The organism is Pontixanthobacter luteolus (assembly GCF_009828095.1).
Classification (GTDB): Bacteria; Pseudomonadota; Alphaproteobacteria; order Sphingomonadales; family Sphingomonadaceae; genus Pontixanthobacter; species Pontixanthobacter luteolus.
The window spans coordinates 1,248,664-1,360,587 of sequence record NZ_WTYP01000001.1 but is presented as its reverse complement, the minus strand read 5'-3'; the positions used below and the strand labels follow the sequence as shown (position 1 = coordinate 1,360,587).

The following is a 111,924-nucleotide window of genomic DNA, read 5'->3' as shown; positions in this document are numbered from 1 at the left end:
TCTCCGGCAACATTTTCGCGAGTTCGCGGGCGAATACACCGCCAAGGCTCCAGCCAACGATGGAGATTTTCCCGTCGGTATCCCCGTGCAATTGCTCAACACATGCGGCCATGGCTTCGACGCGGTCGTTATCGACTTTCACGTTGCGGCCCAGCTGCCAGCCTGCAGTCTGGTATCCCAGGCTGTCGAGCAGCGACCGCATCGGCCGGGTTGAACTGTCGGTCGCCATGAAGCCGGGTAGTACCAGCACGCCGTGACCGTCACCTTTCGGCAAAGTGCTCATTGCTGGCCGCAAGGCCAGGAAGCTGGCAAATTCTGCCATTGCCCGGCCCGGTTCCGCCAGCGTGAGCAAACGGTGCGGAGGACGCGCGGGCTTTGCTGCCGCTTCGATGGTCAGTGCTGTCATTTGGTTGATTTTCCTTTGGTTGCGACCTTGCGCGCTCTTTGCGGCGCCTTGCTTGCCGTGGAATTCTTCGTCGCTGTCTTTTTAGCAGCGGCCTTTTTCGGTGCGGCCTTGGTGGCAGCGGTTTTCTTCGCCGGTGCCTTCCGGGCAGCAGATTGTTTCTTAGCAGCTGGTTTTTTGACCGGCCCTTTGCGCGGCGCAGCCTTTTTTGCTTCAGCAGGTGTCTCGTTACGCTTGGCGAGGTCCCTTAGTTCCTCGAAGCTTTCTTCGATGCACTGTGCATAAAAATCGGGATCAGGCATCAGGCTGCGACAAGCGGTGAAGGCGATTGTCGCCTCGTCAACGTAACTTTGCACGACATGGCCGAGGCCAAGCCCGTCGGTCAGGCACAAAAGGCCCATCTGGCTTTCCAGCCGCGCCCCGCTCGAATAAATCGAAACGGGCGGGCCGGGCACATTCGTCACAACCGTCGAATACGGCGCGCTGACGCGGTTCGCGAGGCCGAGCCGTGTGTACAGCTGCGCCCCCAAAGCCATGAACAGTGCCGGGCTGACCTTGCTCATTTCAGTCATGTTGCGCGCGCCCATCGCCTCGGTCATCGCCTTGCTGTTGGTCGTCTTGTCATGCACGAAAGCAAGCCGTTCAGCGGGATCTTCGATATGGGTACCCAGCGGTGCGATCATGGCCGCGACCTGATTGCCCATATCCCCCTTTTCATCCTTGGACCGGACTGAAATCGGTGCCATCGCCGTGAGCGTGCGCCCGGGTAAATCGTCCTTGCTGAGCAAGTATTTGCGCATTGCCCCGCCGACAATCGCGAGGAACACATCGTTGACCTTGCAGCCCGGCGCCAAAGCGCGGATTGCCTTTATGTCGGCCAGTGGCACGCTTCGGCCTTCGACCACCCGGTTGGGGGAAATGACGCGATTGAACCGGCATCGCGGCGCAACCATGTCTGCGCCGACCTTGAAATCCTTGACCGCCAGACCCTTGATCGCGTTCGCAATTCCCGGCGCAGCCTTTGCCGCGACTTCGAGCTGCTTCATCGGGTTGGCAAGCGCGCTGACATATGACCGGCCCAGCAGCTCGACTGCGCTGGGTATTTTTTCCGCCTGCCAGGTATCGGGTGTTTCCGGCGGCGGTGCATCGGGTTCCAGCGTGTGCATCGCTTCCAGCAGATCGACGCCGCTCATTCCGTCGATGGCCGCATGGTGCACCTTCGTGACCATGGCGTAACTGCCCTTGGTGACACCTTCGATATTGTCGAGCCCTTCGACGATTGTGAATTCCCACGGCGGCCGTGTCAGGTCGAGCGGGCGGGCAAAGATGCGCGCGGCCTGAATGCACAGCTGGCGCCAGTCACCCGGTTTGGGCAGCGCAACATGGCGGACATGGTATTCGAGATCGAAATCCGGGTCTTCGATCCAATAGGGATAATCCAGATCGAAAGGCACCTTGACCATCCGCTGGCGGATAGTGCGAGACAGCTGCATCCGGCTCTCGAAGAAATTCAGAATGTCCTTGAAGCGGACAAATCCGCCAGGCGCGGTCTCAGGGTTGTAGATCAGCAGCGATCCGATGTGCATCGGGGAATTGCGCGTTTCCAACGCAACGAACGACGCATCCATACCCTGTAACTGGCGCAATAGTCGGCACTCCTCCTGTTTCGCTCCGTTCTTCGCCGGATGCGTAACACAGGCGTAACATGGTAAAACGCCGCGTCAATGGCCGGGAAATGCGGTATCCGCCGCTTCGGCTGGGGCTCAAAGCGTTCTGCTGGTTCCGCGTCCGATGCGCGTTCATGCCATTAGGCTGTGCGAAACTCGCCGGAATTCTTCCATTCGTTGCGCTGTCCCCTATGTAACAAGCATGGCCAAGACCCCCGCCGGAACCCCGCATGACCCGAGAGGTGCAGAACGCTTCAATGAAGAGCGCGCTGCCTATACGGTTGCTTCGGCCAAGCCCGATCTGGAGGCGGGGCTGAAGGCGATCCGCGATACGGTGAAAACCCTGAAGCCTGTTCCCGGCGTTTACCGGATGCTCGATACGCGCGGCGATGTCCTGTATGTCGGGAAAGCGCGCGCGCTGAAGAACCGCGTTGCGAACTATACCCAGGCGAACAATCTGACGCAGCGGCTCTTGCGGATGGTCAGCCAGACGCGCCGGATGGAAATTGTCACCACCAACAGCGAAGCGGAAGCATTGCTGCTGGAGGCGCAGTTTATCAAGCGCTTCCGCCCGCCGTTCAACGTCCTTTTGCGCGATGACAAGAGTTTCCCGTTCATCCTGCTACGGACCGATCACGGTTTCCCGCGGATCATGAAGCACCGCGGGGCGAGGCGCGCAAAGGGCAATTATTATGGCCCCTTCGCCAGCGCCGGCAGCGTCAACACGACAATTAACGCGCTGCAGAAACTGTTCCTGCTAAGGTCTTGTACAGACAGCTTTTTCAGCCGCCGCGAACGGCCCTGCCTGCTGTATCAAATCAAGCGTTGCAGCGCGCCATGTGTGGGGCGGATCGACGAAGATGGTTATGCGGGCCTGGTGAAGCAGGCGCAGGATTTCCTCGGCGGAAAATCATCCGCCGTGCAGCAGGATCTTGAGCGTCAGATGGCCAAGGCGGCTCAGGATCTCGACTTCGAAACGGCAGCGATCCTGCGCGACCGTTTGCGCGCCGCGACCTTCATTCAGGGCAGTCAGGCGATCAATGCCAGCGGTGTCGGCGATGCCGATGTCTTCGCGCTGGCGAGCAAGGGCGGCCAGATCGCAGTGCAGGCGTTCTTCATCCGAGGGGGGCAAAACTGGGGCCACCGCGCATTCTTTCCGACCCACACCAAAGATGTCGAAGATGACGAAATCCTCGCTGACGTGCTGGCACAGTTTTACGAAGAGGTGCCGCCGCCGCGCACCATTTTGGTGGACCGCGAACTGCCCGAACAGCCGCTGATCGAGGAAGCCTTTGCCGCCAGCGCAGAACACCGCGTGGAAATCTCGATCCCGCAGCGCGGCGACCGGCGCAAATTGATGCAGCAGGCCCAGCGCAATGCGGTTGAGGCATTGGACCGCCGGCTTGCGGAAAGCGGGACCAAGGCGAAGACGCTACGTGAAATGGCCGAATTTCTGGAGCTGCCCGATGTGCCGCAGCGCATCGAAATTTATGACAACTCCCACATTCAAGGGACCAAGGCGGTTGGGGGAATGGTGGTTGCCGGGCCGGAAGGCTATCTGAAAAACCAGTACCGAAAGTTCAACATCAAGACCGCGCAGGGCAATGACGATTTCGGAATGATGCGCGAAGTCATGCACCGCCGGTTCAGTCGCGCGATGAAGGAAGACCCGGACCGCGAGACGAGCGGGGAGAAAACCGTCTGGCCCGATCTGGTCCTGATTGACGGCGGCAAGGGACAGATGAGCGCGGTGCGCGATACGCTGGAAGAACTGGGTATCGAGGACGTGCCGCTAATCGCCATCGCCAAGGGGCCGCATCACGGCCGCGAGGGTCGCGAAGTGTTCCACTTTCCCGATGGTCGAGAGAAGACGCTGCCGGTCAACTCGCCGGTGCTGTTCTACCTCCAGACCTTGCGTGACGAAGTACACCGCTTTGCAATCGGCGCGCACCGCGCGAAGCGCAGCCGCGCGATCACCGCATCGCCGCTGGACGAGATACCAGGCATCGGCCCAACCAGAAAGCGGGCCTTGCTGCTGCATTTCGGGACCGCAGGCAAGGTCAGGGCGGCATCGCTGAAGGATCTGCAAAGAGCGCCCGGGGTCAGCGCAGCGGTGGCCCAGACGATCTACGATTTCTACCACGCCGCCGGATGAGGCAGGCAGCGATGGCAGCTGGCCAGAGCGGGTAGTCAGGCAGGGCCAGTCCGCCTTCCGTATATTGCCGTATATATTTGATTCAGATCAATGCGCAGGTGTGTGCAAGTGCCCATGATGAAAGCATAAGGAGTGATCGTTTCTGCGAGATGCGCAGCGCTCCTGAAAACTAGGAGACACGCCATGCGATCGATACTTGTTCATGTCTACAATGACCCGGGATTGGAAGCGCGCCTGCAAATTGCGCTTGATCTGGCGCGTTCGTTCGATGCGCACGTTACTTTCTTGCAAGCGGTCACGCACCAGGTGCTGATCCCCGGTGATTATACCGGCACGCTGACGGCGCAGATGATGCCAGTAGTGCAGGAACAGGCCGACGAGCTGCGTCGCGCGGTTGAAAAACGTCTGGCTGACGAGGATGTCCGCTGGGACTGGGTGCAGGAAGTCGGCATGCCAGACAGTCGGCTGATGAGCCATGCGGGCCTGAACGATCTTGTGCTGGTAGGCTCGGTCGCGCCAATGGGTTCTGAAACGCAGCCATCGCGTCTCGCCGGGGCCTTGGCGATTCATGGCCGCACTCCCGTCATGGTCACGCCCAAGGATGCCAAGGGGTTCGATGCCACAAAACCGGCGGTCGTTGCGTGGAATGGCTCGCCGCAAGCGGCGCATGCCCTGCGCGCTTCGCTGGAGATGCTGCGCAAGGCAGACAGCGTGACGCTGGTCACCGTGACCGGGGAAGAGGACGCGAAGAAATACGATCTGCCGCCCTCTGAAGGTGCGGAATATCTCTCGCGCCACGGTATTTCATGCGAGATTGTCGAGGTTCCGGCGCTTGGCCGTCATCCTGCGGAAATCCTGCTGGAAGCTGCGACTGTCAGGGATGCAGGCTATATCGTGCTGGGCGCATACGGCCATGCGCGGATGTTCGAATTGGTGTTCGGCGGCGTTACGCGGCGCATTCTGAAGGATCCGAAGATCCCGCTCATTTTGGCTCACTGATCGCGCGAAAGATGCTGGCAGTCGGCCTTGGCCGGGCCGATTGCCAGCGTCACGCTTTGTCTTGGTCCTTGGACCGCCGGCGGCGCATCATGCCTTCCTGCGCCACACTTGCGACCAGTTCGCCAGCCCGGTTGAAAATCCGGCCACGGTTGAACCCTCTGCCGCTGCCGCTCCACGGGCTGTCTGTCGCATAGAGCAGCCAGTCATCGGCTCGGGCAGGGCGGTGGAACCAAACCGCATGGTCAAGGCTGGCCCCGGTCAGTTCGCCCCGCATCCAGCTAAGTCCATGCGGCAAGGCGGCGGTGCCCAGCAATGTGTAATCGCTGGCATAGGCGATGACCGCGCGGTGCAGCGCGGGATCGTCCGGCAGCGGTGCAGCCGTTTTGAACCAGGTATGGGCGCAAGGTTCTTTTGGCTCGCTGTTCATCCAGTGCAGGCGATCTATCGTGCGCATTTCTATGGGCCGGGGGCGTAGCATCAGCTTGCGGGCGGCCTCGGGAATGTTCGGCTGCGCGTCGACATATTTGCGGCGCAGTTCCATGTCCGATTTCAGGTCTTCTGGCGGGGCGACATCAGGCATTGCGCAGTCCTGATGCTCCAGCCCGTCTTCCGCCGTCTGGAAACTGGCGGTGAGGTTTAGGATCGGACGAAGATTGCCATCTTCCTCTGCCTGACTGGCCACGACCCTGCGATTTGCGAAGCTGCGGCCATCGAAATCGCGTTCGATCCGGTAATCGATTTCCGGCCCTTCTTTCCCGCCGCGCAGGAAATACGCGTGCAATGAGTGAGCGATCTTGTCATCCGGGACTGATCGCTGCGCGGCCATCAAAGCCTGCGCGATCACCTGTCCGCCAAAGACGCGGCCAACGCCGTCCTTTTGTGGCTGCCCGGTGAAGCTGTTTTCGTCGTTCTGTTCGACTGTCAGCAGGCTAACGAGCCCATCGACCAGTTCTTGCGAAGTCTTGTTGTCACTCATCCCGCTGCTTTGCTTTGCAGCTGCGGCAACGTCAACGCGCTTGACCGGTCAGACGCAGCTTTCTGAGCGCCCGGAATGTGTAGGCCTTGGCCTTGTTGGAGCCGGGCCAGCGCGATGTGCTGGCCGGTGCGAGACCCCTGTTACGCAATATTCGGTTCAAACCGCGCGCGTCCGCTTCTTCAAAGCTCCAGTCGCTGCGCCATGTGATCGACAGCGAGATTGAACTGTCTGGTCCATTGCGCACGAAATGCGGTGCCATGACCGGAACGAACAATGCCTCACCTGCTTTGATGGCAAGTTCGATACCTTCGGCGGTGAAGTCATCGCGCCATTCGAGTTCCCGCGCGCCGCCCGAATGGTAGCTTTCATGGACGGTATCCGGTGCAAAGCGTGCATTCCCGGCTGGAAACTGGGTCATCACTTTCGACCCTTTCAACTGCAGCAGGATGTTGTGTTCCGGGTCGAAATGATAGGGAGTGACGGCATTGGGCGAGGATATGAATACAAACCCTTGCGGGCGTAGCATGGCGCCCGTCTTCGTTTCGATTTCGGCTTGGATTTCAGCAAGGAGCGACATCAGAAGATCACGGTAGGCAGGCACTTGCTCGATATTCTTCAGGACAGCCCAGCTGTTGCTTGTGGCGATCTTGCGGATCGTGTCCTGAATCGACAGACCTGTTCCGCCGGGCTTGCCGTCGACGCCGATGGGAAGGTCGCCCCGGTTATACTCGGTAGAGCTTTCCGGCAGCGCCGCACCCAGTTCAGCCAGCGCATCCAGCGTGAGCAGTGAATGTTCAGTCAAATTGTGCGGCAGGGTATGCGGCGTCTCGGGGTAATTTCTTGCAAACAAGGCCCGCGCCGATGGGCCGAATACCGGCAGCTTGTCGCTAATCGACGGGTGCGGTGCGCAAGCCTGTCCGGAATCCGAAATTTCGCCGGACCGGGAAAAATCGTGACTGTGTTCCATCATTCGGTTCCCATAATTTCGCTGCCGCTTTCCGCCTTCAGCAATTGACGGAATGCGGCTTGTCTCAATTTTCCGCCGATCCCCACGCTAAGGCGGACCATCGACCGTTTTTCGCGCCAAATCCGTTCGATCATCGGGTGATCTGCGGCAGCGCAGCTATCGGTCCATTCGATCGACGGTTCTTGCAGAATGTCGAGGTTTTCCCGCTGCAGGAGAACGCCTGGCGAAAACCGCGAATAGCGTTCGTCGAAGGCGGTCTTGAAAGAGAACGCGCCGGGCGGGCAGAGAAAGTTGGCGAGCATCGCGATCGGCCTGTCATCGAGATACAGGGCCAGACGCTCAAGTTTACCTATTCCGGCTGCACCGTTCAGCATGTCCGCGAACAAGGCCGCCGTGCGCGGATCTGATGCCAGCGCTGATCCGGCTGCGCCTTTCCAGCCTGCCGCCTCCAGTTCCAGAAAGTCGTTGGCCCAATCTGCCAGGTCGTGCGCATCGCGGCGGCGTTCGAACCGCAGTTCGCCCAATTCGGACAGGCGATTGTACTGGCGTCGCAATTCCTTGCGTTTCTTGCCGCTCATGGATGCTGCGAAATATTCTTCCGCCGAAGCGGGCGATGCGAGCATAGCGCGTTCCTCGCGGTGGACAATTGCACAAGTCGCGCGGCGGGCGGTGACTATATCTGCAAGCGAGCGGAACAGCGCGCCATCCTCGGCAAGGCCTTCAAGGTGGAAGAACAAGCTGTGTGACGGATGCGCATCGAGGTGGTCCAGCAATGCTGACCAGAATTCTCCCTCATGCCCGGCTGCGACCAAGGGAGCTCCGCAAAAGGCATTGTCGTGCATCCATCCGCGGAGATGCGGGATCGGATATCCGTAATAGCTGCCCGATCTTTGTAGTGGCAAAAGCCCGCATAGTTCGCCTGCTGCCCAGAACTGAAGGATTTCAAGCCGGCCGTCGGGGTCGAACGCCTTCAGGGCAGGCGGCAGCCCCCATGATGAGTAGAATGGATTGGGTTCGCTGGAGATTGCTTCCAGCGCGGCCCACTGCGCGATCATATCTGGCCCGGTGCAGGCATTGAGAGACGAAACCGCAATCCCATCAGCGCACGGCGCCGGGGCCACCGCGTGGGGCAGTGCGCCGTTTGCATCAATATCGGTTGGCTGCGTGGCCAAGCGTTAACCCTCATACAGTGCGGCATTGCGCGCCGCATGGGGGCCTTAGCGAAGCAATGCTGAAGAAGGTTTAACGTCTGATCCGCCGCCCCAAATGACAGAACCCCGCCCGGATCGCTCCGGACGGGGCTCTGGCTCAGCCTGGGCTGAAGTCTGGATCAGCCTGCGGCAAGTGCTGCGAGAAGCAGCAGAGCCACGATGTTGGTGATCTTGATCATCGGGTTCACGGCCGGACCGGCAGTATCCTTGTAAGGATCTCCAACGGTGTCGCCGGTAACGGCAGCCTTGTGAGCTTCCGAACCTTTGCCGCCGTGGTTGCCGTCTTCGATATACTTCTTGGCGTTATCCCATGCGCCGCCGCCGGCGGTCATGGAAAGCGCCACGAAAATACCCGAGACGATCACACCCAGCAGCAACGCGCCAAGAGCGGCAAAACCGTTTGCCTGGCCCGCAACAGCGGTGATCACGAAATAGACCACGATCGGTGCGAGAACCGGCAGCATCGAAGGAATGATCATTTCCTTGATTGCAGCCTTCGTCACAAGATCGACTGTCCGTGCGTAGTTCGGACGGCTTGTGCCGGCCATGATGCCGGGGTCCTTGGCGAACTGGTCACGAACGTCGACAACCACGTCACCAGCGGCGCGGCCAACAGCGGTCATGCCCATCGCACCGAACAGGTACGGGAGCAGGGCGCCAAGCAGCAGGCCGACAATGACATACGGGTTTTCAAGACTGAAGCTGACCGCGAGATCCGGGAAGAACTCCTTGAGGTCAGCGGTATAAGCCGAGAAAAGAACCAGCGCGGCAAGTCCTGCCGAACCGATTGCGTAACCCTTGGTCACGGCCTTGGTGGTGTTGCCCACAGCGTCGAGTGCGTCGGTCTTCTCACGGACGCTTTCTTCCATCTCAGCCATTTCAGCGATGCCGCCAGCGTTATCGGTGACAGGACCATACGCATCAAGCGCCACGACCATCCCGGCGAGCGCCAGCATCGAAGTTGCCGCGAATGCGATGCCCATCAAACCAGCGAGCTGGTAAGTGACGACGATGCCGACAACGATCACGAGTGTTGGCAAGGCAGTGGATTCAAGGCTGATTGCCAGACCCTGGATTACGTTGGTGCCGTGGCCGGTTTCGGACGATTTCGCAATCGAGCGAACCGGACGGTATTCGGTCCCGGTGTAATATTCCGTGATCCAGATGATCAGGCCGGTAACAGCCAGACCCACCATCATCGACCAGAACAGGTCCATGCCGGTGAACGTTTGTTCGCCAACGGTGTATTCAGCGCCCATACCGATCGCGTAATCGGTGGCCCACCAGATCGCCGGAATCGACAGAACGGCAGTGGTGATGAAGCCCTTGTAGAGCGCGCCCATGATGTTGTTCGATTTGCCGAGGCGCACCATGTACGTCCCGATGATCGAAGTCACGATGCACACGCCGCCAACCAGCAGCGGAAGGCTCATCAATGCGAACAGATCGGCTGCAGCAAGGCTTGTCAGCAGCAGTGCTGTCAGAACCATCGTTGCACCAACGGTAACGACATAGGTTTCGAACAAGTCGGCGGCCATGCCAGCACAGTCGCCGACATTGTCCCCCACGTTATCGGCGATGGTTGCCGGGTTGCGTGGATCATCTTCCGGGATACCGGCTTCGACTTTACCGACCAGATCGGCGCCGACGTCGGCAGCTTTGGTGAAGATACCGCCGCCAAGACGGGCAAAGATTGAAATAAGCGATGCGCCGAAGGCCAGACCCACAAGTGCGTCGATGACTTCGCGTTTCTCGGCAAGGACGGTGAGGTCGAGCCCCATTTGCCCGGTCAGCACCCAGAAGAAACCGGCGATCGCCAACAGTGCGAGGCCCGCCACGAGCATCCCGGTGACAGCGCCAGCGCGGAAAGCCACGGTCAGCCCTTCCTGAAGGCCTGTCTGGGCCGCTGCAGCCGTACGGACGTTGGCACGAACCGAGATGTTCATCCCGATAAAGCCAGCCACACCCGACAGGATCGCGCCGACGACAAAACCGGATGCCGAAATTGGGCCGAGAAACACGAATACGATGATTGCGACCACAACGCCGACCATGCCGATCGTCGTGTATTGGCGTTTCAGATAGGCTTGCGCGCCTTCCTGAACAGCGCCGGCAATTTCCTGCATTCTTTCATTGCCGGCTGCAGCGCCGAGCACCTGGCGGCTGGTAATGAAGCCGTAAACCACGGCCAGCAATCCCAGTCCGATTGCTATATAGACAATTTGCACATTAATCCCCTCACGCAGATGATTTGGCCCGCTTATACGGGTCCAAAAAGGTGGTTGGACTTTAGGGGCGGAGTTACGGCGCGCAACCCCAAAGCGGCAGAAATGCACGGCTCACCGCGTTTTCACGTGTTCAGTGCTGATAACCGAGTGTGTCGCCGGGATCTGGTTGGGTGCCGCCGATCAGCAACGGGCTGCCAGACTGTTCAAGGACCGAGCCGATACGGTGCGCTGCAACCGGAAGGGCAAGCTCTTGATTTGCCGTGAAAAGTAGCTGGTAGTCATCGCCCCAGCGAAGCGCGTCGGATCGGCGTGGTTCGGGCGCAGCAATAGGAACCTGGCTGGTCTCGATGTTGATAGTCACGTTTGAAGCAGAAGCCATCCGGCTTGCATCCAGAAGCAGACCGTCCGACACATCCATCATCGCGGTTACGTGCGGCGCTAGGGCCTGACCGGCACCGAGCAAGGGCAGCGGGCGCCTGTAGGTCGCTGTTTCTTCTGCACTAAAAGATCCGCTCTTTGCGTTCCGCATGGCTTCGAAACCAACCATTGCCCCGCCGACAGGACCTGTGACGAAAATCGCGTCACCAGGCTTTGCGCCGCTGCGCGAGGGGACCGGCACGCTTGTCGCTGTGCCAATTGCGGTCATGCCAAAACTCCGCGGGCCATCGCCGGAAACGGTGTCTCCTCCGAGCAGCGGCACCTGATATTCATCGAGCACTTCTGCCAACCCGGCAAGGAAGCGATCATCCTGTTCGCCCAGCATATAGCCGAGCAATACGCCCACCGGCTGCGCGCCTTTGGCGGCAAGGTCGGACAGGTTTGCCGCTGCCAGCTTCCATGCGACGTCGGCCATATCCTGTTGGGGCAGGAAATGGACGTCTTCGACCATCGCGTCATGTGTCAGGATCAGCGTTTCCCCGCCGATTTCCAGCACCGCCGTATCATCGGCGAGTCCGCGTGCGGCGGGATGCGTGGCGATGGCCCGCAATTGCTGGATGAAGGCGCTTTCGCTGGTCAGCGGACCGCCTTGGCAACCGCGTCGAGAACCCCGTTCACGAATTTCGCCTCGCGGTCGTCGAAGAAAGCTTTCGCGACATCTACATATTCGCTGATCACGGTCGCAACCGTGATGTCTGCGCGGGCCATCAATTCATAGGCGCCGGCGCGCAGGATTTGCAGCATGGTTTTGTCCAGACGGGCGACAGTCCAGCCATCGGCCAGTTTTTCGGTCAGCTTCGCATCGATTTCATCGCGGCGCGCGTCGACGCCCGCGACGATATCGTCGAACAGGTCGGTATCGGCATCGGCATACTGATCGTCTTCAATCTCGCGGCCAAGGCGGTGCTGGTGAAATTCGTCCAGCAATTTGGCCAGCCGAGTTTTTTCCATATGCTGCTGGTAAAGCGCCTGAACGGCGGCGAGCCGCGCAGCTGCGCGGGCCTGTGATCTGGATGTGCTCATTTCAAACGTTTCTCGATAGATTGTGCGTGCGCTGGCAGCCCTTCGGCTTCGGCCAGCGCGATGGCTGCCGGGCCAATAGCGTTTAGTGCAGCTTCGTCCAGTTCAATGAAGCTGGATCGTTTCATGAAGTCGAGCACGGAAAGTCCGCTGGCGAAGCGGGCGCGCCGCCCGGTCGGCAGAACATGGTTGGGCCCGGCCACGTAATCCCCCACCGCTTCCGGTGCAAAACGGCCGATGAACACGCTGCCTGCATGGCGGATGCCCTCGAACAGCGGCGCTGGATCGGCAACGGCCAGTTCGACGTGTTCGGCGGCCAGATCATTGGCGAGCGCGATTGACTGGTCCAGGTCATCGACCACGATAACGACGCCGTGATTATCCCAACTGGCCTTCGCGGTCTTCTGCGTGGAAAGCATTGCGCATTGTACGTCGATCCGGTCTTCGACCTGACTGGCGAAATTCGCATCGTCAGTGATCAGGATGGACTGCGCGACGGGGTCGTGCTCGGCTTGGCTGAGCAGGTCGGCGGCGATCCAGTCCGGATTGTTTTGCCCATCGGCAATCACCAGAATTTCACTTGGCCCGGCGACCATGTCGATGCCGACCACGCCATATAGCTGGCGTTTTGCCTCGGCCACCCAGGCATTGCCGGGGCCGGTGATGACGTCGACGCGGGAAATCCGCTCTGTGCCATAGGCGAGAGCGCCGACTGCTTGCGCGCCGCCGACGCGCCATATCTCATCTACGCCAGCAAGGTGCGCAGCGGCCAAAACCAGAGGATTGATTTGCCCGCGCGGCGTGGGTGTCACCACGGCAAGCCGTGCGACACCGGCGACCTTTGCGGGGATCGCATTCATCAGCAGGCTGGAGGGATAGGCTGCGCGTCCACCCGGCACGTAAAGACCGGCGGCATCGACCGGCAACCAGCGAGCGCCCAGCCTGACGCCTGCATCGTCGGTGTAATCCCGGTCAGTAGGCAATTGTGCTTCGTGATATGTGCGGATGCGGTCTGCGGCCAGTTCGAGCGCCTGCCGCAGGCTTGGCTCCAGTGCGTGAAAAGCCGCTTCGCATTCGGCTTTGGAAATAGACCAGTCGGCATCGCTGGACAGGTTGTGCTGATCGAAACGGGCGGTCAATTCGACCAGTGTTTCATCTCCGGACGCCCGGACCTTCGAAAGGATCGTCTTCACCTGATCGGCGACACCTTCGTCGCTTTCGCGGCGTGAATTTACTATCCTGCGGAATGCCTTCGCGAAGTCCGGCTGACTGATAGACAGGCGCTGCATCAGGCCGCTGCCTGCGCCGCGTTTGCGCGGAAGGCTTCGACCAGCGCGGCAACGCGCCCGTCCGTCTTAAGCGCTGCACGATTGACAATCAGACGCGCGGAAATGTCGATAATCTTGGATGTCTCGACGAGGCCGTTTTCCTTCAGCGTGCGCCCGGTGGATACAAGGTCGACGATACGGCCTGACAGGCCGAGGCTGGGGGCAAGCTCCATCGCGCCGTTCAGTTTGACGCATTCCGCCTGGATACCCTGCGCCTCGAAGTGGCGGCGCGTCAGGTTCGGGTATTTCGTGGCTACGCGGACGTGGCTCGCGCCGTCGATGCCTTCTGCACCCTCAACCGGCTCGGCCACTGACAAGTGGCATTTGCCAATCTCCAGATCGACCGGAGCGTAAAGATCCGAATAGTCGAATTCCTCGATCACGTCGGAACCGACAATTCCCAATTGTGCCGCGCCGTGTGCTACGAAGGTTGCAACGTCGAATGCGCGCACGCGGATCAGCCGCATATCGTCGCGCGTCGTTGCAAAGCTGAGCGCACGATTGCTCTTGTCGTGAAAGCCATCCTCCGGAATTACTCCGGCATCGGCCATCACTGGCAGAGCTTCGTCAAGGATACGCCCCTTGGGCACGGCAAATGTAAGCTGCGCTGTCATAACGGGCGGCAAATAGGCAGAGCCGGGGCAAAGGGCAATGGAAAGGAAGCCAAATGGCTGCGAATGCGATCATGGACATCGGTAATGTGGCCGAAGCGATTGAATGGCAGGCTGTCCATGCGGAAGAAGCAGGCGCGCCCAATACGGCAAAAGTCGTCCGGGCGCTTCTTGCGATCCTCCAAGGCGATACGGCGGTGGGTCGCCGGATTGCGAATTGGGAAGGGCTGAGTGTGAAAGACGCCATGCCGCTGCGGATTACCGGCGGGCTGCACAATCTGCTTTTGACCGGCGAGGATCGGCGTCTGGAACCGGTTTACGCAGGGCTAGTCGCGGGACAGGATGCTGTCGATGCAATCGTGGTGGACCTGGTTGAGAAATTCGATGCGCGCCTGCTGCCATGGCTGGATGGGCCGCCGCAGACCAACGAAGCCGGACGGTCCTGGGCGTTTATGGCTGCGCTGAAATGGCTGTCGGAAAAGCTTGGGCCAAAGTTCGAGATCAACGAGCTGGGCGCGAGCGCAGGCGTCAACACCATGATGGACCGCTATCATTTCAATCTTGGGGGCGTGACTGCCGGGCCGAGTGCGTCACCGATGAGGATTGAGCCGGAGTGGGAAGGGCCGCCGCCTCCTGATTTTCCGGTGGAGATTGTTTCTATCCGTGGATGCGATCAAGCTCCGGTTGATCTGTCCGACCCGGAATCCGCGCTCAGGCTAAAAAGTTACGTCTGGCCAGAGGCGGCGCAGCGCATGGCACGGATCGAGGCCGCGATCGAGCTAGCAGGGAAATGCCCGCCCGATCTGGTCAAACAGGATGCCGGGGATTTCGTGGCCGAGATGCTTCAACGGGAACAGCCGTCGGGTGTCACACGGGTCCTCAGCCACTCGATAGTCTGGCAATATATCCCGGAAGCGACGCAGCAGAAGATCATGCACATGATGGAACAGGCCGGCGCGAAGGTCACTGCGGAACGCCCGCTTGCGTGGGTTGCTCTCGAAACCAACCGCGAAACTTTCCGGCATGAGCTTAGCGTACGTTACTGGCCTGGTGGGGAGGATGCGGTGACGCTAGGCTGCGGCCATCCGCATGGTGCCTGGGCTGAATGGTACGGCTGATCAGCCGCCTGTCCGGCCAAGAAAATCGTCGATAGCCGCGTTGACCTTTTCCGGTGCCTCCCACGGGACGAAATGTCCGCAATCGGGCACTTTTACCAATGTCGGGTCTTTGATCACACGATCCAGACCATCCAGATTTTCCGGCGGCAGCGCCATGTCGTCGAGCGCCCATATGACAAGCGTGGGAATATCCAGATTGGGTAACATCGGCGGAGCAAACCCTTCGGGCACATCGAACGGAGCGTCCATAGGCGGCACGTCGATCTGGCTGGCGCGGTACCAATTCAGCATCGCAATGCCCGTTTCCGGATCGGACCAGTCACGCAGCTGCGCCGCGCGTTCTTCCGGCTCCATTGCCGACGCACTTTCCCATTCGGCTTCGCGCCTGAGGAATTCGGCCAAGCCGTGTTCTCGGATAAAGGGATCATGACCAGCATCGCGAAAAGCGCGCATGTACTGGCTCGCCTGTCGCTGCACCTGGTTGGTGTATAACAGCTTCTGAAAGATCACCGGATGCGGCGCATTGGCAATAATCGCCCGTTCTACTCGTGCGCCCTGACCGCCGATTGCCACACCCCAGGCAATCGCGCCGCCCCAATCATGTCCAACCACCGTAAATTTATCGACGCCCAGAGCATCTGCGAGCAGGAACACATCCCCGATCAGCTTGTCAGGGGTATAGGCATCGATCCCGGCTGGACGCGACGAAGCGCGATATCCGCGCTGATCGGGCGCGATGCAGCGATAACGGTCCGAAAGATGCGGAATCTGGTGCCGCCAGGTGCGGTGCGATTCCGGAAAACCATGCAGGAAAATCAGCGTTTCACCGCCGCGCGGCCCCTCATCGACCACGTCCAGTTCGATGCCGTTGGCCAGCGCAACGCGTTTCTGGATGAGAGCCATGTCAGCCATCCGCTTCCATTTTTTCCATATATCCGGCAGCGACCATCCCGGCGACCTGATCGAGCAATTGGTCAGGGGTGCGGCGCATCTCGCCCATCGCCTCTTCCATCCCGCGTGCCACGATGATTTCGCGCTGCCCGGCTTCGATCGCGTCGACCATAGTCTTGGCCGCTTCAGCGGGCGGGATACCGTTGTCGATTACATCATCGCTCTTACCGCGCTTTGATCCGTCTGCCGCCAGCGCATTGCGGGAGACATTGGTTGCGACAGAGCCGGGCGCAATCACGTGCACTTCCACGCCTTTTACGGACAATTCGGCCCTCAGCGCATCAGCATAACCGATGAGGCCGAATTTCGCGGCGCAATAGGCAGTGCGCATCGGCACGCCGACCTTGCCCGCGATAGAACTGATAAAGACCAGATTGCCGGATCCGCGCTCCGCCATATGCGGCAGTAGGGCCTGCGTCGCTGCAATCTGGGCCGTCAGATCGATTTCGATGATGTCGCGGTACACCTGCATGTCGGTTTTCAGCGCTTGGCTGCGCTGGGAAATACCCGCATTGGCGACAAAGACATCGACATTGCCCGTCCATGCGGTCGCCTTGGTGACGGCGTCGTGCATCGCGGCATCGTCACGCACGTCGAAGGGGAGGATCAGGCTATCCGTGCCGAGGTTCTCAGCCACTGCGGAAAGCCGGCTCTCGTCGCGTCCCGAGAGGATGATGCGTGCGCCGCGCGAGGCCCATTCTCTGGCCAGCGCCTCTCCGATTCCCGACGATGCGCCGGTGATCCAGATGGTCTTGTCTTTGAAGCTCATGGGTAACTCACTGTCTTTGGGGTGTCGGGGATGGGAATATATTCGTCTCTGTCACCGGGTACCTCTGCAAACCTGCCTTGGTCCCAGTCTTCCCTTGCCTGCTGGATTCGCTCGCGGCTGGAACTGACGAAGTTCCACCACACATGGCGCTTGCTGGCAAATGCTTCGCCGCCAAGATACATGACGCGCCCGCCTGATTTGCAGGCAAGGGTCATCGTTGTTCCGGGCTTCAGCACCGTCAGCTGATAAAGGCCTAGGGCTTGCCCATTGATCTCTGCCTCGCCACCGACCAGCATCAACGCGCGTTCGTCTGCGCTGTCATCGATCGGGATCGATCCTGACGGGGAAAGGACAATCTCGGCGTAAATCGTTTCTGCGTGCGTGGTGGTTTCCGCCCGCTGACCCCACAGGTCACCCATGATGACGATCGCCTTGGCACCGCCTCCCTCGATCACCGGCAGGTCCGAAACAGCCTCGAAAGCGGGGTCGATTTCTTCACGGCCATCAGGCAGCGCGAGCCAGGTTTGCATTCCATAAAGCTGCGGCCCTGCGTCACGTTCGGCCTGCGGGCTGCGTTCTGAATGAACGATGCCGCTGCCTGCTGTCATCAGGTTCACCTGACCCGGCCGAATGGTCGAATAGCTGCCAATGGAATCTCGGTGATCGATAGCGCCCTGGAACAGCCATGTGACGGTGGAGAGATTGATGTGCGGATGCGGGCGAACATCCATTCCGGTTCCGATATCGAGCGAGCCGGGACCGAATTGGTCGACGAAGATGAACGGACCAACCATGGTGCGATCTCTGGAAGGTATCGCGCGGCGCACTTCGAACGCACCAAGGTCGTGCGTGGCCGGTGTGATGGTCTGTTCGACGATATTATTCATCAGGGGCACTGGCCTTGATCGCGAGCGCGTGTACCCGCTGCCCCGGTATATCACCCAACGCGCCATTGATCTTGCGCTGCCGGTTCAGCCGTGACACGCCGGAAAAATGTTCACTCTCGATAACGATGGTGAAATGCGATTCCCCGCTGCCATCATCGCCGGAGTGGCCGGAATGTTTGGCGCTGTCGTTGATAATTTCCAGCTTTGACGGGGCGAACGCGCCCTTCAGCAAGGTTTCCATTTCTTGGGCAACGGTCATCAGGTCAAACTCCAGATTTGCAATTTCAGCAGGGCTCCCCATCCTAAAGCCCTATGCGCGGTGACAGGTTCCATGGTCGGTTTGAAGATGTAGGGCAAGAATGCCAGGCGCCCGGATGCAGGGAGGCGGGGGAATTCCGCGCCCCGGGATCGCGCGGAAACAGTTTTGATGGGCCGGGTGAATGGCGCTGGTTCTGCTTGGAGCACGTGCGCGAATTCAACTCCGGGTACGACTGGTTCGAAGGCATGAATGCCGAAGAAATTCTGGCAGCCCAGTCACCTGCCGCAGGCTGGGCGAGCGAGAGCAGGGCCTTTCGCCCCGATGCCGGGATCGACGGGATGCCGCGCTGGGCTGATTTCAGCGACCCGCTCGATGCGATTGGCGGACGGGCCGCAGATATCAGGGCGCGCGCCGCGGGAAACACGGCCGAATATGGGCGTTTCACCCCGCACGAGCGGGAGGCGCTGAATGTCATGGGGCTCAAAGTCGATATTGACCGGCAGAAGCTGCGCCGGCGGTATTCGGAACTTGTCCGGCGCTATCACCCGGACCGCAATGGCGGCGACCGAAGCCACGAGGCGCGTTTGGGGAAAGTCGTCGATGCGTACCAGTTGCTGAGGAAAAGCGCCGCTTTCGCCTGATTTAAGAGCCTGAAATATGTTCGGCCATCGCGATACTTTTGCTTGGCCCGGTCAGCCCTGCCGAAATGCCCAGCGCAGTGTTCGTCCGGCAGTGCGTGCGGCCAATTTTGCCGGGATCGCGGTGATCCCCGGGCTGCTCAGGCCGAGCATCGAGCGGGCATAGGCGGGCAGCATGTCGACTGCGGCGGTTCCGAGCATCTGCTGCACGCCGGGCGGTGTCCCCTCAGGCCGCTGTGTCAGGACCAGATCAGCGACCTGTCCGGCCTCTGCAGAAGGGCGAAGCTCGGTGCGAAATTCCCGCATCAAGGCGTCCGCCTCCCTTTTGTTTTCCGGGACAGGTTCTGCGCCCAGCTTTTTCGCTATCACGGCGAATTGACGGAAATACTCGTCCTGATCGGCCAAGCTCATCCCAGGGCGGACATATTGCAGGTAGGCGTCGAGAAAGCTGGTCGCCTCCGCCACGTGAACCCATGCCAGCGTGCGCGGGTTTTGCGCTGAATAGGGCGTCCCATCGGGAAGTGTACCCGCGACCGCGGCATGGATCCGGTTGACCCTTTCGATCACCTTTTCCGCTTCATCCCTGTGGCCAAAGGTCGTTACCGCAATGAATTTTGCGGTCCGCCGCAGCCGGCCATGCATGTCTTCACGAAAGTTTGAATGATCCAGCACCCCTTGCAGCGCGTGGGGGTGCAGCATCTGCAGCAGCAGGCTCCGAATACCGCCGATCATCATCGAGACAGCATCGGCATGAACCAGCCGGATCGGGGAATCCTTTGCGAACAACGCATCATCGGACGGCGGAACAGGCTTTTCACCCGAAGCGGTGTCGTTAAAAACCGCGCGCACACGGTCCACCAATTTCGTGCGAATATAATCGGATGGAAGCGGCAGAGGCATCTTGGCGAATATAGGCTAATCCGCGGTCAAGGGAATGTTATTGTGTCAGCGCTTGCAGGGACCCTATCGCGCCGCTAGGCGTTGCGGCGATATGACAGACAAGACTTTCGACCCGACCTCCAAGACATCGCTGGCCGCGCCCGATACCACTGTTGATGTGCGCGACACATTCGGCATCGATATCGACTGGCAGGTTCCGGCCTTCAGCGAAGCGGATGAACGCGTTCCCGATTTCGACGCAAGCTATGTGTTCGACCCGGACACGACACTCGCGATCCTCGCCGGTTTTGCGCACAATCGCCGGGTGATGGTGCAGGGCTATCACGGCACGGGTAAGTCGACCCACATCGAACAGGTCGCAGCGCGCCTCAATTGGCCATGTATCCGCATCAACCTCGATGCGCATATCAGCCGTATCGATCTTGTCGGACGGGATGCCATTGTCCTGCGTGACGGATTGCAGGTCACTGAATTCCGCGAAGGTCTGCTGCCGTGGGCTCTCCAGCATCCGGTGGCACTCGTGTTCGACGAATACGACGCTGGCCGCCCCGACGTGATGTTCGTGATTCAGCGTGTCCTTGAAACAGAGGGCAAGCTGACGCTGCTCGACCAGAACCGCGTGATCCGCCCGGATCCGAATTTCCGCCTGTTCGCCACCGCCAACACGGTGGGACTGGGCGATACCAGCGGGCTTTATCATGGCACCCAGCAGATCAACCAGGGCCAGATGGACCGTTGGAACATCGTTGTCGGCCTGAATTATCTGCCCGCCGAGACCGAGTTGGACATCGTATCTGCGAAGAACCCGGACACCGACCGCAAGCAGATCGCCGACATGATCAAGGTTGCCGACCTAACCCGTCAGGGTTTCATGAACGGCGATATCTCCACCGTGATGAGCCCGCGTACGGTCATCACCTGGGCGCAGAACACGGCCATCTTCAAGGATGTCGGCTTCGCGTTCCGTCTCAGTTTCCTGAATAAATGTGACGAGGCAGAACGTATGTTGGTGGCTGAATATTATCAGCGCGTGTTCGGCACCGAATTGCCCGAGAGTGTTGTCTCGAAAGGCTGAAATTGCGTCTCGCATTCAGCGTATTAGTCTGCTAATACAGTTGTAATGGTTGCGCGCTTTCTGAGCTTTCTGAAAAATGGCCGGCGTGCGTCTCCGGAAACGGAGCCGCGCGGCAACGACTATTATTCCGTGCAGGAGCCCTACGGGAGCGCCTGGGCAGATGATGACGACGATTTCGATCTGCACGAAACGCCGCGTGCTACGCCCCGCGCGACCAGGCCTGATTTCGATGCGTGGGACGAACGGCTGGATCAGATCGACGGTCAGGTCGTGGCGCCCGATCGAACGCGTCACCGGTGGTGGCAGCCGCGTTATTGGCGCCAGCGCCGCAAGCGCTGGTGGATCGCGCGTATTGTTGCAGCGCTTCTTCTATCATTTTTCCTGATCGTTGCGTGGCTGGCGGTCACTGCTCCGCTGTCGAAATCGCTTGAACCGATCGCCCCGCCGCAGATCACCCTGCTGGCGGCGGATGGGACCCCGATCGCGCGCAATGGCGCGATCATGGGCGAACCGGTGGACCTGCAAAAACTGCCTGATCACGTGACCGAGGCATTTCTCGCGATCGAGGACCGGCGTTTCTTTGACCATTGGGGTGTTGATCCGCGCGGCTTGGGCCGGGCAGTATGGGCGCGCGTGTCCGGCGGACCGATGCAAGGCGGCAGCACCATCACACAGCAATTGGCTAAATTCACGTTCCTTACGCCGGATCAGACCCTCTCGCGCAAGGCTCGCGAAATGCTGATCGCGTTCTGGCTGGAAGCCTGGCTGACGAAGGAGGAGATCCTCGAACGCTACCTCTCCAACGCGTATTTCGGAGATAATGTCTACGGTCTTCGCGCCGCATCGCTGCACTATTTCTATCGCCATCCCGAGAACCTGAAACCGGAACAGGCAGCGATGCTGGCGGGCCTTGTGCAAGCCCCATCGCGCTTCGCACCGACACGCCATTACGACCGGGCCAAGAACCGCATGGTCATGGTCAAGAATGCCATGGTCGCGGCAGGTTATCTGACAGAGAACGAAGCCAGAGCGATGCCATTTCCCAAGGTCGACAGCCGGACCATCCGGGATTTGCCGACGGGCACATATTTCGCCGATTGGGCGCTACCCGAGGCGCGCGATCTGGCCGGCGGCGGATATTCCAGCCAGCAGGTTACGACCACGCTCGATTCTCGGCTGCAAAATATCGCGGGCAGGGTCGTCAAAAATGCCCGGCTAGGCGATGCGCAAATCGCGCTGGTGGCGATGCGGAAGAATGGTGAGGTCGTCGCCATGATCGGCGGCAAGGATTACAGCAAATCGACCTTCAACCGCGCTACTCAGGCAAAGCGGCAGCCCGGCTCGACCTTCAAATTGTTCGTCTGGCTGGCAGCGCTTGATGCGGGGATGGAACCCGATGACCTGATCGACAATTCTGCAATAGAAGCCGGCTCCTACAGGCCAAAAAATGCGGGTGAGCGATATTCGGCCAATATCACGCTGGAAGATGCTTTTGCCCGGTCGAGCAATGTCGCAGCAGTACGGTTGTTCAACCAGTTGGGCGATGAAGCGGTGCGTGAGAAAGCCCGTGAATACGGCATATCATCCCCGATGCCGGCTGGCGACCCAAGCGTGGCGCTGGGCACGTCGACAGTAACCTTGCTTGAACTCACCGCAGCGTATGCCGGAGTTGCGGCAAACAGTTATCCAATCGAACCGCACGCTTTCCCGCGCGAAGAGCAGGGATGGTTCGACTGGTTGTGGAACATGCCGGGCAGCATGTCCTCGTCCTCGCATGCCGACATGGAACAGATGCTTCGGACTGCGGTGAACCGGGGCACTGGCAGGGCTGCTGTCTTGAGCGTGCCCAATTTCGGAAAAACCGGGACCAGCCAGAACAACCGTGATGCGCTGTTCGTCGGCTATGCGGGCGATCTGGTGGTCGGCGTGTGGATCGGGAATGACGATAATTCACCGCTCGCGGGGGTCAGTGGCGGCGGGCTTCCTGCGCGTATCTGGCGCGATTTCATGCGCCAGGCTATCGGTGCAACGGCTGTGGAGGCTGTGCCAACACCCACCAATCCCGAAGGCCCGGTCCAGCCGCTGGACGTGCCCAACCTCGAAGATATCCCTCTCGATGACAATGGATCGCGTCTGCGCATCGATGAAGGCGAGGGGGTGACCATTTCAACTCAGGTCGAAGGCGTGCCGCTGGAAATCCGGCTCGATGATAACGGGCTGGTGGTCAATCCGGGAAGGTCGGAAGACGATCGGGCACCGCGAAACTAGCGCGGAGCTATTCCCCTGCCATCAGGATATTCATGATGGCGGTGGCAATTGGCCTGTCGCGGTCATCCTGCCATGCTTCTACAGAGATATTGGCGTTTCGCCGGCCTAGCTTGGTGATCCGGCCCTTGGCATAGGTCGTGCGGCGCTTCCCCGCAGACAGAAACTGGACCGTGATGTTGATCGGTTTAAGCCGGTGGGTCCGGCCCCGCTGCTGCAATTCCTTGCGCAGCAGCGCATATCCTGCGGTTTCCAGCAGGCCGCTGGTCGCGCCGCCATGAAGATGTTCCGGGCGTCCCTCTACATCACCGGTAAACTCAAATGCGAGGACGGGGGCGCCGTCTTCTTCACCCTCGATCCGGATGCCGATGGATTTCGCATAAGGGGTTAGGTCTGTGCTTGCATCAGACATTGCGCGTCTCCCCACTGATCGACATGAACACCGCAGACATGGTTGCAACCGTATCTTCCGGATCGCCATCATGCGCGTAACCGCGAACGAAGGCCGCTGATTTGGTGAGGCGGTAGCATTCCACATGCGCAATCACTGCGCTGCGAGCACGGGCAGGGCGCTGATAATCCACCCGCAGGTCCATCGTTGCAATGCCTACGAATTTGCCGTTCGCAGTCCAGATCGAGAGGCCGGACGCCATGTCGAGCAGGCTGATGATCGGGCCCGATGCGAGAATTTCCTGGTCGGCTTCGCCCACCAGATCTTCGCGCCAAGGCAGCTCCAGTTCGACCCAGTCATCCCCGTGATCATGATATTCAAGACCCAGCGCAGAAGAGTGCCCATGGCGGAGCATGAATTGCGCGGCCTGGCTTGGATCGAATTTGTGGGGCTCGGACATGGTGACGCTGTTATCCTGTGGGCCGTTCAATTCAATGGTAGTTTTCGCAAAAGCGTGGGTGAACGATTAGAGGACGCCGCCGGCAAGCGCGTCGATTGCGCCCTGCAGGAAAACCGCCGCCGCGTGGCTGTCGATCCGTTCCGCACGTTTGCGGCGGCTCATATCCTGACCGATCATGTCGCGTTCTGCCGATGATGTGGACCAGCGTTCGTCCCACAAAAGCACCGGCAATTCGAACGCAGCCGACAGGTTCCGAGCGTAAGCGCGGCTGGCCTGTGCCCTTGGTCCCTCGCTGCCGTCCATGTTGCGGGGCAGGCCGATTACCATACCCCTGATCGTGCGTTCTTTGACAAGCTCGGCCAGGCGGTCACGGTCGCGTCCGAACTTGCCCCGTTCCAGCGTTTTTCCGGCGGTCGCGAATTGCCAGCCTGCATCGCAGGTTGCGAGGCCGATTGTCTTTGTTCCGAGGTCGAGCGCGAGCAACGCACCGCCATCGGGGAGCGCGTCACGAAACTCGTTTGCGATGTCGGTAATCAGCGGCCCGAACTCCAGCTTCCGACGCGGCTTACAACGTCGGACTGCAGGTTCTTCCAGAACAGCGGAATATCATAAACATGGTAATTGTTGCCCGGCAGCACCGCATTGCCCATTTCCGGTGGCGGGCCGATCAACAGCAGGCCGTTATCCGCGCAGCGAGCGGGAACATAGCTTTCGACAAGCTCGCCATTGGATAGATCATCCTGCGGCACCAGCGTGCCAGCATTGCTGCTGGCAGGTGCCGACCCGCCGACAGAGCCGGTCAGTGGGTTTGTGCACAGAATTTCGCTTTCGCCGCGAAGCTGACCGTCGAAACCGGGCGAGGTAGCATATGCCTCCAGAACGGGACCGGGATCGGCCGGTTCTGCGTAGCTGGACCAGCTCAATATACAGCCAGCCTGCTGGGCAGTAGCGCAGGCCGGCAGACCGAGGGCGGGCAGATCGTGCGCGATGGAAATCGGCCAGCCAGCGGCATAGACCGCCGCGATCCGGTCTGCCGCGGGCTTACCGGCGACTTCTTCGCGCAGCAGGCGGAGAAGGTGCAGAGAGCCTTGGCTGTGCCCGACCAGTACAACGGGTGTGTCGGCGTCGACCGTCGCCATGAAGAAATCATACGCCTGCTTCACATCCGAATACGCCGCTTCGATGGATTTTTGCGCATCCGCGCTGTCGGTCAGGAACGCGCCGAATGTTGCCTGCCGGTATCGCGGTGCCCAGATTTCGCTGGCGCGGTTGAACGGGCTGGCCATGCCGCGGACATACAGTTTCGCAATGCGCTGCGATTCGCCCTCTTCCAGCGGCGCATTCCAGCTGCTGCGGTCGAGGTAGCTTGTCGGATGTACGAAGAAGACCGCAAATTCCGGATCGGGCTTCGCTGTGCGGGGCAAGGCGCGTTCTTTCCCGCGCGTCGCCGGTTGCCAGCGAGCCGGATCGTCCAGGCCGATACCGGGCCGGGAAAACCACATCGCTGGATCCTGATAGGCGTTCTCTTCGAGCGGGGACTGTTCCACGAAGCCGCTGCTGGGCACCATGGCAAGCCGGGTCAGTTCTTTCGACCAGATATTCAGAACGAACCCGCCCGCGATCACCAACACAATGATGATGGCAATGAAATAAAGGAATTTACGCGCCATTTTTGGCAGGCTCCACTTTTTCGCGGTTGTCGTAACGCTGGGCACGCTGTTCCAGGGCAACTTTTAGCATGGCCAGCATCGGATCGGCCAGAAACAAGCCGATGATCCCAAACAGAATACCCATTATCAGCTGGGCTGCGAGAACCAGTGCAGGGGCAAGATCAACGGTCTTCTTGGCGATCATCGGGATAACGACATAGCCGTCGAATGTCTGAACAAGGAAATAGACGAATATGGTGTAGACGCCCATGTCCGTTCCGCCTGAAAAACCGACCAGCACCATTAGCGACCCTGCGACCAGTGCGCCGAGATTGGGAATGAAGGCCAGCAGGCCCGTCAGAATGCCCAGCAACGCGGCCATTGGCACACCGTACCATGCCAGCAATATCCAGGTGAAAATCCCTTCGAAAATCATGCCCACCAGACGGCCCGCCATCAGGCGGCGCATGGTATAAGCCATCTTCGATGCAGTTTCGAAAAACTCTGCGCGGCGGTGGCGCGGCAGCATCCATGCGACGCCGCGTTCATACAGCTGCGGTTCCATCGCAAGATACACTCCGATGATGCTGATCAGCAGCAATGTGGTCAGCCCGCCCAGTATACCTCCAATGGCGCGAGTGACGGTGCCAACACCGCTGATCAGCTGCCCGGCCATGCCCTGCAGGTCATCGACGGCCACTGCGAAACCCTGCGCGCGTAGCCAGCCAAACGCCACCGTCGCTTGCGCTTCGATAATTTCAGGAAGCTGCGCTGCCTCGCGCGAAATCTGCGACCCAGCATACCCGGCCAGCCAATAGAAAAATCCGCCGCCGATGAACAGGACGATTGCGACCAGCCATGTGCGGGGCAGGGGTACAACCCGGCCAAGCAGGCGCGCGCCGCCATCGATAATCGTCGCGGCAACCATCGCGCCGAAAATGACCAACAGCGATTGTGAGATGTAAACGGCGAGGATCACCACGCCGATGACGCTGGTCCAGACAAATGCACGCTGCGCTTCGAACCTCAGTTCGGGGCTTGAGATGCGGGAAGGGCTGCCGCCAATCCCCTCGTCAAAGGCCTGCTCGTCTGGTTCCTGGCTCATTCGTTCTCCGGCGTTTCCGAGATTGCCGGACGCAGCGTGGTCCAGGAACGCCCGCTGCGCAAGGAAGACCACCAGCTGGCCGGGTTCCAAGTCGTGCTTCCATCCAACGAGAAGGTCAGGAATTCTGCGCGCCCGCCCACGTTTTCCATTGGAACCGGCCCGCCAAGGCCAAGCTCGAACGTTGCTGCCCGGCTATCGGCCGAATGGTCGCGGTTGTCGCCCATCATGAAGATGTGCCCGGCGGGGATGGTGATCTCGTCAAAATTGTCGAGCGACTGGTTCATGTGGTCAATAATCAGGTAACTCGCGCCGTTGGGCAGCGTCTCGCGGTAGGTCGGCACTTCGTAGACATCCCGGCCATCATCCAAAGTGGTGCGGTATTGCTCAAAATAGGCCAGACATGGCCCGCCATCGCAGGTTTGCTGCGGATCGATAGGTAGCCTGATGGCCGGTTCGACGGCCTGCGGAACAGGGTTTCCGTTGAGGATGATCTGGCCGTTGACCACGGCGATCTTGTCTCCCGGCAGGCCGACAACGCGCTTGATGTAATCTTCATCGCGCACCGGCGGCACAGCGATCACGATATCGCCATATTCAGGCGTGCGGGGCCAAACGCGCCAATCACCGCGCGGCAGAACGTGGAACGATGCCGAAACCCACGACCAGCCGTACGGGTATTTGCTGACCACCAGACGGTCACCAACCATCAGATTGGGCAGCATCGAAGTGCTGGGAATGTAAAACGGTTTCGCCACCAGGCTGTGAAATGCCAGCACCGCGAGCAGCATCAGCGCCAGCCCGCGGATTTCCGCAATCCAGTTAATCTTTTCAGACGATTCGCCGTTGGTCTGCTGTGTCACGTTTGCTACCGAAACTCGTATCTTTACCGGAGGATGGGAATGGCTTCGATTATTACGAAGGCCTGCGCCCATGGGTGATCATCGGTGAGGGTGAGATGAATAACTGCCTCATGGCCATCGGGCGTCAATTCCGCAAGCCGCTTTGCTGCGCCATTGGTGAGGGCAAGAGTGGGCGCGCCGGACTTGGCGTTCACAACACCGATATCCTTCATGTAGACACCGCGATAGAATCCGGTGCCGACCGCTTTCGAGAATGCCTCCTTGGCCGCGAACCGCTTTGCATAGGTTCCGGCGCGGGTGAAGGGGCGCTTGGCAGCCTTGGCACGTTCGATATCGGTAAAGCTGCGTTTTTCGAAGCGCTCGCCATGCCGGTCGAGAACACCCTGGATGCGCTCGATATTACACAGGTCGGAACCGGTCCCGATTATCATTCCGGGCCTCTCAACGTGCTTCGTCCATCAGGTCGCGCATCCGGCGCACCGCTGGCTCCAGACCGGTGAACACCGCTTCGCCGATCAGGTAATGCCCGATGTTGAGTTCAGCCAGCTGCGGTATCGCGGCAATCGGCTGAACATTTTCGTATGTCAGTCCGTGGCCCGCGTGTGGCTCGATTCCATTCTTCGCTGCTAGGGCCGACATATCGGATATACGCTTGAGTTCCGCAGCGACCAGCTCGCGGTCGTTGTCGAGGTGGGCGTGGGCGTATTCGCCGGTATGGAATTCAACAACCGGGACGCCAAGCTGAAGGGCCGCGTCCAATTGGCGTTCCTGCGCCTCGATAAACAGGCTCACCCGGATACCCGCATCGCGCAGCCGGGAAACAATCGGTGCCAGGCGGTTGTGCTGGCCCGCAGCATCCAGACCGCCCTCGGTCGTACGTTCTTCGCGTTTCTCTGGCACGATGCAGGCCGCGTGCGGATTATGTCGCAGCGCGATTTCCAGCATTTCGTCAGTCGCCGCCATTTCCAGATTGAGCGGCAGATCGGTTGCGTCCTGTATACGCTTCAGATCGTCGTCGCGGATATGGCGGCGATCTTCCCGAAGGTGCGCGGTGATCCCGTCGCCGCCGACAGCCGCGACGATCTGTGCTGCGCGAACCGGATCGGGATGGTCACCGCCGCGCGCATTGCGGATGGTGGCGACGTGATCGATGTTCACACCGAGACGCAATCTGCCTGACACTTTACTTGCGGCTCCCCGGCTTGGTGACTGGCACGGCGGCCAGTTCGGCGGGAATCTCATCTTCCGCATAAGTGGGGAAGGTGATCTCGACCAGTGCATGATAGGGAACGTCGAATTCGACATCACCGCCCGACCGGTTGACGATGGAAACCAGCGCCAACACCTCGCCGCCGGCATTTTCCACCGCTTTCATCGCTTCTTTCGAAGAAAGGCCGGTAGTGACCACGTCTTCGACCACGATCACCTTCTCGCCCGGCTTCAGGCCGAATCCCCGGCGGAATCCAAAGGTCCCGTCGGGCCGTTCGAGGAACATCGCTTCCTTGCCCAGTGCACGGCCCATTTCGTGGCCGATAATGATGCCGCCCATCGCAGGCGAGACGACCGTGTCGATCTCAGCGCGCAGTTCGCGCGGCAGTTTGGCGGCAAGGGCGGCTGCGAGTCGGCTGGCCCGCATCGGGTCCATCAACACGCGCGCGCATTGAAGATAATGTGCGCTGTGACGACCGGAGGACAATTTGAAATGCCCTTCCAGCAGCGCTTCACTGGCGCGAAACTCGGACAAAACTTCTTCTTCAGTCATGGTGATTTACCGGTGATCCCATTGCTCATTGCCCCAAAGACAACATTGGTTGCGGATTTTTCTCCTAGAAGCGCTTGAGGCAGGGGGCAACCATGCGTATAGGCGCGGCTGAAAAGTCCCTGAACGGGATGGTTTGGGCTGCTTGCCGCAGTCCGCAAATGAAAACGGAAAGCGTCAACGCATGAATTTCGGTGATCTGCCCAAAGGGGCAATGCGAACGATAACCACACTCTGGATGGCAGCAATGCTTGCGCTGGCACCTCAGGTTGCCGCAGCACAGGATGTGGCCGCAGCTGACACTGTCGAAGTGGCTGATGCCTCTGCCGATGTTGCTGCGACGACCGAAGCTGCCGACGCCGGTGCTGGCTACACGCCGCTGGGCCCCGACATGATCAAGGGTCAGCCGGAGCCTGGTGCGATCGATTTCCAGCCGCAATATACCGACGATGGTGAGTTCGCATACAAGATGCACACCTATCTGCTGGTTCCGGTCATCACCGTGATCAGCCTGTTCGTCCTTGGCTTGTTGCTGTGGGTTGTGGTTCGCTATCGCCGTGCCAAGAACCCTGTACCTTCGAAAACGACGCACAACACGCTGATTGAAGTCGTGTGGACGCTGGTCCCGGTTCTGGTGCTGGTCGCCATTGCCATCCCGTCTATCACTCTGCTGGCGCGCCAGTATGAAACCCCGCCGGAAGACGCCGTCACTATCAAGGCAATCGGTTATCAGTGGTATTGGGGTTACGCATATCCCGACAATGGCGGTTTCGAAGTTATCTCGAACATGATGCCTGAAGAAGACGCGATTGCTGCTGGTCTTCCTGCGCAGCTGGCAGTCGATAACCGCATGGTTGTTCCGGCAAATACACCGCTGCGCATTCAGACAACCGGTGCAGACGTGATCCACTCATTCGCTGTCCCGTCGCTCTGGTTCAAGATCGACGCTGTGCCTGGCCGCCTCAACGAACGTCTTCTGACGATCAAGGAGCCGGGCATCTATTACGGTCAGTGTTCCGAGCTTTGCGGTGCGCGTCATGGTTACATGCCGATCGCTGTTGAAGCGCTCCCGCGCGATCAGTGGGAAGCCTGGGTGCTGTCGAAAGGCGGCACGATTGGCGAAGAAGCTGAAATTGCGGTAGAAGACGCGCAATCGGCTGAAGATGCTGCCGAAGCTGGCGATGCTGAAGGTGTTGCTGCAGCGAACGCCGCCGCAGCTGCTGAATAAGCCCGAACGAATTTCAAAGAAGGTCTAGAGAAAAGCCATGGCAACCACAGCCGAAAATTTCCCGGTCCACAGTGAAGATCACGGGCATGATGCAGATCACAAGCCCGGTTTCTTCGCGCGCTGGTTCATGTCAACCAACCACAAGGATATCGGTACGCTCTACCTGATCTTCGCGATCTTCGCGGGTATCATCGGTGGTGCCATTTCCGGTATCATGCGTGCCGAACTGGCAGAGCCTGGCATTCAGGTTCTTGGCGGTGTTGTCACCATGCTTGGCGGCGAAGCGGCCTTCGACCAGAACCTGCACATGTGGAACGTGCTGATCACTGCCCACGGCCTGATCATGGTCTTCTTCATGGTCATGCCGGCGATGATCGGCGGCTTCGGTAACTGGTTCGTTCCGATCATGATCGGTGCGCCTGACATGGCGTTCCCTCGCATGAACAACATCTCGTTCTGGCTCACCGTTGCCGGTTTCTGCAGCCTGCTTTTCTCCATGTTCGTGCCGGGCGGTACGGGTAATGGTGCGGGCACTGGCTGGACCGTCTATGCGCCGCTATCGACCAGCGGCTCTGCGGGGCCGGCAGTCGACTTTGCGATTTTCTCGCTCCACCTGGCGGGCGCAGGTTCGATCCTTGGTGCGACCAACTTCATCACCACCATCTTCAATATGCGCGCGCCGGGCATGACCCTGCATAAAATGCCGCTGTTCGTTTGGTCGGTGCTGGTCACTGCATTCCTGCTGCTGCTCGCGCTTCCCGTGCTTGCTGCTGCGATCACCATGCTGCTGACCGACCGTAATTTCGGAACCACCTTCTTCGATCCGGCTGGCGGCGGCGATCCCGTTCTCTACCAGCACCTGTTCTGGTTCTTCGGTCACCCTGAAGTTTACATCATGATCCTGCCGGGCTTCGGCATGGTCAGCCAGATCGTGGCCACCTTCAGCCGCAAGCCGGTGTTCGGCTATCTCGGCATGGCCTATGCCATGGTCGCAATCGGTGTCGTCGGCTTCATCGTGTGGGCTCACCACATGTACACCGTCGGTCTCGACGTGAATACGAAGATGTACTTCACCGCAGCGACGATGGTTATCGCGGTTCCGACCGGCGTGAAAATCTTCAGCTGGATCGCAACCATGTGGGGCGGTTCGCTTGAATTCAAATCGCCGATGGTCTGGTCGCTGGGCTTCATCTTCCTGTTCACCGTTGGCGGTGTGACCGGTGTGGTCCTCGCAAACGGCGGCGTTGATGACGCACTTCATGACACGTATTACGTTGTGGCTCACTTCCACTACGTGCTGTCGATGGGTGCGGTGTTCTCGCTCTTCGCGGGCTTCTACTACTGGTTCCCGAAAATGAGCGGCAAGATGCACAGCGAGTTTCTCTCGCACCTGCACTTCTGGACGTTCTTCATCGGCGTGAACGTAATCTTCTTCCCGCAGCACTTCCTGGGTATCCAGGGTATGCCGCGCCGCTATCCGGATTACACGGAAGCTTACGCCTACTGGAACGAGGTTTCCTCGATCGGCTACATCATCATGGCCGGTTCGATGGTGATCTTCTTCGTCAACCTTGCCTATGCATTCCTTGCAGGCCGCAAGGCGGGCGACAATCCATGGGGCGAAGGTGCAACGACGCTGGAATGGACATTGTCCTCACCGCCGCCGTTCCACCAGTTCGAAACTCTTCCGGTTATCGAGGATCACCACGATTACCACGATCACCGTCCGGCAACGGCATAAGCCAGTCGGAGCTTCCCCGAAGGAAGCGTGAATTTGAAAACGGGGAGGGGCGCGTCGGATACGGCGCGCCCCCCTTTATAGGAGCAAGCCGAGCAGGCAGCTTGAACATTTGATGCAACAGGCGAACCCAACATCCACACAGGCGCTGCCCGCCGACTGGCGCGATTTTTTCGCGCTGACGAAGCCGCGCGTGATGACTTTGGTGATTTTCACCGGTCTGTGCGGACTGCTGGCTGCGCCAGGATCCATCCATCCCGTCATCGGGTTTACCGCAATTTTCTGCATTGCCATCGGCGCTGGCGGTGCTGCTGCATTGAACCAGTGGTGGGAAGCGGATCTCGACGCGGGAATGAAGCGCACCTCTGCGCGGCCGCTACCGGCCGGCCGGATGCAGCGCACCGATGCGCGTGATTTCGGCATATTACTTTCGGCTGCTTCGGTCGGGGTGATGGGGCTGGCGGTTGGCTGGCTGGCGGCGGGCATACTAGCCGTATCGATCGTCTATTACGCGGTTGTCTACACCATCTGGCTGAAGCCGCGGACCCCGCAGAACATCGTCATAGGCGGCGGAGCCGGCGCATTTCCGCCCATGATTGGATGGATCGCGGTAACAGGCGACATCACACTGATGCCGGTGCTGCTATTCGCAATCATCTTCATGTGGACCCCGCCGCATTTCTGGGCGCTCGCGCTGTTCGTGCAGAGCGATTACGCCAAGGTCGGCATTCCCATGATGCCGGTTGTCAAAGGGGAGGCTTCGACCCGCAAGCAGATCTTCGTTTACAGCGTTCTGTTGGTTCCCCTCGCAGCCACCCCGTGGTTTATCGGCGGCACGACCGCTGTTTATGGTATAACTGCGCTGGCCTTGTCGCTCATGTTCCTGGCGCTCGCCATCCCGGTCAGCTTTCGCCGTTCTGTTGAAGGCGACACGATGAAACCGGAAAAGCGCCTGTTTGCCTTCAGTATCATCTATCTTTTCGCCCTGTTCACCGCGCTGGTGGCGGACAGGCTAGCATTTTATCAGGGATTCATCGCATGACACCCGAAGAACAGGAAGAAATCACCAAGCGCCGCAAAGGCCGCAACATCGCAGTTGGTGCTGTGCTGCTGTTTTTCGTGGTTCTGTTTTACGCCATTACAATTGTGAGAATGGGAGACTGACGATGTCGACTGTCGCGCTCGAACAGAAGAACCTGAAGGTCGCGATCTATGCTTTTGCCGGCGCGCTCGCGATGCTCGGGCTGGGATATGCTGCGGTACCGCTATATGATTTGTTCTGCCGCGTAACTGGTTTTGGCGGGACTACGCAGCAAGCGACAGAGGCTGATGCCGACATTGCCGCGCGATTGGCGCAAAGTGCCGGCGCGCGCGAAATTTCGATCCGGTTCGATGCGACGACCGCTGCCGACATGCCGTGGACCTTCAAACCGGCTCAGGTCACCGACAAGGTCCAGATCGGGCAGCGCGACCTTGCGTTCTACACTGCAAAAAACAACAGCAACGTGCCGATCACCGGTACCGCGACATTCAATGTCGAACCCGAACAGACCGGTGCCTATTTCAACAAGATCCAGTGTTTCTGTTTCACCGAGCAGACCCTGCAACCGGGCGAAGAAATCCGTATGCCGGTCCTGTATTATGTCGACCCGGCAATCCTGCAGGATGAAAATGCCAAGGACGTCGAACAGATCACTTTGAGTTACACATTCCACAAGGCGGCCCAGGGCGCGGCGGTTCAAGGCGAAAAAGCTGCCCAAAAACCTGAATCCTGAGGCTGGACCTGCGGCCCGCAGATGATTAAGGGCATCCCATCAATCTCGGCGCACCGTATGGCAAAGGCGCTCTGACAGGACGAGAATTTCCATGGCTGGTACGAAAAACCACGATTATCACATTCTGGCTCCCGACATCTGGCCCCTGATTGGCTCGGTTTCGGCACTGACTTTCACCACCGGCATGGTCTTCTACATGCACGAGATGGCTAACGCCTATCTGGTGCTCGGCCTTGGTATCGCAGGCCTCATCGCCACGTTCTTCAGCTGGTTCAGCAACATCGTTCGTGAAGCGCAAGGCGGCGATCATACGCCAGTTGTCCAGCTTCACATGCGTTACGGTATGATCCTGTTCATCGCGTCGGAAGTCATGTTCTTCGTCGGTTGGTTCTGGAGCTGGTTCGACTTCTCGCTGTTTCCGTTCCCGATCGAATATGTCGATGGAGCGGTGATTTCGCGCTTCGGCGAAGATGGCGCTGCGGCAATCGCACAGTGGCCGCCAAAGGGTCTCGAAGTTCTCAATGCCTTCGATCTCCCGCTGCTTAACACGCTGATCCTGCTCTGCTCGGGCACCACCGTAACCTGGGCGCACCACTCGCTGATCCACGGTGATCGCGACGGCCTCAAGAAAGGTCTGTGGGCGACCATCGCACTTGGCGCGTTGTTCACGGCAATTCAGGCATACGAATATTCGCACGCTCTGGGTGCTTTTGGCTTCGGTCAGAGCAACTACAGCTCGGCTTTCTACATGGCGACCGGCTTCCACGGTTTTCACGTTCTGATCGGCACGATCTTCCTGATCGTCTGCCTGGTCCGCACCTACAAGGGTCACTTCACCCCGCGTCAGCACTTCGGTTTCGAAGCTGCGGCATGGTACTGGCACTTCGTTGACGTCGTATGGCTGTTCCTGTTCATCGCCGTCTACGTCTGGGGTGGCTGGGGCGCCGAAATTCACTAATGTCTTCGGAAGTTCCGGAGAAAACGAAGGGGCAGCCGTCCATTGGACAGGCTGCCCTTTTCGGTTTGTGCCCGCAATGCGGTTCGAAAACTCTGTTTGAGGGCGTTGCTCAGTTCTCGCCGAAATGCAGTTCCTGCCAGCTTGATTTTACCCGCTTCAATGTCGGCGATGGTCCGGCAGGTTTCCTGACCCTGATAATTGGCGCAATTATCGTTGGCCTCGCCCTGTGGCTGGAAGTTTCCCAGGCGCCTCCATTCTGGGTTCACGCGATGATCTGGACGCCGATCACCTTTGCAGCAGTGATTCTTGGTCTGCGCGCTGCCAAGGCTGCGCTTCTCTACGCAGAATATGACCGGAACGCCGGCGAAGCGGGGCGCGGAGAATGAACTTGCGGTCCCTCCCGGTTTTGCCGAGCCTGATCGTGGCGGCTGCAGTTGCCGCCATGATTGCGCTGGGTTTCTGGCAATTGGGCAGGGCGGACGAGAAGGAAGCGCTGCTGGCCAGTTACCGCAATGTTCCGCAGGATGCCGCTCCGGTCGAATATCCTCTGACGGACGAGGGGATCGAGCAGAACCTCTACCGGGCAACGACAGTCCAGTGCGGAGAGGTGGTTTCAAAACGCGACATCGTCGGCACCAACAGTGTCGGGGTCAAAGGCTGGGCGCACCTCGCGACCTGCCGACTTGCCAGTGCAGGCGAAGGCGCTGACGAAGCAGAAATCGCCCTTGGATGGTCGCGGACACCGCAAGGCCCCGATTGGGCGGGCGGCGAGGTAACCGGCATGCTGGCGCCCGGCGGCAAGATTGTTGCCGATCCGCCGCTTGCGGGACTTGGCCCGCTGGCAAAGCCCGATCCGGCCGACTTGCCGAACAATCACTTGTCCTACGCTGTGCAGTGGTTCCTGTTCGCGCTGACCGCGCTTGTTATCTTCATATTGGCAGTGCGCAAGAAGGCTGGCTGATACACGGTTTAGAGGCAAGCTATGGCCGGGTAAAGCGCGCCTCGCTTGCCCAGTCTGGCCGCTGCCGCTAACCGCGCAGAACGATGCAGTATATTTCGACACGAGGAAGCGCGCCGGCGCTCGATTTCGAAGGGGTAACCCTTGCAGGTCTGGCCAATGATGGCGGGCTGTATATCCCGGCTGAATGGCCGCGTTTTTCCGAAGGCGAGATCGCCGCGATGGCGGGCCTGCCTTATGCAGAGCTTGCTGCGCGCATTATGACACCGTTCATTGGAGACAGCCTGTCGCAGGACAAGCTGCGCGAGTTATGCGCCGCGGCCTATGGCCGTTTTTCCCACGCCGCTGTGACCCCTCTCAAGCAGTTCGACGAACAGCAATGGTTGCTCGAACTGTTCCACGGCCCGACGCTGGCTTTCAAGGATGTCGCCCTGCAGATGCTAGGGCTGCTGTTCGAGACTTTCCTGTCGCGCAGCAATGATCACCTGACGATTGTCGGCGCGACCAGCGGTGATACCGGCTCTGCCGCGATTGACGCGGTTGCCGGGCGTGAGCGGATCGACATTTTCATGCTGCATCCCAGTGGGCGGGTCAGCGACGTGCAGCGCCGCCAGATGACCACGGTGCTCGCGCCCAATGTTCACAACATTGCCATCGATGGCAGCTTCGACGATGCGCAGGCCATGGTGAAGCGGATGTTCGGCGACAGCGAAATGAACGGCCGTTTCCGCATCACCGCAGTCAATTCGATCAACTGGGCCCGGTTGATGGCGCAGGTGGTGTATTACTTTGCCGCCGCCCTGCAATTGGGTGCGCCGCAGCGCAAGGTCGCTTTCTCCGTCCCGACCGGCAATTTTGGCGATGTTTTCGCGGGCTATGTCGCAGCGAAGATGGGCCTGCCGATCGAACGTTTGATTGTGGCGACCAATGTGAATGACATTCTCCACCGCGCGCTGTCGGATGGTGACTATTCCGCTGGCAGCGTAACCCCAACCGCCGCACCGTCGATGGATATTCAGGTCAGTTCGAACTTTGAACGGCTGCTGTTCGATTGCGGCGGCCGCGACGGAACCGCGCTGGGCGAACAGATGCGCGCGTTTGAGCAAAGCAAGGCCATGCAGCTCACCAATTCGCAGCGTGAGGGAGCCTCCGGCCTGTTTACCAGTACCCGCGCAGGGGCAGATGACATGGCATCGGCAATGCGCTGGGCCAGCGACCATTGCGGCGAGATCATCGATCCGCACACCGCCATTGGCCTTTATGCTGCGCGCAGCACCGAACTGGCCAAGAATATCCCGGTAGTCACGCTTGCAACAGCGCATCCGGCGAAGTTCAGCGATGCTGTGGAACGCGCAACGGGAATGCGGCCTGCCTTGCCATCCCGCGTTGGCGACCTCTTCGCGCGCGAGGAGCGGTTTGACGAGCTGCCCGGCGATTATGATGCCGTTGCCGATTATGTGGCGCAGCGTGCGACCGAGTCCCGCTGATGGCGCAGCTGATTGAGCAGCCAAGCCTCCTCACCGGCGAAGCGTGGGACGATTACGGTCTGGTCGATAGCGGTCACGGCCGCAAGATCGAGCGATACGGTCCATATCGCTTCATCCGCCCGGAACCGCAGGCAATGTGGCAACCGCGCTTCGAAGACTGGGATGCGCATGGCGAATTCATCCCGGGATCGGACGAAGATGGCGGCGGACGCTGGCATTACAGCAAACAGGTTCCAGAGGCTGGGTGGCCGATGAAATGGCGCGATGTGTCCTTCACAGCGCAGTGCACTCCGTTTCGCCATCTGGGTTTCTTCCCCGACATGGCACCTGTGTGGGACTGGATGCGCGGGCAGCTGGATGGGAAGCCCGATGCCGAAACGCTCAACCTGTTTGGATATACTGGTGTCGGTTCGCTTGCCTTGTCGCAGTGCGGCAAGGTGACACACGTCGATGCGTCGAAGAAATCGGTCGCTCAGGCACGTGAGAATGCTGAGCTTGCCGGAATGGCTGACAGGCCGGTTCGCTGGCTGGTTGATGATGCAGCGAAATTCACCGCGCGCGAGGTGCGTCGCGAACGAAGGTATGACGGGATCATCCTCGATCCGCCCAAGTTCGGGCGGGGGCCGAAAAGCGAAACCTGGCGTCTGGAGGAAGGGCTGCCCGATCTGGTGTCCGATTGCCGCCAGTTGCTCGATGCTGACAGCAGGTTCCTGTTCCTGACCGTTTATGCCGTGCGAATGTCCAGCCTGGCCCTTGCCGGATTGCTCGCGGAAAAATTTGCCGACCTGCCCGGCACGATCGAACACGGCGATCTGGCGGTCCGGGAAGAGGGTGAGGGCGGCAGGATGCTGCCAACCGCGATCTTCGCGCGCTGGTCGAATAAAGGCTAAGGAACCTTATGGCCGATTCGCTAATCCTGGAAGTTGCCGATCTGGAGCATGATGTTCTGACTGGCATCTACTCCGAAGAAACTGGCAAGCCCCAGCCGCTCCGCATTACCATTCAGGCGAAGATGAAGATCGCCGATCGCTATGATCCGGACACGCCGCTGGAAGCGAGCAAGAATTATATGGACCTGAAGTTTGCAGCGACCGATGCGCTGCCCGAAGGGGTGCATTTCAAACTGATCGAGGCGGTGGCTGATCATATCTGCGAAACCCTGTTCGTGCAGGATGACCGGGTGGAGGCAATCACGGTCAAGATCGTGAAACTCGCGATTGCAGAAGCGAACGAGAAAATCGGCATCACCATGACGCGCGAGAGGCGCTGATCGCGGTGCACGAACTGCTGCGGATAGAAACACTGCCTGATGCGGCACTCGATGCCGCGGCTGCTTTCACCCGCGAATATCTGACCAGCGCGCGGGAGACTTTGGCGGGCGGGGCTGATCTCACGATTGTCTTGCCGGGAGCGCCGTATGACCACCGCGACTGGCGCCGGGCCCTGGCCCGCGATCTGGCCCGGGCGCACGCCCCTGCGCGGATCAATATCATTGCCGGGTCCGATGACTTGCGCATTTCGGCCACGGCGGATTATCTCGCCAAGGCTGCGGGCGTGACAGGTCAATATCTGGAAATGGCGCGCGATGAATGAAGCGCCGCTGCTGGACAGTTTCAACCGCCGGATCACCTATCTGAGGCTTTCGGTCACTGACCGGTGCGACCTGCGCTGCACCTATTGTATGCCGCAAAAAATGACCTTCCTGCCAAAGGCCGAAGTGCTTTCGCTGGAGGAGCTTCACACCCTTGCGATGGGATTTGTGGAGCGCGGGGTTGACCGGATCCGCCTGACCGGCGGCGAACCTTTGGTCAGGCGCGGGATCATGTCTCTGGTCGGGTCATTGTGCGGGCAGATCGGCAAGGGGCTGCGCGAGGTCACTCTCACCACGAATGGCACCCGGCTGAGCGAATTTGCCGCCGATCTGGCGAATGCCGGCGTGAGGCGCGTGAATGTTTCGCTCGATACGCTGGATGGAGCGATTTTTGAGCGGCTCACCCGGCGCTGCCGTTTGGATGAGGTAATGGCCGGGATCGAAGCCGCTCTGTCCGCTGGGCTGAGTGTGAAAATCAATACCGTGGCGCTAAAGGGGATCAATGAGCACGAAATCCCTGCGCTGATCGAGTGGGCGCATTCTCGTGGGTGCGACATCACCCTGATCGAAACTATGCCGCTTGGTGTGGTCGATGAAGACAGGACCGATCATTATCTTCCGTTACCCGGAGTGGTGCGCCAGCTCGAAGATCGCTGGGCACTGGCTCCGTCTCAGTACAAGACGGGCGGACCTGCCCGGTATTACGACATCAACGCGACCGGCGGCAGACTCGGAGTGATTACTCCGCTGACAGAGAATTTCTGCGCCGGTTGCAACCGCGTCAGGGTAACGGCGACCGGTCAGCTTTTCCCATGCCTCGGCGGGCGCGAACAAGTGGATCTGCGTGCGGCGTTACGGTCGCAAAACCCTGCAGAAGAGCTATCACGGGCGCTCGATACAGCGATGCACATCAAACCTGAGCGGCATAATTTCCGCATAGGCGATGACGAGACTGAGCCGCCACTTGCCCGCCATATGTCGATGACGGGCGGGTAGAATGGCGGTTCGGATTCTCTTCCTTGGCCCATTGGCTGATATTGCCGGCAGGCAGGAGCTGGCTGCACCTGCGCCGCTCGACTGGGCCGGACTGCTCGCGCTGGTCAGTGCAGAAGTTGCCGATCAGATCGCCGAAGACCGTGTGAACATCGCCTGCGGCGGGAGAGTTCTATCGGACAAGCGCACTCTCGCAGCGCAGGACGGCGATGAAGTCGCGCTTTTGCCGCCGGTCAGCGGCGGATAGCTGCATGGCATTGCGCGATGTCAGGCTGGTGGCCGAGCCATTCGATTCGGCCGAACTTGTGGAGCGCGCATTCAGCGAAGTCCCCGACACTGGCGGTGTTTGCACTTTTACCGGCAAGGTTCGGGGCAGCGGCGGTGTCGAGGCACTTGAGCTGACGCATTACGAACCGCTCACCCTGCCGGGGATGCATGATCTGGCGGATGCTGCCTTCACGCGATTCGATTTGCTGGGCCTGCTGATGGTTCACCGGATCGGGCAGATGGTGCCAGGGGACGATATCGTGTGCGTATCTGCCGCAGCTATGCATCGCCGCGATGCGATTGATGCGGCCGATTTTTGCATGGACCATCTGAAAAGCGCAGCATGGTTCTGGAAACGCGAAAAACGCTCCGACGGCTGGCACTGGATCGAGCCGGTACCCAGCGATCATGCAAGCCTCGCCCGCTGGAAATAATGCGCACAATTCGCCAAGCTGATTCGATCCTTTGATTCAGATCAAAGCGTGATCCCGGCGCACGGTTCACAAAGGTCTCCGACGCAAAGGAGCCTATCATGTCCAAATACAGCACTCGCGAACTCGTTGCCGACAAGGCCATTGTCCGTGAAGAGATCGCCATCTCTGCCCCGGCTGTTCCCGAGGCGGACCGTAGTTTCAATCTTCCAACCGGCCTATATGTCGCGACCGCTGGATCCTATTTCGCATTTCTCGGCATCATGTCGGTCGGGTTTTCCACACCCGGCCTGATCCTGCCAATCGGGATCATGGTTGTCTTGCTGACGGCGTTTTTTGGCATCGCGACCATCTTTGTGCGGACCGACCCCGCAGCCCGTGCGAAGATCATGCGCTTAGGCCAGCTGCGCAGCCGCGGTGTGATGACCCACACTGGCAGACTGTCGATGAAGGATGTGGCGATCCAGATGCTGATTCTTCCGGTCCTGATTGTCATGTGGGGTCTGACAGTCGTGACCATAGCTGCGCTGGTGTGATTAAGAGGAAAGATCACTCATGAAGCGCAGCCGCGCGGGGTCGACAATCTCGATCCCGCGCGAGCCGTTTTTGACGATCACGCCGGTTTTTTCCAATTTGGATAATTGCCGGCTGACCGTTTCGATAGTGACCCCGAGAAGGTTAGCAATCTCGCCGCGGGTCAGCGGCAATTCGAATCGCTGGGCCGGATGACAGGGCGAATCGCTCGCTGCCTGAGCCAGAGCCATAATAAGCGTGGCGATTTTCTCTTCAGCGCTGTTCTTGCCTGCCATCGCCAGCAATTCCCGTGATGCGTGCAAATCCTCCTGCGCACGGCGGAGCAGCGCCCGGGCCAGGGCGGGGTGCTGATCAAGCGCGTTTTCCATATCTCCGCGGCCAAACAGGCACAGCCTGCTTTCGCCCAGCGCAACAACGTCATAATCGGAAAACGGGCGGAACAACTCGCCGATGAAACCGGCAGGGTGGATCAGCGCAAGTATCCGCTCGTTTCCTTCACTGTCGATCCGGGTAACTTTCAGCGCGCCGGTCAGAAGGGTAGCGCATGCATTGCCTTCGTCACCTGCATGAAACAGCGTATCGCCGCGCTTCAGATCGACATGCCGGCCTGATTTGGAAAGCGTGTCGCGGTCAGCCTCGGACAATACTGAGCAGGCAGCACGGTCGCGTACTGGGCAGGTCGCGCAGGCAAGGCTCATTGCGCGCCGCCGCGAAGTTCCGCGAGAACTGCATCCTCTTCGCGGACCATGGCCAATACCTTGTCCCGTGCCTGTGCAATCTGGCCCCGTTCGACAAAATCGAGAGTCGCGTCGGTAAAGATGAGGTCGAGGTCGCCCAAGGCAATTGCGGTGAGGCTCCTGATCGAATCGAGGTCTGCCAGAGCAACTTGCGCGCTCGCCCATGAATTGCTTGCGACTGCTGCATTCCTGCCAGACCTAACCGCACCGCGCGCGTCGGGGGCTGCGGCGAGGAAGCGCTGATGGGATTCGCGGGCGGAGCTTTCAAGCGCGGCAATGCGGCCTATAAGATCGCTAGGTAATGGGGACGGGGCCGTTTGGACTGCATCCACACCGCCTACAGGCAGAGTCCCCGACACCCGCTCGGCATCGCGGATAGCGAGCGAGGGGTAGGTCTTGCCTGAAGACGCGCATCCAGCGGCGCAGAACGCCAGAGACAAAAGTGTGATCGCTGCTGTTCGACTAGACATCGGCCTTGCCTTAGCACGCAATCCCCGGCTTTCCATCCAGAGAGTGCCACTGGTTGCAGCAGATCGTGAAAAAAGCAGGCCTGAAAACGTTGACTTGAGCGGGGCTATCCCTTAACGGCACCTTTCTTTCCGGCAGGCCCGCCATTTCGGCGGCTTTTCGGGTGCGCCGTACTCATGATGGGTGCGGCACTGCAGATAAATTGAAAGTGACAAAACCATGTTCGCAGTAGTGCGCACTGGCGGCAAACAGTACCGGGTTGCCGCAGGAGACAAGATCGCAGTTGAAAAGCTGGCTGGTGAAGCTGGCGATACCGTTACCCTGGGTGACGTGCTGCTTGCCGGTGAAGGCGATTCGATCGCTGATGCTTCCAAGGTTTCGGTTTCGGCTGAAATCATTGCGCAGGCCAAGAGCGAAAAGGTCGTCGTTTTCAAGAAGCGCCGCCGCCACAACTACCGCCGCAAGGCTGGTCACCGTCAGCAGATGACCCTGCTTCGCATCACCGACGTTGGTGAAGGTTCGAAGAAGGCTGCGACGAAGAAGGCCGCTCCAAAGAAGGAAGCTTCTGAAGAGACCAAGGCTCCGGCTAAGAAGGCTGCTCCCAAGAAGGAAGCTGCTGAGAAGAAGGCTCCTGCAAAGAAGCCTGCTGCCAAGAAGGCGCCCGCTAAGAAAGCGGACTAAGACAAGTTTCGAAAGAGTAAGAGACAATGGCACATAAAAAAGCAGGTGGTTCATCCCGCAACGGTCGCGACTCAGCAGGTCGCCGCCTTGGTGTGAAGAAATTCGGTAGCCAGGAAGTGATTCCGGGCAACATTATCGTGCGCCAGCGTGGCACCAAGTTCTATCCGGGCACCAATGTCGGGATGGGCAAGGACCACACGCTCTTCGCCCTCGAAGGCGGTCGCGTGCGATTCCACTCAGGTAAACAAGGCCGTAAATACGTGTCCGTGGACATGATGGCCGAAGCCGCCGAATAACTGGATAGTTCACTGACAGGGCTATCCGACAGGATGGTCCGCCGAACACTCGGCAACTCCAGAGGGAGATCGGATCATCCGGTCTCCCTCTTGTCGTATCTCCCTCACGAACCGGCGAAAATTGCTTTCGCCGCAATGTGAATGTCACGCATCATGCTTAGGGGGCTGGTGCGGGGCCTTGAGGAGAAGACGCCATGTTCCATCGCACTGAACGGCTGTTTCTACGGCCAGCCTGGCCCGAGGATTGGGAAGAGATCTATCGCGGCATGGCTGATCAACAGGTCGTGATGAACCTCGCCACCGCGCCGTGGCCCTATACGGCAGAGGACGCCCGCAATTTCGCCGCGCGCAAGCAGGATGGTTTTCTGCCCAGTTTCGTGGTCACTTTGCCCGAAGCAGGTCTCATCGGTGGGGCGGGAATCGGCATTGATGACGATACCGGCAATGTCCAGCTCGGCTATTGGATCGCACGCGAATGGTGGGGCAAGGGTTTCGCGACAGAGGCGGCCCGTTCCCTGCTGCAGATCGCAGGCACGCTTGGACACAAGCGTATGACGGCATCACATTTCATCGATAACCCTGCCTCGGGCAAGGTTCTGCGGAAAGCGGGTTTCACACCGACTGGCCGAATCCGGCCCGCATATAGCCGTGCCCGCGGTCGGCGCGATCCGGTGGCCTGTTTTGAGGCGAAGCTTGACGGAGACGATGATATCGGTCCGCAAGACATGAAACAGGCCGCCTGATGTCTCACAAATGACAAAGCCCCCGACCGCGAGGCCGGGGGCTTTTTCGTAAGTCCTTAAGGGGATTGTTACTCAGCAGGCATCAGTGCGTCTGCAAATTCGCCTTCATATTTCTGGATCAGTTCGCGGTCGTCATGATCCCATGGGTGGAAGCCCGGTTTGAAATAGGCGAGCCATGCCGGGAAAATCCGGCGAACGACACCGGGAGTGACTGTCAGGTATTTGAACAGACCCCAGCGCGCCTTCCATCCGGTGATACCGTCCTGAGCAAGCAGGTTCAGCGAGTCTTTCCAGCGGTTCTTGAAGAACCGGCCAGTCACCGAAACCATCACCAGACTGCGAACTTTCCAGCGCTGCCAGTCGGACCAATCCTTGGTCGCATGGTTCCAGGTGTCATACGCCACGCCTTTATGCTCGACTTCCTCGACCGAGTGCCAGCGCCACATGTCGCGCACTTCCGGATCGGCATTTTCAAAATGCTTGGGGTTGGCGAGGAATTCGTGCGCCATCATCGCGGTGTAATGCTCCAGCGCCATCGTCACAGCCAGATTGGCGATCGCCGGACGGTCCTTTGTCAGGTCGAGCATTTCTTTCACGCGCTGATCGATTGCCTTGATGTCGTAACCGGCATTTTCAGCCAGTTTGTTGAAGGCAATGTGCTCGCGGGTGTGGTTGATTTCCTGCTTTACGAAAGCGCGGATTTCTTCGGCCAGTTTCGGCTCGGCGCCTTCGCGGTGTGCCTTTACGGCTTCGATGAAGAAAGCCTCTCCGCGAGGGAAAGTCGCCGAAAGCGCGTTGTGCCAAGCGGTTCCGAATGCATCGCCGGCCCACCAACGGTTTGGCGTGGTTTCACGATTGAAGCGTTCGTCCCGGACCACGATGTCGAGGTCGTTAGGTGTCGGGCTGCGTTTTGTCGCATCCAGATTGATCTTGGCAGGGGCGTTCAAGGCAAACTCCATTGATAACTGACATTGATGTAAGTAGCTCTTACTTACATCAATGTCAATAAGGGTTGGTTGCGCTTGAGCCGACGTTACTCGGCGGGCATCACCGCGTCTGCATAAGGGCTGTCGAGCTTGCCGATCAATGCTCGGTCATCCAGCTTCCAAGGGTGGAATCCCGGCATCAGGATCTTTGCCCATTCGAAGAACATGCGGCGCATCATGCCCGGCTTCCACCACAGAAACGCATAAAGCTTCCATTTGGCTTTCCGGCGGCTGTAGCCATCCTGTTCCAGCAAGCCGATCGCATCGCGGATGCGGTTTCCGAAATATTTGCGAGTGATCAGCATCGCGATCAAGGTCTTGACGCGGTATCGCTTCCACCGGCTCCAGTCTTTCGTCGCGTGGAGCCACACATCATAGGTGATACCCTTGTGCTCGATCTCTTCTGTCGCGTGCCAGCGCCAGATATCCGCGGCAACCGGATCGGCACCTTCCAGATAGCGCGGATCGGACAGCAGATGATGGCTGATGATCGCGGCGAAATGTTCCAGTGCGATGGTTATGGCGAGGTTGAATTCTTTCGGCCGGCCTTCGGTCAGTTCCAGCATTGACTGGATGCCCTGGTCAATGCTTTCGACATTGTATCCGTGGTCGGACACGAGCCGGTTGAACGCGACATGTTCGCGGGTGTGATTGATTTCCTGTGTGGTGAACGCCTTCATCTCAGCAGCGATTTCGGCAGGCACCGTATCGCGAAACATCCGCATGGTATCGATGAAGAACGCTTCACCGCGCGGCAGGCTGGCGGACACCGAATTGTACCACGCGGTCGCCACCGGATCGCCCGAATGCCACCAGCGCGGCGTTCTGTGATTGCGGTCAAAGCGCTGGTCGCGAACAATGAGTTCGTGTTCTGCGGGCGTTGCGCTATCAATCGCGGTGAAGGCCTGCGTCGCCGGCTTGTCGAGAGCCGCGGTCCGCTTTACGTCGATCGAGGTCTGCTTGTTCATGTTAAGAATCTACTAGGCATAAGTGTTAATGGCAACTCGCAAACGTTTAACCCCCGAAGAGTCCCGCAATTCTGCGCTAGAAGCGGCGCGCGCGTTACTTATCGAAACGGGTCCGCAATCAGTCACTCTTAAGGCTGTTTCTGCAAGGGTTGGGCGCACACATGCTAACCTGCTGCACCATTTCGGGTCAGCTTCTGGATTGCAGAAGGCGCTGGCCGAACATTTGGCAAAAACCGTCTGCGAGACGATCAAGGACGCGGTTCGCGCCAGCCGTGCGGGACTCGGCAGCCCGCGCGAAGTGGTCGATCTGGCTTTCGACGCTTTTGACAAGGAAGGCGCGGGCGGGCTCGCCAGCTGGATGCTGCTGACGGGTAACGAAGATGCGCTCGATCCGATTATCGAAACGATCCACGAACTGGTTGATGAACTGGCACCGGAAGAAGCCAGCGATCATCAGGGCGTGATGGCGATGCATGAAAACACGCTTACGCTGGTTCTGCTGGCGCTGGGTGATGCTTTGATGGGCAAGGCGCTGGCCCGGTCGCTCAACCTGCCGGAAAGCGCGGCGCGAGACCGGGCGGAGCGTTTGCTGACCGATTCGCTCGATCTGGTCGGGCAGGGCTGACTTCAGCCGGCCTTCGGACCGTCAGCCAGCCTCGCCTGCCGTTAATTTCATCCATTCCGGAGTGCTGGCCGGATCGATATCTGCAACGCGCAGGTGATCGATGGCAAAGCAAAGCTCGGGATAGGCTATCTTTTGCCGCTTCGGATCAGAGTCGCTTGCCGGAACCACCAGCAGGCGGCGATTGACCTTTTGCCGCCAGTTCATGCGCGCGGTGTTCTCCTGACCAATATAGCAGCCCTTTTCGAAGCTGACGCCGTGCAGTTCGGCTGCATTGGTTTCCAGCCACAGAATATCGCCAAGCTCGCCGCGCCCCTCCGGCACGCCAAGGCGCAGCCTGTGTTCCAGCCAGGCATGGTCTGCCGCGGCGTCATCTTCGGATACGGGTGACAGCCAGCGCTGGCCAAGATCGGCGAGACGCGGATCGCGAGCACCCCCGTCGCCCTGTTCTGCCTGCCAGTAGACGCCGATTGTATCGTCGCGGCTGATGTCGATCTTGCGGCGGAGCCGGTACAGAGAAAGGCGCTTGACTAAATCGTCTGCGGCGTCAGCTTCGCAATCGATCAGCAATTGCCCGTCACCGGCAGGCCATATCAGAAAGTCGAACATCGTCTTGCCTTGCGCGCTGAGCAATCCGGCCCAGACAGGTAGCTGTCCCTTCACATCGTTGGTGACGAGGCCTTGCAGGAAATCGGCCACGTTTTCCGTGTCGTCCTGAGGAGCCAAACGGATAACCGCGCGTTGGAACAATCTGTGTGCTGACATACGCTACACATAGGGCGCGGGTTTCCTAAGGGAAGGGGCAAGGACAAGCAGATGAGCAGCAGAGACACCGGATTTGATCAGGTTGCTTTCTCGGGCGGAGGGATCCGCTGTTTCTGGCATGGCGGCTTTCTGTCTGAGGTGGGAAGCTATGCCGACCTGCGGCCCGACCGAATCAGCGGCGTTTCCGGCGGCGCTTTGTCTGGTGCCGCGTGGATCGGGGAGGTCGAGGAAGACCTCTACGATTTGATGCGGCAAGCGTTTCAGCAAAACGACGCCAACCTGAAATCCGGTCGCTCCAATTTCACCCCGCATCAGGAAATGTACCGTGCGGTTGTGTCCACTACGCTCGATGATCGGGCGATCGAGCGGATTGCCGACGGACCGCAATTCGAAGTGATACTTGGTCTGCCTCCGCAATGGCTGTACCCCCGTCTTGTGGCGGTTTTTGCCGGAATTGCCTATCAGCTGGACCAGCAGGTTCGTTCGACCCCGCACCTTGCCTTGCCGCGCGCGATGGGCATGCGATCGCTGCGAGTCGATGCCAGGCAGGCGGCACAACAAGGCCGGCTGGTCGATCTGATCTGCGCCGCAGCGACGATACCGCCCGTGTTTGACGTGCCCGAATGGGAAGGGCGCGACGTGCTCGATGGGGGAATGCTCGACAAGGCCCCTCTGCCGCAGCCGGACGAGGGAAGAACTCTCGTCTTGCTGACCCGGCGTTATCGCAATCTGCCCGTGAGTGACCAGCATATCTATGTCCAGCCAAGCAAGGAAGTGGCGGCAGACAAGATCGATTTCACCGACGAAACCAAGGTAACCCGAACTTGGGAGCAGGGGCAGCGCGATGCGCGCAGCTGGCTCGGCGGCGGCTGCGACGCCTGATGATGCGCTTAAGTCGGGACTCTGCGGCAATTCGTCCCTATGGATACGGCCAACCCTGAACCGCGTCATTTGCGAGTATGAGTAGTATGGACAGCATTACCATCCGCCGGCCCGACGATTGGCACGTACACCTGCGCGATGGCGCGATTCTGGAAGGTGTGGCCCGCTACACTGCGCGCCAGTTCGCTCGTGCGATTGTTATGCCGAACCTGTCACCGCCTGTTACCGATGCGGCGTCCGCATCCGCCTATCGCGACCGGATCATGGCGGCGGTACCGGCGGATATGGACTTCACCCCGCTGATGACCTGCTATCTGACCGACCAGACCGACCCGGCAGAAATTGAGCGCGGGTTTGCCCAAGGCGTTTTCACCGCCGCAAAATTGTATCCGGCGAATGCGACAACGAATTCCGCGCACGGTGTCAGCGACATCGCCAATTTGCGCGATGTGATGGCCGTGATGGAACAGATCGGGATGCCGCTGCTGATCCACGGCGAAGTGACTGATGCCGACATCGACATTTTCGACCGGGAGAAAGTCTTCATTGAGCGGAATATGAAACGCGTGGTGGGCGACTTTCCCGAACTGAAAGTGGTGTTTGAACACATCACCACCTCTGATGCGGTTGATTTCGTCGAATCGTGCGGTGCGAATGTCGGCGCGACGATCACGCCGCAACATCTTCACATCAACCGCAACGCGATGCTGGTCGGCGGGATCAGGCCGCACGCCTATTGCCTGCCGGTTGCCAAGCGCGAACATCACAGGCTTGCGCTGCGCAAGGCGGCGACTTCGGGTTCTGCGAAATATTTCCTCGGCACCGACAGCGCGCCTCATGCAAAGGATGCGAAGGAGAATGCCTGCGGCTGTGCCGGTATTTTCAATGCGCCGTTCGCGCTGGAAAGTTACCTGACAGTGTTCGAGGAAGCGGGCGCGCTGGACCGGTTCGAAGCATTTGCATCGCTAAATGGTCCCGCATTCTACGGCCTGCCGGTAAACGAGCAGACGATCACGCTGACCAAAACGGCGAATGAAGTCCCGCAGACTGTCGACGCCAATGGCACGCCCATTGTTCCGTTCCACGCAGGCGAAACGATAGGCTGGAAATACGCCTGATCAGGCCTCGGTTTTTACCGGTCTGGCCCGGCGGGCCCACATATCCCAGACGAATATCGCCAAGGCGGTCCAGATCATTACGAAGCAGGCCAGTTGAACAGGCTTCAGATCTTCCCGGAATACGAACAGGCCGAGCAGGAACACGATGGTCGGGGCGAGGAACTGGATGAAACCCAGCGTCGAATAATCCATCCGGCGCGCGGCCACCGCAAACATCAGCAGCGGAACAGCGGTTAGTACGCCGCCCAGCATGATCGCGAGGCTAAGCCATAGATCCACGGTGAAAGAAGACCCGACCGGCTCCTGCGCATAGAAAAGTGCAACTCCGGCTGCGGGTAGCAGCAGGATCGCCGACTCGATGGTCAGTCCGGGGAGAGAGCCGACCGCAACCCGTTTGCGCAGCAGCCCGTAAGTGCCAAAGCTGAAGGCCAGAGTCAGGCTGATCCATAGGGTGGTCAGCGCGCCAGCGGCCAGGATTGCGACGCCGGATGCAGCCAGACCTACGGCAAGCCATTGCCGCTTGCTCAGCCTCTCACCCAGCACAAACGTGCCGAGCAGCACGTTGATCAGCGGATTGATGTAATATCCAAGACTGGCTGCATAAATATGCCCGTTCTGGATGGCCCAGACGTAAACCAGCCAGTTGATCGCGATCAGCGTCGCACTGGCGCACAGTGTCATCACCACCCGCCGGTCGCCCAGCGCGGCGATTACGTCAGCAAATTGTTTGCGAAAGGCGACGATCAAAAGGCAGAAGGGCAGCGTCCAGATAATTCGCCAGCCGACGAATTCGAAGGGCGGCACCGTCTTCACCAGCACGAGATAGAGCGGCAACAAGCCCCAAATTATGTAGGCACCCAGCGCGGCTGGCAGTCCCGATGGGGGTGAGTTTTCAGGCTGTGTGCTCATCGCCAGCCCTTAGTCGTGCATGATTCCTCCCGCAAGTCCGCCGAAATGAAACGGTCCAACCGTGTTTTTCACTCATCTCGCCGCAGCTTTCGATTCCTGACTTTGCGGTTGCACTCTGTTCAGGAAGTGCGGCCTATTCCTGAACATGCCGGACGAAAACACACTGTCTCGCCCGACTTTGATGACAGTTAAGGAAAGAATCATGCAGCTAACAAAATTCAGAACGCTCGCCCTGGCAGCCGCAGTGCCGTGCGCCATTTTGGCTACTCCGGCAGCCGCGGCACCTGCCTCCCACGGCCAGTACGGCGTCGAAATCTATCACTCCGCGCAGAGCGACAATCACCAAGTGTTCGAGCACAAGCGCAAGAAGCATCGCCGCGCTTACAATCGCGGGCGTGGCTACGACGACCGCGGCTATCGCAACTATCGCAGTGACTACCGCGATTATGGCCAGCCGGTTTACCGCGATACGCGCATCTGGCGCGGACGCGACAACCGCTATTATTGCCGCAAGGAAGACGGCACCACAGGCCTGCTTATCGGCGGTGCTGTCGGCGGCCTGATCGGCAATGAAGTTGCCGGCCGCGGGGACAAGACGCTCGGCGCGATCCTTGGCGCAGCAGGCGGTGCAATCCTGGGCAGGGCAATCGACCGCAGCAATTCGCGCTGCCGCTAAAATCTCTCAACTACGGCTGCACCCACCAGCAGCCGCAGCGCGGTTCCCACCGATCCGTGTGAAGCGTCCGGTCGTCATTCAGGCGGCCGGGCGCTTCTTTGCGTACGATTGCGGGAACTTCAGGAAGTGTAGGAATTGCGGGCAAAACCATCCCTAATAGGGACAGCGCAAATCTTAACCATGTCTGGTAGCGTTTGATTAACCTTGGCAGGCGAGGCGAGTGGAAATTGATTTTCCTGGATGGAGTCCCGCTCATGTCGAAGCCCGTATCGAAACGCCTTATGTTGTCTGCCGCTCTCGCGCCCATGCTGTTGCTGGCGGCCTGTGACGACACACCGGAGGGCGCCGCCGATGGGACGATGGACCCGGCATCGGAGCAAGCTCTTAACGATCAAATCATGGTCGATCCCGACCTGGCGGGCCAGAACGAGGGCAATGCTGCCCTGACTGGCGGAACCGACCAGTCGATACCCAAGGAAAACATGACACCCGAAGCGATCCAGGCGGCACGCGATGCAGCCTTTGCGCTGGTTGGTGGCAGTGACGGACTGAAAGAGCTTCCGGCTGCGAAGAAAATGGAAGGCGCGCTGCCCGACAGTGCTGCACTGACAGCAGCGGCCCGCGCCGCGGTCTCGCCGGGCGGGGCAAATTGTTCTGAAAGTGTAAAGTATTCAGCGTCCTGGGCAGCAAAGTTGCCAGCGATTTTCCCGGTCTATCCACGCGGTACCACTAAGGAAGCTGCGGGCACCGACATGGGCGATTGCGCGCTTCGCGTGGTGAATTACCTCACGCCGGTGCCGATGGAAGAAGTGCTGGCGTTCTATTACAGCCGTGCGGTCACTGGCGGATATTCCGCAGAACATGTGCTGCGCGGCGGCGACAACATCGTGTCCGGTACCAAAGGCGATGCGTCGTATGTGATCTATGCGCGCAAGCTCTCCAACGGCCTGACCGAAGTTGACCTGGTGACCAGCGGCAGTTGATCAGCCGCTCAGCTGTCGCCCAGGCCGACTCCGATATTGGCACGCGGTTGTTCCATCTCGGTGCTGGCAACGGGATAGGCACAATAGTCAGCGGCATAGAATGCTGCCGGTCGGTGGTTGCCTGACAATCCCAATCCGCCGAATGGCGCGCTTGATGACGCACCGTTTGTCGGCCGGTTCCAGTTGATGATCCCGGCGCGTACATTCGCCCAGAAGCGGTTGTAATCCTGCGGGCTGCCTCCTATCAGCGAGGCTGAAAGGCCAAATCGCGTCCGGTTCGCTTCCTTGATTGCCGCGTCGAAATCCTTGACCTTGATCACCTGAAGCAGCGGGCCAAACAGTTCGACATCGGGCCGGTCCGACATTTCCGTTGTATCGATTATCGCGGGCGAGAGGAACGGCAGGTCGTCTTTCGGGCGGGTCATGTGGCGAATTGCCTTTCCGCCATTCGACAGGAAATAGAGAAAGCTTTCTACAAGCTGCTCTGCCGCCATGTTGTCGATAACCGGACCCATGAAAGGGGCGGGATCGGCAAAGGGCTCATCCACGATTATCCGGCTAACAAGCGATTTCAGCTCGGTGATGACCGGTTCGTACATGCTTTCCTTGATGATCAGGCGGCGCGCGGCGGTGCAGCGCTGCCCTGCACTGGTGAACGCCGACTGGACGATCAAAGTCGCCGCATCGGTGATCTTCGGCGTGTCTATCACGACGATCGGATTGTTGCCGCCCATTTCCAGCGCGACGATCTTGCCCGGATTGTTGGCTAGCCGCTTGTTGATCGCAATGCCTGCCTGTGCAGACCCGGTGAACAGCACGCCATTGACCCCGCGATGCGCGACCAGCGCCTTGCCTTCTTCCGGGCCGCCCACGACGAATTGTGCGACAGCGGCAGAAATTCCGGCGCGGTTGAAGCAGGTCATCAGCAATTCGCCAACGGCCGGTGTCTTCTCGCTTGGCTTGAAAATCACCACATTGCCCGCGATCAGAGCTGGCACGATGTGTCCGTTGGGCAGGTGGGCAGGGAAGTTGTAAGGGCCGAGCACGACCATCACGCCGTGCGGCTTGTGCCGTACCGCGGATGAACCCTGCAGCGCCCCGTCGAGCCTTTTCTGTCCGGTCCGCTCTGCATAGGCGTTCACGGAAATCTCGACCTTGTTTATGACGGCCTCGACTTCGGTACGCGCTTCCCACAGCGGTTTGCCGGTTTCTTTCGAGATTAGCTCGGCCATCTCGTCCGATGCCTTGCGCACTTCATTGGCAAACCGGCGTACCAGTTCGATTCGTGTGGCAAGTGGCTGCGCGGCCCAGGCGGGCCATGCACGGCGCGCACGGTCGACCGCTGCATCGACATCGTCGACCTTGCGCCGCCAAAGCTCTTCCCCCGTCGCCGGTTCGAAGGAAATGATCTCGTTATCAGCCACGCGTGTCGTCCTCACTCGCATACAAGCATTCATTATATTGGCTTTACAGGCGGTAATTCCAGCCCGAAGCACTTCGCTTCTAGCTAGAGTTTCCAGCGGGTCAAATTTACTCGGCAGACTGCCAACAGGCTGGAGCGGCCTGACTGCGCATAACTATCATTTTAGGCCCCGGCAGATTGGCGCTCGCATGATTATCTATGAATAAGCATCAGCCGGAATGCCCGGCAGGTCGCGGCGGCACACCGTGCGCATCGCCCATACGCCTGACCGCATCGACTTTGGCCTGCAGCGGAGCCCAATCATCACGTTCAGCGATTGCTGACCACAGGGTTTCAACCTCGTCGATCAGCATCGATTGCGGTGCGCCTTCACCCCAGTATGGATGATCGGGGCCTGCGGGATCGTATTCGGCAATTACGCTTGCTACCCCGCCAGTCGAACCTTTGCCGGCGCGGTTGCGATAGAAGAAATCGTCCACGCTTTCGCCGGTTTCGCGCATTTCCTTCTCGCAAGCGGCAACGAGTGCTGCATCGGTTTCCGGGCTGGCCTGAACAACGCCCAGACGCCAGCACCAGCGGCGTGCGACTGCGTCCATATAGAGCGGGCCAAACCGCTCCATCGCGGCAAGCAAGGGGCGCGCATCGGCCAGCGATCGCAGCGCAACCGCAAACTGCCCGCAATTCCAGTGCAGCGCCTCTGGCTGACGGCCGAAGGCGTAAAGGCCGGTCTGATCGAAATATGCGGCGGTAAAGGCCGGGTCCCATTTGGGCAGCCAGCGCCACGGCCCGTAATCGAAACTTTCGCCGGTAATGTTCATGTTGTCGGTGTTGAGAACGCCGTGGACGAAACCTGCAACCATCCATGCAGCGGCAAGATCGGCCATTCTTTCCACGACCAGATGCATCAACTGCACCGCAGGCTCATCGCGGCCTGGCGCGTCTGCGGGCGGCGGCGGGCCGGGATATTGTTTCAGGCAGTAATCGACCAGCTGCGCCATGTGATCGCTCTCTTCCAAGGCTGCGAGCCGCTGGAAGGTGCCGATGCGGATATGCCCGTGGCTCAGACGTGTCATCACCGCCGAACGGGTGGGAGATGGCTCGTCGCCGCGCCACAGTTCCTCGCCCGTTTCGACGATGGAGAACGTTTTCGAGGTGTAGACCCCCAGGGCCTCCAGCATTTCAGTCGCCAGGATTTCGCGGACCCCGCCTTTCAGCGTCAACCGGCCATCGGCGGTGCGGCTGTAGGGCGTCGTTCCCGATCCCTTGGTGCCAAGGTCCAGCAGACGGCCATCCGCGCTATGCATCTGCGCGAACAGAAATCCCCGGCCGTCGCCGATCTCCGGATTGTAGGTGCGAAACTGATGCCCGTGATATTTCAGCGCGAGAGGGCGGGGCAGATTGCCTTCTAAAGGCTCGAACCGCCCGAAATGGCGTTGCCACTCCGTATCGTCGAGGCCGGAAAGTCCGACGGTGGCGGCTGCCCGGTCGTTGCGAAACCTGACAATGGTTTGCGGAAAATCAGCCGCATCCACGGCATCACCCAGCCAGCCGGCAAGTTCTGAGATTGCGGGGTCTGGCCGATAGTTGGCGGCTTGCGGTTCGGCCTTCATCAGGCGATAGTGGGGAAACGCGCTGCAATTCGCAAGGAGCGCGTGTGTCTGACCATGGGAAACAGCTCGCCACAATGGATAAAGCCTACACCGACCGTTTCTGGGTAAGCCCTGACGGCCTCAAACTTCATTTTCGCGATTACCCTGCGCGCAGCAGCAGCGACGGCGAGGAACACCCGCCTGTTCTGTGCCTGCATGGCCTGACCCGCAATTCACGCGATTTCGAGGTGTTGGCGGAACGCCTGTCGGAAAAGCGGCGTGTGCTGGTGCCGGAAATGCGCGGACGCGGCGACAGCGAATACGCAAAAGATTCGGCCACTTACAATCCGCTGAACTACGTTATCGATGTGGAGGCATTGCTTGCTCAGGAAGGAATTGAGCGGTTCGTCGCGATTGGAACTTCGCTTGGCGGTCTGATGACAATGATCATGGCAGGCATGAACGCGGACCGGATTGCCGGGGCGGTTCTGAACGACATCGGACCTGTTGTGGACACTGGCGGGATAGACCGGATTCGCGAATATGTTGGGCAGGGCCGCAGCTATCCATCGTGGATGCATGCTGCGCGCGCGCTCCAGGAGGTTCATTCACCCTCGTATCCTGCCTTCGCGATCGAGGATTGGCTGACGATGGCGAAACGCGGCATGGTGGTTCAACAGAATGGCCGGATCGGCTTCGACTATGACATGAGCATCGCCGAACCATTTCAGGAGCCGGACAGCGCCGCCCCGCCAGATTTGTGGCCCGCACTGGACGCGCTGGCAGGGCGCCCGGTCTTGATCGTACGCGGCGCGTTGTCAGACCTGTTTTCAAAAGAAACGCTGGCGGAAATGCAGCGGCGGCTGCCCGATGCATCAGCGGTTACCGTGCCCGATGTGGGACACGCACCGCTGTTGGAAGAACCGGTCGCGGTCAAGGCGATCGACGATCTGCTTGCCAGAATCTGATGAGCGTTGACCGGTCTGATCCGCCACGGATCCTGCATCTGCACTCGACCTTTTCGGCTGGCGGAAAAGAAGTCCGCTGTGCGCAGCTCATCAATGCCTTCGGACCGGGTGTTTCGCACACAATAGTTTCGGCTGAACCGGATAGAATGGGCGCCTCCCAGCTGATATCGAAGGGCATTCCGGTCACGTACCCCCGCAATTTCCCGCCGCTGAAGGGGCGTCCCACCCCGGGCCGGCTGCACAAGATCGCCAGCGCCATGCAGGGTTATGATCTGGTGCTGACGTATAATTGGGGCGCGATGGACGCGGTGATGGCGCATACGCTGTTCAGCAATGCGATGGGGCTTCCCCCGCTGATCCATCATGAAGACGGGTTCAACGAGGATGAGCGCGAGCGCCTGAAACCGACCCGCAACTGGTATCGCCGGATCGCGCTGGGCAAGGCGTCGGGCCTGGTTATTCCGTCCGAAGTGCTGGAGGAAATCGCGCTCGACACATGGCAGCAGCCAATGGGCCGGGTTAAACGGATATCGAACGGCATCGACACCAAAGCATTTGCCAAGGTGCCCAAACCCGACGCGCTGCGCGGTGTCGTAAAACGAAGCGATGAATATTGGGTCGGCACGCTTGCAGGCTTGAGGCCGGTCAAGAACCTGAAGCGGCTGGTGCGCGCATTCGCAGACCTGCCGGAAGAATGGCAATTGGTCATCGTAGGTGAAGGGCCGGAAGAAGACGCGATTCGCGATGAGGCATTCCGGCTGGATGTAGGGCACCGGGTTCACCTGCCCGGGTTTGCAAGCGAACCGGCCAGGATCATGGGCCTGTTCGATATATTCGCTTTGTCGTCCGACAGCGAACAATTCCCGATTTCCGTGATCGAGGCGATGGCGGCATCGGTGCCGGTTGCAGCCACCGATGTTGGCGATATTGCGGAAATGGTCAGCGACCAGAACCGCCCGTTCATAAGATCATGCAAGGGCAAAGATGCCGATACGCAGCCATTGGCGGCGGCGCTCCGCGAACTTGCAGCGGACCGGAAATTGCGACGCGAAATTGGCGAGGCCAACCGGGTGAAGGCTGCGGCAGAGTATGACCAGAAGGTGATGATCGACGCGTATCGGCGGCTCTACAGCTCCGCGATGGGCATCAAATTACCGGCTTCAGCGGACAGATTACCTTAATTGCCGGTTCACGCGGTGGGGGACAGGGTTGCAAACATGAATTGCATCACTGCGCCCATCGTCTAAAGACGCGAAACCCTTATTTTGCAGCAAATCGGATGAGCCACCCTTGGCCCTGACACCAACGACACCCGCCAATCCCTCTGACCAGCGCAAGGATCGCGCCGCCGCACAGGAAGATGTCCTGATGCGCGAAGTCGACGAAGCTGTCCGGCAGGATGAATTTTCCGACCTTGTCGCTCGCTATGGCAAGCCGCTTCTTGCGGTCGTTTTGATCGGCCTCGCGGCGTTCGCGGGTTACCTCTACTGGGATGGGCAGCAGGAATCTGCTTTGGAACAGCAGTCGGAAACGATGACCAGCGCGCTGGATCAGTTGGAAGCTGGCAACCTCGACACTGCCACTACTACGCTCAGCACTCTGGTGGATGGCGGCGATGCAGGGGTCAAGGCGAACGCCATGATGCTGCAGGCCGGGATCGCGATGGAACAGGGCAAGACCGAGGAGGGCGCGCGTCTGTTCGCCCAGATCGCTGCCGACACCGATGCACCGCAACTGCTCCGCGAATTGGCCACGATCCGTGAAGTTTCCGCCAAATTCGATACCATGAAACCCGAAGATGTGATCACCCGGCTCAAGCCGATGGTAGAACCCGGCAATGCGTGGTTCGGCAGCGCCGGTGAAATGGTCGCGATGGCTTATCTCGAGCAAGGCAAACGCAAGGAAGCCGGAGCTCTGTTTGCGGAAATTTCGAAGAATGACGAAGTGCCCGATTCCATGCGGTCGCGCACCCGCCAGCTTGCCGGCCTGCTCGGGGTTGATGCAATCGAAGACGTTGATGAAGTTCTTGACGAAGTTGCTGCCGCCTCGGGCGAAGCCCCGCAGCAGCCCGCCCAGTAAAATTTAGGATTACCCAGACCCATGATCGGTAAAAACATCTCGACAATCGCCAAGACGGCAGCGGGTTTGGCTCTGCTAGGTAGTCTTGCAGCATGCAGCGGCGGCCTGTTTGGCGGCAAGGATCCCAAAACGACGCCGACTGTGGGTGAACGCACGCCGATCCTGTCACGGATCGAAAGCGGTGCGGTGGTCGATCCGGCGCTTTCCGGTGTTTCGATCGTACTGCCGCCGGCACAGGCTAACACCGAATGGGCGCAGGCGGGCGGCAATGCGAGCAAGTCCAACGGCCACCTTCAGCTTGCGAATAATCCGGTTAAGGCGTGGTCGGCCAATATCACTGGCTCGACCAATCGCCGCCGTCTGGCCGCGTCACCTGTGATCGGTGGCGGTATGCTGTTTGCCGTGGGCACCGATGGTGTCGTCCATGCACTGGACGCGCAAACCGGTTCGCGGCGCTGGGCCTATCAGATGAAGGTCGACGGCGATCTTGAATCCTCTGCTTTCGGCGGTGGTGCCAGCTATGACAGCGGGCGCGTTTACGCGACGAACGGTGTTGGCGAGGTTGCTGCAATCGACGCTGCGACCGGGAATGAACTGTGGCGGGTAAAACCTGCCGGGCCTCTGCGCGGATCACCGACCGTGGCGTTCAATGCCGTGTTCGTGATGACGCAGGACAACCAGATCATTGCGCTCAATTCTGCTGACGGCGCGAACCTCTGGCAGGAATCCGGTTCCAGCGCCCAGGCGGGCGTATTCGGCGTTGCGGCGCCAGCAGCCGGGCAAGGCACGGTTATCGCTGGCTACAGCTCGGGCGAACTGATTGCGTACCGTTATGAAAATGGCCGCGTCCTGTGGTCGGATGCCTTGGCGCGCACATCGATTTCAACTGAAGTCGGCGCTCTGACCGATATCGATGCTGATCCGATTGTTGATAATGGCCGCGTCTATGCTCTGGGGCAGGGCGGCCGCATGGCGGCTTATGAACTGGTCACCGGCCAGCGCATCTGGGAAATCCGCGTTGCAGGCATTTCCACCCCCGCGATCGCTGGCGAATGGATTTTTGCTCTGACAGACGATGCTCGGCTGCTCGCAATTGCACGTTCGACCGGCAAGATCCGCTGGATGACCCAGCTTGAGCGTTTCCGCGATGAAAAGGACAAGAAAGGCCCGATCTTCTGGACCGGGCCAGTTCTGGCAGGCGGTTCCCTTTGGGTCGCAAGCACCGAAGGCGAAGTGTACAAGATCAGCACGACAGAAGGTTCGGCGGCGCTTTATCAGGATTTGAAATCTCCGATCTCGCTGGCACCGGTTGTAGCGAACAACACGCTCTACATCATGGATGATGACGGCACGATCCACGCGTTTCGCTGACCGTGAGGGTGCGCTGACCAGGCGGGCCGTTTCGGTCCGGCCTGTGCAGTCGTTACACTCGCTTTAACCCTTTTCAGCTAGCCGTGCGTGCGATGAGCGCGACATCTTCTTCACCCGGCACGGGTACTGCCACTCCTGACGCCAGCCGGCCGCCCAGGAGCGATGTCTCGGCGGCGACCGGTTTCGTGGGCCTACTGGGCCTGCTGGCTTGGATCATTTTTTGCCGTAACTATCCGGCTTTTGCAGACTTTTTCGGAATAGGCGGGCCGCGCGCGCCGCTGACCGGTCCGTATGCGGCGCTGGCAGCGCTCGCCTTTTCGAGCATTCCGATGGTGCTGTGGTCGGTGCTTGTGGACAAGGTTCACCGCAATCCGTCGACCGGAATCGATTGGGACAATCCCCGTCCGGCCAGCACGGTGCTCGAAATATCCATCGTCAAGATAGCCGGCCTTTGGGCCACATGGGCCATGATCGGTTTTCTCTACTGCGTCGCGCGATGGTATTGGTCCGGCCAGTATCTGTTCGCGATGGAAGTCATCGCAGGTGCGGCGATACCGATGTTCATTCTCTCCATCCCCTATGTCATCTGGCTTGACCGGGTGATGGTTAATCCGCGCGACCATGCATGGCATTTCGGCGCGATGCTTCTGGGGCGGGAAGCATATGATCCTGATGAAGTGAAAAAGCATTGGCGGGCATGGATCATCAAGGGTTTCTTTGGCGCCTTCATGATCTCGATCTTGCCGGGTGGTTTTGCCTATATCGTATCGGCTGACCTAGCCGGAATTACGAGTGACCCTGTCCGTCTGGCCCGCAGCCTGATCGAACTGTTGTTCGTGATAGATGTGCAGATAGGCACCGTAGGTTATCTGGTCACCATGCGCCCGCTCGATGCACATATCCGCAGCGGCAATCCGTTCCTCAGCGGCTGGCTCGCTGCGCTGATCTGTTATCCGCCGCTCGTTTTCGCATTCATGGGTGCTGACGGGATGCTCGCCTACGAAGTGAATACGGCTGGCTGGTCATTCTGGTTTGCCGATAGCACGACCTTGCTATGGATATGGGCGGCCCTGCTGGTGTTCCTGACAGGTGTGTACGCCTGGGCGACCATTGCGTTCGGTATCCGGTTCTCAAACCTGACCTATCGCGGGGTGCTGACCAACGGGCCGTATCGGTTCACGCGGCACCCGGCCTATCTGTCGAAAAACCTTTTCTGGTGGTGTTCGACCCTGCCGTTTCTGGTGACCAGCGACTCGCTGACAGACCTGGTCCGCAACACGTTCTTCCTCGGATGTGTCAGTGCGATCTATTACTGGCGCGCCCGGACGGAGGAAGCGCATTTGCTTCAGGAAGACCCTAAATACCGCGAATATCACGCGTGGATGGAACAGAACGGGATTATCACGCGTCCGCTGTCTGCGATCCGCAAACGGCTGCGTCCACGCGGCCCCGTCATCGCCCAGCCTGCCGAATGAGGCGAAGCCCAGCGCGCGTTAAAGTGCTTGGCCGTCATCCGTAATGTACATCCGGATATCGCGGCTAATGCCGTCATATTTGGCCAGTTCCTCCTGAAAAACCGCCATGTGATCCGATTTGCCATGCGCATCCACTGCGGCTTCATCACGCCAGCGTTCGAACAGGATCAGGGTGCCCGGCGCAGTCAGATCCTCGGCGAACGTATAATCGAGACAGCCGTCTTCCGCCTGTGACGCCTTGGCCATTGTGACGATCGCTGCTCGTGCTTTTTCCAGCGTGCCTTCGGGCAATGTGATGCGGCCATTTATCTGGATCATGCTGATTTCCTGTCAGAAACTGTATTTGTAGATGCGCTTGATATCGCCGCCCCATTCGCCGTGGTATCGGTCCAGCAGGCGCTGTGCCGGCACTTTCCCGCTGGCGACGATTTCATCCAGAGTTTCAAGAAACCCGGTTTCATTGTCGCCTCCGCTGTTCAGCCGCGCACGTGCAGCAAGTCCGGCGCGTGAAATGGCGAGCACTTCCTTGGCCAGTTCGCGAAGTTTGCGCCCACCGGGAATCGGCGCGTCAAGAGCCAGCTTGGGGACCGAATTGCGAAGTGCTTCCCGCTCTTCCATCGACCAATCCTTGACCAGATCCCACGCTGCATCGAGCGCAGTCTGATCATAGAGCAACCCGACCCAGAATGCGGGTAAGGCGCAAATGCGGCTCCACGGGCCACCATCGGCGCCGCGCATTTCGAGGAAACTTTTAAGGCGCACCTCGGGGAAAGCGGTGGAAAGGTGATCCCACCAGTCCCCTTCGCGCGGCTTTTCCCCCGGCAGAACAGACAGTTCACCGTTCAGGAAGTCGCGGAAACTAAGCCCGGCTGCATCGATATATTTCCCGTCGCGGAAGACGAAATACATCGGCACATCGAGCATATAATCGGTCCACCGCTCGTAACCGAAACCGTCTTCGAACACGAACGGCAGCATACCCGTGCGGTGCGGATCGGTGTCCGACCAGATATGGCTGCGATAGGACAGATATCCGTTGGGCTTGCCTTCGGTAAACGGAGAGTTGGCAAACAGCGCGGTCGCCAGCGGCTGGAGCGCCAGGCCGACCCTAAATTTCTTCACCATGTCGGGTTCGGACGAATAGTCCAGATTAACCTGGATGGTGCAGGTGCGGAGCATCATGTCGAGGCCAAGATCGCCGACCGTTGGCATATGCTTCAGCATAATGTCGTAGCGGCCCTTGGGCATGATCGGCAGTTCGTCCCGCGATTTGTCGGGCCACATACCTAGGCCGAGAAAGCCGACCCCGCAGCGTTCGCCAATTTTCTTGACCTGTTCCAGATGGCGGCCGGTTTCAGCGCATGTCTGATGCAGGTTCTCCAGCGGTGCACCGGAAAGTTCAAGCTGACCTGCCGGTTCAAGACTGATGGCGCCGTCTTCACCCTTCAGCGCAATGATTTTGCCGCCTTCTTCGACCGGGGTCCAGCCAAAGTCCTGCAAACTCAGCAGGATATCCCGGATTCCTCCGTCTTCATCGTAAGACGGGGCGTGGAAATCTTCTCGTTTATAGACGAGCTTCTCGTGCTCTGTTCCAATCCGCCATGCATCGCGCGGTTTTTCACCTGCCTGCATTGGTGCGACCAATTGGTCGCGGCTTTCGATTATCGGGTCATCGACCACTGAGGTATCGCGCGTGCTCATATCAGTTTCGATAGGCAACCGGCGCGCGCCTGACCAGATGTAAAGTTCCGCATCTCAACCCCTCTCTTGCGTCCAGTCACCCGCGATGCCCATCCATAGCGCCACCGCCGCGATGGTCGCGGTCTCTCCTCGTAGTATTCGCGGGCCGAGTGAAATTGGTTTCACGCGCTCGTGCGATCGGAGAATTTCGCGTTCGCTGTCATCGAAGCCGCCCTCTGGCCCGGTGATCAATGCGCAAGGACCGCGAATGTAGGCGAACGCCGCCGCTGCATCTTCACCGCCCTGTTCGTCGGCAAAAAACAGTGTGCGGTCTTCAGGCCAGTTTCCGATCATGTCCGCAAACCGGATGACCGGCGACAATTCGGGCAGGGCGGTCCGCGCGCACTGTTCTGCCGCCTCGGTCACAATGGTTTGCGCACGCTGCATATTAAGCTTGTCCGCAACGCAGCGCCGCGTGACGATCGGGGCGATCCGGCGAACACCCAGTTCCGTCGCCTTTTCCAGAACCAGATCGAAGCGGTCCTTTTTTAGCAGAGCCGGACAAAGCCAGAAATCAGGTACTTGTTCGCGTTCCCGCATCATCTGATCGACCGCCACGCTGACCGACCGTTTGCCGGCATCCGTCACGGTTGCCGCCCATTCGCCGGTCTGGTCATCGCACAGGACAATCGTGTCGCCTTCGCGCACCCGCATTACCCGCGACAGGTAGTGGGCCCTGGTCCCGTCGAGCTCTATCGAGGCGCCCGGATTCAGCTGTGTTTCGACAAACAGGCGAGGTGCGCTGCGCGGAGGCCATGCGGGAGTAGCGGGCATGGCTTTGCACTAAGCCCGGCAGGCGGTAGTAGGCAAGTATGAGTGATCAGACCGTCCCCAATCCGGCACATGCTAAAGATATCGTGCCGGACACAGAGCATCGCGGCCTTGTCGCGCGCCTGCCGCAGGTGCCGCGCGATCTCGCTCAGTTGGCACGGTTTGACCGACCGATTGGCTGGTGGCTGCTGTTCTGGCCCTGCGCATGGGGCGTGTGGCTCGCAGGGGCAGGTCCGCAGCTCGATTTGCTGGGCTGGTTGCTGCTGGGAAGCATTGCCATGCGCGGTGCCGGCTGCGTCTATAACGACATCGTTGATGCGAAACTGGACCGGCAGGTGGAACGGACCGCATCGCGGCCCGTCGCCAGTGGCCGGATCAGCAAGAAAGCGGCTTGGGCATGGCTGCTGTTCCTGTGTCTGATTGGCCTAACCGTCCTTCTGCAGTTGCGGATCGAGGCGCAGATTGTCGCGCTGGGCAGTTTGGCCCTCGTGGCAGCCTATCCGTTCATGAAACGCATTACCTGGTGGCCGCAGGCATGGCTGGGCATGGTCTTTACGTGGGGCCTTCCGGTGGGCTGGTTTGCGCTCCGCACTGACAATCTGGATGCAATCGCGGCCATCTATGCGGGAGCTGCCCTGTGGGTGATCGGTTTCGACACGATCTATGCGCTGCAAGACCGCGAGGACGACGCGATAGTCGGGATCAAATCCTCTGCGCTGCGACTGGGCGCCAGCGTGAAGGGCGGGGTGACGTTGTTCTACGGCTGCGCGGTCGGACTTTGGGCGCTGGGCTTCTGGCTACTCAGGGCAGACTGGGTGGCGCTGCTGGCTTTGGTGCCGGTTGCGGTGCATTTGATCTGGCAGGTTGTCACGCTCGACCCGGACGACCCATCCAATCCGCTGGACCGGTTCCGGTCGAATCGCTGGGCAGGGGCGCTAATGGCCGCCGCCTGTTTCGTGATAGGAAATGCAGGAGCCTGAACGCCGATGTGCAATCTCTACCGTATGACGAAAACTCCGGATGAGGTGGCAGGCTGGTTCGATGCTGTGAACGAAGCGGCAGGGTCGAATGTCGGCGGAGAGGTTTATCCCGGTTACCCCGGACTGGTCGTCGCAGGCGGCGCGGTCACGCAAATGGGATGGGGTTTCCCGCTGCAGCGCAAGGGCGCGTCGGGCCAGCCGTTGAAGCCCAAGCCGGTGAACAATGCCCGGACGGACAAGATCGACGGGTTTTTCTGGAAATCGAGTTTCCAGAAACGGCGCTGTCTGATCCCCTTGACCGGCTGGGCGGAGGCGGAAGGCCCAAAGGGTGCGATGACCCGGACATGGATGGGAATGCCCGGCACCGACCTGTTCGCCGCAGCGGGTATCTGGCGAACCAGTGACGAATGGGGCGACGGCTATTCGATGATCATGACCGAGGCCGCCGGCACCGCTGCCGAGGTCCATTCGCGTATGCCGGTGCTGCTTGCGCCGGAAACTTACGAAACCTGGCTTACAGGCGAACCCGAGGCGGCATTGCGGCTGTGCAGGCCGTGGAATGACCGGCTGCTGATCGACCGGACGGATGAACCGTGGTCGCGCAGCAGCCAGGCATCGCTGCTTTAAAAAGCCGCCGGTTATTTTACCCGAACACCGCCTTTGATCACGGCATCTACGTCGGTCATTTGGCTGACATCATTCAGCGGATCGCCGTCGACTGCGATCATGTCTGCCCATGCACCCGGCTTGATCACGCCGACCTTGCCTGCCTGTCCCAGAGCTTCTGCTGCATTGACCGTCGCCGCCCGGTAAGCCTCTGCAGGGGTCATCCCGTATTCGACCATAACGCGGAACTGGCCGCCCACATCCTCGTGCGGCATCACGCCCGCATCACTCGCGAAAACCATACGTACACCGGCCTTGTGAGCACTGCGGAAATTGTCGCGCTGTGCCTGGCTCAGCTCGCGTTCCTTGTTGAGGTTTTCTTCCAGCACACCGTTCGCCGCGCCTTGTGACAGGGTGTATTCGGTGTTGAAGATATCCATGGAAAAGAAAGTGCCGCGTTCCTTGGCAAGCTTGATCGCTTCATCGTCGGCATAGCTGGCATGTTCGATGGTATCGAACCCTGCGCGGATCGCCGCCTTGATACCCGCTGCTCCGTGAGCGTGGGCTGCCGCTTTCAGGCCCCAGAAATGCGCCTCGTCTGCGATAGCGGTGAGTTCTTCAAGTGTAAGCTGCTGAATGCCGGGCGCGGTATTGCGAGAGAATACGCCGCCGGTTGCGCACGCCTTGATGACTTCGGCGCCGTATTTGCGCTGTTCGCGCACGCGTTTGCGCAGTTCATCGGGGCTGTCGCCCACCGCTGGACTCTTCGCGTCAAAACTGGGCGGCAGGAACGTCTGGTCGCAGTGTCCCCCGGTTGCGCCCAGCGCGTGGGCCGCGCCAACAATCCGCGGACCTTCCACCCAGCCAGCCTCGATCGCCTGGTCCAGCCCGACCACATTGTAATCGGACGCGCCCAGATTGCGGACAGTTGTAAAACCGGCGTGCAACATGTTGCGGGCGTTGGCAGCGCCGATGACGGACCAGAAACGGTCGCTGAATTGTAGCCCGCTATAACCGCCATATTCAGGCCGTCCGTCGAGGTGGACATGCATGTCGATCAACCCCGGCATCAGCGTATGGCCGGACAGGTCGATCACATTGGCGCCTTCTGGCGAAGCGCCGCTGCTGACTGCAACGATTTTGCCGTCCTCGATCGTGATCAGGGGCGCAGCGACATAGCGGCCGCTTTCCACATCCAGCATCCGGTCAGCGGTGACATACGTGGTTTCGGCCAATGCCGGACTTGCCAGCAAAGCTGCTGCCGCCACGCCGATGCCGATTGAAAGATGCTTCATAATCATGTCCCCTGTAATTTTCTCCTTCCTCTCATACAGGCAAGAGCGGTGTTGTGAACGGGCTTTGCGCCGCCGGGCCGGTGCGGCTTGGAACCAGCCGGGTTGAAGAGCGGGCGTCTCAGGATCGGCTCATTCATAGCTGACCACCTCAAATTCGATGCCGTCCCAGTCGAAGAAGTAAAACCGGCGGCCGGGTTCGTAATCGTCATGGCCAAATGGTGTCAGTCCGTGGTCTGCGACGACTTTCTCGGCTGCATCCAGATCATCCACAACAAAGGCGATGTGGTTGAGCGGATTGCCTTTCTCATATCCCCCGGAGACATGGCTGCCGGTGTACAGGGCAAGATAGGTTTTGCTGTCCCCCACATGCACCGATCTGCCGTATTTCATCGACGGGCCGCGCCACCGTTCTTTCCAGCCGAGCATATCGATCAGCAATGCCGCGCTCCTTTCCGGATCGGTGACGGAAATATTGGCGTGTTCGAGTTGTCCATTCGGCATCGCTATTCTCCTGTTCGGGAGGCCCGAAATCAGCCTCGTTCTTGCGATGCAGAATCAGATACAACCTCAAGCTAACTTGAGGTCAAGTGTGTAAATCCCTATGACTGTAATCGATGAAAGCGAACGATACCCTGACGATTGGTGACCTTGCCCGGCGCACCGGACTGAGCGTTTCGGCAATCCGCTTCTACGAGGAACGCGGCCTTGTCGAACCGATGCGAACCAGCGGAAACCAGCGCCGTTTCCTGCGTTCCGACATTCGCCGGCTCAGCTTTGTCATGATCGCCCAGCGGCTGGGGCTGGCGCTTGACCAGATCGAGGCCGAATTGGCCCGCTTGCCCCATGGCCGGACCCCGAACGCGCGGGACTGGGCGCGAATAAGCACGTCGATACGGTCCGAGATTGACCGGAGAATCGACGAACTGCAGCGCGTGCGTTCAACGCTTGACGGGTGCATCGGTTGCGGCTGCCTGAGCCTGAAGAAATGCCGGATTTACAACAAGGATGACCGGCTCGCTGCCGAAGGGCCGGGGCCGCGCAATGCGCTCGGTTAAAACTCTGGGCCCAAATCGGGATCAAGGTCGCGCGGACGTTTGAAATGCACGAGCTTTCCGCAATCTTCCTGTAAATCAGCCCAGTCGTCGATATCCAGTTCGAATACCGCAAAGGTCGCGGTTGGATATTTTGTCGCTGCCTCATCGAACAGGGCATTTTCGGCTGACGGTGCGACCAGCGTAAAAAGCATTTCCTGAAGACCAGGATTGTGCCCTACTACTAGCAGCGCATCTGCATCGCCTGCATGGTCCTGAATCGCCTCGATGATCGTATCGGTACTGGCCAGATAAAGCCGTTTGTCCCAAACCGGCTCTGCATCGGGCAGGGCAGACTGCGCGGTCAATTTCACACGCTGGGCCGGGCTGGCAATGACGACGTCGAACTTGGTCCCGTAATCGGCGATATGCCTGCCGATCAGACGCGCACCCTTCTGCCCCCGATCATTGAGACCGCGGTCGAAATCGCGCGTCCCCAGATCATCCCAGTCGGACTTCGCATGGCGGAGAAGGGCAAGAGTTTTCAAAAGGGGATTTCGTCCTCATCGATGTCCAGCGCGGGAACCTCCGCAGATCTGCGTTCTCCCGAAACACCTTCTGCGACGCGTTGTAAAGCCTCCTCCAGTGTAAGGCGTATGACAGGGGTGCCTTCGGGAAAGGCGCTGAGCAGCCGACTGGGGAACGCAGCGGACAGGACGATGAAGTGGCCCTTGTCATCCTTGCTGCGGATCAGGCGCCCGAATGCTTGCGCGAGGCGGGCGCGAATAAGCCTGTCGTCATATGCGCTGCCGCCGCCCGCCGCGCGCCTTGCGCGGTGGAGGATGCTGGGTTTCGGCCATGGCACGCCTTCCATCGCCACGCAGCGCAGGCTTTCGCCAGGCACGTCGACACCGTCCCGCAAGGCATCTGTGCCGAGAAGGGATGCGCGAGGATCGTCGCGAAAGATATCCACCAGCGTACCGGTGTCGATCGGATCGACATGCTGCGCGAACAGCGGCAACCCCGCCCGGGCAAGCCTGTCAGCAATGCGCCCGTGCACGACCCGCAACCGGCGAATCGCGGTGAACAACCCCAACACCCCGCCGCCGGCGGCCTCGATGATACGGGCATAGGCGCCGGCCAGCGCCGGCAGATCGCCGCGCTTGATGTCGGTAACAATCAGTACCTCTGCCCGGTTGGCGTAATCGAACGGGCTTTCCGCCGACGACAGCTGCGGTTTGACCTCGATATGATGAGTGCCGCTGGCGGCGACCGCGCTTTCCCAGTCTTTGCCGTCCGGCCCGCGGTCGGTCAGCGTGGCAGATGTCAGCATCACCCCGTGCGATGGTTCGAGGACGACTTTGGCAAAGGGTTTCATTGGGTCGAGCCAGCGCCGGTGTATCCCGATATCGAATTCGCGCGCATCGCTGCGATCCACCGCCAGCCAGTCGACGAACTGCGGATCGCTTGGCCCGCCAAGCCGGTTGAGCAGCGATTCCCATGCACCAATCAGATCAACCCGCCAGGCGAGCGAGTAACGGGCTCCTTCGATCCGCGCACGGCCCTGTCCGTCGAGCCAGTCGGGTGCATCCTCTACAATCGCCTCAAGCCGGACGCCGAGCTTGACCAGAGGGTGCCGAATTCGGGCGAGAGCCTCCTCCGCCTCTCCGGCCAGCTGGACGAAATTACCCGGCAGCTGCGCGGCTTCCGTCTCGATGCCGTAGCCGGCTTCCTGCCCGCCGCTTTCATCGCGCGCATAAGTGAGCGCGCGGACCGCGCCGAGCAGCTTTTCCAGCGGTCCGTAAGCCTCGCCGTCATTGAGGCGCTGCAACCAGCCATCGGAGGGCAGGGCCTGCGCCGCCTCTATCGCAGCCTCGACCGCTTCGCCGCCGGCATCGTCATAACTGGCGACGTCGGCCAGCCTTGCGGCCAGTCCTCGCCTGCGGCCTTTGGTTTTGCGTTCCGGGCCGATGATCCAGCGGCGCAATTCGATTGCCTCTGCCCCGGTGAGAGCCGCCGCGAATGTCGAATCGGCGGCCTGAAAGACATGATGCCCTTCGTCGAAGATGATGCGGCTCGGGCGCTGTGCATGATCACGGCCGCGCGCCGCATTGATCATCACCAATGCGTGATTGGCGATCACGAGGTCGGCCTGGGCAGAGGCGCGGGCAGCCCGTTCGATGAAACATTTCCGGTAGTGCGGACAGCCGGCATAGACACATTCGCCGCGCTGGTCGGTCAGTGCGGCAATGCCCCTTTTCGGATAGAGCGTGCCAAGCCAGCCCGGCAGGTCGCCGCCGATCATGTCGCCGTCGCGCGAAAAGCTGGCCCAGCGGGCGACCAGCTGCGCCAGGATCGCGGCGCGGCCGCCGAAGCCGCCTTGCAGGGCGTCCTCCAGATTGAGCAGACAGAGGTAGTTCTCGCGCCCCTTGCGAACCACCACTGGCTGCGTCCCGTCCGCGCGTTTTTCCGGCCATGCGCGGCGGCTTTCGCTGCGCAGTTGGCGCTGCAGGTTCTTGGTAAAAGTGGACACCCACACGGTCCCCTTTGCGCTTTCGGCCCAAAGCGATGACGGCGCGAGATAGCCAAGCGTCTTGCCAATACCGGTCCCTGCTTGGGCGAGCAGGACGTGGGGCAGCTTTTGCGAACTGCGCGGGGCGAAAACCTTGCCGACGGCTTTGGCATAGGCGCGCTGGCCATCACGGCGTTCGGCACCTTCGCCGGTCAGCCGCTCTAATTGGGCCTCGACCTCGCTGTCATCCATCATGATCTGGGCGGGTTGCGGACGTTCAGGACTTTCATCCCACTCCGGCAATTTGGAAAACAGCCATCTTTCGGCCCGTTCCGGCTTGCGGATATGCGGTGCCAGAACCTGTGCCCACGGCCAGCGGGCTTTGGTCAGCGATTGCAGTGCCGACCAGGCACCATCGCGCTGTTCCCAGTTCTCGCTCTCGCAAACCTCCAATATCGCACCGGCGGCAGTCTGCAGCAACGCAGGAACCGCATCATCGCTGGCAGGCTCTTCCAGCCCCAGCGCATGGGCAAGACCCTTGGGCGTGGGTACACAGAATTTGGCCGGAAAAACGAAGGCATAGAGCTCCAGCAGGTCCAGACCAGACAGATCCGGATAGCCAAGCCGCGTTGCAACCAGCGGTGCGTTGAGGATCAGCGCCGGCGTATCGGCGGCAGCCATGATCGCCTCGCCCTTGGATAGCCCTCTCGTGCTGCCATTCGCATCGCGCAGCCAGGTGCCGGCATGGCTCGAATGCAGCGCGGGGAGGGGCAGAGGGGCAGGCATTTCCGCAGCTATGATTTGGGAGGAACGAAAAGTAAACGTTTGCGCCTTAGCTTTCCAGAAATCCGCGCTTCCAGAATTGCAAAGGAGCCGACGAATGCGGACTTTCTGTACGTTCATTGCCGCTTTGGCCATCGCCGTGCCTGCCGCTTATGCGCCGGCTGCCGCGCAGGAGAGTCCGGTTACGGTGGTGCAGAGCCACATTGATGCGTACCGGGCCAGGAATCTCAACGCCTTCATGCGTAGCTTCGCAAGCGATGCGGTGGTGGTGATTGACGGAGTGGCGGTGCAGGGACACGCGCAGATCCGTGAGCTGTATTCGCTAAATTTCACACCCGGCGCTCCGAAATTAAAGATGATTTCCAGCGGACAAGCAGACGGCGTGGTGTGGTTCGAATCCGGCTACGTATTCCAGGACGGCTCGGAACTGTGCTGCGGATATTCCGAATACACGGTTGAAAACGGCAAGATCACAATGTTGGTTGCCCGCACCGCCTGAGCCGTTTTGAGATAGCTGTGTCCGAACTTAACGGTACAGCTATTTCTGCTTCGTCCTGCGCTTCGCACTTGCAACATGGGACGAAGCGCGCAAAAGCGCTCCCATGACTGACAGCACTTTGATCGAAGCCGCACGAAACTCCAAGGCATGGCCTTTTCAGGAGGCGCAGCGGCTGCTCAAACGGTATCCGGACGGCACCAAGCCGAACGGAGAGCCGGTGCTGTTCGAAACCGGATATGGCCCATCGGGCCTGCCGCACATAGGTACATTTCAGGAAGTCTTGCGGACGACCTTTGTTCGCCGGGCATACGAGGCGCTGACGGGCGGCGCACCGACGCGGCTGGTCGCGTTTAGCGATGATATGGACGGCCTGCGCAAGGTGCCCGACAATGTGCCGAACCAGGCGATGCTGACCGAAAACCTCGGCAAGCCGCTAAGCCGGATTCCCGATCCTTTCGAAAAATATGAAAGCTTTGCGCACCACAATAATGCGAAGCTTCGCGAGTTCCTCGACCGGTTCGGGTTCGAATATGAATTCGTTGCCGGATCGGAACGGTATAATTCGGGCGCATTCGACGATGCGCTGAGGAACGTCCTGCGCCACAATCAGGCCATTCTCGACATCATGCTGCCGACGCTGCGTGCAGAACGCGCGGCGACATATTCGCCGATCATGCCGATCAGCCCGACCACGGGTGCCGTGTTGCAGGTCCCGGTCGAGGTGGTTGATGCCGATGCTGGTTTGATCCGCTTCACCGACGAAGATGGCAGCGTGGTCGAGCAGAGCGCTCTGGGCGGCCAGTCAAAGCTGCAATGGAAGGTTGATTTCGCCATGCGCTGGGTCGCGCAGGGCGTCGATTATGAAATGTACGGCAAGGACCTGACCGATACCGGTGTGCAGTCAGGTAAAATTGCCAAGGTGCTGGGCGGCCGCAAGCCAGAAGGCCTGATCTACGAACTGTTTCTGGATGAAAACGGCGAGAAGATTTCCAAGTCCAAAGGCAACGGCCTCACCATCGAGCAGTGGCTGGAATACGGTACGGAAGAAAGCCTAGGTTTCTACATTTTCCCGAATCCGAAAAGCGCCAAGCAACTGCATGTTGGCGTTATTCCGCGCGCGGTCGATGATTACTGGCAGTTCCGCGAACGTCTGGCCGAACAGCCGCTCGACAAGCAACTGGGCAACCCTGTGTGGCACTTGCTGCGGGCGAACCAGAAGTTCGACGGGCCGGACGCCCCTGGTGCCGGGGATACGGTGCCGGTAACATTCGGTCTGCTGCTCAATCTGGTTGGCGTGCTTGGCGCAGAGGCGAGCAGGGATCAGGTTTGGTCCTACCTCGCCAACTATGTTGCCGATGCAGACCCGGACAAGCATCCGGCGGTGGACGAAATGGTCCGCGCAGCGCTTGCCTACAACCGCGACTTCATCGCGCCGACCTTGAACAAGCGCGCGCCGAGCGAAAACGAAGCCGCGGCGCTGCGCGCGCTGGATGCCGAACTGGCAGGATTGGCGGGATCGATGTCTGCGGAAGACCTGCAGACCAAGGTTTACGAGATTGGCAAGCAGGAAGAGTTTGCGTTCGAGAGCCTGCGCGACTGGTTCAAGGCGCTCTATGAAACGCTGCTTGGATCATCCGCAGGGCCGCGCATGGGCAGCTTCATCGCGCTTTATGGGATCGAAAACACGCGCAGCCTGATTGCGGAAGCGCTCGCACGCTAAGCTGCGAGTTCAGCCCCAGCGGCGTGTGCGATACCACTTGGTGATCACGTATTTCGTGCCTGCCTCGACCGGGGTGCCTGCGTGCATCGTGTTTTCGTTCGGCGTGCCGTCTGGCAGCGCGTTATTCCACACGAGCAGCACACCCGGCTTCGGGTCGATCTTCACGCCCACTTCGGTGAAGTGCGTCGCTCCGCCTTTTTCAACCGGGTTGAGAAACGCCATCGCTGTCCAGCTGCGCTGACCGCCGCGTTTGCGTTCTGCCTTCCAGTAATCCTGATCGGTATAGAACCAGTCATTGTGCGGCTTGAACTGCTGGCCAGGCATGTAACGCTGGCCCTGAATCGCCTCGCCGCATTCCGCCTTGATGCCCAGCAGGTCGTCGATCCGGCGCGATATACCGGTTACAAACGGGTCGCGCGGGTCGAGATTTCCGGAATACGACGTTCGAAATCCGGTTGAATAATCGACATTGAACAGTTCGCTGGGCTGCGCGACCAGATCGATCATCATGCACAGACGCTGGCATTCTGCACCGGTCAAAAACCCGCCAATTGCGAAGATTTCCGCCTTGTCGGTCTTGACCTTGTAAGCTTTCGGGTCGGCTTCCAAACGCTTGCGAACATTCGCGCCTACACGTTTGAGCGCATCCTTGTCGGGTGTATTTGCAGTCTTTGTCATCGGCCGCTGTCTAGCACCGAAATGCCGCCCTTCAACAGGCTGTCTTGTCGGCAGCGTCAGGGATGATAGAATCAGCCCAGAAACAATCAGGAAGGCCCCGGCATGAATACATCGACACAGGCACGTTATTCCAAGGGGGCGATGCTGTTCCACTGGGTGATTGCGATCGCGGTAATCGCGAACTGGCGCATTGCAGAAGCCGCTGAACATGCCGAGATGCCAGCAAAGGCCGAGATTTTCGGTTACCACAAGGCGCTGGGGATCACGATCCTGGTTCTGACCATTGGCCGCCTGCTGTGGCGGTGGGCGCATCCCGTTCCGCCGCTGCCGTCCACATTGGCAAAGTGGGAAGCAGCGCTTGCCCGCACTGTTCATGTGATTTTCTATGTGTTGCTGATCGGCCTGCCGATTGGCGGGTGGCTGGCCAACTCCCTTACCGGGCGCAGCGTCGACATGTTCGGCCTGTTCACTATTCCGCCTTTGCCGGTGGGCATGAACGAAGCGCTTGGCAAGTCGATCTTCGATCTGCACGGTTTGGGCGGCGAGATATTCATCTATCTGATTGCACTGCATATCCTTGGCGCGCTGAAGCATACGTTCATCGACAAGAATGGCGGTATCTTCCGGATGTTGCCGTTCGGGAAAGTTTGAAAGAGACCGGGTTGACCGGTAAAAGAAAGGCCCCCGCCAGAACACTGGCGGGGGCCTTTTTTGTCTACCGGTCAATCTGTCCGGCAGAGTGACGATCCGCTGTTACCAGAAGAAGTCGTAGATCACATCGACCACTTCGCCGCTATAAACGTTCACCAGCATCACGTCGTCGTAATAGCGAACCCAGCGGTATGGTCCGTACACTTCGGGCAGACGATACTGCCAAGGGTCACTGATCCAGTACCGGTTGCTGTAGAACAGGCTGTCGAGATAGAACCCGATGCTGATCCGGCTGTAACGATAGTCACGGTACGGTGAATAGTAACGACCGAGGTTGAACAGGCTGCGGTTATACCGGCGGTAATTGTGCCAGTTGTACCGGTTGTTTGTGCGCCAAGCGTTGCGGTTCCACTTGCGATATTGACGGTTGTAGCGGCGCTGATCCCGGCGGACGTCTGCCCTGCGTTCAGCACGGCGGCCATCGCGGTATCCGGCGCGCCGACCATCACGATATGTGCGGCTGCGGTCACGGTCGGTGTAGGTGCGGTTGCGCTCTACCCGGCGTTCGGTGCGGCGGTCTACTCTGCGTTCAGCACGGCGGTCAGCCCTACGGTCTGCTCGACGCTCGACACGGCGGTCTGCCTGACGATCGGCGCGGCGCTCGGTCCTGCGTTCAGCACGCTGGCGTGCCTCGACTGGGGCAATTGCAGGGCCACGGGCACGGCGTTGGTCGCGATTGCCCGCTGTCCAAGCCCGATCACGGCGATCAATAGTGGCTTGGGCGCGGGCATTCCGATTTTCAGCACGTACGGCTGGCTTTGTTGCATTGCGCGTCCGCTGGCGGTTGGTTTCGCGATTGGCGCGCCGATCCTGGCGTGCTTCGCGGCGTTCCGACCGGTTTGCCCGGGCTTGGCCGCGATTGTTGCGGTTCTGGCGTGCCTGGCTGCGATCACGATCGCTGCGGTCCGCTCGCTGGGTATCTGCGCTGGCTGCTTCGGCAGCTTGCGCGGGCAGGGCACTCAACGCCATCGCCAAGGCGAGGGCCGATGCGCTTCCCGCGGATAAAAGATGTTTAATAGTCATGCGGCTCTCCGTAAATTCAATGCCGCGCCCACCCTGCGGCTCACTTGATAACGCTCTTCTAGTTCAGCTTTGATGACAGTAATCTGAACGGAGCAGTTGGGCATCTGTTAATATAAGGCGGGCTTTCGATGAACCGCCGATCCGATTGACTCGGCGGTCCGTGTCGTGGCTAAGAGCGCCCATGGACATGACCCTTGCCGACGTAGAGAAAGATATCAAGACCCGCCTGCAGCAAGGGGCGACGAGCCGCAAATCTGCAATGCATACCTGTGTGGTGGCAACAGCCGATTGCGATCTGCGAGTGATGGTGCTGCGCGAATATTGCAGTGAGACCAACCGCCTGCGTTTTCACACCGATTCTCGCACACCGAAGGTAACCGCAATCGCTGGCAATCCTTCAGTGGCGGTGCTGGCCTATGACCAACAGGGAAAGGTTCAAATCCGAATGCGGGGGACGGCACGTATCGAACAGGACGGGCCCGTTGCCGATGCCGCATGGGCCGAGGCAACGAACTTTGCCAAGCGATGCTATCTCGCGCAGCAAGCGCCCAGTTCTGCAGTGCCAGAACCGACTTCAGGCCTGCCGCAATGGGCGGAGGGGACGAACCCCGCCGACGACGAAGTTGCGCCAGCGCGCGACAATTTTGCGGTGCTGCTGATCGAGATTGCGCAGTTTGACTGGCTGTATCTGGCGAATGAGGGGCACCGGCGAGCGCGAATCACTCCGGGCGAGGATGGGGCCGAGCCGGATCGAACATGGTTGGTTCCGTAAGCCAGCCAATTGGGGCAAGCAAAACGCAAACCCGGGCATTTGACGTCAGGCAGCGCCGATGTTGCGCAGTTTGGCCAGCAGGCTTTCTTCAGTGAAAGGCTTGGTCACGAATTCGTCCGCACCGACATCGATTGCCTTGTGGATGTCCATGGCACTCGAATGCGTTGTGCAGAACACGACTTTCGGTTGCTTCGCGCTTTCAACCGCGCGCAATTTGGCGAGGAATTCGATACCGGTCATGATTGGCATGTCCCAGTCGAGCATGATCAGGTCGGGCATTGAAGCTCCGCACTTGGCCAGTGCTTCCTCACCATTTTCAGCTTCTGCCACGGCATAACCGCGTGCTTCGATAATTTGGCGGGCAATTTTCCGGATCATGCGCGAATCGTCGACCAGCAGGCAATGCCGGGCCGTTTCCGTCGCTGAATCGACCGGAGTCGGCGTAGCCGGAGCCACGCGGCGGCCGTAGGATGTCGGTTGGGCGGGCGCTGTAGCCGACTGCGGAGCGGCTGGTTCCTGAACCGGCGCGGCAGGCTGATCCGGCAGAGCCACGTCTTCTTCGCGCGGTGCCGGCGTATCCGCCTTCGGCGATTCCGGCTGGTTGTCCTGGTCCGGCGTGCTGCGTCGTTTGATCAGATTGTGAATGGGACTACCTCCCCTTGATCGCGGGCTTCGCGTTTTGCCAACGGAGACACAGCGTCTTCTTCGCCTGCTGTTTTGCGCACATGCAGGTAAGGCACCCAGACATCGCCATATTCGGCTTTCTGGTACCACAGGTCCAGAATGTCATAGCTGGCCCAGAAGCCGTTCTGATCCTGCAGGCGCACACCTTCTCCGATGCGCGGAACCACGGCAAACTTCACTTTCTCGTGCGTTTGCGTGCTCTCATTCTGGATCTCGACATCAATCACTTTGGCGCGTCCCCAACTCTCGGTCTGGTTCAAGTAGCCTGATTTGGTTGATGGATTGCTAAGGAGGTCGAATTGATCAGCTGCAATCCGTATTTTGTGGCCAGGATTGCCTCTTGCGTTGCCGGTTCTTCGAGGTAAATGCCCTCGCGTGAACCGGTTAATTCGCCTCGTTGCCCTGCTTTCAGTCCTGATGGCTTCCTTGATACCTGGCGGGTACATGGTCGCATCTGCCAAAGATGGCTCGTTGACTGTGCGGATGTGCAATACCGGTGACACGAGCCAGCGGCAGGTGTCCCGCGTCGACCCCGATTACGAAACCTATCTGCTACTGTATGGCGAAGTTCCGGAAACGGATGCGGATCCCGTGGATGAGCCATGCGATATGGGTCCGTCACCATTGGGCAAGCTGGATCCCGCGCTGATCCTCCCCGCCGCTTTGATTGGCGATGCGCCGGTCCAAGGGCTGGGCCGCAAGGTTCTGACAGGGATTTTCCCGGCTGCGCTTCCTCCATCCACCGGACCACCTGCCACCTGAAAATTCGAACCATCCGGGCTTTCGCCCGCGCACACGATTTTTCAGGAATTATCTATGTCTAATACTACCCGAATTGCGGGCGCGATCGCGCTTGCGACTGCTATCACTCCTTTCACTGCCGCAACTGCGCACTCCGTTTATGCAGACGACCATGCGCCGATTGGCGTAATGGCCGACCACGCGCATAAGAAGGGGGAGATCATGTTCTCGCTGCGCGCGATGCACATGGAAATGGACGGGAATCAGATCGGCACCGACGATGTCTCGCCAGATACGATCGTGACCACCATCCCCAATCGATTTGCCGGCATCGGGATGCAGCCGCCCACGCTGCGCGTGGTGCCGCAGACCATGCGTGCCGACATGTACATGTTCGGCATGATGTATGCCCCGTCAGATGCAGTCACGCTGGCCGTGATGGGCAAATACATCGAAAAAGAGATGGAAATGACCGTTTATCAAGGCGGCATGGGCACGGCCCAACTGGGGGATAATGCCACCAGTTCCAAGGGTTTCGGCGATGTGAAGGCCGTGGCGATCATGCCGCTGCTCGGCCATCCCGACAAGGAAGCGGACAACCGCGACGAACTGTATCTGAAAGCGGGTGTGAATATTCCGGTCGGTTCGACAACCAAAACCGCGCAAATGCTGACTCCGATGAACACCACGCCTGTGATACGTATGCCCTATGGGATGCAACTGGGCACCGGAACCTGGGATTTCGAACCGGCACTGACTTACAAGATGCGGCGCGGCAAGTTCGGCCTGGGTCTTCAGGCCAGCGCATCGATCAAGCTGGGTGATAATGACCAGGGCTATAGCTTCGGGGACAGCTATGAAAGCACCGCATGGCTCAGCTACCGCCCTGCGCAGTGGGTCAGCCTGTCGGGCCGAGTCAAAGCGCGGACGATGGGGCCTATCGACGGGATTGATCCGGTAATCATGGGCCCCGCACAAGGTGCAAATCCCGACTATTACGGGGGTGAGCGTGTGGACTTGATAGCCGGCGTGAACTTTGTCGCCACTCATGGCTCGCTGGCTGGTCACCGCTTGGGGATCGAACTGGGTAAACCGGTCTATCAGGACCTCAACGGACCACAAATGGCCGGAGACTGGTCAGTAACCGTCGGCTGGCAAAAAGCTTACTGATCCGCAGGTTCGGAAGTTTGATGCAAAAAGGGGCGGGCCAAATGGTCCGCCCCTGATCGTTTGGGTCAATGCGCAAATTCTGCGTTCAGCAGGTCACGCTGCCTGCTTGATTTCCCGCAGGGTCAGATCGAATGTCAGGTCCTCACCGGCCAGCGGATGATTGCCATCAGCTTTGACCGACTGCTCGCCAACCTCGATGATGTGCAGGGTCATCGGCTGGCCATCGGGTGATTGCGCCTGCATCGCCATACCCGGCTGAGGCGCCGGTTCGGGCGGCAGGTTTGTGCGAGGGATTTCGATGATCAGCTCTTCGCGGCGCGGGCCGAAAGCCATGTCGCATGGAACGGCGATCGTCTGCTGGTCGCCGACCTTCATACCGGTCAATGCTTCTTCGATCTGCGGAAAGATCTGCCCGTTGCCGAGCTGAATATCTTGCGGTCCGACCTGAGCCGTATTGCCAATTTCCTCACCGTCAGTCCGCTTGAGGACGTAGTCGATTGTTACGGTGTCACCGTTGTTGGGAGTAGTCATGCAAGTCCTTTGGATTTTGTGTTCGCGGCAGAGAAATGCCGCCTGGAACGCACTCGCTTGCCGAGCGCCTTGGGGTTAAGTCTCGCAAGTCAGAGTGTGCGAGTCAAATACGCGGGTCAAAATCAAATCTTAGCAATTTAACGCGATTGATCAGTACCATGCAGTGCAACCGTAGAACCGCTGTCCTGGCCTCTCTCGCCATTGGTGCAGTTTGCGCAGGCTTTGCGCTGGACGCACCGGCCCCGGAAACTCCCATTTCCGGCAAGGCGGTTCGCGGCGCCGGCGGTATCATCAACGGCGCCGTCGAAAGTTTCGGTCCAACCGGAGCGGCTGCGGTATTCGTGGTTCTCGGTATAGCTATGGCGGGTTTGTCTGCACTGATGTGTCCGTCGTCACGGCAGTGAGCGGCGATCAGGTGCCGATAACCAGTGGATGCCGGATTGCTGCACGTCAGTACACATCCGCTGAGCATTGACTTAGTGAGCTAATACGCTAACTCACCCGGCATGAGGATTAGCCTACCGATGCTCGCCGCATTTGCGTTGATGTCTTGTTCAACCGGTCCGATGGAGCTCTCTCCATCAACAACCAGTGCACCCCACTGGGGCGAGAAGCCCAGAACGCGATTGGTAGAAGCGAACTCTGTCTATTCGCAGCAATTGCCCGATGCACGCGTGCACCTGCCAAAAGGTGCGCGATATCTCGGTTCGACCAGATTCGATCTGAAAGACGTGGTCGATGCTGAAATACACCTGTTTGTCGAGGCGAATGAGGAGCGGGTGGTCGAGCGAGCGTACTGGATCCAGTTCGAATCGTATCTTCCCGAATATCCCGATGCCGCTTACGACTTCATGGATGATGGCATGCCATTGGCGAGCCTGGGTGATATGGAGCTGTTTTACCGGGCCCGGTTCGGGAGAGCAGAAGATGTACCGCCGGAAGGGTCCGAGGCGCAGCGCGTTCAGCAAATGATTGCCGATGCAGGATACGAACTACCGGCTGAAACGTTCAGTGCGCAGTTCCACCAGGTCGTGAGCGCAGACAACCGCTCCGAAATACTGGTGATCGTCATTGGCGACCTAGCGCAGCTCGATTTGTCGTTTGCACAGATTGTCGCGGGCGGCCGTCAAGAGGAACCGATGAAGCGGCTTTCTGAGAAAGCGCTTCCCGTTGCTCAAAAGACGGTCCGGATCCGATCACCGGTCCGTTCCGCTCGCTAACAATCCAAGCACATTCGCACCCTGAGTAGGGTGCGCGCTTATCTGGTCAGCTTCTTATAAGCCAACCTCGTCGGGCGATCTGCTGCATCGCCCATGCGGCGGCGCTTGTCTTCTTCATACGCTTCGAAGTTGCCTTCGAACCATTCGACATGGCTATCGCCTTCGAAGGCAAGGATGTGGGTGGCGAGACGGTCAAGGAAGAAGCGGTCATGCGAGATAACCACGGCGCACCCTGCGAAGTTTTCAATTGCATCTTCCAGCGCACGCAGCGTTTCCACGTCGAGATCGTTGGTTGGTTCGTCCAGCAGCAGCACGTTGCCGCCTTCTTTCAGCATCTTGGCCATGTGAACACGGTTGCGTTCACCGCCCGACAGCTTGCCGACGACCTTCTGCTGATCTGCACCCTTGAAGTTGAACGCGCCGACATAGGCGCGCGTGCTCATGTCGTGGCCGTTGACCTTCATATAGTCGAGTTCATCCGACACTTCCTGCCAGACGTTCTTCTTCGGATCGAGGTGATCACGGCTCTGGTCGACATAGCCCAGATGGACCGTCTCGCCGATTTCGATCGTGCCGCTATCGGGCTGTTCCTGACCGGTGATAATCTTGAACAGGGTGGACTTGCCGGCACCGTTGGGGCCGATCACGCCGACAATGCCGCCCGGGGGCAGCATGAAGGACAGGTTTTCGAACAGCAGCTTGTCGCCGTAAGCCTTTGAAATGTTCTTGGCTTCGATAACCTTGCTGCCAAGGCGTTCCGGCACCTGAATAACAATCTGCGCCTTGCCCGGCTTGCGGTCCTGCTGCGCGTCCTGAAGCTCTTCGAACTTGCGGATACGAGCCTTGGATTTGGTCTGGCGGCCCTTGGTGCCCTGACGGATCCAGTCGAGTTCCTCGTTAAGCGCTTTCTGGCGGCCCTGGTCTTCGCGGTCTTCCTGCGCGAGACGCTTGGCTTTCTTCTCCAGATAGGTCGAGTAATTGCCTTCGTATGGATAATACGAGCCGCGATCGAGCTCCAGAATCCATTCCACCACGTTGTCGAGGAAGTAACGATCGTGGGTGATCATCAGAACAGCGCCGGCATATTCCTTGAGGTGGTTCTCTAGCCACTCGACCGATTCCGCGTCGAGGTGGTTGGTTGGTTCGTCGAGCAGCAGGATCGACGGTTTCTGGATCAGCAGACGGGTGAGGGCGACGCGGCGTTTTTCACCGCCTGAAAGGTTCGAGACCGAAGCATCGGATGGCGGGCAGCGCAGTGCTTCCATTGCGATCTCGAGCTGGTTGTCGAGCGTCCAGCCGTCAACCGCGTCGATCTTTTCCTGCAACACGCCCATTTCTTCCATCAGTGCGTCGAAATCGGTGTCGTCCTGCGGATCGCCCATTTCGGCCGAAATCGCGTTGAAACGGTCGACCATGTCAGCAACTTCGCGGGCACCGTCCTTGACGTTTTCAAGAACCGTCTTGCTTTCGTCCAGCTCCGGTTCCTGCGCCAAATAGCCGACGGTGATGTTCTCACCCGGCCAGGCTTCACCGGAGAAATCGGTGTCGATACCAGCCATGATCTTGATCAGGGTGGATTTGCCTGCGCCGTTTGGCCCGACAATGCCGATTTTTGCGCCCTGATAGAATTGCAGGTTGATGTTCGCCAGCACCGGCTTTTTCGCACCGGGGAAAGTCTTGGTCATGTTCTTCATGACATATGCGTATTGCGCGGCCATTGGGTCGGTCCTTCGGGTAATCGTAAACTGAGCTTGGATTTAGTCGGCAGATAGGGTGCGAATGCCCCCGGGGCAAGCCGCGAGCGCTCCGGGCCGTAGCAAAACTGCAACGAAGTTTTCCGAAATTGGTCCTGCTTGGACCGGCTGATTGACCGGCGCAGGACCTCCTGCGAATTGCGCCCCGGTTTCACTCGACATTCATTCTGGCGATTCTGGTGAACGGCGCAGCATCCCGCGACGATCACTTCGTTTCAGTGGAGACAATTCCATGACACTCAGCGCAAAATATCTTTCCTCGGCAGCGGTTTCTGCGCTTGCCGGCACTCTTGTATTTGCAGCGCCTGCTGCGGCGCAGGACACCGAAAGCACCGGTGCATCAGAAGGTGGCCTCACGGAAATCATCGTGACGGCACAGCGCCGCGAAGAAAACCTGCAGGATGTTCCGGTTTCGGTTACCGCGATCAGCGACGACCAGCTCGAAGCGCTCAGCAGTTCAGGGCAGGATATTCGTGCGCTTTCGGGCCGCGTCCCCAGCCTGCTGGTCGAAAGCTCGTTTGGCCGTACTTTCCCGCGTTTCTACATTCGCGGCCTCGGCAACACCGACTTCGATTTCAACGCCGCGCAGCCGGTCAGCCTGGTGTATGACGACGTTGTCCTGGAAAACCCGATCCTCAAGGGCTTCCCCATTTTCGACATGCAGCAGGTCGAGGTCCTTCGCGGCCCGCAAGGCACGCTGTTCGGCCGCAACACCCCGGCCGGGATCGTAAAGTTCGATTCCGTCAAGCCGGGTGATGAAGCAGGCGGCTATGCGCGCGTGTCATTCGGACGGTTCAACAACATCAACGCCGAAGGCGCAGTTGGCGGCCCGCTGGGCGATAATGTCAGCGTGCGCCTGTCGGGTCTTTACCAGCGCCAGGACGACTACGTAGACAATGTCCTGCCGAGCGGCACGACCAAGGACGCATTCGGCGGTTATGATGACATGGCGTTCCGCTTGCAGGCTGCCGTGCGCCCCTCCGACGATTTCGAAATCCTCCTGACCGGCCAGCTGCGCGATCTCGACGGCACTGCGCGCCTGTTCCGGGCGAATAACTTTACCCGCGGACAGGAAGGTCTGAACGCCAATTTTGACCGCGACAGTGTTTCTGTTGACGGCCAAAATGAACAGTCGGTCAAAACCCAGAACGCGTCTGCTCGCATGACCTGGGATGTCGGTCCGGTATCGCTTATTTCGGTCACCAGCTATTGGCATGGCACATCGACTTCGGTCGGCGATGTCGATGGCGGCTTTGGCGCGAACTTCCTACCCCCGGCGCTGTATGGTCCGGGCGATATTCCGTTCACTGCGGAAACCCGCGACTCTGTGCCTGAACTTGAACAGTTCACCCAGGAACTGCGGATTGCCAGCAACGGCAACGGCCCGGTCAGCTATCAGGCAGGCATCTTCTACTTTGACGAATCGCTCAGCATTCTGAGCGAGAACTATTCTACCCTCGGTGATCCGCTAAACGCGCCGGGCGGGGTGAATATCGTCGTTTCGCAGGACCAGCAGAGCAAGGCTCTGGGCGTATTCGGTTCCGTAACCGTCGATCTGTCCGATCAGCTCAGCGTCACCGGCGGCATCCGCTATAATGACGATGAGCGTGATTTCACCGTGGTTCGCAGCCAGGACAGCCAGTTCCCGACCTTCCTGCAGAACCCGCTCGGCACGGTCACTCGTTCGGTCAGCGACGATACGATTACATGGGATGCCAGCGTCGCCTACGAAGCGAGTGACGACATCAACCTGTATGCCCGGGTGGCACGCGGTTACCGCGCGCCCAGCATACAGGGGCGTATCCTGTTCCCGCCAGCAACTGCCACTCCGCTGGAGGACGGCGTCTCGGTTGCCGGTTCGGAAACGATCACGTCCTACGAAGCCGGCATCAAGTCGACGCTTCTGGATGGCCGCGCGCGGATCAACCTGTCCGGTTTTCTCTATGATCTGAACGATGCGCAGCTGACCGCAGTGGGCGGCAATGTGAACGCGAACCGCCTGATCAATGCCGATAATGTGCGCGGATACGGGTTCGAACTGGATGCCGAACTGGTGCCGGTAGACAATCTCTACCTGACGGCCGGCCTCAGCTACAACCACACCGAGATTCAGGATACCGGCCTGACCACCGCAGCGTGCGGCGGGACCCGTGTCGATACATTCCCTGATGTATCGCTGTGCACGATCCTCGACCCGATCGTCACGCCAGCTGCACCGTTTTCGGCCGCGATCGTGAATATCGATGGCAACCGTCTGCCGCAGTCGCCGCGTTGGATCGCCAACTGGACCGCCAAATACGCTATCCCTGCCGGTGAGGGAGAATTCTATGTCTTCACCGACTGGTCCTATCGTTCGCGGATCAATTTCTTCCTCTATGAATCGGTGGAATTCCAGGATGCCAGCCAGCTCGAGGGCGGGGTGCGTGTCGGATACGATACGGATACGTTCGAACTCGCGGCCTTCGTGCGCAACATCACCAACGACACCTCGCCCGTCAGCGGGATCGATTTCAACAACCTGACTGCCATGGTCAACGAGCCCCGTGTCTGGGGTGTGTCGGCCGGGATCAAATTCTGATCTTCTGGACTTGTGCGGCGGGTGTGATTAGCACTCGCCGCCATGAAGAAATACGCACTCGCGCTCGCTGCGCTTTCGCTCCCGGTTGCAATTAGCGCTCAAGAGGCTGGTTCTGTCAGCCTGCCTGACATGGCGGACGGCGCGCTAACCCAGGATACAATCGCCTGGAACTTCGTCGAGGGGCTGACGACCGAAGTCGGGCCCCGGCAGGCCGGGACAGAGGCCGAGCAGCGCGGACGCGACTGGGCGGTCAACTGGCTGACCTCTCAAGGTTTCCAGAACGTGGCGGACGAACCGTTCATGATGGATACGTGGGTGCCGGGTGAGCTTGCCAGCGCCGCGATCACTTCACCATTCCCGCAGCCTTTCCAGGTCACACCGCTGGGCGGCAGCGCATCGACCGGTGCCGACGGTATCGAGGCCGAGGTCGTGATGTTCGCAACCACTGCCGACCTGATGGCTGCGCCTGCCGGCAGTCTGGACGGCAAGATCGCCTATATCAGCCATTCGATGACCCCGACGCAGGATGGCTCGCAATACGGTTTCGCCGGTCCGGCCCGCTGGGTCGGTGCCAGCATCGCGAAGAGCAAAGGCGCGGTCGGCACTGTCATCAAGTCGATCGGTACTGACAAACACCGCAACCCGCACACCGGCGGGACACGCGTGGTAGACGGGATGATACCTGCAGGCGCGCTGTCGATCCCGGATGCTCTGAATCTTGAGCGCATGTTTGAGCGCGCCGACGGACGGCCGATTACCATGAAGCTGGTGCTAACACCTGAGAAACTGGGCATGACCCGCAGCGGCAATGTTGTCGGCGAGATTGTTGGCCGTGATCCATCGCTGCCGCCAGTCCTGCTGGCCTGTCATCTGGACAGCTGGTGGAACGGGACGGGCGCATTCGATGATGGTGCCGGCTGCGGCATCGCTGCTGCGGCGGCGCTCCACGTGTCGCACACCGGCCAGCCGCTGCGCACCATCCGTGTCCTGATGGCCGGTGCAGAGGAAGTCGGCTTGCATGGCAGTGTCGCTTATTCAAAAGCGCATATCGATGAGCCGATCGGGGTCGCATTTGAAAGCGATTTCGGGGCGGACCGCATCTGGCGCTTCGAAAGCAATTTCCGCGAGACAAATCCTGAGCTCCACGCACAGCTCGCATCCTCTGTTGCGCGCTTTGGTGTCGCCAATTCGACTATCGAGGCCAGCGGCGGTGCGGATATCAACATCGCGCGCGATCAAGGCACCGCGATCATCGATCTGCAGCAGGATGGCACACGCTATTTCGATCTGCACCACACGCCCGACGATACGCTGGACAAAATTGATCCGGCACAGCTTCGTCAGAATGTCGCGGTATGGACGCAGGTCGCCGGAATTCTCGCCAATTATGAAGGCTCGATCAAAGGCGAATAATCAGGCTGGGCTCGGCTGACGCGACAGCCGCATCAAATCCATTCTGACCAGTTCGGCTGGCAGTGTCAGGCCGGGTGGCAACCGCCACCTGGGGCTGCGCGCGGGTGCCATTCTGTCGAAGAAAAGATAGACGGTCACCGCAGTCATCGCCGCGAGGTGCAGGTCTTCGGCTGCCATCGGAACCAGCATCCAGGGCCAGCAACTGGCGATACACGCCGCTGCGTGACGGAGGCCGTAAGATACACAATCACGTGCCATTGCTGCACCGCATGCGCTGATACGCCGTATCTTATGGCACCGGTTGCGTGCCCGCTGGCTGATCGGGGAGGCGCTCCATAGAAAGGCAAAGGCCAGCATCGCCGCCAGCGCCGCCTCTTCACCGAATACGGACCGGGTAAGCACAGACAGGGGAATTACCACAGCACCCGCCCCCATCCAGGCGCCAAGATATGCACCGAGGAAAACCACCGCAGCGCGGGGCCGCCATGCTTTCACGGCGGATTGCCATACGTGCTGCAGCGGGGATGCAAGCAGCACCAGCATCATCGGCACCATCATGAAGAACCAACCCGCGGCAAAATTGCTGAGCGGGAACAGCTGCAGGTTCGAGATCCCGCTGCGAACACCCAGCATGATCGAGCTATCCCCGCACAGCGATGCAATCTTGACCGGTGCTGGCAGCCAATTGACCGCAAGGAACATGGCGGCCGAACTCAGGATCAGAAACCGGTACACATTCTGCCGAGACAGCCTGTTGAGGAAAGCGATCATGGTCCGGCCCCGGCCTTAGCGTGCCGGCTGACTGTAGATGCTGATCCTTTCGACCGTAACGGGTGCCGCCTTCGCTTCATCGGGTTGTTCGATGGTCACTTCGAGCATGTCGAGAGTGGCGTCATGACTGGCGATCAGCTTGTTCGCCGGACCGGTGATGTCGATTGTATAGGTCAATCCGTTGCCCGCATGATCGCCGTCTTCCTGAGAAGCTTTCTGAAGGCCGAAAAGGGCCAGCGTGTCGGCAAGCTCACGGTGTCCGTCTGGCAGGCCGATATAGACATTCAGGACGCTACTGGCAGTCTCGCCGCGCACGTGTTCCAGATTTAGGAACAGGCGAGAAGGCTCGAACGATTTGGCCAGCATTTCCGGCCCCTGCGCCATCTCCACAGCGGTCGTTGCAGCATTTGCATGCGTGCTCAGGCTCTCCGTGCTCGAGCCGATAAGCGTCGACTCAGGCGGACCTTCGGTTCCCTTATCTGCACCCATTTCGATACCTTCCATCAGCACGGTCTTGGCGATCAATGGTCCGACCCCGATGCCTGTGCCGCGAGTCAGATCGTCATAAGTCGGCGCATACGTCTTGCCGGGCAAGGTCTGCCCGGGAACGAACACGGTCGTCTGCCCGGAGCTTGTCGGCATTTCAAACTGTCTGGGCGATGGCCCGTCAGACCAGTTTGCGCCGGTTTCCTGCACATTGCCAGGGACAGTCAGCCACGCCGCCCAAAGGCGGTCGATATTGCAGTGATGTGTCCAGAAAATCGGATCAAGAGCGGCAAAGTTCGGATCGGCCATCCATCCCATCGGTGAAATGCCGCCAACCATCACGTGAACCGGGTTGTGCGGATTGCCTTCGCAGGCACCTGTTGGACCGCTGAAATGATTGAAAGCAGTTACCCCGCCGCCGAAACCGAGAGAGCCGACTGCGGAGGTGTAATAATGCTGATTCATACAGCTCAGATCGATGTCGCGCGGATACCAGGAGCTGGGGCCCAGGCGCGTAAGTCCATTGCGCTCTGCGTCATGTAGCGGATTATCGCTCCCGTCGGGCATGGTTGCAGACATGAACGCATCGGGAATATCGCGCGCATTGGGATTGGTCGCGTCGAGGTAGTTCCAGTAAGGCAGGCCCCAGTCGGAAGGGCCGCCGAGCGCCTCCACAGTGGCTCCGATAATTTGCTCGAAAGACCAGCAATATCCGCGATGCCACGGCAGGAAATACCAGGTTCCATGCTGGCACTGGTTCCACATCCGGTCCTGCTCAGATTGAGGCGGCATGGGGCTTTGCGGGGTAATCACCCCGTCATTGATCCAGCCTTGCCGGTCAATTCCGTGGATTGCGCCAAGATAGGCCCAGCTATTTCGGTCATTGGGGTCGAGCGACCTCAGCTGCCTGACAGCTTTTGCGTACCAGATGAGGGTTTCTGGCCATGCTTCCCCGAAGCTGGCAATATCACGGCGAATTCGAACCACAGTCGCTCTCCCATAGGAATAACCAATTGCGCGACTCGAATTTTCTATTTCATCTATAATGCATTTTTAAATAGTGATTGCAAATTTAGTCGAAACACCAAGGAATTTTACATTCGATTATAAATCTTTGCGCGGAAGGTTTGGGGAACAACTTGCCGCGATTTCAGAATGGTTGCAGCGCGCGTCAGGCCATTGACGTGCGGATCAGGCGCGGCAGCCACAACGCTTGCAGCACGGCTCTGGCGATCAGGAACGCAGTGAAGCTCAGCCACAGGCCCTGATTGCCCATCGGCCAGGTCAGCCACAGCATGGCCGCGTAGATCAGCGCCGCGCCCAGCATTGTGCCAAGAAGCGCGCGGGTCCAGCTCGCGCCGACAAACACTCCGTCGAATATGAAACCGGCGACCCCCGCGAACGGGATCAGCACCAGCCAAACCGCGCTTTCCTGCGCGGCTCTGGCGACGCCCGGCGTCGCGGCAAAGCTGGTCAGTATAGGACCCGCGAGGGCGTAGAATGCGGCCGCCACCACTGCTGCGACCGCAATCCCGCGCACCAGCAACGCACCAATATATTGAACGAAACCGTGCCGGTCGCGCGCGCCGTATCGTTCGCCATTGAGAACCTGCGCGGCATTCTCGAACCCGTCCAGCAGCAGCGCTGTGAAGACGAACAATTGATAGATGATACCGTTGGCCGCGAGCACCACCGCACCGCGTTCTGCGCTTAACCGGGTGAGGGCGGCTAGCGCGATCATCAGTACCAATGTGCGCAGGAACAGGTCACGGTTGACCGACAGAAACGGCTGCAGCGACTGCCAACGCAAGAATGACCCTTTGGCTAGGACTTTCAGCAAATGGCCCGTCACGTCGCCGCGAAAAACGAACAGCATCACGGCAGCGAGTTTGACGTACTCTGCGATGAAGCTGGACCAGCCGATCCCGGCGATCCCCATATCCATTTCCAGCACGAGCCACAGGCCGAGCCCGACATTCAGCGCATTATAGGCAACCTCGAAAACCAGCACTGCGGCCATCTGTCTGCGTCCGACGAGAAAGCCGATCAGCGCGAGATTCAGCATGACGCCGGGCGCGCTCCAGTACCGGATGTCTGCATAGGTGCGGGCGGCGCCAAGCACGGCGTCTTCCGCGCCCAGCAGCGACAGAAATAGGGGCTGGATCACAGGTTTCGCGATCAGCAGCATGACCGCAATGGCAAAACCTACAGTAATCCCGCGCATCAACACGGAAACCTGCGCCTCGCGGCCTGCACGCGTGCCTTCCTGCGCGACCAATCCAGTCGTGCCGGTCTTGAGGAAGTTCATCACGGTGAACAACACGGCAAACAGCCGCGCGCCGACATCAACAGCGCCCTGTGCTGCCGGATCGCCCAAACGGCCCACGATCCACATGTCGCCAATCCCGATCAGCGCGGTGGCGACGTTGGTCACCATCGCAGGCAGGGCAATCGCCCAGATTGCGCGCGTATCAAGTCGGGAAAGGGTGGAGGCGGTGATGATGGTTACTCCTCAAGCAGATCGCTCAGGAGTAAATTGAAAAGTGTGGTCGGGGAGACAAGATTCGAACTTGCGACCCCCTGTACCCAAAACAGGTGCGCTACCAGGCTGCGCCACTCCCCGACACTTACTTTTCATTTATCGCTTCATCACAAAGGCGATAACTCCGCTGGCTTCCGGTGGGCCCGGCAGGACTCGAACCCGCGACCTAGCCGTTATGAGCGGCCAGCTCTAACCAACTGAGCTACAGGCCCCCAGGATGCCTAAAGCGAATGCTGTCCGTCAATCGCCGGATAGCAGAGCGCGCCTAGCGGGGGGAAGCGCGAGTAGCAAGCATCGTTTTTGCGATTTCACAAATTAGCTTGCTTGGCGGGCTTAAACTTCCGCCGATTGCATGATTTCAGCCACCGTTGTCGGCTTCACCCCGCGCTGATCGAGGTAAGCGTAAATTCGCCTCCACCATTCGTAAAGCTCGTCCAGATCATCCTCGGTCCGCACGTATGGTGTATGGCCAGGCACCAGTGAAGGGCTGTGGAACGATAGCACCAGAACAGGCAATTGATCGTCGATCGCGATGTCGATCCCGCGCAGTGCCTCGTCAGCGGAGACACCCTCTGGGGTCAGCGCGATTCGTTCCAGCATTCCCAGACGCGACGCGATGCCGTTCACTTTCCCCAATCGCGAAAGTGCCGGGTAGAGTGCGCGGCCCTGCTTGCGAAGCATTCCCCAGAACACGGTCGTCAGCGGCAATTCGAGCAGCTGGTGTTCGCTATCGACCCAATAGGGTTCCAGCGGATGGTCGCGGTAATTGGGGCCGCCGCCCGGGCTGTAATCGAAATTGGCGCGCACCGAGCTGTCGATCGCGACGCCAGCCTTTTTCAGGATTTTCGCGCTCGACGGGCCAAGTCCGTAACGGCCAGCGCGGTAGATCTGGGGTGCGCAGCCGAAATTCTTCTGTATCTCGTCGCGCAGCTTGAAGAACTTCCGCTCTTCCAGGTCCGGTGGCAGATTTCCGGCGAACGAATTGAATGTGTTCACCTCTTCTTCGAAGGGCGGATTGACCCACGGGTGGAGCTGGATGCCGATTTCGGCCTTGCCTGCTTGCAAAGGTGCGCGAAGGATTTCCATCGCCACTTCGGATGTCGCCACGGGCCAGTCGACCAGATAGACGGGGCAGACGCCGATGCCTTCGCAAAACTGCTGGAATTTGGCGAGGCGGGGTACATGGTCGAGGCCGTGTCCGCTGGGGCTGAACGGGCCCTCCCAGTCGAATTCTTCCTCGGTATCGACAGTGAGCAGCGAACGCTGGCCGAAACCGGCTTTGAAGCGCGTGGCTGATCCCTTGACGGGCGGTTCGATTATCGACCGGTCCACGTGCCGGTACTCCCTGCCAAAATGGGCGCAATCAGTGTGCCGCGCCGTCTGCTGTCTGGCTAGGTTCGCTCCCGGCTGCGGTCAAGAGCGGCAGCGTGAGCACGATCGAATCGTCCACACGCATCAAGTCGCCGCCTGCCGATCGGGCTTCTGCCCGGGCAAGCCGCAAGGAAAAGCCCGCGCCGAACATTCCCGCGCTAACCGCAGCCTTGCCGGGTTTTGCGGTTGCCGCGAAAATATCATCGGTGGCGGCGAGAGATGCGGGCAGGTCGATGTGCAGGCCCAGCATCCTGTCTTGCGGCGCAAACCCGACCGGAATGCTTTCTCCTGCGCCGATGGCACCTGCCAGCGTTGCGAGCAGCCGCCACGCGAGCGTTTCGGCTTCCCTCTGGTCCAGCGGCACATTGCCGGCACTCGGCCCGGCCCCTGCCGATGCGAATTCGAACGCAGCGGTACGCGGGGCGAGCACGCGGCCCAATTGTTCGATCTGGGCGGCCACGATGGCGCCGAAATCCGCTTCGCCCATTTCAAGGTCCAGCGCACCGGTTTCCAGTTTCGCCAGCCGGTCCAATTCATCGAAGCCTGCGAGCATCCTTGCGCTGTCGCCTGCAATATTTGCAGCAAGCGCGCGGTATTCATGCGGTGTCGGGCCAAACAGCTGCTGCTGGATTACCTCGGAAAAGCCCTGAATCGCGTTGACCGGTGTCTTCAGTTCGTGAAGCAGCTGGCGCAGGCGGTCGGCCTCGCTCGAGGCTTGCGGATCGGTGATGTTCGAAATATCGTCAGGCGCACGGCGGAACATGCCGGCATAGCCGAAAAACCGGCCTTCCGGCTGCGTGAATTGGGGGGCCGCATCGACAACCCATTTGCCAGATATTTTCGGCGCACCGGCCAGTTCGAGTACCTCGTCACGGATTGGCTGGCGAAACTTGATCGCAGGACCAAGCTTGTCGCGGTCCAGGACCGTCCCGATCACCATCGGAGCGATCGGCAGGTCTGCCCAATCGATTCGTCCGCGGGCATCGGCGGTGAAGGCGAAGGCACTGACCTGCTGATCTGTGTCGGCGATTTGTTCGCCCAGTGGCAAGCGGGGCGCATCGGTCTTGTCAGGGGCCGATACGCGCGCCTTGCGAAACGCCTCGATCCGTTTGACCAACGCACCGATTTCGGTGTCTTCTTCAAGCACCTCTTCTTCGCTGAGTTCCAGCGGGATATCGTTGGCCGGCAAAGGGGTGCTGCGAATAGGGGTTACATTGCTTCCCCCTTGGATAAGACCATCTGGACTGTCCGGCTGCTGCACCTGCTTTTCGGCTGATGCCGGATTGGGAAGTCCGCGATCCTGGATACCCAGCCGTTCGAGCAGGTCGGTCGTCTGCGGCGGAAGGTCGCGGCGCAGGCGCAGAAAGCCGCGTGCACGCACCGGCAGACGCGGGATGAGTGCCTCCCAATCGTCAGAGCTGATTTCAGCGCGAGACAGGGCAGCAGCGGCAACCGCAGGTTCGTCTTCCGCCAGATGTACAGCCAACTCCGGGTTCCGAATCCGCAGGCCCGCGTCTGCAACCATTGCCGCGCGATCTGCCGCAGGGATAATTTCGCCCAATGCGCCTAGTCTGAGCCACGCTGATGCAAGCAATTTGCGGTCCTTGATGTTCCGGCGACTGCCAAGCAGGTCGAGCAGTTGGCGGAACTGTGTCCGCGCCGCACGATCACCCGATGCGCGGTGGCGCAGTACGGTGGCAAGGCGGTCATCAAACTGCATTACGGTTTCGCGAATCTCCAACGGGGCTCATAATCCCCTTCAATTTCGGACTAGCGAGCCCTACCAGTTTCGCACCCCCTTGGAACGCTGCCCCTGTGGATCGTTGCAAAGCGGGACAATTGCTGGCAAGAACAATAATATTAGCAATGCGTATTCATATACGTATCTTTCATTGCACGGCAGCGCAGTTAATGGCGCTCAGGGACTGACAGGGGCGTAAGAGGTGGCCAATCTCGACGATATTGACCGGCGTTTGCTCGCAGAATTGCAGAGCGAAGGGCGCGTAACCAACGTAGAACTTGCACAGCGCGTCGGATTAACCGCACCGCCGTGCCTGAGGCGCGTGCGCGCGCTTGAGGAAGAAGGGGTTATCCGCGGCTACCATGCGGAGCTCGACGCTTCGCAATTGGGATTCGCAATCACCGTTTTTGCAATGGTCAGCCTCAAGAGCCAGGCGGAAAGCGCGCTGCGCGAATTCGAAGATCATATGCATGCTCTGCCCGAAGTGCGCGAAGTGCATATGCTCAACGGTGAGATCGATTTTATCCTCAAGGTGGTGAGCAAGGATTTGCAGAGTTTTCAGGAATTTCTGACCAGCAAACTCACGCCTGCGCCCAATGTGGAAAGCGTAAAAACCTCGCTCACCATCCGCACGGCCAAGCATGAGCCGGGCGTACCGTTGGAATAGCTACCTGACGGGACGGTTCCGATGATCAAGAACGCATTTCTCGCTATCCCGGCTCTGCTGCTGGCATCGTGCACAAGCACCGATACACAGGTGGAAAGCGCAAACGCAGCTTCGCCTGCGCCGGTAACCGCCCCATCCGGCGCCGATATGGAACCGCTGGCCGGTTTTGAAATGTCGGAGGCGCTTTGTGCTGGCTGCCACGCCGTTGCGCCGGGCCAGATCTCTCCTAATCCGTCCGCGCCCAGCTTCATGATGGTGGCGAATATGCCGGGCCTCACCAATACCACGCTCAAGGCGTTCCTGCTCGATTCGCACAGTTTCCCGCAGGAAATGAATGTCGAAGTGTCGGACGAAGACGCCCAATTGCTGACCGACTACATCATCACCTTGCGCGAGGAAGGATATGCGGCACCCGGCCAGTAACCGGGCACCGCGATATCAATTTTCAAATCAGGGTTATGATCGCCGCGTCAGAGCGGATTGGACGGCGGGCGATTACTCGCTGCGTTCCTTGAGCCATTCTTCGAGCCACTTGATCGAATAATCGCCGCTCAGGATATCATCCTGCGTCAGCAGTTCACGGTGCAGAGGGATGGAGGTGTTGACGCCTTCGATCACCATTTCTTCCAGCGCACGCCGCAGACGCATGATGCATCCTTCGCGGTTGCGGCCGTACACGATCAGTTTGGCGATCATGGAATCGTAGTATGGCGGGATCGAATATCCCGCATACAGGCCGCTATCGACCCGAACGTGCATTCCGCCCGCGGCGTGATACGATGTGACCTTGCCTGGTGAAGGGGCGAAGGTGAACGGATCTTCCGCATTGATGCGGCATTCGATCGCGTGGCCTTTGAACTCGATCTCGTCCTGCTTGACCGACAGTGCCTTGCCATCGGCAATGCGGATCTGTTCGCGCACCAGGTCGACGCCGGTGATCATTTCGGTCACGGGATGTTCGACCTGAAGCCGGGTGTTCATTTCGATGAAATAGAATTCACCGTTTTCCCACAGGAATTCGATGGTTCCGGCACCGCGATAGCCCATATCGGCCATGGCCTTGGCGCAAATTTCACCCATCCGGTTACGTTCTTCGGTAGAAAGTACCGGCGAGGGTGCTTCCTCGAAAACCTTCTGGTGGCGGCGCTGCAGCGAACAGTCGCGTTCACCAAGATGGATCGCATTGCCATTGCCGTCGCCGAACACCTGGAATTCGATATGGCGAGGATCGCCGAGATACTTCTCGAGATAGACCGTGGCATCGCCAAACGCAGATTTGGCTTCATTGCCGGCCTGCTGCATCAGGGTGCCCAGAGTTTCGGGGCTTTCGCACACTTTCATGCCGCGGCCGCCGCCGCCCGATGCTGCCTTGATGATGACCGGGTAACCGATTTCTTCCGCGATCTTCGCGGCTTCTTCGACATTGTCGATCGCGCCGTCAGACCCGGGGACCAGCGGAAGGCCTAGCGCCCCCGCGGTCTTCTTGGCCATGACCTTGTCGCCCATCGTGCGGATATGTTCAGGCTTCGGACCGATCCACGCGATGTCATGCGCTTCAACGATTTCGGCGAACTTCTCGTTCTCCGAAAGGAAGCCATAACCCGGATGAATTGCGTCGCATTGCGCGACCTCTGCCGCAGAAATGATCGCCGCGGTGTTCAGATAGCTGTCGGTTGCAGGCGGCGGGCCGATGCAGACCGCGTGATCGGCGAGGCGAACATGCATGGCGTCAGCGTCGGCAGTTGAATGAACCGCAACCGTTTCGATGCCCATTTCGTGCGCCGCACGGTGGATACGCAGTGCAATTTCGCCGCGATTGGCAATGAGAATTCGGGAAATGCCCATGTCGCGCTTAGCCGATTACTGCGAGTGGCTGGTCGTATTCGACAGGCTGGGCATTCTCGACCAGGATTTCCTTGATCGTGCCGGACTTGTCGGCGGTAATCGGGTTCATCACCTTCATCGCCTCCACGATCAGGATAGTGTCGCCTTCCTTCACGCTGTCGCCCACGCTCACGAACGGGGCAGCGCCCGGTTCGGCGGCGAGATAGACGGTGCCGACCATTGGTGACTTCAGTGAATTCGCATTGTCGGCAGGTGCTGCCGGCGCGTCGCCAGCGGGGGCTGCCGCTGCGGGAGCAAGCGCGGCCGGCGCCGGGGCGTGCATCGGTGCAGGAGCCGCCATTGCAACGCCGCCGCCGCGCGATACGCGCACCTTGCGGTCGCCATCTTCGACTTCGATTTCAGTAAGACCGGTTTCGCCCAGCATTTCAGCAAGTTCACGTACAAGCTTGGTATCAACGTTCATGCCGTGTTTCTTTCCGGCAGTGCCCTTGGTGGTGGCCATGTTTGCCTCATAGTTGTTTCAGGCTTCGGCCTATGCGCGGCATCGCGCGTCAGGGCAAGGGGGTGTGACCGATTTTGGCGGGGAATCAGGTAGCGTTTTGGAGCCTTGCCGCTACGTCGAGCGCCGCCACATAGCTCTGTGCCCCGAGGCCCTGAACCGTCTCTTGCGCGGCCATGCCGACATACGAAACGTGCCGGAAATCTTCCCGCGTCGAAGGGTCTGAAAGGTGCACTTCGATAACCGGCGTCCGGATTGCCCGGATCGCGTCCAGCAACGCGATGGAGGTGTGGGTATAGGCCGCTGCATTCAGCAGCACGGCCACTGCGCCTTCAGCCTGCGCCTCATGCAGCCAGTCGACCAGCATCCCCTCATGATTGGTCTGGCGCATGTCGATTTCCAGCCCGAGTTCGCGGCCGCGATCCTCCAGCATTCCGGCAATGTCATCTAGTGTATCGGAGCCGTAAATGTCTGGCTCGCGCGTGCCGAGCAGGTTCAGGTTCGGCCCGTTGAGGACATAGACGGTATTTGTGATCGGAATACTCATTCGCCAGCCTTAGCGGCGGTTGGCATTGATCGGAAGGGATTTGGCCGAAGGGAATCAGGGAACAGTGCAGTCCGTGTCGCTTGCCCGATTGCAGCTTTCGGCTAACAAATCTGCCGTTCCGCTAGCGACCCGATTGCCGCCGTTGGCTTCCGACAGCTAAACGAGGTCTATGAAGATCCCTGAGAACCTACTGCCGAAAGAACTCCTTTCGCGGGCAACCCTCCGAGGAAAGGAATATGCGTGGCCATTGGAAGACATTCCGAAGGTGATCACTGCAGCGAGAGATTGTAATCTCGCCAGTGTCGGAGGGCAGCTTCAATTTCGGTTCCCGGAAGGGGGCACCTGCGAATGTTACTGGATAGAGGTCGACACCCATAAATCGGTGTCTTCTGATGTGTCTTGGGCGGAGCGGGTTGCACTCACTTCAGAAACAGCACTCGCTGACTTTCAAGAACTTCAATCGAAGTGGGACTTCATTTCAGAAGGTCGCTCAGCTTTCGGGGAGGAGTTCAAAAAATGGGAAGTGGCCGGTGGTGATCCTTCTGAAGCAATGTGCTTTGTCTGGTATGTCGCCGCTCAAGCTGAAGCGGCATAGTCCAACGAGCCATCGGCGGCAGCAATCCACCCATTTCCAGCCGTTGAGTTGGCGAACCACCAGGACGCTTGTCTTTCCAGCGGTTTTTGTTAGCGGCAGAGGAAGGCTTTTGGAGGAGAGGTGCACCGTGACCGACAAGCAATCTTTGGGCGCATGGGTAGAGGGTATTCCAAGCTTGCTGCTTCAGTATCGCTTGTGGGTCGGCCTGGCCGCAATTGCGCTTAGTGCCGCAACTTGGGCTGTCGATTGGTTTGAGATCGTTTATCAATGCCCTTTCTGCCGCGCGCAGAGAACAGTTATCGGGCTGCTCGGCCTGTTGCTCATTCTTCCAAATCCCTCGCACTGGGTTGCTCGCTACCTATCGGCAGTCTTTTCGGTCTTTGGGCTTTCCGTTGGCGCAACTCAGCATTTCCGCGGCTGGGTGCGCATTATGGGTGGCGAGTTTGAGTGGGGAGATCAATGGTATCTGAACTCATGGCTACTCTCTGGTTTCGCCATTTTTATCATCGTCGCGCTATTGATGCTGATCTGGTCCTACCAAGCGCCTGAATAAGGATCGCGTTCCAGCATCCTCAGCGAAAGTCCCTTCCCACCATTCTGGCGGCGTTTGGCATGCTTGTGCTGCCGCCTTCTAGAAGACCGACCGCCTATACTGCTGTCGCCCCATAAGCAGACATTCGGCTAACGACCCAGAACCAGACATTGGCTAATCGGGGTCGACGAATTTATCTGGACCAATCTTAATTGGCCACTGCCTGAAATCGTGCCCTTCGGCGCAATGCCCAGATCGGCACAGTGCGGTTTCTGCCAAGCCAGAGCGATGCTTGACCACAAACTTACAAGGCGTTCCAGACTGAATTTCCGTCACAAAATAGGGTGGAGGATTGAAACCAATCGCCTTGCGCGCATTTTCCAGAAGTGCAGATGCAGCCAAACTCTCTCCATTCAACGAGAGGCTGTCATCCAACGAAAGTTTGACAAGATAGACTATCGCATGATGGTCAATTCCATCCTCTGCAGTCCGGAATGGCTCAGGCGGTTTGCTACATGCTTCTGGATAGTTGCCATGAGCCACTTGGACCGGTTTACTGCTCGACGGAGTTTTGCCGTCGTTGCATGCAATCACCAGAGCAACCAGCATTAATCCTGTGGCGAACCTGACGGGTTTTTTCATCCAATTGGAATGCTGCAAAGACGAGCGGGGCGCAAGGGCAGCTTTCCACCCCATAATCGGGCATTAGTCGTTTCTGCGCCGTTTCCCAAAAGCTGACATCGCAAGAGAGGTCGTTCCGCCCCCTTTACCTGAACAGGGCACAGCGCAATTCTGGACAGAGTATAAAAATTAGAGACATAATTTTTATCTGTCGGTCCCGCGGGTCTTGCCCCACTGCCGCGCCGCTGTGTATCCGAGATAGCCTGTGCCGAACAAAGCGTAGAGCGGTTCGGGCAGCCCGCCCAAATATGCGTTCATGCCCGCCGCAATGTCTTTCGCTGTGGCCGGGCTGAAGGCCGCGAGAATGCCCATGGGGAGGGCGGTCAGCAGCAGGATATACATGACATAAAGGAAGCTGGGCCGGGCGCGGCTGGTCCACGGGTCGTGCGAATTGGCCTCTGCCACGATGGCGGCGAGGCGCGCCTCGATCGCTTTCAGCTCATGGCTTCCCTCCAGCCTGAGCAATTCCAGCTTTGCTTTCGCCCGGGCTTCCTTGTCAGGGATGATCTTGTCGATGATCGAGGAGATAGGCCCGATCAGTGTTTCCAGAAGCGGCATTGGCGAAATCCTTGCTGAGTGATTCGCACGATGCCTAACCAAATAGGTTCCTGTAGGAAAATCAATGTGCCGCTTTTGGTGCTCGGACCTTAGTCCTCCGCACTGGCGAGCAATGCATGGGCAAGCGCGAGATGCGGCCGGTCGAGCATGGCCCCGTCCACGCCAACCGTGCCTGCGCCCGGATTGGCGGCAAAGGCCGCGATGACCGCGCGTGCTTTATCCAGCTCTGCTTCGCTCGGCGTAAATGCCTGATTGATAACGGGCACCTGCGCCGGATGAATGGCCAGCATCCCCCGGTATCCCTGGCTGCGGACCATCAAGGCGCGCTCGCGCAGTCCGTCGAGATCGCGGAAGTCGGCCTGTATTGTCTCGATCGGTGCTGCACCTGCGGCAACTGCGCCCAGCAGGCACAGGCTGCGGGCCAGTTCGAACACCGGCATATACTGCCCGTTAGGCTGAAACTGGACTGAAGCCCCGATTGCGGAGGACAAATCTTCCGCGCCCCAACTCATCGCGACAAGCCGCGGCACGTTTTCGTAGTCGCCGGTGTGGAACATGGCGTGCGGGGTTTCAGTGACCAGTGCGGCCACGCGGGTAGATCCCGGCTCGATACCGTGGGTTTCCTCGTGCTGCGTCAGCAATTGATCGAGCCGCTCGGGATCGCAGCTCCCCTCCGATTTCGGCAGCAGAATGCCGCCCGGCGCAGATGGCATGATCGCGGCCAGATCATCCTCGGCAAATTCGCTGGTGATCGGGTTGATCCTGACCCAGATCCGGTGGCGGTCGCTGCGCGCCGCGATGAATGCGCTGACGAGCCTGCGCGCCTCCGGCTTGTTTTCCGGCATGACCGAATCTTCAAGGTCCAGCAGCACGATATCTGCCTCGCTATCGCTGGCCTTCTGCATCTTTCGCTCGCTGTCGCCCGGGGCAAACAGCCAGGATCGCATCTTCAGTTTGGGTGTATCGGTCATCGGAAAAACTCCATTGCGCGCTGGGTAGGGCGCACGCTGGCGGCACGCAAGATCGTTGGACCTGCGCGGCGGCATTTCGGCGATGGAGGAGATTTTCCACTGGTCGGGACGACTGGATTCGAACCAGCGACCCCTACACCCCCAGTATAGTGCGCTACCAGACTGCGCCACGTCCCGATCAGTGGAGGCGCGCCTATAAGGCCGCAGATACGGTAACGCAATATCTGATGCAGCAAGAACACACTTGATCGCATTGCGTTGCCCTGTCCTTGCATTGCTGCTAGTCGCGCCCACCTGTTGCCGAGGAGAGGCGGGGGTATGGTCAACCATCATATCGCACGCAGCCCGGTGTCTATGAATTTCTAAAGGTACAGGCTCAATCGATGCTCGAACTACTTACTGCAGCCGCCGGTGCAGATGCACCTCCCGCATGGCTCCAATTCATGCCACTCGTGGCGATGGGCCTGATCTTCTGGTTCCTGATTATCCGGCCGCAAATGCGCCGCCAGAAAGAACACCAACAGAAAGTCGCCGCGATGAAGAAAGGCGACAAGGTCGTCACCGCAGGCGGACTGGTCGCCAAGGTCATCAAGGTCGACGATGATTATGCCGAGCTGGAACTTGCCCAGGGCGTTCGCGTAAAAGCGGTGAAAAGCACGATCGGGGATATCATCCCGCCCGCAGGTCAGGCCGCAAACGACTAAACCTGCTGCGTTGATCCTCAAGAGAACGGGACTACCAAATGCTCGAATATCCTCAGTGGAAGAAGGTCATGCTGTGGGGCTTCACTTTGCTCCTTGCAGCTGCGGCACTTCCATCCTTGCTCGGTTCGACCAGCCTGAAATGGCCTGACGTGCTGCCAAGCCCGACAGTCAATCTCGGCCTCGACCTTGCCGGTGGCAGTCACATCATGCTGGAAGCCAATCCGGAGCAGGTGACCGAGCAGCGTCTCGAAAACATGGAAGAGGGTGTTCGAGATGCCTTGCGCAGTGCCGAACCCCGCATCCGTTTCGGGGATATGTCGACGCAGAACGACCAGCTCAGCTTCATTCTCGACAGCGATTCCGATGTCGATCGCGCGCGAGAGGAAATCCTGCCGCTGATAAACGGTTCGGGCATCATCACGGAATGGAACCTCGACGTTGTCGATGAAACCCGCTTCGTCCTGACCCAGACCGATGAAGGCGTCGAAAACGCGGTGTCGCAGGCGATGGACGGCGCGATTGAAGTGATCCGCAAGCGTATCGACGGCCTCGGCACGCGCGAACCGACCATCATCCGTCAGGGCGACACACGCATCGTGGTGCAGGTCCCCGGCCTGCAGGATCCGGACGAACTGAAAGAACAGCTGGGCAAGACCGCACGGCTCGAATTCAAACTGGTCGACCAGAACGCGCTGCCATCCGATGTGGCGCAAGGCATTGCCCCTCCCGGTAGCCAGATTTTCCCATATGCCGAAGGCACACCGCGAGAAGGCACCGGCCTTGCCGTTCGCCGCCTGGGCGGGATCAAGGGCGACAATCTGACCGATGCGAATGCATCGCGTGACCCGAACTCCAATGCCCCGGTGGTGGATATCACATTCAACGCGGAAGGCGGCGCGAAGTTTGCCACGCTGACCCAGCAGAACGTCAACAAGCCGTTCGCGATCATTCTCGACGGCAAAGTGCTGTCAGCGCCCAATATCAACGAACCGATTCTGGGCGGACGGGCGCAGATTTCCGGCAATTTCACCGCCGATGAAACCGCACAGCTTGCGATTTCGCTGAAATCGGGCGCGCTGCCTGTTGATCTAGCAGTAGTCGAAGAACGCACTGTCGGGCCGGACCTGGGTGCGGACTCGATCAAACGCGGCATGATCGCCATGCTGATCGGCTCCATCGCGGTTATCGCTCTGATGGTGGCAAGCTATGGCCGCTTCGGTGTTTATGCGACCATCGCGTTGGTATTCAACGTGATGATGCTGCTTGGGATCATGGCTATCGCCAATTCCACGCTGACATTGCCGGGTATCGCGGGCTTCGTGCTGACGATCGGTGCCGCTGTCGACGCAAACGTGCTGATCAACGAACGCATACGCGAAGAACGCAAACGCGGGCGGCGGGTCATTGCTGCGGTTGAAAACGGTTACAAGGAAGCAAGCCGCGCGATTTACGACGCGAACGTCACCAACTTCATTGCTGGCGTGCTGCTCTTCCTGTTCGGCTCTGGCCCGATCCGCGGCTTCGCGGTCGTGCTTATCGTCGGCTTGTTCACCAGTGTCTTCACCGCCGTAACTCTGACCCGTCTGTGGGTCGCCGGCTGGCTGCGTAAATCGCGGCCCAAAGACATCACGATTTAAGGGGCTTTAGGATCATGCGACTTCTCAAGATTGTCCCTGACAACACAAACATCAAATTCCTCAAGCTGAGGGTCCCGTTCTATGTGATCAGCGTCCTGCTGGTTATTGCGAGCTGGTTTCTGGTGTTCACCAATGGACTGAACTACGGCGTCGACTTTGCCGGCGGTCAGGAAATTCGCGCCACTTTCGTGGGTGAGGAAACCGCACCGGTGGCCGAACTGCGCGATACAGTCAGCGCACTTCCGACTGTTGAAGACCCGGTAATCCAGCGTTTTGGCGAACCGAACCAAGTGTCCATCCGCGTGAAACTGCCTGCCGAGGCAGAAGGCGATCCGGGCTTTGCCGACGCCATGACCGTTTCGATCACCAATGCGATGAAGGAAAAGCATCCCGATGTGCGGATCGACGGTGTCGACTCCGTATCGGGCAAAGTGTCCGGCGAATTCCGCAATGATGCGGTTCTGGCGCTGGTTGCCGCCATGATCGCCGTCGCGATGTACATCTGGATACGTTTCGAATGGCAGTTCGGCGTGGGCGCGCTGTTTGCACTGTTCCACGACGTTTCGCTGACACTGGGCATGTTCGCTCTGTTCCAGCTCGAATTCAGCTTGCAGATCATCGCCGCAATTCTGGCCATCATCGGTTACTCGCTGAACGATACCATCGTCGTGTACGACCGGATCAGGGAAAACCTGAAGAAATTCCGCAAGATGCCGGTGCCTGAATTGCTCGACCTGTCGGTGAACGAAACGCTGGCACGTACAGTGATGACATCGTTGACGCTGCTCGTCGCGCTGGTTCCGTTGCTGATCTATGGCCCGGCAAGTCTGTTCGGCATGATTGCGGCAATCACCCTGGGTCTGTTCGTTGGTACGTACAGCTCTGTTTACATGGCCGCGCCGATCCTGATCTGGCTCGGTGTCAATTCCGACAGCTTTGTTCCGGAAGAGACGGTGGCAGACAAACAGGACAAACTCGCCCGCGGCGAGGGGTGATCAGTCTTTGCGGGGGGCAATCAGCCCCTCGTAATACTGCGCAAGCGAGGCGGCGTTGCTGGCCCAGCTGAACCGGCTGGCCGTTGCTGCGACGACTTCCTTCGGGCGGGGATTGGCAAGGACGTGGGCAATCCCTGCGCTTACCGCCTCCAGCGTGCGTTCCACGATCAGTCCTGCGTCGGCAGACGTCACCAGTTCACGCGCGCCGCCTGCGTCTGCGATGATTATGGGTGTTCCGCAGGCAAGCGCTTCGACCCACGCATTGGCGAGGCCCTCTCTGGCGGATGGCAGAACCATTGCATCGGCTGCTGACAGGATAACCGGCAAAAGGTCGTGATCGACCGAGCCGAGAAAATGCACCCGATCTTCGACCCGCATATCGGCAGCGAGGCCGCGCAGGTGTTTCTCGTCTGACCCGGTGCCGACCAGCAACAACTGCGCCTCTGGCAGGCTCGCCAGCGCGCCGATCGCCAGGTCTTGGCCCTTGCGTTCGATCAGCGCGCCGACGGACACCAATAGCGGCTTGTTCTCAGGCAGATCGATCCCGAGTGTCTTGCCCAGGTGGGCACGAAGGCCGCTATATTCTAGCGGGCGAAAACGATCCCGGTCGAGGCCGGTATAGTTTATTGCGATCTTGTCGCGGGCCATCCCGATGGATGCCATGTCGCTGGCCAGTTTTTCCGAAACGGCGAGCAGACCGGTCGCGCGCTCTGCCGCATCAAGCATCTGTTCCAGCGCAAAGGATTTGCCGCCCCAATAGGTGATATCGGAACCGCGGGCCTTGATCGAACTTGGCAGGCCCAATTCGTTGGCAATCCAGACGGCGGCGGGGCCATCGGGATAAAAGAATTGCGCGTCGACCAGATCGAAGGGATTTTCCTCGTGCAGACGTCGCGCCAGAGGCAAAACCTTCTTTGCGATCACGCTGGCATTGATGCGCGCACCAACGCTGGGAATCAGGGTGAAAGTCGGCCGGTAAACCGACACGCCATGCTCAATCCCGTCCGTCGCCGCTGCGGCCAGCGCCTTGTATTTGCCGAATGCGATGGGCGGTACGCCAATCGGATTGATCACTGTTACATCCCAATCGCCGCGATCAGCGAGCGCCTCCAGCGACCGGGCGACGAACGTGCCGAAGCGCGGGGTGTGGGCATTCGGATACAGCGTCGACAGGGAAAGGAGGCGGCGTTTCACAGGCTTATCGCCAGTCATAGTGGCCGCACCAGCATTTCCGCCACGGCAATCCAGGGCGGATCATCAACCACTTGCTGTTTCTGCCCGAGACCCGGCGGCAGGATGCCTACAAGCGTCCCCTGCCGGTCGATCAGCCGGCCGAAATAAAACCGCCCGCCTTTGCGCGGCACTAGCACATCCCGGTTGATTGCCTTGCCCGCATCTTCAGGCGCCAATTGCCGCATCCATAGCTGATCGCCAGAACGGTATTCCCCGGTGCTTGCGCTGATCGAAAGCGCCATCAGCGGCGCATCGCCAAGCAGCTCTGTCGGCAGAACTGCATCTGCAGCCTTCGCGAGCGGTTCGGGGCCATGTTCGCCCAGTATTGCGACGACGCTGGGGGCGGGCTTGTCTTCCGACCGAACCAGCGATTGCGGATCAATGTCGAGCGCGCGGCCGATGCGGTCCATCCACTTGATCGAAAGGTTGCGCATTCCCGTTTCCAGCCGGCCAATCGTTTGCGCAGTGGTCGGCGGATCGCAGGCTTCTGCCAGATCGGCCAGTGTCCAGCCCTTTGCCTTGCGCAAGTCGCGAATTCGATTGATCATTGTGAAACTCCTGCGCGAACCGATTTGGTTTCTTCTTTCCTACAGATGTTCAAATTTGGCAAGCCGCGATTCGAAATGGATCAATGGAGTGTCTGATGCAACGTGAACTTGTCGAACGGGAATTGACCAGCGAGGGGCCGAAGCAGGGGATGGGCAAGGCGGCAAGGCGGGTGAGGGCGAGAAGCAGAAGCGTGACGGTGAATCTCGCCGAATCGCCGCTGTCGTGGCTGCATTCGCGCGGGCATCTAGACGACCGCCTGTTTGATGCGGGCGAGCGGCTGAGGGCCGATTACGAGCGCGCCCAATTGTCGGCCAGCGTAACCATGCGCTGGGATCCGGTGCGGATCAGCGGGCAGGGCAGCGGCGACGGACTTTCCCCCACGGAACGGCAAATCGCCGCAAAGGCCCGGTTCGACGCGGCACTGGCGGAGGCGGGCAGCGGGTTGTCCGATATATTGTGGCGGGTCGTATGCGGCGGTGACGCGCTGCCTGAAACAGAAAAAGCGCTGGGCTGGCCCGCACGGAGCGGAAAACTGGTGTTGAAGCTGGCACTGGACCGGGTCGCACATTTTTACCGGATCGGCTGAGGCTGGTTAGCCGAGCAATTCCTTGGGCGGGCCGCCGCGCCAACTGGGCATCCAGTTTTTCGGGTCGAACCAGCCGCACACGATAATTGGGCGGGCTTGTTCAAGCGCGTGATATTGGGCCCAGGGCGCGATCACCGCGCCGTCGATGAATTTGAGATTGGGGCAGGTTTCCAGCGGCGTGATATCGCGGCTCTTCAGGGTCATCGAAATGCACAGAAACGCCTCAATCGCGAATTCCCGGAGAGGTTCGAGTGAGGCGATCCGCTGGTCGGTATCTATCGCCCCTTCAAGCCCCAAAATCCTCAGCCGGTTTTTCATCGGTTTCATCCATTCAATATCAAACAGGTGTTTGGCATTGGTGATCATCAGGACTTCCAGCTTTGGCAGGTCCAGGATCGGGGTGAAATCGGTGACCTTGGCGCCGGGGCTGTCGATCTTGAGATAGGTCAGATCTTTCAGGTTCTTCAGCGGCTCCAGACTTTCAGTGCCGCGCATTGGCCAGCGCAGCTCCAGCTTTTCTAGCTGGGTCAGTTCGCCAATTTCCTCCATCACCGCCTGGTTGCAACCGGCGACGGCGAGTTCCCTCAGATGTTGATGCTGCGCCAAACCCTGATGCGAATTGCGCGTTCGACGCAGCTCCGAATAGTCGAGATCGGCTCGGATTTCTGCGGCTGAATCTCGCGGTGGGCCGACCATGAGGCTCGGCCGCATATCATGCCTGAGCTTGCGAAATTCGATGGACAAGCGGCCTGACTCCTAACCCTGTGCAAGCGGGCAATATAGTCAGGCCGTTTGGTTGTCATCCCTCGACCATTTCGGCAATTTCCAGCCAGCGTTCCTCGGCTGCATCCTTTTCCGCACGGGCGTTTTCAAGACCCTTGGTAATGTCCGCAAACTTTTGTGGATCGGATGTGTAAAGCGCTGGATCCGATAGGATTTCCTCGCCGCGCTGGATCGCAGCCTCCAGCTTCTCGATCCGTTCGGGGAGCAATTCGTAGTCGCGTTGATCCTTGTAGCTCAGCTTGGTGCTCTTGGACGCGGATTGGGGCGCAGGTGGCGGGGGCGGTGTACCGGATTCCTTGGCCGGTTTGCTCTTGGCGGCCTTGTTTCTTTCGGTGCGCTTCTTTTCCCAGTCTTCGTAGCCGCCCGCGACGATGTCGACAAAGCCGCTCCCGTCGAGGCCGAGCGTCAAGGTGACTGTCTTGTCCAGAAAATCGCGGTCATGGCTGACGATCAGGACGGTGCCTTCGTAGTCGGCAATCACTTCCTGCAGCAGGTCGAGCGTTTCCAGATCAAGGTCGTTGGTCGGCTCGTCGAGCACCAGCAGGTTCGATTTGCGGGCGAATTCGCGCGCCAGCAGCAGCCGCGAGCGTTCCCCGCCCGACATCGTGCCGACTTTCGTATCCACCAGGCCGGGATCGAACAGGAATTCCTTGAGGTAACCCTGCACGTGCTTGCGAATGCCGCGCACGTCGATCCAGTCGCCGCCTTCGGCCAGCACATCGCGCACCGTCTTGTCAGGGGTGAGCAAAGCGCGCTGCTGATCGATCATCACCCCGGTCAGCGATTTTGCGATAGTGACGCTGCCTTCATCCGGCTCCATTTCGCCGGTCAGCAGTTTGAGAAGGGTCGTCTTGCCTGCCCCGTTAGAGCCGACGATACCGATCCGGTCGCCCCGCTGGATGCGGAGCGAGAAATCACGGATGATCTTGCGCTCGTTTTCGCCGGTGCCGAAGCTTTTATAAACCTTGTCCGCCACGATGACGGACTTGGATTTGTTCTCCTCATCGACGGAAAGGCCCAGCTTGGCCGATCCAGTCGGATTGATCATCGCCGCGCGCTGGGCACGCATTTGCCACAGTTTTTCGAGACGACCCTGATTGCGCTTGCGCCGCGCGGTTACGCCGCGCTCCAGCCAATGCGCCTCCAGCTTGAGCTTCGCATCCAGCCTCTCGGCGGCGCGCGCTTCCTCGGCATAGACCTGTTCTTCCCACGCATCGTATCCGCCGAAGCCAACATCCTTGCGGCGCAGGATACCGCGGTCGAGCCAGATGGTCGCACGGGTCAGCCGTTTGAGGAAGGTCCGGTCGTGGCTGATAACCACAAACGCGCCTTTGTAACGGTCCAGCCAAGCCTCCAGCCAGTCGATCGCGGCGAGATCGAGATGGTTGGTCGGCTCGTCCATCAGCAACAGGTCCGGGTCCTGCGCCAGCGCGCGGGCGATTGCGGCCCGCCGTTTCTCACCGCCACTGGCACCCTTGGTCGGGGTGGCCATGTCGATACCGAGCTGGCCAGCAATCGCCTCGACCTCATGCTCGGCAGGTGGGTGCTCACCGTCGAGCGCGAAGTCCATGAGTGTTTCGTATGGCGTGTAATCCGGCTCCTGCTCCAGCACCACGATCCGGGTGCCGGGCTTCACCTTCCGATTACCGCGATCAGCCTCGATCTGGTCGTTAATCAGGCGGAAAAGCGTGGTCTTGCCTGCGCCGTTTCGGCCGATCAGGGCCAGCCGGTCTCGCGGGCCGATATGCAGGTCCAGCCCGTCGGATTCCGGACCGCCGAACAGCCAGCGGCCGCCCTGTTGCAGGCCGATGCCTTCCAGGCTGAGGATAGGTGGTTGCGCCATAGGTGGCGGCAGGTAGGCGCTCCTTACGCATGCGGCAAGCGGCAACCTGCGGCTATTGCTGCGAAATCGCCTCGCTGCTGTCAGCGGCTTTCTGAGCTTCGACCATGGTGGCAACATCGGCGAGGAGCTTGTGTGCGTCGTAGACAATGCCGTCCTTCACCGTCCACCGCACGCCGCCAATTGTTTCCAGCCGGTTGGTCGTGCGGTTGAGGCGGGTGTGTCCGGTGCCATAAAGCACTTTGAGGTTCGCCAGCGGGTTTTCCGGCACGATCACCAGATCGGCCAGTTTGCCGACCTTGATCGATCCGAATGGCGGCTGTGTCCCCTTCGATTTGTATATCTCTTGCGCGCCGTTGATCGTCGCGGCCTGAATTACCTCCAGCGGGGTCAGCCCAGCCTCGCGCAGCATTTCCAGTTCAGCGATGTAGGCGAAACCCCATGTCTGATAGATGTAACCGGGATCGGACCCGGCCGTCACACGCCCGCCGCGGTTCTTGAAATCGCGGGTCAGATCGAACCATTTGCGGTAGAAATTACGCCACGCGGTCTCGTCTTCGCTGGTCCAGTCGTGATAATAACTGCCGTGATTGGTCAGGCTGGGGGAATAGAAATCCATCAGCGAAGGCAGCGTGTATTTGGCGTGCCATTCCAGATTGCGAGCGCGCATCACGTCGCGGCTGGCGGAATAGATGTTGAAGGTCGGGCTCAGCGTGACATCATTGTCGATCAGATGGTCGATATACTCGTCCCACTTTTCACTGCCCGGTTCGACTGCCTGATCGGCGAGCCGCGCAACCCACGCAAAACGCGCCTGTTCATCAAGGTAGTTGTAATCTGCCGGGTATTGCGGGGCCGAGCTGTCACCCAGCAGGCTCTCGAAATGGCCGTAATAATGGGTCACTCCGTCAAGGCCCAGTTCGGTCGCCTTTCGCGCGTTGACCTGAGCAACCCCGCGCTGCCCCAGATGCGCGACGGAGCCGAGACCCTGCTTCTGCGCTTCGTCCAGTATCGCCTCAAGAACCGCCGGGTCTTCGCTGTTGAAAAACTTGATCCCGTCATACTCGCGAGCGGCGATCCAGCGCGTCCATTCGCGGCCCTTTGCCGGGCTGTCGGCCGCGCCGCTGGCCCAAACATCGCCGGGAACGGCATATGCGAAAAGGCGGGGGGCGACGATCGTGTTGGCGGCGCTGCGGCGTTTCTGGTCGAGCGAGGGATCCTGCTGTCCGCCGCCGAATCCGACACCGCGGACCGAGGTAACGCCATGCGCAAGCCACAGTTTGAAACCGTAGGACGGCTGCGGAGCTTTTGTCGGGTCGCCATTATGGCCGTGCACATCGACGAAGCCCGGCAAGACATACATTCCGCCGGCGTCAACAATCTGATCGGCGCCGGCGTAAACGCTTTGCGGTGATCCGCCGCGATTGATCGACGCGATGGTGTTGCCGCGAACCACGATGTCCACCGGACCCTCTGGCGGGGCGCCGGTTCCGTCGATCATGGTGGCGCCCTTGATAATCAGCGTCTGGAACGGTCCGGCACCTTCGCTGGACTGCCGTTCGGGTACCGGTTCCATCCGCAATTGGGCAGAGGCGCTGGCCGCGAGCAAGCCGGCTGCAAAAATCATGAGATGTCGGAACATTGTCAGGTAGCCCCCATTGATTGTGCACAAGGCCTAGACGTTGGCAGGCACGCTGTGAAGCGGTTGCGGTTCAGCGCCGGGCAAGCGTCCGCCATCCAGGAAGGCGCCAACAAAGGAGTTTTCTTTATGATCCGCAAAGCCATCCCGCTCGCCGCCATTGCTGCTGTATCCGCGCCGCTCTCCGCTGCAGAAATTCAGATCCAGTCCTCTGGTCCGGTCGTCGAATTGACGATTTCTGAATCGGTCAGGCAGGCGCCCGACATTGCGACAATCGGGGCAGGGGTTTCGAGCGAGGCGGCAACCGCCGTGCAGGCAATGCGGTCCAATGCCGATGCGATGTCGGGCGTAATCGCGAAGATCAAGGCGCTTGGTATCGATGAAGATGATATCCAGACAACCGGCATCAACCTCAACGCGCGATATGATTATGATCGGACCAACCAGAAGCAGGTGTTTCGCGGGTATGTTGCATCCAACCAGGTGCGCGTGACGCTGCGCGATATCGATACGACGGGCCGGGTACTCGATGCTCTTGTTGCAGCGGGGGCGACCGACATTAACGGGCCAAGTTTCTCAATCGATGATGATACCGCCGCGAAGGCGCAGGCCCGCAAGGCTGCCATGGAAACCGCCCGCGATCAGGCGATGGAATATGCCGGGTGGGCCGGGTATTCCGATATCCGCTTGCTGGAGGTCAGCGAGGCGATCCAGTATAACGCGCCGCAGCCGATGATGCGTACGATGGAAGCGGTGCAGGAATCGGCGGCATCCACGCCGGTCCAGCCGGGCATGGTCAGTTCGGGTGTCACCGTCACCGTTAAATACGAGATGGTGCAATAAACTCGGGCGGGCGGTACCGGCTTCGCTGAACACACGGCAACGTTCACATTCAGACCTTGTTCAATGGAACACGGCTAGGCACATAGGCACGATGAAAAAGATCCTGACCCCGATCCTTGCAGCTTCCCTGATTGCGTCCGGCATGGGCTTTACGCCTTTGGCGGCGCAATCGCGTTCCGATCAGGGGGAAGCGCGCAAGGAGATGAGGGCGGGCAACGTTTTGTCGCTGAGAGAGATCGAGCGGCGTGTGCTGCCGACGATGCGCGGCGCAGAATATCTCGGTCCGGCATACGATTCCACGGCCATGGCATACCGCCTGAAGTTCATTCGCAACGGCAAGGTGATGTTCGTCGACGTCGATGCCCGCACCGGCCGCGTCCTTAGCCGCACTCGCTGAGCGAAGGGCGAAAGGTCCACAATTGATAGCCGGAACGAAACCGCTGACGTGTTGACGCGTTTGCGACAAAAGACCACTTAGCTATCGAACCCGGTGACGGGCATTATCAGGGGAAAGAGGCAGCATGCGCATTCTGATTGTCGAGGATGAACCAACACTCGGCCAGCAGCTTAAATCAACGCTGGAACAGAACGGCTATGCGGTCGATCTTTCGACCGATGGTGAAGACGGACATTTTCTCGGTAGTACAGAGGATTACGATGCCGTAATTCTCGACCTTGGCCTGCCGGAGATCGACGGGCTTACTGTTCTCGGTATGTGGCGCAAGGAAGGCCGGGGCTTCCCCGTGCTGGTCCTTACTGCGCGCGACAGTTGGTCTGACAAGGTCGCCGGGCTCGATGCCGGTGCCGATGATTACCTGGCAAAACCGTTCCAGACAGAAGAACTGATCGCGCGCTTGCGGGCGCTGATCCGCCGTGCTTCAGGCAACACCTCATCGGAATTGACCGCTGGCCAAATTCGCCTCGACACCCGGTCGGGCCGGGTAACTCGCGGCGGTGAACCGGTGAAATTGACGGCTCAGGAATACAAACTCCTCAGCTATCTCATGCACCACAAGGGTAAGGTGGTTAGCCGCACGGAATTGATCGAACACATTTACGATCAGGATTTCGACCGCGATTCCAATACGATCGAAGTGTTCGTCACCCGTATCCGGAAAAAGCTGGGCGCGGAAGTGATCACCACCATTCGCGGGCTTGGCTATAGCCTGGATGATCCTGACGAAGCACCGCGAGCTTCCTAAAATGAACGCGCCCGAGGCCGATCTGGTCGCCGAAGGGCGCGTTCCCGCATCCAGCGACGAAGCGGAAAAGGCCGCGCACACCGGCAGCCTGGCTCGGCGCATGATGG

120 protein-coding genes and 3 tRNA genes (2 of these 123 cut by a window edge) are annotated in these 111,924 nt (G+C 59.5%); 59 read left to right on the top strand and 64 right to left on the bottom strand.

Translation table 11 applies throughout. The features are described 5' to 3' along the window. Positions 1-406: the 5' portion of an esterase/lipase family protein gene (locus GRI43_RS06605; protein ID WP_160730222.1), read on the bottom strand. The gene continues 398 nt to the left of window position 1, outside the view; the window shows 406 of its 804 coding nt (coding positions 1-406); its start codon is at positions 404-406; its stop codon lies beyond the left edge, outside the window. Then, complete coding sequence (locus GRI43_RS06600) at positions 403-2,031, bottom strand: WS/DGAT/MGAT family O-acyltransferase (protein ID WP_160730221.1); 1,629 nt, start codon at positions 2,029-2,031, stop codon at positions 403-405. Before GRI43_RS06600 ends, GRI43_RS06605 begins: the two co-directional genes overlap by 4 nt. A 241-nt stretch (positions 2,032-2,272) precedes the next feature. On the opposite strand from GRI43_RS06600, the gene uvrC reads away from it, so the two are divergent. Both uvrC and GRI43_RS06590 read left to right on the top strand, forming a co-directional pair. Next, positions 2,273-4,225 carry an excinuclease ABC subunit UvrC gene (uvrC, locus tag GRI43_RS06595; RefSeq protein ID WP_160730220.1) on the top strand — a complete coding sequence of 651 codons (1,953 nt, stop codon included), beginning with the start codon at positions 2,273-2,275 and terminating at the stop codon, positions 4,223-4,225. A gap of 183 nt (positions 4,226-4,408) precedes the next feature. Continuing rightward, positions 4,409-5,224 (top strand): universal stress protein, encoded by an 816-nt coding sequence (locus GRI43_RS06590; protein WP_160730219.1) that lies wholly within the window; start codon positions 4,409-4,411, stop codon positions 5,222-5,224. A gap of 49 nt (positions 5,225-5,273) precedes the next feature. Here GRI43_RS06590 and GRI43_RS06585 read toward each other — a convergent pair whose 3' ends face one another. The 8 genes from GRI43_RS06585 to hisG form a co-directional block, all read right to left on the bottom strand. Beyond that, positions 5,274-6,200, bottom strand: coding sequence for an acyl-CoA thioesterase (locus tag GRI43_RS06585; protein ID WP_160730218.1), 927 nt, complete (start codon positions 6,198-6,200; stop codon positions 5,274-5,276). A gap of 31 nt (positions 6,201-6,231) precedes the next feature. Further along, positions 6,232-7,080: a cupin-like domain-containing protein gene (locus tag GRI43_RS06580; protein WP_160730681.1), complete on the bottom strand. Its 849-nt coding sequence runs from the start codon at positions 7,078-7,080 to the stop codon at positions 6,232-6,234. Between the two features lie 86 nt (positions 7,081-7,166). After that, positions 7,167-8,339 (bottom strand): GNAT family N-acetyltransferase, encoded by a 1,173-nt coding sequence (locus GRI43_RS06575; RefSeq protein ID WP_235903623.1) that lies wholly within the window; start codon positions 8,337-8,339, stop codon positions 7,167-7,169. Between the two features lie 158 nt (positions 8,340-8,497). Continuing rightward, positions 8,498-10,606: a sodium-translocating pyrophosphatase gene (locus tag GRI43_RS06570; RefSeq protein WP_160730217.1), complete on the bottom strand. Its 2,109-nt coding sequence runs from the start codon at positions 10,604-10,606 to the stop codon at positions 8,498-8,500. 130 nt (positions 10,607-10,736) lie between these two features. Continuing rightward, positions 10,737-11,624 (bottom strand): thiamine-phosphate kinase, encoded by an 888-nt coding sequence (gene thiL / locus GRI43_RS06565; protein WP_160730679.1) that lies wholly within the window; start codon positions 11,622-11,624, stop codon positions 10,737-10,739. Beyond that, positions 11,621-12,067, bottom strand: a complete 447-nt coding sequence (gene nusB / locus GRI43_RS06560) for a transcription antitermination factor NusB (RefSeq protein ID WP_160730216.1) — start codon at positions 12,065-12,067, stop codon at positions 11,621-11,623. Before nusB ends, thiL begins: the two co-directional genes overlap by 4 nt. Next, the gene (hisD, locus tag GRI43_RS06555; RefSeq protein WP_160730215.1) at positions 12,064-13,353 is read right to left on the bottom strand and encodes a histidinol dehydrogenase; all 1,290 of its coding nucleotides are present in this window, start codon (positions 13,351-13,353) and stop codon (positions 12,064-12,066) included. The genes nusB and hisD overlap by 4 nt, the downstream gene beginning before the upstream one ends. Further along, complete coding sequence (gene hisG, locus GRI43_RS06550; protein WP_160730214.1) at positions 13,353-14,006, bottom strand: ATP phosphoribosyltransferase; 654 nt, start codon at positions 14,004-14,006, stop codon at positions 13,353-13,355. Before hisG ends, hisD begins: the two co-directional genes overlap by 1 nt. 53 nt (positions 14,007-14,059) lie before the next feature. Here hisG and GRI43_RS06545 point away from each other — a divergent pair, with 53 nt between their 5' ends. Next, positions 14,060-15,121 (top strand): DUF2332 domain-containing protein, encoded by a 1,062-nt coding sequence (locus tag GRI43_RS06545; protein ID WP_202391604.1) that lies wholly within the window; start codon positions 14,060-14,062, stop codon positions 15,119-15,121. Here GRI43_RS06545 and GRI43_RS06540 read toward each other — a convergent pair whose 3' ends face one another. From GRI43_RS06540 to GRI43_RS06525, 4 genes are read right to left on the bottom strand one after another with little or no spacing between them, the layout of a single operon-like run. Next, entirely contained in the window at positions 15,122-16,024 is a 903-nt protein-coding gene (locus GRI43_RS06540; RefSeq protein WP_160730677.1) for an alpha/beta fold hydrolase, read from the bottom strand. A gap of 1 nt (position 16,025) precedes the next feature. Then, the gene (locus GRI43_RS06535; RefSeq protein ID WP_160730213.1) at positions 16,026-16,841 is read right to left on the bottom strand and encodes an SDR family NAD(P)-dependent oxidoreductase; all 816 of its coding nucleotides are present in this window, start codon (positions 16,839-16,841) and stop codon (positions 16,026-16,028) included. Next, the gene (locus tag GRI43_RS06530) at positions 16,838-17,728 is read right to left on the bottom strand and encodes a pirin family protein (RefSeq protein WP_160730212.1); all 891 of its coding nucleotides are present in this window, start codon (positions 17,726-17,728) and stop codon (positions 16,838-16,840) included. Before GRI43_RS06530 ends, GRI43_RS06535 begins: the two co-directional genes overlap by 4 nt. Next, positions 17,721-17,987 carry a BolA family protein gene (locus GRI43_RS06525; protein WP_160730211.1) on the bottom strand — a complete coding sequence of 89 codons (267 nt, stop codon included), beginning with the start codon at positions 17,985-17,987 and terminating at the stop codon, positions 17,721-17,723. Before GRI43_RS06525 ends, GRI43_RS06530 begins: the two co-directional genes overlap by 8 nt. A 53-nt stretch (positions 17,988-18,040) precedes the next feature. On the opposite strand from GRI43_RS06525, the gene GRI43_RS06520 reads away from it, so the two are divergent. Further along, the gene (locus GRI43_RS06520) at positions 18,041-18,628 is read left to right on the top strand and encodes a J domain-containing protein (RefSeq protein WP_160730210.1); all 588 of its coding nucleotides are present in this window, start codon (positions 18,041-18,043) and stop codon (positions 18,626-18,628) included. A 51-nt stretch (positions 18,629-18,679) separates the two neighbouring features. Here GRI43_RS06520 and GRI43_RS06515 read toward each other — a convergent pair whose 3' ends face one another. After that, positions 18,680-19,525: an oxygenase MpaB family protein gene (locus GRI43_RS06515; RefSeq protein ID WP_160730209.1), complete on the bottom strand. Its 846-nt coding sequence runs from the start codon at positions 19,523-19,525 to the stop codon at positions 18,680-18,682. 91 nt (positions 19,526-19,616) lie between these two features. Here GRI43_RS06515 and cobS point away from each other — a divergent pair, with 91 nt between their 5' ends. Both cobS and GRI43_RS06505 read left to right on the top strand, forming a co-directional pair. Further along, positions 19,617-20,600 (top strand): cobaltochelatase subunit CobS, encoded by a 984-nt coding sequence (gene cobS / locus GRI43_RS06510; RefSeq protein ID WP_160730208.1) that lies wholly within the window; start codon positions 19,617-19,619, stop codon positions 20,598-20,600. Between the two features lie 45 nt (positions 20,601-20,645). Continuing rightward, complete coding sequence (locus GRI43_RS06505) at positions 20,646-22,868, top strand: transglycosylase domain-containing protein (protein WP_160730207.1); 2,223 nt, start codon at positions 20,646-20,648, stop codon at positions 22,866-22,868. Between the two features lie 7 nt (positions 22,869-22,875). Here the strand turns inward: GRI43_RS06505 and GRI43_RS06500 are convergent, their stop codons facing one another. The 9 genes from GRI43_RS06500 to pyrE form a co-directional block, all read right to left on the bottom strand. Then, complete coding sequence (locus tag GRI43_RS06500; protein WP_160730206.1) at positions 22,876-23,277, bottom strand: PaaI family thioesterase; 402 nt, start codon at positions 23,275-23,277, stop codon at positions 22,876-22,878. After that, positions 23,270-23,716 carry a PaaI family thioesterase gene (locus GRI43_RS06495; protein WP_160730205.1) on the bottom strand — a complete coding sequence of 149 codons (447 nt, stop codon included), beginning with the start codon at positions 23,714-23,716 and terminating at the stop codon, positions 23,270-23,272. The genes GRI43_RS06500 and GRI43_RS06495 overlap by 8 nt, the downstream gene beginning before the upstream one ends. A gap of 66 nt (positions 23,717-23,782) precedes the next feature. Further along, on the bottom strand, positions 23,783-24,253 hold the full coding sequence (gene ruvX, locus GRI43_RS06490) for a Holliday junction resolvase RuvX (protein ID WP_420849994.1): 471 nt from the start codon (positions 24,251-24,253) through the stop codon (positions 23,783-23,785). Further along, entirely contained in the window at positions 24,250-25,386 is a 1,137-nt protein-coding gene (locus tag GRI43_RS06485; protein ID WP_160730204.1) for a DUF3089 domain-containing protein, read from the bottom strand. Before GRI43_RS06485 ends, ruvX begins: the two co-directional genes overlap by 4 nt. Further along, complete coding sequence (locus tag GRI43_RS06480; protein ID WP_160730203.1) at positions 25,376-26,470, bottom strand: AI-2E family transporter; 1,095 nt, start codon at positions 26,468-26,470, stop codon at positions 25,376-25,378. Before GRI43_RS06480 ends, GRI43_RS06485 begins: the two co-directional genes overlap by 11 nt. Then, positions 26,467-27,330 (bottom strand): signal peptidase I, encoded by an 864-nt coding sequence (gene lepB / locus GRI43_RS06475; RefSeq protein ID WP_338090017.1) that lies wholly within the window; start codon positions 27,328-27,330, stop codon positions 26,467-26,469. The genes GRI43_RS06480 and lepB overlap by 4 nt, the downstream gene beginning before the upstream one ends. 23 nt (positions 27,331-27,353) lie before the next feature. Next, positions 27,354-27,761 carry a holo-ACP synthase gene (acpS, locus tag GRI43_RS06470; protein ID WP_160730201.1) on the bottom strand — a complete coding sequence of 136 codons (408 nt, stop codon included), beginning with the start codon at positions 27,759-27,761 and terminating at the stop codon, positions 27,354-27,356. Between the two features lie 10 nt (positions 27,762-27,771). After that, positions 27,772-28,512, bottom strand: coding sequence for a pyridoxine 5'-phosphate synthase (locus tag GRI43_RS06465; protein WP_338090016.1), 741 nt, complete (start codon positions 28,510-28,512; stop codon positions 27,772-27,774). 1 nt (position 28,513) lies between these two features. Then, positions 28,514-29,092 carry an orotate phosphoribosyltransferase gene (gene pyrE / locus GRI43_RS06460; RefSeq protein WP_160730199.1) on the bottom strand — a complete coding sequence of 193 codons (579 nt, stop codon included), beginning with the start codon at positions 29,090-29,092 and terminating at the stop codon, positions 28,514-28,516. Positions 29,093-29,273: 181 nt separating this feature from the next. Here pyrE and coxB point away from each other — a divergent pair, with 181 nt between their 5' ends. The 16 genes from coxB to GRI43_RS06385 all read left to right on the top strand — a co-directional run bounded on the left by coxB (position 29,274) and on the right by GRI43_RS06385 (position 41,051). After that, positions 29,274-30,317 (top strand): cytochrome c oxidase subunit II, encoded by a 1,044-nt coding sequence (gene coxB / locus GRI43_RS06455; protein ID WP_235903621.1) that lies wholly within the window; start codon positions 29,274-29,276, stop codon positions 30,315-30,317. A 37-nt stretch (positions 30,318-30,354) separates the two neighbouring features. Further along, on the top strand, positions 30,355-32,058 hold the full coding sequence (gene ctaD, locus GRI43_RS06450; protein ID WP_160730198.1) for a cytochrome c oxidase subunit I: 1,704 nt from the start codon (positions 30,355-30,357) through the stop codon (positions 32,056-32,058). Between the two features lie 112 nt (positions 32,059-32,170). Then, complete coding sequence (locus tag GRI43_RS06445) at positions 32,171-33,097, top strand: heme o synthase (RefSeq protein WP_160730197.1); 927 nt, start codon at positions 32,171-32,173, stop codon at positions 33,095-33,097. Beyond that, a complete protein-coding gene (locus tag GRI43_RS14015; RefSeq protein ID WP_268893572.1) occupies positions 33,094-33,219 on the top strand; it encodes a hypothetical protein in 126 nt (41 codons plus the stop codon). Before GRI43_RS06445 ends, GRI43_RS14015 begins: the two co-directional genes overlap by 4 nt. A gap of 2 nt (positions 33,220-33,221) precedes the next feature. Continuing rightward, positions 33,222-33,830: a cytochrome c oxidase assembly protein gene (locus tag GRI43_RS06440; RefSeq protein WP_160730196.1), complete on the top strand. Its 609-nt coding sequence runs from the start codon at positions 33,222-33,224 to the stop codon at positions 33,828-33,830. A 91-nt stretch (positions 33,831-33,921) separates the two neighbouring features. Next, positions 33,922-34,788 carry a cytochrome c oxidase subunit 3 gene (locus tag GRI43_RS06435; RefSeq protein WP_160730195.1) on the top strand — a complete coding sequence of 289 codons (867 nt, stop codon included), beginning with the start codon at positions 33,922-33,924 and terminating at the stop codon, positions 34,786-34,788. Then, positions 34,788-35,174: a DUF983 domain-containing protein gene (locus GRI43_RS06430; protein ID WP_160730194.1), complete on the top strand. Its 387-nt coding sequence runs from the start codon at positions 34,788-34,790 to the stop codon at positions 35,172-35,174. Before GRI43_RS06435 ends, GRI43_RS06430 begins: the two co-directional genes overlap by 1 nt. Then, positions 35,171-35,749, top strand: a complete 579-nt coding sequence (locus GRI43_RS06425; RefSeq protein WP_160730193.1) for an SURF1 family protein — start codon at positions 35,171-35,173, stop codon at positions 35,747-35,749. Before GRI43_RS06430 ends, GRI43_RS06425 begins: the two co-directional genes overlap by 4 nt. Positions 35,750-35,832: 83 nt before the next feature. After that, positions 35,833-37,233, top strand: coding sequence for a threonine synthase (gene thrC, locus GRI43_RS06420; protein WP_160730192.1), 1,401 nt, complete (start codon positions 35,833-35,835; stop codon positions 37,231-37,233). Beyond that, entirely contained in the window at positions 37,233-38,123 is an 891-nt protein-coding gene (locus GRI43_RS06415) for an RsmD family RNA methyltransferase (protein WP_160730191.1), read from the top strand. Before thrC ends, GRI43_RS06415 begins: the two co-directional genes overlap by 1 nt. An 8-nt stretch (positions 38,124-38,131) precedes the next feature. Continuing rightward, positions 38,132-38,503, top strand: a complete 372-nt coding sequence (locus tag GRI43_RS06410) for a dihydroneopterin aldolase (RefSeq protein ID WP_160730190.1) — start codon at positions 38,132-38,134, stop codon at positions 38,501-38,503. 5 nt (positions 38,504-38,508) lie between these two features. Continuing rightward, complete coding sequence (locus tag GRI43_RS06405) at positions 38,509-38,826, top strand: Rossmann fold domain-containing protein (protein ID WP_160730189.1); 318 nt, start codon at positions 38,509-38,511, stop codon at positions 38,824-38,826. Beyond that, entirely contained in the window at positions 38,819-39,820 is a 1,002-nt protein-coding gene (gene moaA / locus GRI43_RS06400; RefSeq protein ID WP_160730188.1) for a GTP 3',8-cyclase MoaA, read from the top strand. The genes GRI43_RS06405 and moaA overlap by 8 nt, the downstream gene beginning before the upstream one ends. Position 39,821: 1 nt before the next feature. Then, a complete protein-coding gene (locus tag GRI43_RS06395) occupies positions 39,822-40,064 on the top strand; it encodes a MoaD/ThiS family protein (RefSeq protein ID WP_160730187.1) in 243 nt (80 codons plus the stop codon). Positions 40,065-40,068: 4 nt separating this feature from the next. After that, positions 40,069-40,518 (top strand): molybdenum cofactor biosynthesis protein MoaE, encoded by a 450-nt coding sequence (locus GRI43_RS06390; RefSeq protein WP_160730186.1) that lies wholly within the window; start codon positions 40,069-40,071, stop codon positions 40,516-40,518. Positions 40,519-40,616: 98 nt separating this feature from the next. Further along, positions 40,617-41,051: a hypothetical protein gene (locus GRI43_RS06385; RefSeq protein ID WP_160730185.1), complete on the top strand. Its 435-nt coding sequence runs from the start codon at positions 40,617-40,619 to the stop codon at positions 41,049-41,051. Here the strand turns inward: GRI43_RS06385 and GRI43_RS06380 are convergent, their stop codons facing one another. Next, positions 41,052-41,747: a Crp/Fnr family transcriptional regulator gene (locus tag GRI43_RS06380; protein WP_160730184.1), complete on the bottom strand. Its 696-nt coding sequence runs from the start codon at positions 41,745-41,747 to the stop codon at positions 41,052-41,054. Continuing rightward, positions 41,744-42,256: a hypothetical protein gene (locus GRI43_RS06375; protein ID WP_160730183.1), complete on the bottom strand. Its 513-nt coding sequence runs from the start codon at positions 42,254-42,256 to the stop codon at positions 41,744-41,746. The genes GRI43_RS06380 and GRI43_RS06375 overlap by 4 nt, the downstream gene beginning before the upstream one ends. 217 nt (positions 42,257-42,473) lie before the next feature. Here GRI43_RS06375 and rplU point away from each other — a divergent pair, with 217 nt between their 5' ends. The 3 genes from rplU (at position 42,474) to GRI43_RS06360 (ending at position 43,974) form a co-directional block, all read left to right on the top strand. After that, entirely contained in the window at positions 42,474-42,935 is a 462-nt protein-coding gene (gene rplU, locus GRI43_RS06370; protein ID WP_160730182.1) for a 50S ribosomal protein L21, read from the top strand. A gap of 26 nt (positions 42,936-42,961) precedes the next feature. Next, positions 42,962-43,231 carry a 50S ribosomal protein L27 gene (rpmA, locus tag GRI43_RS06365; RefSeq protein WP_160730181.1) on the top strand — a complete coding sequence of 90 codons (270 nt, stop codon included), beginning with the start codon at positions 42,962-42,964 and terminating at the stop codon, positions 43,229-43,231. 194 nt (positions 43,232-43,425) lie between these two features. Then, positions 43,426-43,974 carry a GNAT family N-acetyltransferase gene (locus GRI43_RS06360; RefSeq protein ID WP_160730180.1) on the top strand — a complete coding sequence of 183 codons (549 nt, stop codon included), beginning with the start codon at positions 43,426-43,428 and terminating at the stop codon, positions 43,972-43,974. A gap of 68 nt (positions 43,975-44,042) precedes the next feature. Here the strand turns inward: GRI43_RS06360 and GRI43_RS06355 are convergent, their stop codons facing one another. Beyond that, positions 44,043-44,921, bottom strand: coding sequence for a metal-dependent hydrolase (locus tag GRI43_RS06355; RefSeq protein ID WP_235903620.1), 879 nt, complete (start codon positions 44,919-44,921; stop codon positions 44,043-44,045). Between the two features lie 86 nt (positions 44,922-45,007). Then, positions 45,008-45,928: a metal-dependent hydrolase gene (locus GRI43_RS06350; protein ID WP_160730178.1), complete on the bottom strand. Its 921-nt coding sequence runs from the start codon at positions 45,926-45,928 to the stop codon at positions 45,008-45,010. Positions 45,929-45,956: 28 nt separating this feature from the next. Here GRI43_RS06350 and GRI43_RS06345 point away from each other — a divergent pair, with 28 nt between their 5' ends. Then, complete coding sequence (locus tag GRI43_RS06345; protein ID WP_160730177.1) at positions 45,957-46,553, top strand: TetR/AcrR family transcriptional regulator; 597 nt, start codon at positions 45,957-45,959, stop codon at positions 46,551-46,553. Positions 46,554-46,574: 21 nt separating this feature from the next. Here the strand turns inward: GRI43_RS06345 and ygfZ are convergent, their stop codons facing one another. Further along, positions 46,575-47,315, bottom strand: a complete 741-nt coding sequence (gene ygfZ, locus GRI43_RS06340; RefSeq protein WP_160730176.1) for a CAF17-like 4Fe-4S cluster assembly/insertion protein YgfZ — start codon at positions 47,313-47,315, stop codon at positions 46,575-46,577. 51 nt (positions 47,316-47,366) lie between these two features. Here ygfZ and GRI43_RS06335 point away from each other — a divergent pair, with 51 nt between their 5' ends. Continuing rightward, complete coding sequence (locus tag GRI43_RS06335; protein WP_160730175.1) at positions 47,367-48,197, top strand: patatin-like phospholipase family protein; 831 nt, start codon at positions 47,367-47,369, stop codon at positions 48,195-48,197. Between the two features lie 86 nt (positions 48,198-48,283). Continuing rightward, positions 48,284-49,315: a dihydroorotase gene (pyrC, locus tag GRI43_RS06330; protein ID WP_160730174.1), complete on the top strand. Its 1,032-nt coding sequence runs from the start codon at positions 48,284-48,286 to the stop codon at positions 49,313-49,315. Here pyrC and rarD read toward each other — a convergent pair whose 3' ends face one another. Beyond that, the gene (gene rarD / locus GRI43_RS06325; RefSeq protein WP_160730173.1) at positions 49,316-50,224 is read right to left on the bottom strand and encodes an EamA family transporter RarD; all 909 of its coding nucleotides are present in this window, start codon (positions 50,222-50,224) and stop codon (positions 49,316-49,318) included. 202 nt (positions 50,225-50,426) lie between these two features. On the opposite strand from rarD, the gene GRI43_RS06320 reads away from it, so the two are divergent. Further along, complete coding sequence (locus GRI43_RS06320) at positions 50,427-50,900, top strand: glycine zipper 2TM domain-containing protein (protein WP_160730172.1); 474 nt, start codon at positions 50,427-50,429, stop codon at positions 50,898-50,900. Positions 50,901-51,154: 254 nt separating this feature from the next. Next, complete coding sequence (locus tag GRI43_RS06315; RefSeq protein WP_235903619.1) at positions 51,155-51,883, top strand: hypothetical protein; 729 nt, start codon at positions 51,155-51,157, stop codon at positions 51,881-51,883. An 8-nt stretch (positions 51,884-51,891) separates the two neighbouring features. Here GRI43_RS06315 and astD read toward each other — a convergent pair whose 3' ends face one another. Together astD and GRI43_RS06305 are read right to left on the bottom strand one after the other, a co-directional pair. Further along, positions 51,892-53,307, bottom strand: a complete 1,416-nt coding sequence (astD, locus tag GRI43_RS06310; protein ID WP_420849979.1) for a succinylglutamate-semialdehyde dehydrogenase — start codon at positions 53,305-53,307, stop codon at positions 51,892-51,894. 208 nt (positions 53,308-53,515) lie between these two features. Beyond that, positions 53,516-54,916 (bottom strand): protein adenylyltransferase SelO family protein, encoded by a 1,401-nt coding sequence (locus GRI43_RS06305; RefSeq protein WP_160730170.1) that lies wholly within the window; start codon positions 54,914-54,916, stop codon positions 53,516-53,518. Positions 54,917-54,990: 74 nt separating this feature from the next. Between GRI43_RS06305 and GRI43_RS06300 the strand changes: the two genes are divergently transcribed. The 5 genes from GRI43_RS06300 (at position 54,991) to GRI43_RS06280 (ending at position 60,788) form a co-directional block, all read left to right on the top strand. Then, on the top strand, positions 54,991-55,863 hold the full coding sequence (locus GRI43_RS06300) for an alpha/beta fold hydrolase (protein ID WP_160730673.1): 873 nt from the start codon (positions 54,991-54,993) through the stop codon (positions 55,861-55,863). Next, the gene (locus GRI43_RS06295; protein WP_160730169.1) at positions 55,863-57,044 is read left to right on the top strand and encodes a glycosyltransferase family 4 protein; all 1,182 of its coding nucleotides are present in this window, start codon (positions 55,863-55,865) and stop codon (positions 57,042-57,044) included. The genes GRI43_RS06300 and GRI43_RS06295 overlap by 1 nt, the downstream gene beginning before the upstream one ends. A gap of 109 nt (positions 57,045-57,153) precedes the next feature. After that, complete coding sequence (locus GRI43_RS06290) at positions 57,154-57,942, top strand: tetratricopeptide repeat protein (protein WP_160730168.1); 789 nt, start codon at positions 57,154-57,156, stop codon at positions 57,940-57,942. A gap of 21 nt (positions 57,943-57,963) precedes the next feature. Beyond that, on the top strand, positions 57,964-59,313 hold the full coding sequence (locus GRI43_RS06285; protein WP_160730167.1) for an outer membrane protein assembly factor BamB family protein: 1,350 nt from the start codon (positions 57,964-57,966) through the stop codon (positions 59,311-59,313). Positions 59,314-59,405: 92 nt separating this feature from the next. Continuing rightward, on the top strand, positions 59,406-60,788 hold the full coding sequence (locus GRI43_RS06280) for a methyltransferase family protein (RefSeq protein ID WP_160730166.1): 1,383 nt from the start codon (positions 59,406-59,408) through the stop codon (positions 60,786-60,788). 18 nt (positions 60,789-60,806) lie between these two features. On the opposite strand, the gene GRI43_RS06275 is transcribed toward GRI43_RS06280, so the two are convergent. From GRI43_RS06275 to GRI43_RS06265, 3 genes are read right to left on the bottom strand one after another with little or no spacing between them, the layout of a single operon-like run. Further along, complete coding sequence (locus tag GRI43_RS06275) at positions 60,807-61,106, bottom strand: putative quinol monooxygenase (RefSeq protein WP_160730165.1); 300 nt, start codon at positions 61,104-61,106, stop codon at positions 60,807-60,809. Positions 61,107-61,118: 12 nt separating this feature from the next. Then, on the bottom strand, positions 61,119-62,489 hold the full coding sequence (locus GRI43_RS06270; protein WP_160730164.1) for a glutamate--cysteine ligase: 1,371 nt from the start codon (positions 62,487-62,489) through the stop codon (positions 61,119-61,121). Between the two features lie 54 nt (positions 62,490-62,543). Further along, positions 62,544-63,302, bottom strand: a complete 759-nt coding sequence (locus GRI43_RS06265) for a 16S rRNA (uracil(1498)-N(3))-methyltransferase (protein ID WP_160730163.1) — start codon at positions 63,300-63,302, stop codon at positions 62,544-62,546. 38 nt (positions 63,303-63,340) lie between these two features. Here GRI43_RS06265 and ubiA point away from each other — a divergent pair, with 38 nt between their 5' ends. Next, positions 63,341-64,279 carry a 4-hydroxybenzoate octaprenyltransferase gene (ubiA, locus tag GRI43_RS06260; RefSeq protein ID WP_160730162.1) on the top strand — a complete coding sequence of 313 codons (939 nt, stop codon included), beginning with the start codon at positions 63,341-63,343 and terminating at the stop codon, positions 64,277-64,279. Between the two features lie 6 nt (positions 64,280-64,285). Then, complete coding sequence (locus tag GRI43_RS06255) at positions 64,286-64,906, top strand: SOS response-associated peptidase (protein ID WP_160730161.1); 621 nt, start codon at positions 64,286-64,288, stop codon at positions 64,904-64,906. An 11-nt stretch (positions 64,907-64,917) separates the two neighbouring features. Here the strand turns inward: GRI43_RS06255 and GRI43_RS06250 are convergent, their stop codons facing one another. Next, positions 64,918-66,180, bottom strand: coding sequence for a Xaa-Pro dipeptidase (locus GRI43_RS06250; RefSeq protein ID WP_160730160.1), 1,263 nt, complete (start codon positions 66,178-66,180; stop codon positions 64,918-64,920). A 129-nt stretch (positions 66,181-66,309) separates the two neighbouring features. Further along, the gene (locus tag GRI43_RS06245) at positions 66,310-66,681 is read right to left on the bottom strand and encodes a VOC family protein (protein ID WP_160730159.1); all 372 of its coding nucleotides are present in this window, start codon (positions 66,679-66,681) and stop codon (positions 66,310-66,312) included. Between the two features lie 113 nt (positions 66,682-66,794). Between GRI43_RS06245 and soxR the strand changes: the two genes are divergently transcribed. After that, a complete protein-coding gene (gene soxR / locus GRI43_RS06240) occupies positions 66,795-67,235 on the top strand; it encodes a redox-sensitive transcriptional activator SoxR (RefSeq protein ID WP_160730158.1) in 441 nt (146 codons plus the stop codon). Here soxR and GRI43_RS06235 read toward each other — a convergent pair. Both GRI43_RS06235 and GRI43_RS06230 read right to left on the bottom strand, forming a co-directional pair. Next, on the bottom strand, positions 67,232-67,759 hold the full coding sequence (locus tag GRI43_RS06235; RefSeq protein WP_160730157.1) for a SixA phosphatase family protein: 528 nt from the start codon (positions 67,757-67,759) through the stop codon (positions 67,232-67,234). The two genes, soxR and GRI43_RS06235, sit on opposite strands and share 4 nt — an antisense overlap. After that, complete coding sequence (locus tag GRI43_RS06230) at positions 67,756-70,509, bottom strand: ATP-dependent DNA helicase (RefSeq protein ID WP_160730156.1); 2,754 nt, start codon at positions 70,507-70,509, stop codon at positions 67,756-67,758. Before GRI43_RS06230 ends, GRI43_RS06235 begins: the two co-directional genes overlap by 4 nt. A 10-nt stretch (positions 70,510-70,519) precedes the next feature. Between GRI43_RS06230 and GRI43_RS06225 the strand changes: the two genes are divergently transcribed. Both GRI43_RS06225 and GRI43_RS06220 read left to right on the top strand, forming a co-directional pair. Beyond that, positions 70,520-71,005 (top strand): nuclear transport factor 2 family protein, encoded by a 486-nt coding sequence (locus GRI43_RS06225; RefSeq protein ID WP_160730155.1) that lies wholly within the window; start codon positions 70,520-70,522, stop codon positions 71,003-71,005. A 103-nt stretch (positions 71,006-71,108) separates the two neighbouring features. Continuing rightward, positions 71,109-72,725, top strand: coding sequence for a lysine--tRNA ligase (locus GRI43_RS06220; RefSeq protein WP_160730154.1), 1,617 nt, complete (start codon positions 71,109-71,111; stop codon positions 72,723-72,725). A 9-nt stretch (positions 72,726-72,734) separates the two neighbouring features. Here GRI43_RS06220 and GRI43_RS06215 read toward each other — a convergent pair whose 3' ends face one another. Then, positions 72,735-73,403: a prolyl hydroxylase family protein gene (locus GRI43_RS06215; protein ID WP_160730153.1), complete on the bottom strand. Its 669-nt coding sequence runs from the start codon at positions 73,401-73,403 to the stop codon at positions 72,735-72,737. 102 nt (positions 73,404-73,505) lie between these two features. On the opposite strand from GRI43_RS06215, the gene GRI43_RS06210 reads away from it, so the two are divergent. Further along, positions 73,506-74,054, top strand: coding sequence for a cytochrome b (locus tag GRI43_RS06210; protein ID WP_160730152.1), 549 nt, complete (start codon positions 73,506-73,508; stop codon positions 74,052-74,054). 102 nt (positions 74,055-74,156) lie between these two features. Here the strand turns inward: GRI43_RS06210 and GRI43_RS06205 are convergent, their stop codons facing one another. Beyond that, a complete protein-coding gene (locus GRI43_RS06205) occupies positions 74,157-75,137 on the bottom strand; it encodes an RcnB family protein (RefSeq protein WP_202391603.1) in 981 nt (326 codons plus the stop codon). A gap of 181 nt (positions 75,138-75,318) precedes the next feature. On the opposite strand from GRI43_RS06205, the gene GRI43_RS06200 reads away from it, so the two are divergent. Further along, complete coding sequence (locus GRI43_RS06200; protein ID WP_160730151.1) at positions 75,319-75,909, top strand: pyridoxamine 5'-phosphate oxidase family protein; 591 nt, start codon at positions 75,319-75,321, stop codon at positions 75,907-75,909. Positions 75,910-75,954: 45 nt separating this feature from the next. On the opposite strand, the gene GRI43_RS06195 is transcribed toward GRI43_RS06200, so the two are convergent. Both GRI43_RS06195 and GRI43_RS06190 read right to left on the bottom strand, forming a co-directional pair. Next, the gene (locus GRI43_RS06195; RefSeq protein ID WP_338090015.1) at positions 75,955-76,461 is read right to left on the bottom strand and encodes a response regulator; all 507 of its coding nucleotides are present in this window, start codon (positions 76,459-76,461) and stop codon (positions 75,955-75,957) included. 80 nt (positions 76,462-76,541) lie between these two features. Continuing rightward, positions 76,542-76,820, bottom strand: coding sequence for a hypothetical protein (locus GRI43_RS06190; protein ID WP_160730150.1), 279 nt, complete (start codon positions 76,818-76,820; stop codon positions 76,542-76,544). Between the two features lie 148 nt (positions 76,821-76,968). Between GRI43_RS06190 and GRI43_RS06185 the strand changes: the two genes are divergently transcribed. Beyond that, complete coding sequence (locus tag GRI43_RS06185) at positions 76,969-77,355, top strand: hypothetical protein (protein WP_160730149.1); 387 nt, start codon at positions 76,969-76,971, stop codon at positions 77,353-77,355. 54 nt (positions 77,356-77,409) lie between these two features. Next, the gene (locus tag GRI43_RS06180) at positions 77,410-78,504 is read left to right on the top strand and encodes a transporter (RefSeq protein WP_160730148.1); all 1,095 of its coding nucleotides are present in this window, start codon (positions 77,410-77,412) and stop codon (positions 78,502-78,504) included. A 93-nt stretch (positions 78,505-78,597) separates the two neighbouring features. On the opposite strand, the gene GRI43_RS06175 is transcribed toward GRI43_RS06180, so the two are convergent. Further along, complete coding sequence (locus tag GRI43_RS06175) at positions 78,598-79,035, bottom strand: FKBP-type peptidyl-prolyl cis-trans isomerase (protein ID WP_160730147.1); 438 nt, start codon at positions 79,033-79,035, stop codon at positions 78,598-78,600. 506 nt (positions 79,036-79,541) lie between these two features. Between GRI43_RS06175 and GRI43_RS06170 the strand changes: the two genes are divergently transcribed. After that, entirely contained in the window at positions 79,542-80,255 is a 714-nt protein-coding gene (locus GRI43_RS06170; protein ID WP_160730146.1) for a hypothetical protein, read from the top strand. Between the two features lie 38 nt (positions 80,256-80,293). Here the strand turns inward: GRI43_RS06170 and ettA are convergent, their stop codons facing one another. Then, positions 80,294-81,973, bottom strand: a complete 1,680-nt coding sequence (gene ettA / locus GRI43_RS06165) for an energy-dependent translational throttle protein EttA (protein WP_160730145.1) — start codon at positions 81,971-81,973, stop codon at positions 80,294-80,296. 268 nt (positions 81,974-82,241) lie between these two features. Between ettA and GRI43_RS06160 the strand changes: the two genes are divergently transcribed. After that, positions 82,242-84,587: a TonB-dependent receptor gene (locus GRI43_RS06160; protein WP_160730144.1), complete on the top strand. Its 2,346-nt coding sequence runs from the start codon at positions 82,242-82,244 to the stop codon at positions 84,585-84,587. A 42-nt stretch (positions 84,588-84,629) separates the two neighbouring features. Next, positions 84,630-86,000 carry a M28 family peptidase gene (locus GRI43_RS06155; protein WP_160730143.1) on the top strand — a complete coding sequence of 457 codons (1,371 nt, stop codon included), beginning with the start codon at positions 84,630-84,632 and terminating at the stop codon, positions 85,998-86,000. Here the strand turns inward: GRI43_RS06155 and GRI43_RS06150 are convergent, their stop codons facing one another. From GRI43_RS06150 to GRI43_RS06120, 7 genes are all read right to left on the bottom strand, one after another. After that, the gene (locus tag GRI43_RS06150) at positions 86,001-86,771 is read right to left on the bottom strand and encodes a copper chaperone (RefSeq protein ID WP_160730142.1); all 771 of its coding nucleotides are present in this window, start codon (positions 86,769-86,771) and stop codon (positions 86,001-86,003) included. Positions 86,772-86,786: 15 nt separating this feature from the next. Further along, complete coding sequence (locus GRI43_RS06145) at positions 86,787-88,244, bottom strand: DUF7868 domain-containing protein (RefSeq protein WP_160730141.1); 1,458 nt, start codon at positions 88,242-88,244, stop codon at positions 86,787-86,789. Positions 88,245-88,428: 184 nt separating this feature from the next. After that, positions 88,429-89,694, bottom strand: a complete 1,266-nt coding sequence (locus tag GRI43_RS06140; RefSeq protein WP_160730140.1) for an MATE family efflux transporter — start codon at positions 89,692-89,694, stop codon at positions 88,429-88,431. Between the two features lie 109 nt (positions 89,695-89,803). Beyond that, a tRNA-Pro gene (locus GRI43_RS06135) sits at positions 89,804-89,880 on the bottom strand. 57 nt (positions 89,881-89,937) lie between these two features. After that, positions 89,938-90,011 (bottom strand) — tRNA-Ile (locus GRI43_RS06130). Positions 90,012-90,132: 121 nt separating this feature from the next. Beyond that, positions 90,133-91,131: a polysaccharide deacetylase family protein gene (locus GRI43_RS06125; RefSeq protein WP_160730139.1), complete on the bottom strand. Its 999-nt coding sequence runs from the start codon at positions 91,129-91,131 to the stop codon at positions 90,133-90,135. Positions 91,132-91,162: 31 nt separating this feature from the next. Beyond that, on the bottom strand, positions 91,163-92,890 hold the full coding sequence (locus GRI43_RS06120; RefSeq protein WP_160730138.1) for a histidine kinase dimerization/phospho-acceptor domain-containing protein: 1,728 nt from the start codon (positions 92,888-92,890) through the stop codon (positions 91,163-91,165). A 223-nt stretch (positions 92,891-93,113) separates the two neighbouring features. On the opposite strand from GRI43_RS06120, the gene GRI43_RS06115 reads away from it, so the two are divergent. Beyond that, positions 93,114-93,578 carry an Lrp/AsnC family transcriptional regulator gene (locus tag GRI43_RS06115; RefSeq protein ID WP_160730137.1) on the top strand — a complete coding sequence of 155 codons (465 nt, stop codon included), beginning with the start codon at positions 93,114-93,116 and terminating at the stop codon, positions 93,576-93,578. 21 nt (positions 93,579-93,599) lie between these two features. After that, a complete protein-coding gene (locus tag GRI43_RS06110; protein WP_160730136.1) occupies positions 93,600-94,001 on the top strand; it encodes a hypothetical protein in 402 nt (133 codons plus the stop codon). Between the two features lie 72 nt (positions 94,002-94,073). Here GRI43_RS06110 and accC read toward each other — a convergent pair whose 3' ends face one another. The 3 genes from accC to GRI43_RS06095 all read right to left on the bottom strand — a co-directional run bounded on the left by accC (position 94,074) and on the right by GRI43_RS06095 (position 96,469). After that, a complete protein-coding gene (gene accC, locus GRI43_RS06105) occupies positions 94,074-95,423 on the bottom strand; it encodes an acetyl-CoA carboxylase biotin carboxylase subunit (protein WP_160730135.1) in 1,350 nt (449 codons plus the stop codon). Positions 95,424-95,430: 7 nt separating this feature from the next. Next, entirely contained in the window at positions 95,431-95,925 is a 495-nt protein-coding gene (accB, locus tag GRI43_RS06100; protein WP_235903618.1) for an acetyl-CoA carboxylase biotin carboxyl carrier protein, read from the bottom strand. Between the two features lie 85 nt (positions 95,926-96,010). Beyond that, the gene (locus tag GRI43_RS06095; RefSeq protein ID WP_202391602.1) at positions 96,011-96,469 is read right to left on the bottom strand and encodes a type II 3-dehydroquinate dehydratase; all 459 of its coding nucleotides are present in this window, start codon (positions 96,467-96,469) and stop codon (positions 96,011-96,013) included. 169 nt (positions 96,470-96,638) lie between these two features. Between GRI43_RS06095 and GRI43_RS06090 the strand changes: the two genes are divergently transcribed. Beyond that, on the top strand, positions 96,639-97,064 hold the full coding sequence (locus tag GRI43_RS06090; RefSeq protein WP_160730134.1) for a hypothetical protein: 426 nt from the start codon (positions 96,639-96,641) through the stop codon (positions 97,062-97,064). Positions 97,065-97,191: 127 nt separating this feature from the next. Next, complete coding sequence (locus tag GRI43_RS06085) at positions 97,192-97,617, top strand: hypothetical protein (RefSeq protein ID WP_202391601.1); 426 nt, start codon at positions 97,192-97,194, stop codon at positions 97,615-97,617. Between the two features lie 153 nt (positions 97,618-97,770). On the opposite strand, the gene GRI43_RS06080 is transcribed toward GRI43_RS06085, so the two are convergent. From GRI43_RS06080 to GRI43_RS06065, 4 genes are all read right to left on the bottom strand, one after another. Beyond that, positions 97,771-98,238: a hypothetical protein gene (locus GRI43_RS06080; RefSeq protein ID WP_160730133.1), complete on the bottom strand. Its 468-nt coding sequence runs from the start codon at positions 98,236-98,238 to the stop codon at positions 97,771-97,773. A 183-nt stretch (positions 98,239-98,421) separates the two neighbouring features. Further along, on the bottom strand, positions 98,422-98,835 hold the full coding sequence (locus tag GRI43_RS06075; protein ID WP_160730132.1) for a holin family protein: 414 nt from the start codon (positions 98,833-98,835) through the stop codon (positions 98,422-98,424). A gap of 89 nt (positions 98,836-98,924) precedes the next feature. Further along, on the bottom strand, positions 98,925-99,806 hold the full coding sequence (locus GRI43_RS06070) for an HpcH/HpaI aldolase/citrate lyase family protein (RefSeq protein ID WP_160730131.1): 882 nt from the start codon (positions 99,804-99,806) through the stop codon (positions 98,925-98,927). Between the two features lie 100 nt (positions 99,807-99,906). Then, a tRNA-Pro gene (locus GRI43_RS06065) sits at positions 99,907-99,983 on the bottom strand. 206 nt (positions 99,984-100,189) lie between these two features. Here GRI43_RS06065 and yajC point away from each other — a divergent pair. The 3 genes from yajC to secF are packed head-to-tail and all read left to right on the top strand — an operon-like array spanning position 100,190 to position 103,142. Then, a complete protein-coding gene (gene yajC / locus GRI43_RS06060) occupies positions 100,190-100,510 on the top strand; it encodes a preprotein translocase subunit YajC (protein WP_160730130.1) in 321 nt (106 codons plus the stop codon). A gap of 38 nt (positions 100,511-100,548) precedes the next feature. Then, the gene (gene secD / locus GRI43_RS06055) at positions 100,549-102,147 is read left to right on the top strand and encodes a protein translocase subunit SecD (protein ID WP_160730129.1); all 1,599 of its coding nucleotides are present in this window, start codon (positions 100,549-100,551) and stop codon (positions 102,145-102,147) included. Positions 102,148-102,161: 14 nt separating this feature from the next. Beyond that, positions 102,162-103,142 (top strand): protein translocase subunit SecF, encoded by a 981-nt coding sequence (gene secF, locus GRI43_RS06050; RefSeq protein ID WP_160730128.1) that lies wholly within the window; start codon positions 102,162-102,164, stop codon positions 103,140-103,142. Here the strand turns inward: secF and GRI43_RS06045 are convergent, their stop codons facing one another. After that, positions 103,143-104,354 (bottom strand): glycosyltransferase, encoded by a 1,212-nt coding sequence (locus tag GRI43_RS06045; RefSeq protein ID WP_160730127.1) that lies wholly within the window; start codon positions 104,352-104,354, stop codon positions 103,143-103,145. It lies immediately after the preceding gene. Beyond that, positions 104,351-104,923 (bottom strand): helix-turn-helix domain-containing protein, encoded by a 573-nt coding sequence (locus tag GRI43_RS06040; RefSeq protein ID WP_160730126.1) that lies wholly within the window; start codon positions 104,921-104,923, stop codon positions 104,351-104,353. The genes GRI43_RS06045 and GRI43_RS06040 overlap by 4 nt, the downstream gene beginning before the upstream one ends. Before the next feature lie 95 nt (positions 104,924-105,018). Here GRI43_RS06040 and GRI43_RS06035 point away from each other — a divergent pair, with 95 nt between their 5' ends. Continuing rightward, positions 105,019-105,510, top strand: a complete 492-nt coding sequence (locus GRI43_RS06035) for a DUF6456 domain-containing protein (RefSeq protein ID WP_160730125.1) — start codon at positions 105,019-105,021, stop codon at positions 105,508-105,510. A 6-nt stretch (positions 105,511-105,516) separates the two neighbouring features. Here GRI43_RS06035 and GRI43_RS06030 read toward each other — a convergent pair whose 3' ends face one another. The 3 genes from GRI43_RS06030 to GRI43_RS06020 are packed head-to-tail and all read right to left on the bottom strand — an operon-like array spanning position 105,517 to position 109,775. Continuing rightward, complete coding sequence (locus GRI43_RS06030; RefSeq protein WP_160730124.1) at positions 105,517-106,254, bottom strand: leucine-rich repeat domain-containing protein; 738 nt, start codon at positions 106,252-106,254, stop codon at positions 105,517-105,519. 55 nt (positions 106,255-106,309) lie between these two features. Continuing rightward, positions 106,310-108,136 carry an ABC-F family ATP-binding cassette domain-containing protein gene (locus GRI43_RS06025; protein WP_160730123.1) on the bottom strand — a complete coding sequence of 609 codons (1,827 nt, stop codon included), beginning with the start codon at positions 108,134-108,136 and terminating at the stop codon, positions 106,310-106,312. A gap of 52 nt (positions 108,137-108,188) precedes the next feature. Next, positions 108,189-109,775, bottom strand: coding sequence for an amidohydrolase family protein (locus tag GRI43_RS06020; protein ID WP_160730122.1), 1,587 nt, complete (start codon positions 109,773-109,775; stop codon positions 108,189-108,191). 126 nt (positions 109,776-109,901) lie between these two features. Here GRI43_RS06020 and GRI43_RS06015 point away from each other — a divergent pair, with 126 nt between their 5' ends. The 4 genes from GRI43_RS06015 to GRI43_RS06000 form a co-directional block, all read left to right on the top strand. Next, the gene (locus GRI43_RS06015; RefSeq protein ID WP_160730121.1) at positions 109,902-110,615 is read left to right on the top strand and encodes an SIMPL domain-containing protein; all 714 of its coding nucleotides are present in this window, start codon (positions 109,902-109,904) and stop codon (positions 110,613-110,615) included. A gap of 91 nt (positions 110,616-110,706) precedes the next feature. Then, the gene (locus GRI43_RS06010) at positions 110,707-111,012 is read left to right on the top strand and encodes a PepSY domain-containing protein (RefSeq protein ID WP_202391600.1); all 306 of its coding nucleotides are present in this window, start codon (positions 110,707-110,709) and stop codon (positions 111,010-111,012) included. Between the two features lie 124 nt (positions 111,013-111,136). Then, the gene (locus GRI43_RS06005; protein ID WP_160730120.1) at positions 111,137-111,817 is read left to right on the top strand and encodes a response regulator transcription factor; all 681 of its coding nucleotides are present in this window, start codon (positions 111,137-111,139) and stop codon (positions 111,815-111,817) included. Position 111,818: 1 nt separating this feature from the next. Beyond that, a protein-coding gene (locus tag GRI43_RS06000; RefSeq protein ID WP_160730119.1) for a sensor histidine kinase crosses the window boundary here: on the top strand, positions 111,819-111,924 show its 5' portion. 1,304 nt of this gene lie beyond the right edge of the window; 106 of the gene's 1,410 nt are visible here — the first part of the coding sequence; the start codon lies at positions 111,819-111,821; its stop codon lies beyond the right edge, outside the window.

Coding starts and splice junctions, on each gene's coding strand:
- GRI43_RS06600 (WP_160730221.1), bottom strand. CDS start 2,031: ATGGATGCGTCGTTCGTTGCGTTGGAAACGCGCAATTCCCCGATGCAC.
- uvrC (WP_160730220.1), top strand. CDS start 2,273: ATGGCCAAGACCCCCGCCGGAACCCCGCATGACCCGAGAGGTGCAGAA.
- GRI43_RS06590 (WP_160730219.1), top strand. CDS start 4,409: ATGCGATCGATACTTGTTCATGTCTACAATGACCCGGGATTGGAAGCG.
- GRI43_RS06585 (WP_160730218.1), bottom strand. CDS start 6,200: ATGAGTGACAACAAGACTTCGCAAGAACTGGTCGATGGGCTCGTTAGC.
- nusB (WP_160730216.1), bottom strand. CDS start 12,067: ATGAGCACATCCAGATCACAGGCCCGCGCAGCTGCGCGGCTCGCCGCC.
- hisD (WP_160730215.1), bottom strand. CDS start 13,353: ATGCAGCGCCTGTCTATCAGTCAGCCGGACTTCGCGAAGGCATTCCGC.
- hisG (WP_160730214.1), bottom strand. CDS start 14,006: ATGACAGCGCAGCTTACATTTGCCGTGCCCAAGGGGCGTATCCTTGAC.
- GRI43_RS06545 (WP_202391604.1), top strand. CDS start 14,060: ATGGCTGCGAATGCGATCATGGACATCGGTAATGTGGCCGAAGCGATT.
- GRI43_RS06540 (WP_160730677.1), bottom strand. CDS start 16,024: ATGGCTCTCATCCAGAAACGCGTTGCGCTGGCCAACGGCATCGAACTG.
- GRI43_RS06535 (WP_160730213.1), bottom strand. CDS start 16,841: ATGAGCTTCAAAGACAAGACCATCTGGATCACCGGCGCATCGTCGGGA.
- GRI43_RS06530 (WP_160730212.1), bottom strand. CDS start 17,728: ATGAATAATATCGTCGAACAGACCATCACACCGGCCACGCACGACCTT.
- GRI43_RS06525 (WP_160730211.1), bottom strand. CDS start 17,987: ATGACCGTTGCCCAAGAAATGGAAACCTTGCTGAAGGGCGCGTTCGCC.
- GRI43_RS06520 (WP_160730210.1), top strand. CDS start 18,041: ATGCGCGGTGACAGGTTCCATGGTCGGTTTGAAGATGTAGGGCAAGAA.
- GRI43_RS06515 (WP_160730209.1), bottom strand. CDS start 19,525: ATGCCTCTGCCGCTTCCATCCGATTATATTCGCACGAAATTGGTGGAC.
- cobS (WP_160730208.1), top strand. CDS start 19,617: ATGACAGACAAGACTTTCGACCCGACCTCCAAGACATCGCTGGCCGCG.
- GRI43_RS06505 (WP_160730207.1), top strand. CDS start 20,646: ATGGTTGCGCGCTTTCTGAGCTTTCTGAAAAATGGCCGGCGTGCGTCT.
- GRI43_RS06500 (WP_160730206.1), bottom strand. CDS start 23,277: ATGTCTGATGCAAGCACAGACCTAACCCCTTATGCGAAATCCATCGGC.
- GRI43_RS06495 (WP_160730205.1), bottom strand. CDS start 23,716: ATGTCCGAGCCCCACAAATTCGATCCAAGCCAGGCCGCGCAATTCATG.
- GRI43_RS06485 (WP_160730204.1), bottom strand. CDS start 25,386: ATGGCGCGTAAATTCCTTTATTTCATTGCCATCATCATTGTGTTGGTG.
- GRI43_RS06480 (WP_160730203.1), bottom strand. CDS start 26,470: ATGAGCCAGGAACCAGACGAGCAGGCCTTTGACGAGGGGATTGGCGGC.
- acpS (WP_160730201.1), bottom strand. CDS start 27,761: ATGATAATCGGGACCGGTTCCGACCTGTGTAATATCGAGCGCATCCAG.
- pyrE (WP_160730199.1), bottom strand. CDS start 29,092: ATGACTGAAGAAGAAGTTTTGTCCGAGTTTCGCGCCAGTGAAGCGCTG.
- coxB (WP_235903621.1), top strand. CDS start 29,274: ATGAATTTCGGTGATCTGCCCAAAGGGGCAATGCGAACGATAACCACA.
- ctaD (WP_160730198.1), top strand. CDS start 30,355: ATGGCAACCACAGCCGAAAATTTCCCGGTCCACAGTGAAGATCACGGG.
- GRI43_RS06445 (WP_160730197.1), top strand. CDS start 32,171: ATGCAACAGGCGAACCCAACATCCACACAGGCGCTGCCCGCCGACTGG.
- GRI43_RS14015 (WP_268893572.1), top strand. CDS start 33,094: ATGACACCCGAAGAACAGGAAGAAATCACCAAGCGCCGCAAAGGCCGC.
- GRI43_RS06440 (WP_160730196.1), top strand. CDS start 33,222: ATGTCGACTGTCGCGCTCGAACAGAAGAACCTGAAGGTCGCGATCTAT.
- GRI43_RS06435 (WP_160730195.1), top strand. CDS start 33,922: ATGGCTGGTACGAAAAACCACGATTATCACATTCTGGCTCCCGACATC.
- GRI43_RS06430 (WP_160730194.1), top strand. CDS start 34,788: ATGTCTTCGGAAGTTCCGGAGAAAACGAAGGGGCAGCCGTCCATTGGA.
- GRI43_RS06425 (WP_160730193.1), top strand. CDS start 35,171: ATGAACTTGCGGTCCCTCCCGGTTTTGCCGAGCCTGATCGTGGCGGCT.
- thrC (WP_160730192.1), top strand. CDS start 35,833: ATGCAGTATATTTCGACACGAGGAAGCGCGCCGGCGCTCGATTTCGAA.
- GRI43_RS06415 (WP_160730191.1), top strand. CDS start 37,233: ATGGCGCAGCTGATTGAGCAGCCAAGCCTCCTCACCGGCGAAGCGTGG.
- GRI43_RS06410 (WP_160730190.1), top strand. CDS start 38,132: ATGGCCGATTCGCTAATCCTGGAAGTTGCCGATCTGGAGCATGATGTT.
- moaA (WP_160730188.1), top strand. CDS start 38,819: ATGAATGAAGCGCCGCTGCTGGACAGTTTCAACCGCCGGATCACCTAT.
- GRI43_RS06395 (WP_160730187.1), top strand. CDS start 39,822: ATGGCGGTTCGGATTCTCTTCCTTGGCCCATTGGCTGATATTGCCGGC.
- GRI43_RS06390 (WP_160730186.1), top strand. CDS start 40,069: ATGGCATTGCGCGATGTCAGGCTGGTGGCCGAGCCATTCGATTCGGCC.
- GRI43_RS06385 (WP_160730185.1), top strand. CDS start 40,617: ATGTCCAAATACAGCACTCGCGAACTCGTTGCCGACAAGGCCATTGTC.
- GRI43_RS06380 (WP_160730184.1), bottom strand. CDS start 41,747: ATGAGCCTTGCCTGCGCGACCTGCCCAGTACGCGACCGTGCTGCCTGC.
- GRI43_RS06375 (WP_160730183.1), bottom strand. CDS start 42,256: ATGTCTAGTCGAACAGCAGCGATCACACTTTTGTCTCTGGCGTTCTGC.
- rplU (WP_160730182.1), top strand. CDS start 42,474: ATGTTCGCAGTAGTGCGCACTGGCGGCAAACAGTACCGGGTTGCCGCA.
- rpmA (WP_160730181.1), top strand. CDS start 42,962: ATGGCACATAAAAAAGCAGGTGGTTCATCCCGCAACGGTCGCGACTCA.
- GRI43_RS06360 (WP_160730180.1), top strand. CDS start 43,426: ATGTTCCATCGCACTGAACGGCTGTTTCTACGGCCAGCCTGGCCCGAG.
- GRI43_RS06350 (WP_160730178.1), bottom strand. CDS start 45,928: ATGAACAAGCAGACCTCGATCGACGTAAAGCGGACCGCGGCTCTCGAC.
- GRI43_RS06345 (WP_160730177.1), top strand. CDS start 45,957: ATGGCAACTCGCAAACGTTTAACCCCCGAAGAGTCCCGCAATTCTGCG.
- ygfZ (WP_160730176.1), bottom strand. CDS start 47,315: ATGTCAGCACACAGATTGTTCCAACGCGCGGTTATCCGTTTGGCTCCT.
- GRI43_RS06335 (WP_160730175.1), top strand. CDS start 47,367: ATGAGCAGCAGAGACACCGGATTTGATCAGGTTGCTTTCTCGGGCGGA.
- pyrC (WP_160730174.1), top strand. CDS start 48,284: ATGGACAGCATTACCATCCGCCGGCCCGACGATTGGCACGTACACCTG.
- rarD (WP_160730173.1), bottom strand. CDS start 50,224: ATGAGCACACAGCCTGAAAACTCACCCCCATCGGGACTGCCAGCCGCG.
- GRI43_RS06320 (WP_160730172.1), top strand. CDS start 50,427: ATGCAGCTAACAAAATTCAGAACGCTCGCCCTGGCAGCCGCAGTGCCG.
- GRI43_RS06315 (WP_235903619.1), top strand. CDS start 51,155: ATGTCGAAGCCCGTATCGAAACGCCTTATGTTGTCTGCCGCTCTCGCG.
- GRI43_RS06305 (WP_160730170.1), bottom strand. CDS start 54,916: ATGAAGGCCGAACCGCAAGCCGCCAACTATCGGCCAGACCCCGCAATC.
- GRI43_RS06300 (WP_160730673.1), top strand. CDS start 54,991: ATGGATAAAGCCTACACCGACCGTTTCTGGGTAAGCCCTGACGGCCTC.
- GRI43_RS06295 (WP_160730169.1), top strand. CDS start 55,863: ATGAGCGTTGACCGGTCTGATCCGCCACGGATCCTGCATCTGCACTCG.
- GRI43_RS06285 (WP_160730167.1), top strand. CDS start 57,964: ATGATCGGTAAAAACATCTCGACAATCGCCAAGACGGCAGCGGGTTTG.
- GRI43_RS06280 (WP_160730166.1), top strand. CDS start 59,406: ATGAGCGCGACATCTTCTTCACCCGGCACGGGTACTGCCACTCCTGAC.
- GRI43_RS06275 (WP_160730165.1), bottom strand. CDS start 61,106: ATGATCCAGATAAATGGCCGCATCACATTGCCCGAAGGCACGCTGGAA.
- GRI43_RS06270 (WP_160730164.1), bottom strand. CDS start 62,489: ATGAGCACGCGCGATACCTCAGTGGTCGATGACCCGATAATCGAAAGC.
- GRI43_RS06265 (WP_160730163.1), bottom strand. CDS start 63,302: ATGCCCGCTACTCCCGCATGGCCTCCGCGCAGCGCACCTCGCCTGTTT.
- ubiA (WP_160730162.1), top strand. CDS start 63,341: ATGAGTGATCAGACCGTCCCCAATCCGGCACATGCTAAAGATATCGTG.
- GRI43_RS06255 (WP_160730161.1), top strand. CDS start 64,286: ATGTGCAATCTCTACCGTATGACGAAAACTCCGGATGAGGTGGCAGGC.
- GRI43_RS06250 (WP_160730160.1), bottom strand. CDS start 66,180: ATGAAGCATCTTTCAATCGGCATCGGCGTGGCGGCAGCAGCTTTGCTG.
- GRI43_RS06245 (WP_160730159.1), bottom strand. CDS start 66,681: ATGCCGAATGGACAACTCGAACACGCCAATATTTCCGTCACCGATCCG.
- soxR (WP_160730158.1), top strand. CDS start 66,795: ATGAAAGCGAACGATACCCTGACGATTGGTGACCTTGCCCGGCGCACC.
- GRI43_RS06230 (WP_160730156.1), bottom strand. CDS start 70,509: ATGCCTGCCCCTCTGCCCCTCCCCGCGCTGCATTCGAGCCATGCCGGC.
- GRI43_RS06225 (WP_160730155.1), top strand. CDS start 70,520: ATGATTTGGGAGGAACGAAAAGTAAACGTTTGCGCCTTAGCTTTCCAG.
- GRI43_RS06220 (WP_160730154.1), top strand. CDS start 71,109: ATGACTGACAGCACTTTGATCGAAGCCGCACGAAACTCCAAGGCATGG.
- GRI43_RS06215 (WP_160730153.1), bottom strand. CDS start 73,403: ATGACAAAGACTGCAAATACACCCGACAAGGATGCGCTCAAACGTGTA.
- GRI43_RS06210 (WP_160730152.1), top strand. CDS start 73,506: ATGAATACATCGACACAGGCACGTTATTCCAAGGGGGCGATGCTGTTC.
- GRI43_RS06205 (WP_202391603.1), bottom strand. CDS start 75,137: ATGACTATTAAACATCTTTTATCCGCGGGAAGCGCATCGGCCCTCGCC.
- GRI43_RS06200 (WP_160730151.1), top strand. CDS start 75,319: ATGGACATGACCCTTGCCGACGTAGAGAAAGATATCAAGACCCGCCTG.
- GRI43_RS06180 (WP_160730148.1), top strand. CDS start 77,410: ATGTCTAATACTACCCGAATTGCGGGCGCGATCGCGCTTGCGACTGCT.
- GRI43_RS06175 (WP_160730147.1), bottom strand. CDS start 79,035: ATGACTACTCCCAACAACGGTGACACCGTAACAATCGACTACGTCCTC.
- GRI43_RS06170 (WP_160730146.1), top strand. CDS start 79,542: ATGAGGATTAGCCTACCGATGCTCGCCGCATTTGCGTTGATGTCTTGT.
- ettA (WP_160730145.1), bottom strand. CDS start 81,973: ATGGCCGCGCAATACGCATATGTCATGAAGAACATGACCAAGACTTTC.
- GRI43_RS06160 (WP_160730144.1), top strand. CDS start 82,242: ATGACACTCAGCGCAAAATATCTTTCCTCGGCAGCGGTTTCTGCGCTT.
- GRI43_RS06155 (WP_160730143.1), top strand. CDS start 84,630: ATGAAGAAATACGCACTCGCGCTCGCTGCGCTTTCGCTCCCGGTTGCA.
- GRI43_RS06150 (WP_160730142.1), bottom strand. CDS start 86,771: ATGATCGCTTTCCTCAACAGGCTGTCTCGGCAGAATGTGTACCGGTTT.
- GRI43_RS06140 (WP_160730140.1), bottom strand. CDS start 89,694: ATGGTGACCAACGTCGCCACCGCGCTGATCGGGATTGGCGACATGTGG.
- GRI43_RS06120 (WP_160730138.1), bottom strand. CDS start 92,890: ATGCAGTTTGATGACCGCCTTGCCACCGTACTGCGCCACCGCGCATCG.
- GRI43_RS06110 (WP_160730136.1), top strand. CDS start 93,600: ATGATCAAGAACGCATTTCTCGCTATCCCGGCTCTGCTGCTGGCATCG.
- accC (WP_160730135.1), bottom strand. CDS start 95,423: ATGGGCATTTCCCGAATTCTCATTGCCAATCGCGGCGAAATTGCACTG.
- accB (WP_235903618.1), bottom strand. CDS start 95,925: ATGGCCACCACCAAGGGCACTGCCGGAAAGAAACACGGCATGAACGTT.
- GRI43_RS06095 (WP_202391602.1), bottom strand. CDS start 96,469: ATGAGTATTCCGATCACAAATACCGTCTATGTCCTCAACGGGCCGAAC.
- GRI43_RS06090 (WP_160730134.1), top strand. CDS start 96,639: ATGAAGATCCCTGAGAACCTACTGCCGAAAGAACTCCTTTCGCGGGCA.
- GRI43_RS06080 (WP_160730133.1), bottom strand. CDS start 98,238: ATGAAAAAACCCGTCAGGTTCGCCACAGGATTAATGCTGGTTGCTCTG.
- GRI43_RS06075 (WP_160730132.1), bottom strand. CDS start 98,835: ATGCCGCTTCTGGAAACACTGATCGGGCCTATCTCCTCGATCATCGAC.
- GRI43_RS06070 (WP_160730131.1), bottom strand. CDS start 99,806: ATGACCGATACACCCAAACTGAAGATGCGATCCTGGCTGTTTGCCCCG.
- yajC (WP_160730130.1), top strand. CDS start 100,190: ATGCTCGAACTACTTACTGCAGCCGCCGGTGCAGATGCACCTCCCGCA.
- secD (WP_160730129.1), top strand. CDS start 100,549: ATGCTCGAATATCCTCAGTGGAAGAAGGTCATGCTGTGGGGCTTCACT.
- secF (WP_160730128.1), top strand. CDS start 102,162: ATGCGACTTCTCAAGATTGTCCCTGACAACACAAACATCAAATTCCTC.
- GRI43_RS06045 (WP_160730127.1), bottom strand. CDS start 104,354: ATGACTGGCGATAAGCCTGTGAAACGCCGCCTCCTTTCCCTGTCGACG.
- GRI43_RS06040 (WP_160730126.1), bottom strand. CDS start 104,923: ATGATCAATCGAATTCGCGACTTGCGCAAGGCAAAGGGCTGGACACTG.
- GRI43_RS06035 (WP_160730125.1), top strand. CDS start 105,019: ATGCAACGTGAACTTGTCGAACGGGAATTGACCAGCGAGGGGCCGAAG.
- GRI43_RS06025 (WP_160730123.1), bottom strand. CDS start 108,136: ATGGCGCAACCACCTATCCTCAGCCTGGAAGGCATCGGCCTGCAACAG.
- GRI43_RS06020 (WP_160730122.1), bottom strand. CDS start 109,775: ATGTTCCGACATCTCATGATTTTTGCAGCCGGCTTGCTCGCGGCCAGC.
- GRI43_RS06015 (WP_160730121.1), top strand. CDS start 109,902: ATGATCCGCAAAGCCATCCCGCTCGCCGCCATTGCTGCTGTATCCGCG.
- GRI43_RS06010 (WP_202391600.1), top strand. CDS start 110,707: ATGAAAAAGATCCTGACCCCGATCCTTGCAGCTTCCCTGATTGCGTCC.
- GRI43_RS06005 (WP_160730120.1), top strand. CDS start 111,137: ATGCGCATTCTGATTGTCGAGGATGAACCAACACTCGGCCAGCAGCTT.